Annotated in this window: 109 protein-coding genes and 2 tRNA genes (1 of these 111 running past the window's edge); 41 read left to right on the forward strand and 70 right to left on the reverse strand. The window is 64.2% G+C overall.

The features are described 5' to 3' along the window. On the reverse strand, positions 1 to 2,687 hold a 2,687-nt coding region (locus tag AC1RR3_RS24875), incomplete at its 3' end, for a VCBS domain-containing protein (protein WP_492825730.1). Between the two features lie 617 nt (positions 2,688 to 3,304). Between AC1RR3_RS24875 and AC1RR3_RS24880 the strand changes: the two genes are divergently transcribed. Beyond that, positions 3,305 to 4,036 (forward strand): transglutaminase-like cysteine peptidase, encoded by a 732-nt coding sequence (locus tag AC1RR3_RS24880; RefSeq protein ID WP_492825731.1) that lies wholly within the window; start codon positions 3,305 to 3,307, stop codon positions 4,034 to 4,036. A 188-nt stretch (positions 4,037 to 4,224) separates the two neighbouring features. Next, complete coding sequence (locus AC1RR3_RS24885; protein ID WP_492825732.1) at positions 4,225 to 5,346, forward strand: lysozyme inhibitor LprI family protein; 1,122 nt, start codon at positions 4,225 to 4,227, stop codon at positions 5,344 to 5,346. A 195-nt stretch (positions 5,347 to 5,541) separates the two neighbouring features. On the opposite strand, the gene AC1RR3_RS24890 is transcribed toward AC1RR3_RS24885, so the two are convergent. The 6 genes from AC1RR3_RS24890 to AC1RR3_RS24915 form a co-directional block, all read right to left on the reverse strand. Then, positions 5,542 to 6,741, reverse strand: a complete 1,200-nt coding sequence (locus AC1RR3_RS24890) for an ABC transporter substrate-binding protein (protein ID WP_492825733.1) — start codon at positions 6,739 to 6,741, stop codon at positions 5,542 to 5,544. Between the two features lie 74 nt (positions 6,742 to 6,815). Next, the gene (locus AC1RR3_RS24895) at positions 6,816 to 8,654 is read right to left on the reverse strand and encodes an AMP-dependent synthetase/ligase (protein ID WP_492825734.1); all 1,839 of its coding nucleotides are present in this window, start codon (positions 8,652 to 8,654) and stop codon (positions 6,816 to 6,818) included. Between the two features lie 94 nt (positions 8,655 to 8,748). Then, positions 8,749 to 9,537: an ABC transporter ATP-binding protein gene (locus tag AC1RR3_RS24900; protein ID WP_492825735.1), complete on the reverse strand. Its 789-nt coding sequence runs from the start codon at positions 9,535 to 9,537 to the stop codon at positions 8,749 to 8,751. 4 nt (positions 9,538 to 9,541) lie between these two features. Next, positions 9,542 to 10,300 carry an ABC transporter ATP-binding protein gene (locus AC1RR3_RS24905; protein WP_492825736.1) on the reverse strand — a complete coding sequence of 253 codons (759 nt, stop codon included), beginning with the start codon at positions 10,298 to 10,300 and terminating at the stop codon, positions 9,542 to 9,544. Continuing rightward, complete coding sequence (locus tag AC1RR3_RS24910) at positions 10,297 to 11,448, reverse strand: branched-chain amino acid ABC transporter permease (RefSeq protein ID WP_492825737.1); 1,152 nt, start codon at positions 11,446 to 11,448, stop codon at positions 10,297 to 10,299. The genes AC1RR3_RS24905 and AC1RR3_RS24910 overlap by 4 nt, the downstream gene beginning before the upstream one ends. A 5-nt stretch (positions 11,449 to 11,453) precedes the next feature. Next, positions 11,454 to 12,329 (reverse strand): branched-chain amino acid ABC transporter permease, encoded by an 876-nt coding sequence (locus AC1RR3_RS24915; RefSeq protein WP_492825738.1) that lies wholly within the window; start codon positions 12,327 to 12,329, stop codon positions 11,454 to 11,456. Positions 12,330 to 12,596: 267 nt separating this feature from the next. On the opposite strand from AC1RR3_RS24915, the gene AC1RR3_RS24920 reads away from it, so the two are divergent. The 5 genes from AC1RR3_RS24920 (at position 12,597) to AC1RR3_RS24940 (ending at position 17,538) form a co-directional block, all read left to right on the forward strand. Then, a complete protein-coding gene (locus tag AC1RR3_RS24920; RefSeq protein ID WP_492826051.1) occupies positions 12,597 to 13,346 on the forward strand; it encodes an ABC transporter ATP-binding protein in 750 nt (249 codons plus the stop codon). Then, positions 13,343 to 14,872, forward strand: a complete 1,530-nt coding sequence (locus tag AC1RR3_RS24925) for a permease (RefSeq protein WP_492825739.1) — start codon at positions 13,343 to 13,345, stop codon at positions 14,870 to 14,872. Before AC1RR3_RS24920 ends, AC1RR3_RS24925 begins: the two co-directional genes overlap by 4 nt. Before the next feature lie 92 nt (positions 14,873 to 14,964). Continuing rightward, complete coding sequence (locus tag AC1RR3_RS24930; protein ID WP_492825740.1) at positions 14,965 to 15,780, forward strand: MBL fold metallo-hydrolase; 816 nt, start codon at positions 14,965 to 14,967, stop codon at positions 15,778 to 15,780. A gap of 65 nt (positions 15,781 to 15,845) precedes the next feature. Next, positions 15,846 to 16,367: a hypothetical protein gene (locus AC1RR3_RS24935; RefSeq protein ID WP_492825741.1), complete on the forward strand. Its 522-nt coding sequence runs from the start codon at positions 15,846 to 15,848 to the stop codon at positions 16,365 to 16,367. Positions 16,368 to 16,485: 118 nt separating this feature from the next. Continuing rightward, positions 16,486 to 17,538, forward strand: a complete 1,053-nt coding sequence (locus tag AC1RR3_RS24940; RefSeq protein WP_492825742.1) for an amidohydrolase family protein — start codon at positions 16,486 to 16,488, stop codon at positions 17,536 to 17,538. Between the two features lie 77 nt (positions 17,539 to 17,615). Here AC1RR3_RS24940 and AC1RR3_RS24945 read toward each other — a convergent pair whose 3' ends face one another. Then, the gene (locus AC1RR3_RS24945; protein ID WP_492825743.1) at positions 17,616 to 18,071 is read right to left on the reverse strand and encodes a cupin domain-containing protein; all 456 of its coding nucleotides are present in this window, start codon (positions 18,069 to 18,071) and stop codon (positions 17,616 to 17,618) included. A 239-nt stretch (positions 18,072 to 18,310) separates the two neighbouring features. Between AC1RR3_RS24945 and AC1RR3_RS24950 the strand changes: the two genes are divergently transcribed. Continuing rightward, positions 18,311 to 18,865, forward strand: coding sequence for a hypothetical protein (locus AC1RR3_RS24950; RefSeq protein ID WP_492825744.1), 555 nt, complete (start codon positions 18,311 to 18,313; stop codon positions 18,863 to 18,865). A gap of 138 nt (positions 18,866 to 19,003) precedes the next feature. Here AC1RR3_RS24950 and AC1RR3_RS24955 read toward each other — a convergent pair whose 3' ends face one another. Further along, the gene (locus AC1RR3_RS24955) at positions 19,004 to 20,260 is read right to left on the reverse strand and encodes an aminopeptidase (RefSeq protein WP_492825745.1); all 1,257 of its coding nucleotides are present in this window, start codon (positions 20,258 to 20,260) and stop codon (positions 19,004 to 19,006) included. A gap of 113 nt (positions 20,261 to 20,373) precedes the next feature. Further along, entirely contained in the window at positions 20,374 to 21,735 is a 1,362-nt protein-coding gene (gene pcaB / locus AC1RR3_RS24960) for a 3-carboxy-cis,cis-muconate cycloisomerase (RefSeq protein WP_492825746.1), read from the reverse strand. A 91-nt stretch (positions 21,736 to 21,826) separates the two neighbouring features. On the opposite strand from pcaB, the gene AC1RR3_RS24965 reads away from it, so the two are divergent. Continuing rightward, positions 21,827 to 22,024, forward strand: coding sequence for a hypothetical protein (locus AC1RR3_RS24965; RefSeq protein WP_492825747.1), 198 nt, complete (start codon positions 21,827 to 21,829; stop codon positions 22,022 to 22,024). Positions 22,025 to 22,194: 170 nt separating this feature from the next. After that, positions 22,195 to 22,533 carry a BA14K family protein gene (locus AC1RR3_RS24970; protein WP_492825748.1) on the forward strand — a complete coding sequence of 113 codons (339 nt, stop codon included), beginning with the start codon at positions 22,195 to 22,197 and terminating at the stop codon, positions 22,531 to 22,533. A gap of 71 nt (positions 22,534 to 22,604) precedes the next feature. Here the strand turns inward: AC1RR3_RS24970 and AC1RR3_RS24975 are convergent, their stop codons facing one another. Then, positions 22,605 to 22,868, reverse strand: coding sequence for a hypothetical protein (locus AC1RR3_RS24975; RefSeq protein ID WP_492826066.1), 264 nt, complete (start codon positions 22,866 to 22,868; stop codon positions 22,605 to 22,607). Here AC1RR3_RS24975 and AC1RR3_RS24980 point away from each other — a divergent pair. Beyond that, positions 22,761 to 24,320, forward strand: a complete 1,560-nt coding sequence (locus AC1RR3_RS24980) for a winged helix-turn-helix domain-containing protein (RefSeq protein ID WP_492825749.1) — start codon at positions 22,761 to 22,763, stop codon at positions 24,318 to 24,320. The two genes, AC1RR3_RS24975 and AC1RR3_RS24980, sit on opposite strands and share 108 nt — an antisense overlap. 45 nt (positions 24,321 to 24,365) lie before the next feature. On the opposite strand, the gene AC1RR3_RS24985 is transcribed toward AC1RR3_RS24980, so the two are convergent. Continuing rightward, positions 24,366 to 25,751, reverse strand: a complete 1,386-nt coding sequence (locus AC1RR3_RS24985; RefSeq protein ID WP_492825750.1) for a tetratricopeptide repeat protein — start codon at positions 25,749 to 25,751, stop codon at positions 24,366 to 24,368. Positions 25,752 to 25,845: 94 nt separating this feature from the next. Next, positions 25,846 to 26,610: a tetratricopeptide repeat protein gene (locus AC1RR3_RS24990; protein WP_492825751.1), complete on the reverse strand. Its 765-nt coding sequence runs from the start codon at positions 26,608 to 26,610 to the stop codon at positions 25,846 to 25,848. An 80-nt stretch (positions 26,611 to 26,690) separates the two neighbouring features. On the opposite strand from AC1RR3_RS24990, the gene AC1RR3_RS24995 reads away from it, so the two are divergent. After that, positions 26,691 to 28,268, forward strand: coding sequence for a cation:proton antiporter (locus AC1RR3_RS24995; RefSeq protein ID WP_492825752.1), 1,578 nt, complete (start codon positions 26,691 to 26,693; stop codon positions 28,266 to 28,268). 76 nt (positions 28,269 to 28,344) lie between these two features. After that, a complete protein-coding gene (locus AC1RR3_RS25000) occupies positions 28,345 to 29,115 on the forward strand; it encodes a hypothetical protein (RefSeq protein WP_492825753.1) in 771 nt (256 codons plus the stop codon). A gap of 199 nt (positions 29,116 to 29,314) precedes the next feature. On the opposite strand, the gene AC1RR3_RS25005 is transcribed toward AC1RR3_RS25000, so the two are convergent. The 5 genes from AC1RR3_RS25005 to AC1RR3_RS25025 form a co-directional block, all read right to left on the reverse strand. Continuing rightward, positions 29,315 to 30,121 (reverse strand): SDR family NAD(P)-dependent oxidoreductase, encoded by an 807-nt coding sequence (locus AC1RR3_RS25005; RefSeq protein ID WP_492825754.1) that lies wholly within the window; start codon positions 30,119 to 30,121, stop codon positions 29,315 to 29,317. 93 nt (positions 30,122 to 30,214) lie between these two features. Next, positions 30,215 to 30,592: a DUF1850 domain-containing protein gene (locus AC1RR3_RS25010; RefSeq protein WP_492825755.1), complete on the reverse strand. Its 378-nt coding sequence runs from the start codon at positions 30,590 to 30,592 to the stop codon at positions 30,215 to 30,217. After that, positions 30,589 to 32,697 (reverse strand): TRAP transporter permease, encoded by a 2,109-nt coding sequence (locus AC1RR3_RS25015; RefSeq protein WP_492825756.1) that lies wholly within the window; start codon positions 32,695 to 32,697, stop codon positions 30,589 to 30,591. The genes AC1RR3_RS25010 and AC1RR3_RS25015 overlap by 4 nt, the downstream gene beginning before the upstream one ends. 185 nt (positions 32,698 to 32,882) lie before the next feature. Then, positions 32,883 to 33,830, reverse strand: coding sequence for a TAXI family TRAP transporter solute-binding subunit (locus AC1RR3_RS25020; RefSeq protein WP_492825757.1), 948 nt, complete (start codon positions 33,828 to 33,830; stop codon positions 32,883 to 32,885). 182 nt (positions 33,831 to 34,012) lie between these two features. Then, positions 34,013 to 34,492, reverse strand: coding sequence for a hypothetical protein (locus AC1RR3_RS25025; protein WP_492825758.1), 480 nt, complete (start codon positions 34,490 to 34,492; stop codon positions 34,013 to 34,015). A gap of 194 nt (positions 34,493 to 34,686) precedes the next feature. On the opposite strand from AC1RR3_RS25025, the gene AC1RR3_RS25030 reads away from it, so the two are divergent. After that, positions 34,687 to 34,989 (forward strand): hypothetical protein, encoded by a 303-nt coding sequence (locus tag AC1RR3_RS25030; protein WP_492825759.1) that lies wholly within the window; start codon positions 34,687 to 34,689, stop codon positions 34,987 to 34,989. Between the two features lie 175 nt (positions 34,990 to 35,164). On the opposite strand, the gene AC1RR3_RS25035 is transcribed toward AC1RR3_RS25030, so the two are convergent. Both AC1RR3_RS25035 and AC1RR3_RS25040 read right to left on the reverse strand, forming a co-directional pair. Continuing rightward, positions 35,165 to 36,379, reverse strand: a complete 1,215-nt coding sequence (locus tag AC1RR3_RS25035; RefSeq protein ID WP_492825760.1) for a hypothetical protein — start codon at positions 36,377 to 36,379, stop codon at positions 35,165 to 35,167. A 72-nt stretch (positions 36,380 to 36,451) separates the two neighbouring features. After that, positions 36,452 to 37,081 carry an NUDIX hydrolase gene (locus AC1RR3_RS25040; RefSeq protein ID WP_492826053.1) on the reverse strand — a complete coding sequence of 210 codons (630 nt, stop codon included), beginning with the start codon at positions 37,079 to 37,081 and terminating at the stop codon, positions 36,452 to 36,454. 67 nt (positions 37,082 to 37,148) lie between these two features. On the opposite strand from AC1RR3_RS25040, the gene AC1RR3_RS25045 reads away from it, so the two are divergent. The 7 genes from AC1RR3_RS25045 to AC1RR3_RS25075 all read left to right on the forward strand — a co-directional run bounded on the left by AC1RR3_RS25045 (position 37,149) and on the right by AC1RR3_RS25075 (position 44,836). After that, positions 37,149 to 37,574, forward strand: a complete 426-nt coding sequence (locus AC1RR3_RS25045) for a PaaI family thioesterase (protein WP_492825761.1) — start codon at positions 37,149 to 37,151, stop codon at positions 37,572 to 37,574. Positions 37,575 to 37,774: 200 nt separating this feature from the next. Next, positions 37,775 to 38,785 (forward strand): aldo/keto reductase, encoded by a 1,011-nt coding sequence (locus tag AC1RR3_RS25050; protein ID WP_492825762.1) that lies wholly within the window; start codon positions 37,775 to 37,777, stop codon positions 38,783 to 38,785. Between the two features lie 15 nt (positions 38,786 to 38,800). Next, the gene (locus AC1RR3_RS25055) at positions 38,801 to 40,114 is read left to right on the forward strand and encodes a tetratricopeptide repeat protein (RefSeq protein ID WP_492825763.1); all 1,314 of its coding nucleotides are present in this window, start codon (positions 38,801 to 38,803) and stop codon (positions 40,112 to 40,114) included. A gap of 199 nt (positions 40,115 to 40,313) precedes the next feature. Then, positions 40,314 to 40,892, forward strand: a complete 579-nt coding sequence (locus tag AC1RR3_RS25060) for a hypothetical protein (RefSeq protein ID WP_492825764.1) — start codon at positions 40,314 to 40,316, stop codon at positions 40,890 to 40,892. Positions 40,893 to 41,289: 397 nt separating this feature from the next. Beyond that, positions 41,290 to 43,098, forward strand: coding sequence for a tannase/feruloyl esterase family alpha/beta hydrolase (locus AC1RR3_RS25065; protein ID WP_492825765.1), 1,809 nt, complete (start codon positions 41,290 to 41,292; stop codon positions 43,096 to 43,098). Between the two features lie 100 nt (positions 43,099 to 43,198). Then, a complete protein-coding gene (locus AC1RR3_RS25070; RefSeq protein ID WP_492825766.1) occupies positions 43,199 to 43,804 on the forward strand; it encodes a hypothetical protein in 606 nt (201 codons plus the stop codon). A 132-nt stretch (positions 43,805 to 43,936) separates the two neighbouring features. Then, positions 43,937 to 44,836 (forward strand): LysR family transcriptional regulator, encoded by a 900-nt coding sequence (locus AC1RR3_RS25075; RefSeq protein ID WP_492825767.1) that lies wholly within the window; start codon positions 43,937 to 43,939, stop codon positions 44,834 to 44,836. Between the two features lie 12 nt (positions 44,837 to 44,848). Here AC1RR3_RS25075 and AC1RR3_RS25080 read toward each other — a convergent pair whose 3' ends face one another. Next, on the reverse strand, positions 44,849 to 46,447 hold the full coding sequence (locus AC1RR3_RS25080; protein ID WP_492825768.1) for an oleate hydratase: 1,599 nt from the start codon (positions 46,445 to 46,447) through the stop codon (positions 44,849 to 44,851). A 56-nt stretch (positions 46,448 to 46,503) separates the two neighbouring features. Then, complete coding sequence (locus tag AC1RR3_RS25085; protein WP_492825769.1) at positions 46,504 to 48,330, reverse strand: AMP-dependent synthetase/ligase; 1,827 nt, start codon at positions 48,328 to 48,330, stop codon at positions 46,504 to 46,506. Positions 48,331 to 48,439: 109 nt separating this feature from the next. On the opposite strand from AC1RR3_RS25085, the gene AC1RR3_RS25090 reads away from it, so the two are divergent. The 3 genes from AC1RR3_RS25090 (at position 48,440) to AC1RR3_RS25100 (ending at position 49,948) form a co-directional block, all read left to right on the forward strand. Next, complete coding sequence (locus tag AC1RR3_RS25090) at positions 48,440 to 48,787, forward strand: DUF3088 domain-containing protein (protein ID WP_492825770.1); 348 nt, start codon at positions 48,440 to 48,442, stop codon at positions 48,785 to 48,787. A 108-nt stretch (positions 48,788 to 48,895) separates the two neighbouring features. Beyond that, the gene (locus AC1RR3_RS25095; RefSeq protein WP_492825771.1) at positions 48,896 to 49,465 is read left to right on the forward strand and encodes a cysteine hydrolase family protein; all 570 of its coding nucleotides are present in this window, start codon (positions 48,896 to 48,898) and stop codon (positions 49,463 to 49,465) included. Positions 49,466 to 49,627: 162 nt separating this feature from the next. Next, on the forward strand, positions 49,628 to 49,948 hold the full coding sequence (locus AC1RR3_RS25100; protein WP_492825772.1) for a hypothetical protein: 321 nt from the start codon (positions 49,628 to 49,630) through the stop codon (positions 49,946 to 49,948). A 49-nt stretch (positions 49,949 to 49,997) separates the two neighbouring features. Here the strand turns inward: AC1RR3_RS25100 and AC1RR3_RS25105 are convergent, their stop codons facing one another. The 5 genes from AC1RR3_RS25105 to AC1RR3_RS25125 all read right to left on the reverse strand — a co-directional run bounded on the left by AC1RR3_RS25105 (position 49,998) and on the right by AC1RR3_RS25125 (position 53,716). Further along, positions 49,998 to 51,269: a flavin monoamine oxidase family protein gene (locus AC1RR3_RS25105; RefSeq protein WP_492825773.1), complete on the reverse strand. Its 1,272-nt coding sequence runs from the start codon at positions 51,267 to 51,269 to the stop codon at positions 49,998 to 50,000. Positions 51,270 to 51,278: 9 nt separating this feature from the next. Beyond that, entirely contained in the window at positions 51,279 to 52,004 is a 726-nt protein-coding gene (locus tag AC1RR3_RS25110) for a RibD family protein (protein ID WP_492825774.1), read from the reverse strand. Between the two features lie 19 nt (positions 52,005 to 52,023). Then, complete coding sequence (locus AC1RR3_RS25115) at positions 52,024 to 52,692, reverse strand: FABP family protein (protein WP_492825775.1); 669 nt, start codon at positions 52,690 to 52,692, stop codon at positions 52,024 to 52,026. Between the two features lie 176 nt (positions 52,693 to 52,868). Continuing rightward, positions 52,869 to 53,048: a hypothetical protein gene (locus AC1RR3_RS25120; protein ID WP_492825776.1), complete on the reverse strand. Its 180-nt coding sequence runs from the start codon at positions 53,046 to 53,048 to the stop codon at positions 52,869 to 52,871. A 164-nt stretch (positions 53,049 to 53,212) separates the two neighbouring features. Beyond that, positions 53,213 to 53,716: a hypothetical protein gene (locus AC1RR3_RS25125; protein ID WP_492825777.1), complete on the reverse strand. Its 504-nt coding sequence runs from the start codon at positions 53,714 to 53,716 to the stop codon at positions 53,213 to 53,215. Positions 53,717 to 54,101: 385 nt separating this feature from the next. Here AC1RR3_RS25125 and AC1RR3_RS25130 point away from each other — a divergent pair, with 385 nt between their 5' ends. Beyond that, positions 54,102 to 55,244, forward strand: a complete 1,143-nt coding sequence (locus tag AC1RR3_RS25130) for a helix-turn-helix transcriptional regulator (RefSeq protein ID WP_492825778.1) — start codon at positions 54,102 to 54,104, stop codon at positions 55,242 to 55,244. 31 nt (positions 55,245 to 55,275) lie between these two features. On the opposite strand, the gene AC1RR3_RS25135 is transcribed toward AC1RR3_RS25130, so the two are convergent. Together AC1RR3_RS25135 and AC1RR3_RS25140 are read right to left on the reverse strand one after the other, a co-directional pair. Further along, positions 55,276 to 56,595, reverse strand: coding sequence for an aminotransferase class V-fold PLP-dependent enzyme (locus tag AC1RR3_RS25135; RefSeq protein WP_492825779.1), 1,320 nt, complete (start codon positions 56,593 to 56,595; stop codon positions 55,276 to 55,278). Between the two features lie 166 nt (positions 56,596 to 56,761). Then, positions 56,762 to 57,037 carry a hypothetical protein gene (locus AC1RR3_RS25140; protein WP_492825780.1) on the reverse strand — a complete coding sequence of 92 codons (276 nt, stop codon included), beginning with the start codon at positions 57,035 to 57,037 and terminating at the stop codon, positions 56,762 to 56,764. A 441-nt stretch (positions 57,038 to 57,478) separates the two neighbouring features. Between AC1RR3_RS25140 and AC1RR3_RS25145 the strand changes: the two genes are divergently transcribed. Further along, entirely contained in the window at positions 57,479 to 57,694 is a 216-nt protein-coding gene (locus AC1RR3_RS25145) for a biotin/lipoyl-containing protein (RefSeq protein WP_492825781.1), read from the forward strand. Between the two features lie 20 nt (positions 57,695 to 57,714). Here the strand turns inward: AC1RR3_RS25145 and AC1RR3_RS25150 are convergent, their stop codons facing one another. From AC1RR3_RS25150 to AC1RR3_RS25175, 6 genes are all read right to left on the reverse strand, one after another. Continuing rightward, positions 57,715 to 58,605, reverse strand: coding sequence for a phytanoyl-CoA dioxygenase family protein (locus AC1RR3_RS25150; protein WP_492825782.1), 891 nt, complete (start codon positions 58,603 to 58,605; stop codon positions 57,715 to 57,717). A 50-nt stretch (positions 58,606 to 58,655) separates the two neighbouring features. Beyond that, a complete protein-coding gene (locus tag AC1RR3_RS25155) occupies positions 58,656 to 59,276 on the reverse strand; it encodes an avidin/streptavidin family protein (RefSeq protein WP_492825783.1) in 621 nt (206 codons plus the stop codon). Positions 59,277 to 59,804: 528 nt separating this feature from the next. After that, a complete protein-coding gene (locus tag AC1RR3_RS25160) occupies positions 59,805 to 61,445 on the reverse strand; it encodes a winged helix-turn-helix domain-containing protein (RefSeq protein ID WP_492825784.1) in 1,641 nt (546 codons plus the stop codon). A 285-nt stretch (positions 61,446 to 61,730) separates the two neighbouring features. Then, positions 61,731 to 62,027 carry an enoyl-CoA hydratase/isomerase family protein gene (locus AC1RR3_RS25165; RefSeq protein WP_492825785.1) on the reverse strand — a complete coding sequence of 99 codons (297 nt, stop codon included), beginning with the start codon at positions 62,025 to 62,027 and terminating at the stop codon, positions 61,731 to 61,733. Between the two features lie 673 nt (positions 62,028 to 62,700). Beyond that, a complete protein-coding gene (locus AC1RR3_RS25170) occupies positions 62,701 to 63,372 on the reverse strand; it encodes a hypothetical protein (protein WP_492825786.1) in 672 nt (223 codons plus the stop codon). Positions 63,373 to 63,538: 166 nt separating this feature from the next. Further along, on the reverse strand, positions 63,539 to 64,228 hold the full coding sequence (locus AC1RR3_RS25175; protein ID WP_492825787.1) for a hypothetical protein: 690 nt from the start codon (positions 64,226 to 64,228) through the stop codon (positions 63,539 to 63,541). 562 nt (positions 64,229 to 64,790) lie between these two features. Here AC1RR3_RS25175 and AC1RR3_RS25180 point away from each other — a divergent pair. The 6 genes from AC1RR3_RS25180 to AC1RR3_RS25205 all read left to right on the forward strand — a co-directional run bounded on the left by AC1RR3_RS25180 (position 64,791) and on the right by AC1RR3_RS25205 (position 71,190). Further along, positions 64,791 to 65,501, forward strand: a complete 711-nt coding sequence (locus tag AC1RR3_RS25180) for a helix-turn-helix transcriptional regulator (RefSeq protein WP_492825788.1) — start codon at positions 64,791 to 64,793, stop codon at positions 65,499 to 65,501. 191 nt (positions 65,502 to 65,692) lie between these two features. Continuing rightward, on the forward strand, positions 65,693 to 66,166 hold the full coding sequence (locus AC1RR3_RS25185) for a hypothetical protein (protein ID WP_492825789.1): 474 nt from the start codon (positions 65,693 to 65,695) through the stop codon (positions 66,164 to 66,166). A gap of 214 nt (positions 66,167 to 66,380) precedes the next feature. Beyond that, a complete protein-coding gene (locus tag AC1RR3_RS25190; RefSeq protein WP_492825790.1) occupies positions 66,381 to 67,085 on the forward strand; it encodes an ABC transporter ATP-binding protein in 705 nt (234 codons plus the stop codon). Next, the gene (locus AC1RR3_RS25195; protein WP_492825791.1) at positions 67,082 to 68,278 is read left to right on the forward strand and encodes an ABC transporter permease; all 1,197 of its coding nucleotides are present in this window, start codon (positions 67,082 to 67,084) and stop codon (positions 68,276 to 68,278) included. The genes AC1RR3_RS25190 and AC1RR3_RS25195 overlap by 4 nt, the downstream gene beginning before the upstream one ends. Continuing rightward, on the forward strand, positions 68,279 to 69,814 hold the full coding sequence (locus AC1RR3_RS25200; RefSeq protein WP_492825792.1) for a TolC family protein: 1,536 nt from the start codon (positions 68,279 to 68,281) through the stop codon (positions 69,812 to 69,814). Next, positions 69,790 to 71,190 (forward strand): efflux RND transporter periplasmic adaptor subunit, encoded by a 1,401-nt coding sequence (locus AC1RR3_RS25205; RefSeq protein WP_492825793.1) that lies wholly within the window; start codon positions 69,790 to 69,792, stop codon positions 71,188 to 71,190. Before AC1RR3_RS25200 ends, AC1RR3_RS25205 begins: the two co-directional genes overlap by 25 nt. Before the next feature lie 110 nt (positions 71,191 to 71,300). Here the strand turns inward: AC1RR3_RS25205 and AC1RR3_RS25210 are convergent. The 9 genes from AC1RR3_RS25210 to AC1RR3_RS25250 all read right to left on the reverse strand — a co-directional run bounded on the left by AC1RR3_RS25210 (position 71,301) and on the right by AC1RR3_RS25250 (position 77,376). Next, a tRNA-Phe gene (locus tag AC1RR3_RS25210) sits at positions 71,301 to 71,376 on the reverse strand. 184 nt (positions 71,377 to 71,560) lie between these two features. Further along, positions 71,561 to 71,743, reverse strand: coding sequence for a DNA gyrase inhibitor YacG (gene yacG / locus AC1RR3_RS25215; RefSeq protein WP_492825794.1), 183 nt, complete (start codon positions 71,741 to 71,743; stop codon positions 71,561 to 71,563). A gap of 145 nt (positions 71,744 to 71,888) precedes the next feature. After that, on the reverse strand, positions 71,889 to 72,518 hold the full coding sequence (locus AC1RR3_RS25220; RefSeq protein ID WP_492825795.1) for a Maf-like protein: 630 nt from the start codon (positions 72,516 to 72,518) through the stop codon (positions 71,889 to 71,891). Between the two features lie 284 nt (positions 72,519 to 72,802). Then, on the reverse strand, positions 72,803 to 73,270 hold the full coding sequence (locus AC1RR3_RS25225) for an arsenate-mycothiol transferase ArsC (RefSeq protein WP_492825796.1): 468 nt from the start codon (positions 73,268 to 73,270) through the stop codon (positions 72,803 to 72,805). A 6-nt stretch (positions 73,271 to 73,276) separates the two neighbouring features. Then, positions 73,277 to 73,774: a UPF0262 family protein gene (locus AC1RR3_RS25230; protein WP_008134528.1), complete on the reverse strand. Its 498-nt coding sequence runs from the start codon at positions 73,772 to 73,774 to the stop codon at positions 73,277 to 73,279. Further along, positions 73,771 to 75,066, reverse strand: coding sequence for a histidinol dehydrogenase (gene hisD / locus AC1RR3_RS25235; protein WP_492825797.1), 1,296 nt, complete (start codon positions 75,064 to 75,066; stop codon positions 73,771 to 73,773). The genes AC1RR3_RS25230 and hisD overlap by 4 nt, the downstream gene beginning before the upstream one ends. Positions 75,067 to 75,227: 161 nt before the next feature. After that, positions 75,228 to 75,671 carry a DUF2948 family protein gene (locus AC1RR3_RS25240; RefSeq protein WP_492825798.1) on the reverse strand — a complete coding sequence of 148 codons (444 nt, stop codon included), beginning with the start codon at positions 75,669 to 75,671 and terminating at the stop codon, positions 75,228 to 75,230. Between the two features lie 80 nt (positions 75,672 to 75,751). Then, on the reverse strand, positions 75,752 to 76,411 hold the full coding sequence (locus AC1RR3_RS25245; protein WP_492825799.1) for an NAD-dependent epimerase/dehydratase family protein: 660 nt from the start codon (positions 76,409 to 76,411) through the stop codon (positions 75,752 to 75,754). A 26-nt stretch (positions 76,412 to 76,437) separates the two neighbouring features. Then, entirely contained in the window at positions 76,438 to 77,376 is a 939-nt protein-coding gene (locus tag AC1RR3_RS25250; protein WP_492825800.1) for an SDR family oxidoreductase, read from the reverse strand. 83 nt (positions 77,377 to 77,459) lie between these two features. On the opposite strand from AC1RR3_RS25250, the gene AC1RR3_RS25255 reads away from it, so the two are divergent. Then, on the forward strand, positions 77,460 to 78,101 hold the full coding sequence (locus AC1RR3_RS25255; protein WP_492825801.1) for a TetR/AcrR family transcriptional regulator: 642 nt from the start codon (positions 77,460 to 77,462) through the stop codon (positions 78,099 to 78,101). 42 nt (positions 78,102 to 78,143) lie between these two features. On the opposite strand, the gene AC1RR3_RS25260 is transcribed toward AC1RR3_RS25255, so the two are convergent. The 5 genes from AC1RR3_RS25260 to AC1RR3_RS25280 all read right to left on the reverse strand — a co-directional run bounded on the left by AC1RR3_RS25260 (position 78,144) and on the right by AC1RR3_RS25280 (position 82,460). Continuing rightward, positions 78,144 to 78,968, reverse strand: a complete 825-nt coding sequence (locus AC1RR3_RS25260; RefSeq protein WP_492825802.1) for an alpha/beta fold hydrolase — start codon at positions 78,966 to 78,968, stop codon at positions 78,144 to 78,146. A gap of 114 nt (positions 78,969 to 79,082) precedes the next feature. Continuing rightward, the gene (locus AC1RR3_RS25265; protein ID WP_492825803.1) at positions 79,083 to 79,592 is read right to left on the reverse strand and encodes a hypothetical protein; all 510 of its coding nucleotides are present in this window, start codon (positions 79,590 to 79,592) and stop codon (positions 79,083 to 79,085) included. Positions 79,593 to 79,887: 295 nt separating this feature from the next. Then, on the reverse strand, positions 79,888 to 80,196 hold the full coding sequence (locus tag AC1RR3_RS25270; RefSeq protein WP_492825804.1) for an EthD family reductase: 309 nt from the start codon (positions 80,194 to 80,196) through the stop codon (positions 79,888 to 79,890). A gap of 328 nt (positions 80,197 to 80,524) precedes the next feature. Continuing rightward, a complete protein-coding gene (locus tag AC1RR3_RS25275) occupies positions 80,525 to 82,231 on the reverse strand; it encodes an FAD-dependent oxidoreductase (protein ID WP_492826055.1) in 1,707 nt (568 codons plus the stop codon). A gap of 40 nt (positions 82,232 to 82,271) precedes the next feature. Next, positions 82,272 to 82,460 carry a hypothetical protein gene (locus AC1RR3_RS25280; RefSeq protein ID WP_492825805.1) on the reverse strand — a complete coding sequence of 63 codons (189 nt, stop codon included), beginning with the start codon at positions 82,458 to 82,460 and terminating at the stop codon, positions 82,272 to 82,274. 318 nt (positions 82,461 to 82,778) lie between these two features. On the opposite strand from AC1RR3_RS25280, the gene AC1RR3_RS25285 reads away from it, so the two are divergent. Beyond that, positions 82,779 to 82,853: transfer RNA gene (locus AC1RR3_RS25285), tRNA-Thr, on the forward strand. A 167-nt stretch (positions 82,854 to 83,020) separates the two neighbouring features. Here the strand turns inward: AC1RR3_RS25285 and AC1RR3_RS25290 are convergent. The 5 genes from AC1RR3_RS25290 to AC1RR3_RS25310 all read right to left on the reverse strand — a co-directional run bounded on the left by AC1RR3_RS25290 (position 83,021) and on the right by AC1RR3_RS25310 (position 90,097). Next, positions 83,021 to 83,470 (reverse strand): hypothetical protein, encoded by a 450-nt coding sequence (locus AC1RR3_RS25290; protein ID WP_492825806.1) that lies wholly within the window; start codon positions 83,468 to 83,470, stop codon positions 83,021 to 83,023. Next, complete coding sequence (locus AC1RR3_RS25295) at positions 83,448 to 84,062, reverse strand: hypothetical protein (RefSeq protein WP_492825807.1); 615 nt, start codon at positions 84,060 to 84,062, stop codon at positions 83,448 to 83,450. The genes AC1RR3_RS25290 and AC1RR3_RS25295 overlap by 23 nt, the downstream gene beginning before the upstream one ends. Further along, complete coding sequence (locus AC1RR3_RS25300) at positions 84,059 to 84,787, reverse strand: TIGR04255 family protein (RefSeq protein WP_492825808.1); 729 nt, start codon at positions 84,785 to 84,787, stop codon at positions 84,059 to 84,061. Before AC1RR3_RS25300 ends, AC1RR3_RS25295 begins: the two co-directional genes overlap by 4 nt. Before the next feature lie 1,331 nt (positions 84,788 to 86,118). Further along, positions 86,119 to 86,595 (reverse strand): Crp/Fnr family transcriptional regulator, encoded by a 477-nt coding sequence (locus AC1RR3_RS25305; RefSeq protein WP_492825809.1) that lies wholly within the window; start codon positions 86,593 to 86,595, stop codon positions 86,119 to 86,121. 130 nt (positions 86,596 to 86,725) lie between these two features. Further along, positions 86,726 to 90,097: a CHAT domain-containing tetratricopeptide repeat protein gene (locus tag AC1RR3_RS25310; protein WP_492825810.1), complete on the reverse strand. Its 3,372-nt coding sequence runs from the start codon at positions 90,095 to 90,097 to the stop codon at positions 86,726 to 86,728. A 252-nt stretch (positions 90,098 to 90,349) separates the two neighbouring features. Between AC1RR3_RS25310 and AC1RR3_RS25315 the strand changes: the two genes are divergently transcribed. The 3 genes from AC1RR3_RS25315 to AC1RR3_RS25325 all read left to right on the forward strand — a co-directional run bounded on the left by AC1RR3_RS25315 (position 90,350) and on the right by AC1RR3_RS25325 (position 92,580). Beyond that, a complete protein-coding gene (locus AC1RR3_RS25315; protein ID WP_492825811.1) occupies positions 90,350 to 90,847 on the forward strand; it encodes a peptidase associated/transthyretin-like domain-containing protein in 498 nt (165 codons plus the stop codon). Between the two features lie 11 nt (positions 90,848 to 90,858). After that, positions 90,859 to 91,509: a ferric reductase-like transmembrane domain-containing protein gene (locus AC1RR3_RS25320; protein WP_492825812.1), complete on the forward strand. Its 651-nt coding sequence runs from the start codon at positions 90,859 to 90,861 to the stop codon at positions 91,507 to 91,509. 63 nt (positions 91,510 to 91,572) lie between these two features. Further along, positions 91,573 to 92,580 carry an LLM class flavin-dependent oxidoreductase gene (locus AC1RR3_RS25325; protein WP_492825813.1) on the forward strand — a complete coding sequence of 336 codons (1,008 nt, stop codon included), beginning with the start codon at positions 91,573 to 91,575 and terminating at the stop codon, positions 92,578 to 92,580. Positions 92,581 to 92,691: 111 nt separating this feature from the next. Here AC1RR3_RS25325 and AC1RR3_RS25330 read toward each other — a convergent pair whose 3' ends face one another. Genes AC1RR3_RS25330 through AC1RR3_RS25355 form a run of 6 tightly spaced genes read right to left on the reverse strand, consistent with a single transcriptional unit; the run spans position 92,692 to position 97,300 of the window. Beyond that, on the reverse strand, positions 92,692 to 93,567 hold the full coding sequence (locus tag AC1RR3_RS25330; protein ID WP_492825814.1) for an amidohydrolase family protein: 876 nt from the start codon (positions 93,565 to 93,567) through the stop codon (positions 92,692 to 92,694). 12 nt (positions 93,568 to 93,579) lie between these two features. Then, positions 93,580 to 93,972 carry a RidA family protein gene (locus tag AC1RR3_RS25335; RefSeq protein ID WP_492825815.1) on the reverse strand — a complete coding sequence of 131 codons (393 nt, stop codon included), beginning with the start codon at positions 93,970 to 93,972 and terminating at the stop codon, positions 93,580 to 93,582. Positions 93,973 to 93,997: 25 nt separating this feature from the next. After that, positions 93,998 to 94,801, reverse strand: a complete 804-nt coding sequence (gene hpaH, locus AC1RR3_RS25340) for a 2-oxo-hept-4-ene-1,7-dioate hydratase (protein WP_492825816.1) — start codon at positions 94,799 to 94,801, stop codon at positions 93,998 to 94,000. A 3-nt stretch (positions 94,802 to 94,804) separates the two neighbouring features. Then, entirely contained in the window at positions 94,805 to 95,665 is an 861-nt protein-coding gene (locus AC1RR3_RS25345) for a fumarylacetoacetate hydrolase family protein (RefSeq protein WP_492825817.1), read from the reverse strand. Positions 95,666 to 95,713: 48 nt separating this feature from the next. Beyond that, positions 95,714 to 96,331 carry a flavin reductase family protein gene (locus AC1RR3_RS25350; RefSeq protein WP_492825818.1) on the reverse strand — a complete coding sequence of 206 codons (618 nt, stop codon included), beginning with the start codon at positions 96,329 to 96,331 and terminating at the stop codon, positions 95,714 to 95,716. 3 nt (positions 96,332 to 96,334) lie between these two features. Beyond that, positions 96,335 to 97,300, reverse strand: coding sequence for a Bug family tripartite tricarboxylate transporter substrate binding protein (locus AC1RR3_RS25355; protein ID WP_492825819.1), 966 nt, complete (start codon positions 97,298 to 97,300; stop codon positions 96,335 to 96,337). Between the two features lie 128 nt (positions 97,301 to 97,428). On the opposite strand from AC1RR3_RS25355, the gene AC1RR3_RS25360 reads away from it, so the two are divergent. From AC1RR3_RS25360 to AC1RR3_RS25370, 3 genes are all read left to right on the forward strand, one after another. After that, a complete protein-coding gene (locus AC1RR3_RS25360; RefSeq protein WP_492825820.1) occupies positions 97,429 to 98,229 on the forward strand; it encodes an IclR family transcriptional regulator in 801 nt (266 codons plus the stop codon). Positions 98,230 to 98,485: 256 nt separating this feature from the next. Beyond that, the gene (locus AC1RR3_RS25365; protein WP_492825821.1) at positions 98,486 to 99,781 is read left to right on the forward strand and encodes an O-acetylhomoserine aminocarboxypropyltransferase; all 1,296 of its coding nucleotides are present in this window, start codon (positions 98,486 to 98,488) and stop codon (positions 99,779 to 99,781) included. A gap of 4 nt (positions 99,782 to 99,785) precedes the next feature. After that, entirely contained in the window at positions 99,786 to 100,568 is a 783-nt protein-coding gene (locus AC1RR3_RS25370) for an alpha/beta fold hydrolase (RefSeq protein WP_492825822.1), read from the forward strand. 7 nt (positions 100,569 to 100,575) lie between these two features. Here the strand turns inward: AC1RR3_RS25370 and AC1RR3_RS25375 are convergent, their stop codons facing one another. From AC1RR3_RS25375 to AC1RR3_RS25385, 3 genes are all read right to left on the reverse strand, one after another. Further along, positions 100,576 to 101,529, reverse strand: coding sequence for an aliphatic sulfonate ABC transporter substrate-binding protein (locus AC1RR3_RS25375; RefSeq protein WP_492825823.1), 954 nt, complete (start codon positions 101,527 to 101,529; stop codon positions 100,576 to 100,578). 26 nt (positions 101,530 to 101,555) lie between these two features. After that, positions 101,556 to 101,777: a hypothetical protein gene (locus tag AC1RR3_RS25380; protein ID WP_492825824.1), complete on the reverse strand. Its 222-nt coding sequence runs from the start codon at positions 101,775 to 101,777 to the stop codon at positions 101,556 to 101,558. Positions 101,778 to 102,120: 343 nt separating this feature from the next. Beyond that, positions 102,121 to 103,473: a class I SAM-dependent methyltransferase gene (locus AC1RR3_RS25385; protein ID WP_492825825.1), complete on the reverse strand. Its 1,353-nt coding sequence runs from the start codon at positions 103,471 to 103,473 to the stop codon at positions 102,121 to 102,123. Positions 103,474 to 103,625: 152 nt separating this feature from the next. Between AC1RR3_RS25385 and AC1RR3_RS25390 the strand changes: the two genes are divergently transcribed. Further along, entirely contained in the window at positions 103,626 to 105,428 is a 1,803-nt protein-coding gene (locus tag AC1RR3_RS25390; RefSeq protein ID WP_492825826.1) for a tetratricopeptide repeat protein, read from the forward strand. Here AC1RR3_RS25390 and AC1RR3_RS25395 read toward each other — a convergent pair. The 7 genes in view from AC1RR3_RS25395 to AC1RR3_RS25425 are tightly spaced (at most 25 nt apart) and all read right to left on the reverse strand, a layout consistent with a single transcriptional unit that may run on beyond the window. After that, complete coding sequence (locus tag AC1RR3_RS25395; RefSeq protein ID WP_492825827.1) at positions 105,415 to 106,026, reverse strand: pyridoxamine 5'-phosphate oxidase family protein; 612 nt, start codon at positions 106,024 to 106,026, stop codon at positions 105,415 to 105,417. The two genes, AC1RR3_RS25390 and AC1RR3_RS25395, sit on opposite strands and share 14 nt — an antisense overlap. Before the next feature lie 25 nt (positions 106,027 to 106,051). Beyond that, on the reverse strand, positions 106,052 to 106,648 hold the full coding sequence (gene phnN, locus AC1RR3_RS25400; protein WP_492825828.1) for a phosphonate metabolism protein/1,5-bisphosphokinase (PRPP-forming) PhnN: 597 nt from the start codon (positions 106,646 to 106,648) through the stop codon (positions 106,052 to 106,054). After that, positions 106,645 to 107,802, reverse strand: coding sequence for an alpha-D-ribose 1-methylphosphonate 5-triphosphate diphosphatase (locus AC1RR3_RS25405; RefSeq protein ID WP_492825829.1), 1,158 nt, complete (start codon positions 107,800 to 107,802; stop codon positions 106,645 to 106,647). The genes phnN and AC1RR3_RS25405 overlap by 4 nt, the downstream gene beginning before the upstream one ends. Positions 107,803 to 107,813: 11 nt before the next feature. Then, positions 107,814 to 108,512, reverse strand: a complete 699-nt coding sequence (phnL, locus tag AC1RR3_RS25410) for a phosphonate C-P lyase system protein PhnL (RefSeq protein ID WP_492825830.1) — start codon at positions 108,510 to 108,512, stop codon at positions 107,814 to 107,816. Positions 108,513 to 108,534: 22 nt separating this feature from the next. Continuing rightward, positions 108,535 to 109,332 carry a phosphonate C-P lyase system protein PhnK gene (phnK, locus tag AC1RR3_RS25415; RefSeq protein WP_492825831.1) on the reverse strand — a complete coding sequence of 266 codons (798 nt, stop codon included), beginning with the start codon at positions 109,330 to 109,332 and terminating at the stop codon, positions 108,535 to 108,537. Then, on the reverse strand, positions 109,325 to 110,221 hold the full coding sequence (locus tag AC1RR3_RS25420; protein WP_492825832.1) for an alpha-D-ribose 1-methylphosphonate 5-phosphate C-P-lyase PhnJ: 897 nt from the start codon (positions 110,219 to 110,221) through the stop codon (positions 109,325 to 109,327). The genes phnK and AC1RR3_RS25420 overlap by 8 nt, the downstream gene beginning before the upstream one ends. After that, a protein-coding gene (locus AC1RR3_RS25425) for a carbon-phosphorus lyase complex subunit (RefSeq protein ID WP_492825833.1) crosses the window boundary here: on the reverse strand, positions 110,218 to 111,167 show its 3' portion. Its footprint extends 163 nt past the window's final position; 950 of the gene's 1,113 nt are visible here — the last part of the coding sequence; the start codon falls outside the window, past its right edge — the gene reads right to left on this strand; it ends in the stop codon at positions 110,218 to 110,220. The genes AC1RR3_RS25420 and AC1RR3_RS25425 overlap by 4 nt, the downstream gene beginning before the upstream one ends.

A 111,167-nucleotide genomic window follows, 5' to 3' on the forward strand; every position in this document is an offset into this window, starting at 1 on the left:
ATGGTGAAGGTGCCGATATGCGTGTCGTCGCTGAAGCCCGGCAGATGCGCGGTCGAGGTCGAGGACTTGAACACCGCTGTCGCGGTGTGGGTGTCGATCAGGTCGAGGTCCTGGATCGCCAGCGTGCCGCCGGTGGTCAGCGTCGGCGTGGCCGCATCCTCGGTCACCGTGCCCGCGGCGTCCGCAATACTGCTGGTGATGGTCGGCTTGTCGTTGGTCCCGGTGATGGTGACGGTGACGTCCTGGGTGACCTTCCCGCCATGATGATCATCGACAGTGACGGTGTAGACCTGGGTGATGCTCTGGCCTTCGGCCAGCGACTGCAGCACCGAATTGCCGTCATCGAGCGTGAAACTCCAGCCGGCGGATCCGATCGTGCTGACGCCGGGACTCTCGCTCACCGCCGTCAGCGCGAACGTGCCGATATGCGAAGTGCCATCGGTGAACCCGGGGAGATGCGCGCTCGACGTGGTCGACTTCAGAGCGTAGCTCACGGTGTGAGTGTCCGTGAGGTCGGGATCGTTGAAGGTAATGGTCCCGCCGGTGCTCAGCGTCGCCGATGTATCCTCGATGACCGTGCCGGCCGGGGTCGTCGACGCCTCGACGATGGTCGGCACGTCGTTGGTGCCTTCGACGCTGACGTCGGCTCCGTCGATGGACAGGGTGATCGACGTGGTGACGACGCCGCCATGCCCGTCATCGACCTGGACGACGTAATTGAGGATCAGCTTCTCGCCGTCAGCGAGGAAATCGAAATAATGGTCGATAACGCTGTAGGTCCAGGTGGCCGAACCGTTATTGGCATTTCCCGCGCCCTGCACCACGCTGAGCGGTACCTCGACCGCGGCGATCGCGGCCTTTTGCTCGGGCGTCAGCGTCGCGGTGATATCATTGCCGTCGGCATCGAGATATTTGAACGGCTGGGTGGACGAGAGCGAAGCGCTCACGATCGGCCGGTCGGTCAGGTCGACGTCGGTGAAGGTGACCGTGCCCGTGATGGTGTCGTGGGCCTCGTTGCCGGTGCCGACCTTCTCGATGACGGTCCCGCCCGCCGTCGCGACGGTGGGCTTGTCGTTGGTGCCGGTGATCGTGACGGTGATCGGGATGTAGGTGGATTCAGGATTCACCGCGAAATTGTTGTTGACGCGGATCATGTAGGTCAGCGTCAGCGTTTCGCCGGCCGCGAGGAAGTCGAAGACGTTGTCGGGGATCGTGTAGGTCCAGACCGCCGAGCCGTTGTTGTTGTTGCCACCGTCGGCAACGACCTGGATGTCAATCTGGGTCGCCGCAATGTCCTGCTTCTGCAGATCGGTGAGCGAGCCGGTGACATCCTGCTGGCCGGCGCTCTTGTAGACATAGTTCGGCGCGCCGGCGAGGCTCACGCTCACCGTCGGCCGGTCACCCAGATTCTGGTCGACGAAGGTGATGTGGCCGACGACCTTGTCGGGAGCCGTATCGCCAGTCGTGTCCGCGCGCTCGGTCAGCGAAAACGCCGTCTTCACATTGCCGTTGGCATCGAGGCTGCGCGCATCGGGCGGGCCAGGGATGCGGTTGCTGGTCGACGGATTGTGGCCGGGATCCGACCCCTGCTGAGTGGTGTTGGTGTAGACCACGGTCGCGATGTAGCCGCCCTGGGTCTTGAACATCAGACCGTCGCTGGTCGGCGTGATCGTATCGGTGAAGTTCGTGGTCAGCTTGGTGTTGGTGTTGTTGTCGGTGAACTTCAGCGTGAACACATCCGTGATCAGCTTCTGAATGTCCGGCGACATCAGCGCATTGGAGATCGAGACGTTGCCGCCGCTGATCTGGATCATCTGGCCGGCCTGGTTGACCGTCGCGATCGGCAGCAGCGTGACCTTGTCGAACAGGATGTAGGAACCGGTCGTGCCGTTCGGCTCGACCAGCACCTGGAAGCTCGCCTCCGGCTGCGGATCGCCGCCACCGGCGGGAACGACGAAATGGATCTGGCTCAGCACCGCCGTGCCGCGGATGCCCATGGTGGCGACCGGCGTGTCGATCTTCATGTCGCCGTGCTTGGCGGTCTCGCCGGCGACGAAGGTGATGGTGCCCGCAACCAGGCTGAGCAGGGAGGAGTTGTTCGACCCGTTGGGGTCGTAGACCATCTCGTTCAGCACCATCCGCGCATTGGAGGCCAGGCCGAACACGGTGCCGTCGATGAAGGTGATGCCCAGCGTCGTGTCGGCGCCGGTCGAGACCACGTCGCCCTTCTCGACATTGTCGCCATTGTTCAGGATGACCGAGACGCCGTTGCGGATCGCGGTCGCGCTGCCGGAGAGTTTTGTGACGTGGCCGATGACCTGGGCCGCGGCGATGCCGCCCGCGGCCTGCGCATACTGCACGTGGCCCGTGAGCGCGTTGACAATGTCGCCGGTGAGGTGGGCGCCATCGGGCGAGGCAAGCGCCGCGCGCTTGTCGCCCCTAAAATAATCGTGAACGACGAACTCATGACCGTCGTGGGACAGCACGAGGTCGACACCCGCGCGCTTGAAGTCGCCGTTGAAGATCAGGTTGGGGTCGGGAACTACGAACGCGCCATCAGGCACGTGACCATGCGCCTTTACAGTAAAGGGCTTGGCCGTAAAGGAATCGACATGGCCATCCGCGGGCAAGCGGGAACCCTGGCCGTCCAAGAAGATCGCGGCGTCAAATTTGCCAGCGTAATTCAACCGGGCACCGTAAAAGGGTTAAAATTTAAGTAAGTATCGACCGCTTAAGCTTGCATAGCATTACCAAGTCCTTAGCGAAACCATCTACTGCTTGTGTGATTTCGCGTCACTTGGCCGTGGCGACCCCTGCCGAGCGGTACCATCAAAGAAAATCCAAAGTAACTTTTCGAGTACTCTGAAGTCGAAATCTGCTCACGGGTACGCATTTCCAGTCATCCAAAGTAATCATCCGCCAAAATCCGGCAGCAGATACTTGTGTCATCTTTCCTTCGCAGTGCTCCGCAGCATCCTGCGGCAAATACGGAGTTAAATCTGTGATCCAACTAACAGAACCCGTGAAATAGCGGGTTGTTAGCCATAGGACGCAGAATCGGCACTCGCACAACTTCTGCCTGCAATTGGTTCCATTTCGCGGCAGCCGGCCCCCTCCTAGCCCGCAAATCGTAAAATTTTACGCAATCTGGACAGGCTCGTTTCAGCCTGTTGCCCGGTTTTGGGACCCCTGCCGGGCGCGTTAAGCAGAACAAAACGGCCCACCTCGCACTATCTCCGCGAAAGCAACAAAGCCGGCACGTCGAGGTCGAGGGGGACCTGACGAAGTCGGAAGGGGATGTCAGATGGAAATCGCTGCTCGCTCGCGCGCCTGGCGCGCAATCCTTGTCGTGTGCGGATTGATCCTGCTCGGATCGGCCGCAGAGCTTCGCGCCGGCACATTGCTGTCGCCGGGCGCAGGCCTGCTCGTGCGCAAATCCGCCGAGCCGTTCGGCGTGTTCGCCTTCGCCATCTCGTCCGGCAGCCTCCAGCAGAAATGGTTCGCGCTGAAGCAGAAGCTCGACGACGACATGGTGCAGCTCGCACTGTGCGACGGCGACCGGGATAATTGCGCTTCACCCGCCGCCCTCAAGCTGCTCGCCATCGTCGACCAGGCCCGCAGCCGCGACGGCCGCGCGAAACTGGGCGAGACCAACCGCGCCATCAACCTCGCCGTCCGCGCCGCCGATGACGGCGCAGACGACGTCTGGAGCTCGCCGCTTGCGACCTTCGCGCGCGGCGCCGGCGACTGCGAAGACTATGCCATCGCCAAGCTGGCCGCGCTGCGGCTCGCCGGCCTCGCCACCGAGGACCTCCGCATCGTCGTGGTGCGTGACGTCAGGGCCGGCGAAGAGCACGCGGTTGCCGCGGCAAAGCTCGACGGCCACTGGCTGATGCTCGACAATCGCCGCATGGCGATGGTCGAGGACGACGATGCGCGAACCTACCAGCCGCTGTTCGTGCTCTACCAGTCGGCCGTGATGAAATATGTCGATGAGCCCGTACGGTTCTCGATGGCCACGGCCGAGGCGCATTGATCGTAGTGGTCTCGTAGCCCGGATGGAGCGAAGCGAAATCCGGGGCCGCTATCACTTGTCGCACGAATCCCGGATTGCGCTGCGCTCCATCCGGGCTACGGGTCTCACGTAGACTTCTGACACAAATTCATTCCACCGCGCGATCCGGGACGCTAGCATGGCTGCGGCTATGCTAGGGGGCGACTGGAATGCGGTTCATCGTGCTGACTGTGCTTGCGCTGCTGGCGCTCCCGGCCGCGTCCGCGCAATCCGGCCCATCCGACCGCTCCATCGCCGACAGGCTGCCGCTGTTCGCCAGGAACAACTGCCAGCCAATCCGCGACCCCGGCAATCAATTGTTCTGCGGTGATGCCGAGCTTGCCGCCGCCGCCGAGAAGCTGAGCACCGCGATCGAGGCGCGGCTCGCCCGCCTGCCCGATCGCCTGCCTGGAATCGAGGAGAACGCGATCTGGACCCGTCAGCGCAATCTCGGCTGCGGCATCGTCGGCCAGACCGCGATCCGCACCGACGATTTCGACCGGGTGAAGGCCTGCCTGCTCAAGGTGACCGAGGAGCGCGCCGCGGTGCTGCGTGATCCGGATTTCGACTGTCTTGCGTCCAACACTGCGGCGGGCGCGCTGATCTGCGCGGACCCGTCGCTGGCGCTTGCCGAAACCGAGCTCAACGGCCAGGTGCTCGGCCTGATCGGCAAGCTGGACCCGACCGCGGCCCGCTTTGCCTTCGCCGAATACGGACGATGGACGCGAGAGCGTGATCGCAAATGCAATCTGGTCGGCAAGGAGAACGTGCCGCTTGCCGAGCTCGAATCCGCGGAAGATTGTCTTGCCGACTATCTGAAGCACAAGACGGGCGAGATCGCTGCCGCCAAGGGCGATCCGAAAAAAGTGTTCGGCCGGCAGGTCGCGGCCCGCACCCCCGACACCGACGCGGTCGACTTCTGCGCCGCGCGGATTCACGCCGCCAATTCCTGCGGCAATTTCCTGCGCATCAACCGTGTCTACGCACTCGACAGCCAGGTCACCGACCAGGAGGCGCAGGTCACCGGCGAGATCGAGATGGTCGTGCTGGCGCCCTTCGCCACCTGCAGCAAGGTCGCGTCCGCCTGCACGGGCACCTGCTGGGACCCGAGGACGGGCCGTCCGCAGCCGGCCGCGGCCGGCAACAAGGAGCGATCCGGCGAGGCCTTCAATGTCACGCGCCGCCTGAGGATCCAGCGGACGTTTGCCTTCGTCAAAGCCGCCGACGGCTGGCGCTGCCGCGAGGACGAACTGGCGCCGGTGAATTCGGGGACTGCGGGCGGGGGGTCGTAGGTGTCGCCTGTCGCGCTTTCTTCCTTCTCCCCTTGTGGGAGAAGGTGGCGCGAAGCGCCGGATGAGGGGTCTGCTTCAGCGAATCCAACTGCGAGAGTCTCGCGCGCGGAGAGAACCCCTCACCCGGATCGCTGCTTCGCGGCGATCCACCCTCTCCCACAAGGGGCGAGGGTGCACCGTTCGCGCGGCGAGAGATCAAAACATCAGATTGTCCTTCACCAGGACCCAGCGGCCGCCCTTGACCTGCTGCACCTGGGTGATGGTGTTGGCGAGGTGGTCGGTCTTGGAGAACTTCGTCGCGGGCGAGTTGAAGATGTCGAGGAATTTTTCGCCCGATTCCAGCGAGTCCAGCATCTTCTGTCCGGTGAGGTCCTTGCCCGCCTTCTGCGCATAGAACGCGAAGGTCATCACCGCATTGTAGCCGATGATCGCCTGCGTGTTGGCGTCAGTGTTGAACATCTTCTTGTAGTTGACGAGCCAGTCGTGGACCTTGCCCTTGGCGGTGTCCTCATACGGGATCTCGAAGCCACTGGCCGCATAGAGGCCTTCGACGGCTTCCTTGCCGAGCAGGGGCACCTCCATCACGTTGGTCGGCGTCGCGCCGAGGAAGGTGACGTCCCAGCCGAGCTTCCTGGCCTCGGTCATGGCGCCGATGGGCTCGCGCAGGACCGCGCCGAGCACGACGAGGTCGCAGCCGTCGGACTTCATCTTCGCCACCTGGGCGCTGAAGTCGGAGGCGCCGCGCTTGTAGCTCGTGATCGAAGCCGGCTGCACCTTCATGACAGCCAGCTGCTGGTTGAAGCCGTCGAGCACGTTCTTTCCGTACTCATCGTCCTGGTGCATGATGCAGGGCTTCTGGAAGCTCTTCCACTCCATCATGTATTTCAGCGCGGCGCGCGTGCTCTCGACATAGGGCAGGAGATTGTTGAACTTCAGCCGTTCCTGCGGCTTGGCCGGATCGAACTTGAAGGTGAACTCGGCCGCTGTCAGCGGAAACAGCTGCAGCACGCCGGCGTCGAGCAGGATGTCCTGCGCGGCGAGCACGGTCGGCGAACCCATCGGTCCCACCATCGCGAAGATCTTGTCGCGCTCAATCAATTTCTGCGAGGCCAGCACGGCCTTCTTCGGATCGTAGCCGCTGTCCTCGACGACCAGCCGGATCTTGCGGCCGTTGACGCCGCCGGCGGCGTTGACCTCCTCGACCGCCATCTTCATGCCGTTGGAAACAGGCACGCCCCAGCCCTTGATCGGACCCGACAGATCCTGATGGGTGCCGATCACGATCTCGGTTGCCGAGATGCCTTCATTGGTGACTTTGGTTTGCGCTAGGGCCGGCTGACAGGTGAGCGCCACCGCGCCTACCGCAAAGCCGAACGCTCTCAACGATCTCGACATTGACGTCTCCTCCTTAGGCCCATGTTGTACGAAGGGCGTGGCCATGGCTCCTTCGCTGTTCTCAAAGACGCAGATCACGCTACCGCCCGCGCGCCATACATCGCGTCGATCTCGGCGGCGTAGCGCTTGTTCACGAAGTTACGCTTCAGCTTCATGGTCGGCGTCAGCTCCTCGTCTTCCGGCGTGAGCTGGCGTTCGATCAGGAAGAACCTCTTGATGGTCTCGACGCGGGCGAAGTTGACGTTGACCTGCTCGATCTCGCGCCAGATCAGGTCCTGGATCTCGGTGGCGCGGCACAGGCTCGCATAATTGGTGAAGGGGATGTCGTGGTCCTGGGCGAACTTCTCGACATTCTCCTGGTCGATCATCACGAGGCAGGTGAGATACGGCCGCTTGTCGCCGATCACGACCGCATCCGAGATGTAGGGCGAGAATTTGAGCTGGTTCTCGATCTCGGAGGGCGTGATGTTCTTGCCGCCTGATGTGATGATGATGTCCTTCATGCGGTCGGTGATGCGGACGAAGCCTTCGTTGTCGATGGTGCCGACGTCGCCGGTGCGCAGCCAGCCGCGCGGATCGATCGTTTCCGCGGTCTTCTCCGGCTGGTTCAGATAGCCCATGAACAGGAAGTCGCCCCTGATCAGGATCTCGCCGTCGGGCGACAGCGCGACCTCGCCCCAAGACACGGCGGTGCCGACAGAGCCGAGCTTGATCCGCGTCGCCGGCATCATGGTGGCGACCCCGCAATTCTCGGTCTGGCCGTAGAGCTCGTGCATGTCGATGCCGAGCGCGAGATACCAGCGGATCAGCTCCGGCGCGATCGGCGCCGCGCCGGTGAAGGCGATGCGGCAACGATCGAGCCCGATCATGCGGCGGATGTTGCGGAACGCGAGCCGGTAGGCGATGTGGTTGGCGAGGCGAAGCGACAGCGGCGGCACCTTGCCCTCGATCCGGCACTCGACCATGCGGTAGCCGACCGCGATGGCGCGGCGGTAAACCCACTGCTGGAACGGCGTCGCGTCCTTCAGCGCGATGGTGATGGCGGAATAGAATTTCTCCCAGATCCGCGGCACCGCGAGGAAGATGGTCGGCTGCACCTCCCGCAGATTGTCCGGCACCGTCTCCGGGCTCTCGGCGAAATTCATCACAGAGCCGAGCGCGACCGAGATGTAATAGCCGCCGATCCGCTCTGCGACGTGGCAGAGCGGCAGGAAGATCAGCCGGTCCTCGTCCTCCCGGGCGGGGATGAAGTCGTTGGCATGCCGCATCTGATGCGTGACGCTGCGGTTGGCGTGCATCGCGCCCTTGGGCGGACCGGTGGTGCCGGACGTATAGACAAGAACCGCAAGATCGCCCGCGCTGCGGCTGTCGATCATCTCCTGCCACAGGCCTTCGCGCCCGACCATATGATTGCGCCCGAGCGCGCGAAACGCGTCGAGCGACATCACCATGTCGTCGGAGAAACCGCTGAGGCCTTCCATGTCGAACACGATGATGGTCTGAAGGGACGGGCAGCGGGCCCGGCAGGTGAGGAGCTTGTCGAGCTGCTCCTCGTCCTCGGCGAAAATCACTTTGGTTCTGGAGTCGTTGACGAGATATTCGACCTGGGACGAGGCATCGGTCGGATAGATTCCGGAGGAGACGCCGCCGGCACACAGGATACCCATGTCGGCATGGACCCACTCCGGCACGGCATTGGCGATGATCGAGGCCACGTCGCCGGGCATGAAGCCGATCGCGCGAAGCGCGTAGGCGATCTCCTTCGAAATCTCCAGCCACTCGCGCCAGCTGGTCGGCTGCCAGATGCCGAACTTCTTCTCTCGGATCGCAGGCCTGTCGGCCCGCGTCTCCGCGGCGCGCAAAAAGCTCTTTGCGATCGTATCAGCGACCGTCAGCACCGCCGGTCGGGCCATGCGCGTCTCCTCCTTGTCGCCTTCCCTCCGCTGCCTGCCTTGCCGGCGGTCTATGTTCGCGGACGGGTCAGTTCATCTAACGCCAAGTCTTCCTTCAACGCCAAGTCTTCTTCTTTTTCCAGCGCCGCTCGCCTCGCGCGCCCGCTTCCTTGGCGCCAAGGTAGAATTCCTGGATGTCCTGGGAATGCATCAAGCGGTCGCAGGTGTCGTTCATCACGATCCGGCCGATCTCGAGCACATAGCCGTAATGCGCCGTCTCCAGCGCCACCTTGGCATTCTGCTCGACCAGCAGGATCGACATGCCCTGCTCCTCGTTGACGCGGCGGATGATCGTGAAAATCTCCTTCACCAGCAGCGGCGACAGGCCGAGCGAGGGCTCGTCGAGCAGCAGCAGCGTCGGCCGGTTCATCAGCGCGCGTCCGATCGCGAGCATCTGCTGCTCGCCGCCAGAGAGCTGGCCGGCCGGCTGGTTGATGCGCTCCTTCAGCCGCGGGAAATAGCCGTAGACGCGTTCCAGATCCTCCGCGACGCCGTCGCGATCCCTGCGCGGATAGGCGCCCATCATCAGGTTCTCGCGCACCGAAAGGAACGGAAACACCTCGCGTCCCTCGGGCACATGGCTAAGGCCGAGCCGCACGATCCGGTCGGCCTCCATGCGCTGGATCGACCTGCCCATGAACTCGATCGCGCCCTTCTGCGGATCGAGGATGCCCGAGATCGTCTTCAGCACCGTGGTCTTGCCGGCGCCGTTGGCCCCGAGCAGCGTGACGATGCGGCCGCGCGGCACCTCCAGCGAGATGCCGCGGATCGCCATGATCGGCCCGTAATAGCTCTCGATGTTGGAGAGCTTCAGGATGATATCCGGTGTCACCGCGGCATCCATCGCGTCAGGCTCCCAGATACGCGGCGACGACGTCGGGATGCTGCTGCACCTCCGCCGGCGAGCCCATCGCGAGCACGCGGCCGTAGTTCAGCGCAATGACGCGATCGGAGACGCGATTGACCAGCGACATGTCGTGCTCGACCATCAGCACGGTGACGCCAAGCTCGTTCTTCATGTCGCGGATCCAGAACGACATGTCGTCGGTCTCCTCGACATTGAGCCCGGAGGACGGCTCGTCGAGCAGGATCAGTTTTGGCTCCGAGCAGAGCGCACGCGCCAGCTCGATCACCTTGCGCACGCCGTAGGGCAGGCCCGAGATCAGCTTGTCGCGGTAAGGCTCGAGGTCGAGGAATTCGATGACCTGCTCGACCCGGCGGCGATGCACCTTCTCGTTGGCGCGCACGCTCGGCAGGAACAGCAGCTCCTGCCAGAGCCGGGTGGTCGAATGCCGGTGACGCCCGACCAGCAGGTTCGACAGCACGGTCGCATTCTCGAACAGCTCGATGTTCTGGAAGGTGCGGGCGATGCCGAGCCTCGCGATATCGTAAGGCGGCTGCTCGGTGATGTCCTGGTCCTCGAAGAAGATGCGGCCCGAGGTCGGCCGGTAGATCCGCGAGATCAGGTTGAAGATCGAGCTCTTGCCGGCGCCGTTGGGACCGATGATCGAAAGGATTTCGCCCTTCTCCAGCGCGAAGGACACCGCGTCGACCGCCTTGAGGCCTCCGAAATGCAGCGACAGGTTCTCGGCGCGGAAATAGCTCATCGGTTGCGCTCCGACTTCACGTAGATCTTCTGCCGCTTGAAGGTGGCGCGCTTGTAGAGCGGGAACAGCTGGAAGAAGAGCTTTATCTTCAGCCAGCGGCCGTAGAGCCCGAGCGGCTCGAACAGCACGAACAAGACGATGATGATGCCGTAGATCGCGCCCTTGAGCCCATTCAGCGAGGCGAAGGCCGCGACCTTGGACTGGACGCTTGCCGCAGTTGCCGCTCCCGCCCCGAACGTCGCGGCAATGCCGGCGATGATGCCCGGCATGTCGTCCTTCAAATAGGTCAGGAATGGATCGATCATCACGATGAAGATCGCGCCCAGCACCGCGCCGTGCAGGCTGAAGCTGCCGCCGATCAGGATCACGATGATGAACTCGATCGAGAGCTGCAGCGTGAACATCTCCGGCGAGATGAAGGAGAGTTTATGGGCGAACAGCACGCCGGCAAAACCGGTGATCGCCGCCGAGATCGCAAAGGACTTCACCTTATAGAGCGCGACGTTGACGCCCATGCTGCGCGCCGCCGTCTCGCTGTCGCGGATCGCGACGAAGGCGCGCCCGGTCGGCGAGCGCAAGAGGTTGAGCGTGCCGACGATGGTCAGCACCAGCACCGCAAGGCAGAGGAAATAGAAGGTGGGACTGTCGCGCGGCACCGCAACGCCGAGCAGCGACAGCGTCTTCACCCGCATGCCCTCGTTGCCGTGGGTCACGCTCTCCCAACGCGCCAGGATCTCCTCGACAATCAGGGCGAAGGAGATGGTGGCGATGACGAGGTAGATGCCCTGGAGCCGCAGCGCGGGAAAGCCGACCAACGCGCCGATGCAGCCGGACAGAAGGCCTGCGGCGAGGAAGTAGACCGGGAACGGCACGTTGTACGTCTGCAAATACGCCGCCGTGTAGGCGCCGATCGCGAGGAACGCCGCGTGCCCGAGCGAGGCCTGCCCGGTGAATCCAGTCAGGATCAGCAGCGCCACGCCGACGGTTGCATAGATGCAGACGAAGACGAGCTGGCTCATCAGATAGCTGGAGAGCACGTAGGGCGCGACCAGCAGCAGCGCGAGCAGGATGCCGTAGGAGACGTAATAACCAGAATGCGGGAACAGCTTGATGTCGTCGTCGTAGTCGGTCTTGAACAGGAAGCGCATGATGTTCAGACCTTCTTGCGGACGTGAAGGCCGAACAGGCCTTCGGGCTTCAAGAGCAGCACGGTGAGCAGCACGACGTAGGGCGCGACGTCCTTCCAGCCCTCGGGCAGATAGAATCCGGCCATGCTCTCGATCACGCCGATCAGGACGCCGCCGACCACCGCGCCCGGGATCGAGCCGAAGCCGCCGAGGACGGCGGCCGGAAACGCCTTGAGCCCGAGCACGAGGCCGACATTGGAATGGATGAAGGTGATCGGCGCCAGCAGCACCCCGGCGCAGGTCGCGACCGCCGCGCTGATCGCCCAGACGATCGACACCACGCGCTTGACCGGAATGCCCATGTAATAGGCCGCGAGCATGTTCTCCGAGCTGGCGCGCATCGCGGTGCCGAGCGTGGTCTTGTTGAAGAACAGATAGAGCAGCGTGCACAGGATCATGGTCGCCGCGATCACCGAGAGCTTGTCGTAGGCCAGCACCAGCGAACCGATGCGCAGCACGCCCTGGCTGAACGGCGTCTCGATCTTCAGATCATCGGTCCCCCAGATCATGCCTGCGATCGAGCGCAGGAAGTAGCCGAGCCCGATGGTCGCCATGATGATGGAGAATTGCGGATAGCCGAGGATCGGCCGCACCACCACGCGCTCCGCCAGCATGCCGAACAACGCCATGGCCGCCACCGCACCGGCAAAGCCGATCCAGTAGTTCAGTCCCATCATGCCGATGAAGGTGAAGGCAAAGAAGCCGCCCAGCATCATCAGATCGCCCTGGGCGAAATTGACGACCTCGGTAGCCTTGTAGACGAGCACGAAGCCGAGCGCGATCAGGCCGTAGACGCAGCCGAGCGCAACACCGCTGACCAGCTGCTGAACGAAATCCAGCATCGTCGCGCTTCCTCCCGATGCAACCGGCGGTTCTTCGACCGCCTCGCCGCATCTTGTGTCCAGTCGCTACGCAGTCGTTTCGCTGCGTGAGCTCCTCTTGTCCCGGCACCAATTCAGCCCGAACCGCAAAGCGCTGTCAACAAACGGTGACTTGTAGGGGTGTTTGGTCCAGGGTGGATGCCGGAATTTGCGGCAGCGCGATTCACGGTGCCGAAACATCTTCAGGTCATGGTCGCGGGCGATGCAAAACCGGATGGTGTGGCCGTCATGAAGCCGGACAACTCGGCACTGGAAGTCCGAGGGTTAACGAAGCGTTTTGACCGTTTGGCGGTCGATAGCCTCGATCTCACCATTCACGCCGGCGAATTCTACGCCCTGGTCGGCCCCAACGGCGCCGGCAAGACCACCACTTTGCGCATGGTTGCAGGCCTGCTCCGGCCCGATGCCGGCGCGGTCTCGATCTTCGGCATCGATGCACTCGCAAGCCCGGTCGCCGCCAAGCAGGTGATGGCGTGGGTCTCCGACGAGCCCATGATCTATGACAAGCTCACCCCGCTCGAATATCTCGAATTCGTCGCCGGCCTCTGGGGCATCGCGCCCTCGATCTCGGAACCGGTCGCGCAGGAACTCCTGGCCTCGCTCGGGCTCGAACCGCACCGGCACGAACGCTGCGAGGGCTTTTCCAAGGGCATGCGCCAGAAGGTGGCGCTGGCCGGCGCGCTGGTGCACGATCCCCGCCTCATCATCCTCGACGAACCGCTGACCGGCCTCGACGCCGTCTCCGCACGCCATGTCAAGGGCCTCCTCAGCGAGCGCGTCCAGGCCGGCTGCACCATCATCATGACCACGCATATTCTGGAGGTGGCCGAACGCATGGCCGACCGCATCGGCGTGATCGCCGCCGGCCGCCTGGTCGCCGAGGGCACGCTGACCGAGCTGCGCCAGCAGAACGGCCATGCCGACACCAGCCTGGAAGATCTCTTCATCGCGCTGGTGACGCTGCAGGAAGCCGCATGAGTTCAGCGACCGCGCTGTCCTGGTTTGCGCGCCACGAGCTCCGGCTCGCCTGGCGCGAATGGTTTGCCATGATGACCGGTGGACGGCGCAAGCGGGCGCGCGCCGCCGTGATCGGCCTGCTGTTCTTCGCGGTGCTGCTGCATGTGCCGGCCTGGGCGGTGATCGGCCGCTTCGCCGATCTGCAGCTGCCGCTCGACAAGTCCTCGCTGATCGTGATCTCGGCGACGATCTTTCTGGCCTGGACCTTGATGCTGTCGCAGGCGATCGAATCGGTGACGCGGGTGTTTTACGCCCGCGCCGATCTCGACCTCATCATGTCCTCGCCGGCGCGGCTTGCCAATCTGTTCTCGGTGCGCATCGCCGCGATCGCGCTCACCGTCACGATGATGGCGCTGCTGTTCTCGACGCCCTTCATCGACGTGCTGGTGTTTGGCGGCGGACCGCGCTGGCTTGCGGCGTTCGGCGTCGTCGTCGCCATGGGCCTTTCGGCCGCAGCCATCGCGATTGCCGTCACCATTGTCCTGTTCCGCCTGATCGGGCCGGCACGGACACGCTTCGTCGCTCAGATCCTGGCGGCGATCATTGGCGCCGGCTTCGTGATCGCGCTCCAGGTCGCAGCGATCATGTCCTATGGCACGCTGTCGCGCATCACCATCCTGACATCGGGCACCTTTGCCAAACACGCCCCCGACGTCGACAGCATCTGGTGGTGGCCGGCGCGGGCCGCTCTGGGCGACAGCGAGGCGCTGCTGCTGCTTATGGCGCTCGGGCTCGTGCTGCTCGGAAGCGTCATGGCGATCTTCTCGGGCCGCTTTGCCGACACCGCGATCGACGCCGCCGCTTACGGCAAGTCCGGCAGCAAGCGTGCAAAGGAGCGCCCGTTCCGCGGCGGGTCGCGACAGCAGGCGCTGCGGCGCAAGGAGTTTTCGCTGCTCTGGCGCGATCCCTGGCTGATCTCGCAGACCCTGATGCAGCTGCTCTATCTGGTGCCGCCGGCGCTGCTGCTCTGGCGCAGCTTTGCCGACAGTTCTGCCGCACTGACGCTGATCACGCCCGTCATCGTCATGGCGGCGGGACAGCTCGCCGGCGGGCTCGCCTGGCTGACGATTTCGGGCGAGGACGCGCCCGACCTGGTCGCGACCGCCCCGCTGACACCGTCCAGCGTCATCCGCGCCAAGATCGAGGTGGTGCTGATCGCGATCGCCATGATCTTCTGCCCGCTGGTCGCGGCGCTGGCCTTCGCCTCGCCGTTCCAGGCCGCCGTCAGCGCCGGAGCCGTCATCATCAGCGCGGCCTCCGCCACCGCGATCCAGCTCTGGTTCCGGGTGCAGGCCCGGCGCAGCCAATTCCGCCGCCGCCAGACCTCGTCGCGGCTGGCGACCTTTGCCGAGGCCTTCTCCTCGATCGGCTGGGCCGCCAGCGCCGCGCTGCTGCTGGCCCTTCCCATCGCCGGCCTCGTCAGCGGACTGATCACCGCCGGCCTCGTTGCCATCACCTGGAAGTTCAGCCCAAAGCGAGAGCAATAGGTGCGACACTGACGCGCTGTTGATCGCCGGCTGTTGGCCTCGCGCTGCATTGCACGCTAGACTTTCCCCCGGGCGTCATTGGGGACGGTTTCATGTGGCGAATAGTTTCGGCGGCTCTGGCGCTGTTCGGCGCTTTCTTCTCACCTGCCCTCGCCCAGCAACCGCCACAACGCAGCGAATGCCTGGCGATGGCCAACGCCGCGCCCCGCGCAATGCCGGTCGCGTTCCGGCAGGCAGCAGCGGCCGCCGAGGTCGAGATCACCTATGCCGGCCACTCCACCTATTTCATCGATACGCCCGGCGGCCTGCGCATCGCCACCGACTATAGCGGCGCCTACCAGGTCGGGCGACTGCCCGATGTCGCCACCATGAACCGGGCCCACAGCACGCACTACTCTCTCTATCCGGACAAGCGCATTCCCCACGTGCTGCATGGCTGGAGCGACGACGGCAAGCCGGCAATCGTTTCGGAGCGGATCGGCGACACCTTCATTCGCAACGTCACGACCGACATCCGCCGCTATTTCGGCGATGATTCCGGCACCAACATGATCCCCGACGGCAACTCGATCTTCATTTTCGAGGTCGCCGGCCTCTGCATCGGCCATCTCGGCCACCTCCACCATAAGCTCGACGAGAGCCATTTCGCCCAGATCGGGCGGCTCGATATCGTCATGGTGCCGATCGACGGCACCTACACCATGTCGCTCGACGGCGTCTCGGAGATCACCAAGCGGCTGCGCGCCTCCGTAGTACTGCCGATGCACCGCTTCGCCACGCCGCTCGAAGAATTCATGCACCTCATCGGTCAGCAGTTCGAGATCGACCGGCGCAGCGAGCGTTCGTTCCGGATGTCACGGGATGCGCTGCCGACAAAGCCGACGGTGATCATCCTGGACGGCGTCTGACGCGCAATTTTCTCCAAGCCGGCTGTGGCCCGTTGATGCTGATCTCCCCGCAACAGGAGATCGACATGACAGATTTTGCACGATTGTTGCACGCGGACGGACCGAACCCGGAGCACGCCGCAGCGCTCCAGCTTTATGGCCGCTTCGTCGGTGATTGGGATGCCGGGATCACCGCCCACGGTCCTGGAGGGACGAAACACACCGCACCCGGCGAGATCCATTTCAGCTGGGTGCTGGAAGGCCGCGCCGTCCAGGACGTCTGGATCATTCCCCGCCCCGCGGGCTCTCAGGCCTTTCCGATCGCCGGTAATTGGTACGGCACGACGCTCCGGGTTTACGACCCCACGATGTCCGCTTGGCGGATTTCCTGGTTCGATCCCGGCCGCAGCGTGTTCCGCCAGCAGATCGGCCGTCCGCGCGGCGATGACATCGTGCAGGAAGGCACGACCGAGTCGGGCGAGCTAACGCGCTGGAGTTTTACGGAGATGACCGACGACGCCTTCCACTGGCTCGGCGAGGTCAAGCCGGCTACGGCGCCGGATTGGCGGCTGGTGGTCGACGTGAGGGCGAGGCGACGAAAGGGCTGACGATGCCCGATGTGCTCGCGGTGATGAGCGCGGTTGCGCTGCGCGCGGTGCTGCGTGCATGGATTGGGTGTTAGGCTCCCGCCACAAACAATAAGAGACATAGAGGGAGCGAACGCCGATGGCTGCAAGCGGTCTGCCCGCCAACACGAGCGGGCTATTCGTCGAGCCGCGCGAGGACTGGCTCGCGTTGCATCAGGAGGAGATCATCGATCCGGCCCGGCCGATCGTCGATCCCCATCATCATCTCTGGAATCGCGGCCATCGCTATCTGATCGAGGAGATGGCTGATGACATCGCCTCCGGCCACAACATCATCGCTACGGTTTATGTCGACTGCCGCTCGATGTATCGCGCGCATGGGCCTGAGGCATTCCGGCCCGTCGGCGAGGTCGAATTCGCCAATGGCGTCGCGGCGATGAGCGCCAGCGGTGCTTACGGCACGGCCGCGATTTGCGCCGGCATCGTCAGCCATGTGAACCTGTTGCTGGGCGATGCCGCAAAGCCGGTACTGGAAGCCGAGATCGCCGCCGGCAACGGCCGCTTCCGCGGCATCCGGCATTCCTCAGCCTGGGACCAGGACCCCGTCGTCGCCGGCATGTACGCGAACCGGCCGAAGGGACTTTTGCAGGACCCGACCTTCCGCAAGGGCTTTGCCTGCCTTGCGCCCTTGAACCTCAGCTTCGATGCCTGGCTGTTTCACCCACAGATCGGCGAGCTGACCGAGCTGGCGCGCGCCTTTCCCGACACCAGGATCGTGCTCGACCATTGCGGTGGCCCGGCCGGCGTCGGCCGGTTCGCCGGACGGCGCGAAGAGGTGTTTCCGCAATGGCGTGCCTCGATCCGGGAGATCGCGAAGTGCGAGAACGTCGTGGTGAAGCTCGGCGGCCTCGCGATGTGCCTGCTCGGCTACGACTTCCATCTGCGCGAGAGGCCGCCCTCATCCGAGGAGCTTGCCGCGGCGTGGCGGCCCTATGTCGAGACCTGCATCGAGGCGTTCGGGCCAAAGCGCGCGATGTTCGAGAGTAATTTCCCGCCGGACAAGGGCCAGTGCAGCTACCAGGTGATCTTCAACGCCTTCAAGCGCATCGCGGCGCCCTTGAGCGAGGCCGAGAAGACGGCGCTGTTCTCGCAGACCGCGACCGATGTCTACCGGCTCGAATTGCCGTCATGACGAGAAGAGGGGCCGGGATGTTGGTCCCGACCCCTCTTCTGCCGTGGCCGCTGGGAAGCGTTCGTGAAACTTTATGGCTAGCCGGCCCCCATCAGCGAGGCGGGACGGCGCTCGCCGGCAGAGACGAACATCCGCTTCAGCTTGTTGACGACGCGGATCAGGAAACCGATCATGACCGGATTGGTCTTGCGGCAGAAGGCGATCTTCTTGACGTAGCCCTCGACATGCCATTTGGCATGCGCGCCGTCGCGGAAGAAGATGACGTCGCCGGGGCCGTAGCGCTTCGGCGGCATGCCGTCGCTTTCAAGCACGATCGATCCTTCCATGATCATGATCGTCTCGTCGATATCGTAATACCAGTTGAAGCGCCCTTCGGTGCAGTGCCAGATGATGGTCGATGCGGTGCCGTCGGAGCTGGTGGACAGGATATGCGAGCGCGAGACCGGGTTGCCTTCGATGATCCAGGCCGGCTCGATCGGCCGCAGCTCGAGATCCACATTGCAACTACCGATTTCAATCAATGCGCGCGACATCTGCTTCCCCAGGGGATATAATATGGTTGGCCGGGTCTTGGCCCGGATTGTTTCGAAACATGTTGGGAACGCTAGTAGCCGGTTTTTAATTCTTTCTTACGCAGGCCCTGACAATCAGCCGCAAGTTGCAGATGCGAAGCGGTTAACGTCACGATTTCCCTGCGAATTCGCGCACATGAACCCATCTTTTCCGGGGTGCGACAAAATGCGCGAAAGCGACCCTAGAAGGAGCCACGCCGATGCCCCTCACCCCAGAGGTCCTGACAGCCAAGGGCGAGGTCGTCGCCTGGTTCGGCTGCTTCGACATCTCCTTCGCGCCGGACGAGGAGCTTTGGTTCACCATCGACGGCATCGAAAGCCCGCGGCAGGTCGGCGGCGACGGCTCCGGCGGTGCCTTCATACTGCTGCCGTCGCAGGCTGTGCTCTACGTCTCATCGGAGGGCCGGGCAGGCATTATCGCGGCGAGCTTCGAGGCATTCATCCAGCTCGTCGTCACCCGCCCCTACTGGCTGGGCATCCTCAAATTCTCCGCCGGGGGCGACCTCCAGGAGATGCGACGCGCTGCGGATGCGCTGGAGGCGACACTCGACGACGAGCACGAGGTCAACGAGGCCCGCGAGAAAATCCGCGGGCACCTCGAACTGCCCGAGCCACATGATCCGGTCGCTACGCTCTACGAGGCAGTGGCTGCGTCCGACGCCATCGTGCGAGCCACCGACGGCAGCCCGTTCACGACACTGTTCAACCGCTTCAACATCGACAGCAACCCGATGCTGCGCAACGCGGCGGCGTAGGCACAGGGCCTAATGGTTCAAGACGCGCCGCAAGCGGCGCTCCTCACCATGAGGGCCTGGGATGTTGCAACGAAGCAAGACTTCATCCTGAGAAGCCCGCCGACGGCGGGCGTCTCGAAGGATGGACCGCAAGATGTGCTACTTCGCCCACTCGCCCTTGCGGAACACCGGCACCTTGCTGCCGTCGGCGAGAATGCCGTCGATGTCGGTCTCGGCCGAGCCGATCATCCAGTCGATATGGATCAGGCTCTGGTTGCCGCCCTGCGCCGCGATTTGCTGCGGCGTGAGCTGGGCGCCGTTGACGAAGCATTTCGAATAACACTGGCCGAGCGCGATGTGCGAGGCCGCATTCTCGTCGAACAGCGTGTTGTAGAACAACAGTCCGCTCTGCGAGATTGGCGAGGAATGCGGCACCAGCGCCACTTCGCCAAGACGCCGCGCGCCCTCGTCGGTGTCGAGCACCTTGTTCAGCACCTCCGCGCCGCGCGAGGCTTTTGCGTCGACGATCCTGCCGTCCTCGAAGCGCACGGCGATGTTGTCGATCAGCGTGCCCTGGTAGGACAGCGGCTTCGAGCTCACGACATGACCGTAGACGCGGCGGCAATGCGGCGTGGTGAACACTTCCTCGGTCGGGATATTGGCGTTGCAGCTGATGCCGTTCTTGGACAGCGAGGCACCGCCCTCCCATTCATGGCCGTCAGCAAGCCCGATGGTGAGGTCGGTCCCCGGTCCCGAATACTGGAGCGCTCGGAAACGCTGGCCGTTGAGCCAGTTGGTGCGCTCGCGCAGCACCGCATTGTGGCTTGCCCAATTGGCCGGCGCGTCCTCGCGATCGACGCGGGACGCCGCGAAGATCGCGTCGGCGAGCTTGCCGATCGCAGCCTCTTCCGGATCGTTGGGAAACACCAGCTTGGCCCAGGCCGCGCTCGGATAGGCGATGATGTTCCAGTTGGTGTCGAAATTGACGATCTTTTCCAACGCCGGCTGATAGGCAATGGAATTGGCCTTGCTGGCGCGCGCGACCTTGGAAGCATCTTCACCCGACAACAGCATGGGATTGTCGCCGACAATCGCGAGCCGCGCGGTGTTGTCCGAGAAGGCTTTGGCCATGCCCTCGTAGAGCCAGTTGGCGGCGCGATCAAAGCTGTTGTCGTGGCCGTGGCGATAGCGCGCCAGCGTCATCTCTTCGTCGGACAGGATCGGCGTCACGATGCCGGCGCCGGCTTTGTAAGCGTGCACGGCGATCCGCCGCACCAGCGGCAGCGCAATCGCCGGCGCGGTCAAGAGCAGATCCTGTCCCGGCCGCAGGCCCAGGCCCACCTTCACCGCCACCTCGGCCAGCCGGTCGAGTTTCACGGGATCGATGGGAGTGGCGGTGATGCGTTGATCGGTCATGCCGGGTCCTCTGCCGAAAGTCTCATGTTCAATCTAAGTCTAGCATCGCCAGACACAAGTATGCGAGCGTCTTGGGGACTGTGAAAGATACGGGGTTTCACGCATCTTGGTTTTCAACGCGTTGCCGATTTGAGCACCCGGTCGACCATGGCGGGAGCAAGGCCGAGGTAATTTTTCGGTGAGGTGAGCGCATCGATCGTGGCCCGGTCGATCCGGGTCGAGACGCGGGAGTCGGACGAGAGCGCATCTGCCAGCGTCAGACCTCTCTCATTGGCGAGCCGGCAGGCATCATAGACCACGTCATGCGCCTCCTGCCGCCCGATCTGCGGCGCCAGCCCCATCATGACCGCTTCGGCCACGATCAGGCCACGACTAATGGCGAGATTGTCGTTCATCTTTGTTTCGTCCACGATGAGACCGGCGAGCGCAAACTTGGCCTGGTGCAGCGCGCCGGCGGTCAGCACGAAGCTTTCGGGGATCGCCATCCATTCGGCGTGCCAGGGACCGGTGGCGCGCTCGAAATCCTGCACCATCGCATCGAGCATCAGGCCGGCGTGCTGCCGCACCGCCTTGGACGCCGCGAGCATCAGTTCCGAGGAGATCGGGTTGCGCTTCTGCGGCATGGTCGAGGAGGCGCCGCGGCCCTTGACGAAGGGCTCGTAGACCTCGGCGAACTCGGTCGAGGCCATGATCATGATGTCGAGCGCGATCTTGCCGAGCGAGCCGGTGACCAGCGCGAGGAAGTTCACCGCTTCAGCGAAGCCGTCACGCGCCACGTGCCAGGTCGAGGCGGGAACGCCGAGCTTCAACTCGGCGCAGAGCGCCTCCTGCACCTCGAAGCCCTTGTCGCCGAGCGAGGCCAGCGTGCCGGCGGCGCCGGCGAACTGGCCGACCAGCACCCGCGGCTTCAATTGCGCCAGGCGCTCGGCGTGGCGGTCGAACATCGCCAGCCAGATCGCGGTCTTGTAGCCGAAGGTGACTGGCAGTGCCTGCTGCAGATGGGTGCGGCCCGCCATTGGCGTGTCGCGGTGACGCCTGGAGAGGTCAGCGAGAATCTTTCGCAGCTCGGCGATGTCGCGCTCGATGAACTCGAAGCCGGCGCGCAATTGCAGCACCACGGCGGTGTCCATGATGTCCTGCGTGGTCGCGCCCCAATGCACGTAGCGCCCGGCGTCGCCGCATTGCTTCACCATCTGATGCACCAGGGGAAGGATCGGATAGCCGACGATGTCGGTCTCCTGCCGGAGCAGATCGAAGTCGAGCGCGGCGACGTCGGTCCGGGCCGCGATCTCGACGGCGGCCTCCCGCGGGATCACGCCGCATGTCGCCTCCGCCTTCGCGAGCGCCACCTCGACCTCGGCATAGCGACCGACCAGCGCGACGTCGGAAAACACCTCGCGCATCTCAGGCGTTCCAAACGCATCGCGGAACAGCATGGAGTCGAGCACGGTGGTCGAGGCGTGAAAAGCGGGCATGGGCGTTTCTTCGTGGCTGTTGTTTGTGCGGGGCTAGCTTACGCAGGTCGCAGTGTTCGGCAATGGACATTCACAGTTCGTCACATATTCGATGTCGCGCGATGGCTTCGCCACCGCGCTGCCGGACTTCAGCCCCGTCATCCTGAGGTGCGAGGCGCACGATGCGAAGCAGCGTGCGCAGAGCCTCGAAGGATGCTCGGCCGCGATGCAGCCGGGCCGTCCATCCTTCGAGGCCTCCGCTGCGCTCCGGCACCTCAGGATGACGGAGATCATTCGCAGCTCGCAATGACGGCTGCACGTATTACCCTCCTGTCCAAACTTTAATTCAGCGCACTTCTCCAATTGCACTATCACTTGTCTGCGGCGCGGGAGCCGCCGCATGACGAGGAGACCACAATGCTGAAATCGTTTCACTTCGTTGCTGGAGCTTGTCTGCTTGCGGGACTGTCGGCAGCGTCAATGACCGATGTGTCGGCCGCACCGATCGGTCAGCCACTGGCGATGACGCAATCTGCACCGAGCCAGATCGAACAGGTGCGTTGGTACGGGCGTCGCGGCTGGGGCGGAGCTCCCTTCATCGGCGGGCTCGCAGCCGGCGCGTTGATCGGCGGCGCGATCGCTGCGCCCTATTATTATGGCTCGCCCTATTATTACGGACCGGGCTACCCGCCGCCGCCCGTCGCCTATGGACCGCCGCCGGAGGGCGACGTGCAGTACTGCATGCAGCGTTACAAGTCTTACAACCCGAACACCGGCATGTATCTCGGCAACGACGGCCGGCGCCATCCCTGCCCCTAGCACTTCCGCCCTTGTTTCAATCGCGGGCCAGATCATCCCGCCCGCGACAATCTGACCGAAACGGCCACATTCTAATTCAGGTTGTATTCCCCTACGAAAACAGCATGGCTGCCATCCCGCGATTGCGGTGAACCGGCTCGACCGCTCAGCGGACTTACAGACTTCGAGTCGAAATCCATTTTGATTTCTTCATTGCCTGATGTCGCCGTGAGGTCTGAGTTCTCGACGTGCAGTTTCTGTTCCGGGATCATCTTCTCGACACCGACCGGCGCGAGCTGAGCCGCGAGCAGGTTCCCATTTCCGTGGAACCTCAGGTTTTCGACCTGGTCGTCCACCTCATGGAAAACCGCGACCGGGTGGTCAGCAAGGACGAGCTGATCGACAAAATCTGGCACGGGCGCAGCGTCTCCGAATCCACCCTGACCAGCCGGATCAACGCGGCGCGCAAGGCGATCGGCGACAATGGCGCGAGCCAGGCGCTGATCCGCACCATCGCGCGCAAGGGATTTCGCTTCGTCGGCGACGTCAAGACCAAGCTCGCCGCGATCGCGCCGGAACCGGGCCGCGGGACACAAGCGCCGCAGACGACGCTCGCGCTGCCCGACAGGCCCGCGATCGCCGTGCTGCCCTTCACCAACATGAGCGGCGACCGCGAGCAGGACTATTTCTCCGACGGCATCAGCGAGGACATCATCACCGCGCTGTCGAAGCTGCGCTGGTTCTTCGTCGTCGCGCGCAACTCCTCCTTCGTCTACAAGGGTCGCGCCGTACACATCCACGAGGTCGCGCGCGAGCTCGGCGTGCGCTACGTGGTCGAGGGCAGCGTGCGGCGGAGTGGCGAGCGCGTGCGTATCTCGGCGCAGCTCAACGACGTCTCGACCGGCAGCCATCTCTGGGCCGAGCGCTACGACCGCGAGCTTGCCGATATCTTCGCCGTCCAGGACGATATCACCGAGGCGATCGTCGCCGCGGTCGAGCCGCAACTCTATGCCGCCGAGAGTTTTCGCGCCCAGCAGAAGCCGCCGGGCAGTCTTGACGCCTGGGATCTGGTGATGCGCGCATTATCGCATTACTGGCGCATCACCCGCGAGGACAATGCCGTCGCGCAAGCCCTGCTCGAGAAGGCCGTCGCGATCGATCCCGCTTACGGCAAGGCGCTGGGCCTGTTCGCGACCAGCCATATCTTCGGCGCGCATATGGGCTGGGCCGACATGGCCGCAACCGTGCCGGTCGCCGAACGCGCGGCGCTGGCGGCGGTGGAGGCCGATCGCGAGGACGCCTGGGCCCATCACGGCCTCGCCTATAGCTATTTGTTCCGCCGTCGCTTCGACGACGCGCTGGCGGAGTTCGAGCTGGCCTTGAGGCTCAATCCGAATTTTGCGATGGCGCACGCCTTCTATGGTGTGACGCTGTGCTACGCCGGGAGATGGCAGGACGGCGATGCCGCGGCGCGCCGAGCGCTACGCCTGAGCCCGCGCGATCCGCTCGCGGCGATCTATTGCGGCGTTGCCGCCTATGCACAGTTCATCGGCGGCAACTATGAGGCTTCGATCCAGATGGCGCGGGAATCGATGCGGCAGCGTGCCGATTTCGTCGGCGCCCATCGCGTGCTGACTGCCGCCGCGGGCATGCTGGGCGATGCTCAGCTCGCGGCGTCCGCGCTACAAGGCCTGCACCGCACCCAGCCCGGCCTCTCGCTCGCCTGGCTCACCCGCGAGCTGCCGATGCTGCGGGCCGAGGATCGCGAGCACTATCTCGAGGGGTTCCGGCGCGCCGGGATGAGGTGACGAACGTCTCCCTCGTCCCTGCTTGCGGGGAGAGGCGAGGAGCGACTAACCCTCCACCGCATTCAGGCGCTGCAACCGCTCCTGCATCACCTTCCTCAGATCATAGCCGGGCCGGCCGAAACTCGCGTTGCGCGTCGTGAGGAAATCCCGCTGGGTCTTGCGCAGGTCACCGGCCGAACGCTTGCTTGCGGATTTCAGCACGCGCTCGTAAGTCTCGGCGATCTGGCGGTCGAGCACGCCGAGTTGCGGATCGGCGCAGATCACTTTCTCGACCTCGCGCTTGGCCGTGGCGCAGTCGAACGAGGGGCCGTTGCCGGAATTGGCCGCGAGCGGACGGCGCGGCTCATCGCCGAATTTCGCGATCTCCGCAATCATGGCGCGACGGCCGGCGGCCGCGTTGTCGTTGCCGGGATCGAGCTTCAGCGCGGTCTCGTAATCGGCCAGCGCCTTCCTGCGCTCGCCCATCTTCTTGTAGAGCACGGCGCGGTTGTTGTAGGTCTGCGCGAAATTCGGATCGAGCTTCAGCGCGGCCTCGTAGTCGCTCAGCGCCGCGCCGAGCTCGCCCTTGAGCTGGTAGGAATCGCCGCGGTTGGTGAAGAAGTTCGGCTTCGGCGCCAGTCTCAGGGCCTGGTCGTAATCGGCAACTGCCTCGTCGTATTTGCCCATCGCCGCCAGCGACAGGCCGCGATTGTCGTAATATTCGGCGACCTTCGGATCGAGCCTGATCGCTTCGCCGTCATCGGCGACGGACTTGTCGAGCTGGCCGAGCTTCTTGTAGGCCGCGCCGCGATTGGTGTAGCTGCGCGGCCGGTTCGGATCGAGCCGCAGTGCCTCGCTGAGATCGCGGATCGCCTTCTCGTTGTCGCCGCCGAGATAATAGGTCACGCCGCGGTCGGACCAGGCCTGCGCGTCATCCGGCTTCAGCTTGATGGCCTGGTCGTAATCGGCCAGCGCGCGGTCGAGCCGGCGCTGGGTGGTGTAGACCACGCCGCGCAGCTCGTAGGCCTCCGCATCCTGTGGATCGAGCTCGATCGCCTTGCTGAGATCGGCCGCCGCACGGCTGAGATCACCGCCGGCCTCGCGCAGCAGGTCGCCGCGCAGGCGCCAGGCTTTGGCATTCTTGCCGTCGAGCGCGATGGCGCGGTCGATGTCGCGCAGCGCCTGCATGAGACCGCCCGAGGTCCGCGCATTGGCGTCGGCCCGCACCAGCAGTGCGGCCGCGCGATCCGACGTTGAATTCGAGGTCTGATCGATGATGGCACTGCATGCCGTGATCAGCTCCGCAGGAGCGGTCTTGCTGCCCATCGCGCAATCGGCGCCGGCCGAAGCCGGGGCAGCGAGGACCAGGCTCATGGCGGCGCCAAGCAGAACGGCGCGCAGCGGGAGTTTGGCAAACGGGAACATTTGCGCGGAAGAACGCGTGCCGCACATCAGGAAGGCTCCGTGACATCAGGTTTTCACCATTGTCGCGGCGGGGAAGGGATGGGTTCAAATCGGCCCCGTCGTCAAGGCGCGTCGAAAGCCCTCAATACCCGTCCACCCCGTTGATCCGCTGCAAGCGTTCCTGCATCGCCTTCTTCAGGTCATAGCCCGGTCGGCCGTAGCCGGCATTGCGGCGGGCGATGAACTCGTCCTGCTCGCGCTGGAGATTCCTGGCCTCCGCAGGATTGCGCGCCTCGTGGATCGCGCGCGCATTCGATCCAAAAATCTCGCGATCGAGATCGGCGAGCTCGCGGTTGGCGCAGATCGCCTTCTCGACCGCACGCGCCGCACGGGCACAATTGAAGCTGGGCTTGCCGGCGACCGCCATCTGCGCACCGATCCGTTCGAGCTCACGCGCCATCGCCTTGTGATTGGCCTTGGCCTTCTCGTGGTTCGGATCGATCTTCAGTGCCGCGCCGAAATCCTGCACCGCCTTCGGCTTGTCGCCCTTCTTCAGCCAGAGCTCGCCCCGCGCATTGAAAACATCCGCCAGCGTGGGATCGAGCATCAGGGCGCGATTGTCGTCGGCGATCGCGCGGTCGACCTGGTCATGCCGAGCATAGAGCGCGCCGCGCGCGACCAGCGCCTTGACCAGATCCCCCTTTGCCGCCTTCTCATTGTCGATCACGGCCGCGCAGGCGGAATTGGCCTTGTCCATGTCGTCGGCCGCGCTCGCCGCGAGGCACGGAGCGATATCGACCTGGGTGACGACCGCTGGCTCGCCGCCGGTCGCGGCACGAGCCGTGCCAAGCGAAAGCGCCGAGAGCGCCACGGCGCCTGACAATTGAATGAGTTTCTGAAAACGCATGCTTGTTGCAGTCGGAAAGTCTTCTTCAGGCTTGCCTTGGGGCCACACTATCCAGCATACGGCCGGATTGGTGCTAGCTTGTGGCACGGTTCAAATCGGTTTCGGGGACTATCGTGTCGACATTCGAATGGATCATCGCGCTGCTGCTCGGCGCCGTTGCCTTATCGGCGCTGGCGCGGCGGATCAAGGTCCCCTACCCGACCTTTCTCGCCATTGGCGGCGCGCTGATCGCTTTCGTGCCGTCGAGCCCGACCTGGGCGCTGGAGCCGGACCTGGCATTGGCGCTTTTTGTCGCACCGGTCCTGCTCGATGCCGCTTTCGACACCTCGCTGCGGGATCTGCGCAACAATTGGGTTCCAGTCTCGACCCTGGTGGTCGCCGCGGTCGGCCTGACCACGGTGGGCGTCGCCTATGTCGCGCACCGGCTGATGCCCGACATGCCCTGGGCCGCCGCGGTTGCGCTCGGCGCCATCGTCGCACCGCCGGATGCCGCGGCCGCGGTTGCGATCCTGAGCCAGGTCAAGCTGCCCCACCGCATGGTGAAGGTGCTGGAGGGCGAGAGCCTGCTCAACGACGCGACCTCGCTGCTGATCTATCGCATCGCCGTCGGCGCGGTCGCCACCCAGCATCTGAGCTGGAGCCAGGTCGCGCCAACCATGGCGCTCGCGCTGGTCGGCAGCGTCGTCGCCGGTCTTGTCGCAGCCCGCCTCATCCCGCCCATCATGGAACGCGTGACCGAAGCACCGAGCGCGATCATCGTTCAGTTCGCCACCACCTTCATGATCTGGATCGCCGCCGAGCATCTCGGCCTGTCCGGCATCCTCACCATCGTGATCTACGCCATCGCCATCGCGCGCACCGCACCGGCGCGCATGCCGGCGCGGTTGCGGGTACCGTCCTATGCGGTCTGGGAGACGATGGTGTTCGTGCTCAACGTGCTCGCCTTCATGCTGATCGGCATGCAGATGCGGCCGATCTGGACGCGGCTCGACGCCGAGGTGCGCTGGGAGTATTGCGTGGCTGCCGGCTGGATCCTGCTCACGGTGGTCCTGGTGCGGCTGTTGTGGATCACATTCTATCGGACCACGCTACGGGTGCTGATCGCGCACGGGATCTATCATCCGATGGATCCGAAGCAGGTCGCCTCGCCGAAGGGCGGCCTCATCATCTCCTGGTGCGGCATGCGCGGCCTCGTCACACTCGCCACCGCCTTTGCGCTGCCCGAGAACTTTCCCTATCGCGACTTCATCGTCTTCATCGCCTTTGCGGTGGTGCTGGGATCGCTGGTGATCCAGGGCCTGACGCTGCGGCCGCTGATCCTCGCCTTCGACCTCAAGGACGACGATCCCGTCGGCGTCGAGGTCGCGCGCGCACGCGCGGTGGCCTATCGCGCCGCGCTCGATGCGATCGAGGACGATCCGTCGGAGGAAGCGGAAATCCTGCGGCTGGAATATCGCGCCATCCTGATGCAGGCCGACGACGATCCACATGGCGGCATTACCAATGGCGAATTGCCCGCCGATCCGCTGCGCCGCCGCGCGATCGAAGCCGCGCGCAAATCCATCTTCAACCTCCGCGCCACCGAGGTGATCGGCGACGACGCGTTTCACAGGATCGAGGAAGAGCTCGATCGCGCAGAATTGAGCGCGGGGGGATGACGCTTTCTTACCTCACCCCGCTTGCGGGGAGAGGGAGAACAATGAACCAAACGCCGTCTTCCCAGACTCACTCCAGATGACAACCCTGATCGACGACCGTCGTGTACGCGCGCGTGATGCGTCGCCTGCACGATATTTTTATCTCCACATGGCGCTGGCCTGCGCGGCCACCGCGTTTCTCGGCTTTGCACCGACCTATTTCGTACCGCTCGCCCACGGTGCGTTCTCCGCGAGCCCGGTGATCCATTTTCACGGACTCTTGTTCTTCACCTGGTCTCTCTATTTCGTGATCCAGACCTGGCTCGCGGCCTCGGGCCGCGTGGTCAACCATCGCGCGCTCGGCATCGTCGGCGTCTCGCTCGCGACCGCGATGACGATCTTCGGCTTTCTCGCCTCGGTTCATGTGATGCAGCACTCAGCCGCGCTCGGACAGAAGGACGCCGGCATCGCCTTCTCGATCGTGCCGATGAGTGGCATCGCGTTCTTTGCGGTGGTGTTCGTGCTCGCCATCATGAACACGCGAAGGCCCGAAATTCACAAGCGCCTGATGCTGCTCGCCGCCGTGTCTATCCTCGACGCCGCAATCGCGCGCTGGTTCCTGACTTTCCTCGCACCTCCGGGACCGCCCGGCCCGCCGCCGGTGCCGGTAACGATCGCGCCAGCGGTGGTGGCCTCGCTGCTGCTCGTGGTCGCCATGGTCCGCGACTGGCGCACCGAGGGCCGCGTGCATCCGGTCTACATCATCGGCACGCTCGCGTTGCTGGCGGTGAAGGTGCTGAACTGGCCGATCAGCGAAACGGCAGCGTGGCACGCGTTTGCCGGCGGGATTCTGGCGCTGGCGCAGTAGGTGCCACAGCCTCCGTCGTCGTCCCGGACAAGCGAACGAAGTGAGCGCCGATCCGGAACCCATAGCCACAGGCCAACGTGGTTAGGAAGATTCGGAGTTACGGGTTAGCAAAACAACTTCTCCCTGTGGTGATGGGTCCCGGATCTGCGCGCGCTTTGGGCGCGCTTGTCCGGGACGACGGCGGTGTGTGAGGGGGCGACTACGCCCCCGCCTTGCACGTGATCCCGCCGTCCACCACGAGCTCGATCCCCGTGACATATTTCGACTCGTCCGACGCCAGGAACAGCGCGGCACTGGCGACATCCCACGCCTCGCCCATGTGGCCCATCGGCACCTGCGCGTCGCGGGCGCGCCACATCGCCTCGACATCGCCCTTGGCGTAGCTGTTGGCGAGCCCAGCGGAATGCTCCACCATCGGCGTTTTCATCAAACCGGGCAGGATCGCGTTCACCCGCACATGATGTCGCGCGAACTCGATCGCGGTGGTGCGGGTCATTTGGTTCATCGCCGCCTTCGAGGTGCCGTAGGTGACGTAGGAAATGCCCATGTGGCGGATCGAGGCGATCGAGGAGATGTTGATGATCGAGCCGCCGCCCTGCTTCACCATCACGGGAATGACGTGCTTCATGGCGAAATAGGCGCTCTTGAGGTTGACGCTGAAGACGCGGTCCCAGCTTTCCTCGGTCACCTCGACCACGCTGCCCATCTCGGCGATGCCGACATTGTTGTCGAGCACGTCGATGCGGCCATAGGCCTTCAGACACGCCGCCACCATCGCCTCGACCTCGGCGGGACGCGAGACGTCGGCGGTGAATGCGGTCGCCTTGCCGCCTTCGCCGTTGATGATCTTCGCGGTCTCCTCGGCGGCGGCGCCGTTGCGATCGACGCAAAACACCTGCGCGCCCTCGCGCGCAAAAGTGACCGCGGTGGCCTTGCCGTTGCCCCAGCCCGGTCCGATCGAGCCAGCCCCCACCACCATCGCAACCTTGCCCTTGAGCCGATCCATCCCGTTTCTCCCGTGTTGTTGTTCTTGTAGCCCGGATGGAGCGAAGCGTAATCCAGGGCTGCGGTTCCCGGATTGCGCTTCGCTCCATCCGGGCTACGGACCGTCGCAAACTCTCATCGTGGTGACGTTAGCACCGATCGGATGCCCGACAATCTCGGACAGAGTGCGGCACGCGCCATCATGACATAGCCGCCATTCGCCGGCCTCTCCTGAATTGCCGAGCACGACCTCCCGCATCGGCGCACGCTGCGGCTGCCACTGAAACCAGCCGTCGACGAGCCGCGCCTCGGGCGGCGGCTCCATGCCGGGGCCGGTGCCCTTCACCCGAGCCTGCACCAGTTCGAGGCCGGCTGGCGTGACGCGCCAGTCTTCCTGCCAGTCGACCTTCGCGATCGAATGCGTCCACACCAGCGTGAAGGCGGACAGCGCGAGCGCCTTCACGCCTGACGCTGTTGCGAAGCAGAGGCTCACACCGCCTCGACCGTTGCCGGCGGGCGCTGCCGCCACTGCCACAGCACCAGCGCTGCCGAGAGCACGAAGCCCGCGGTGTCGCTGAACGGGAAGTCGCCGAGCAGGCAGAACGCAGCACCGAGCGCGACCAGGCGTTCGATCAGCGTCAGCCGCGTGAACAGGAAGCCGATCGCGACCATGCCGAACAGCGCGATTGCCACCAGCGCCTTGAAGGTCGCGAGCGCCACCGCGCCGTAGAAGCCCAGCTTTGCCGCCATGGGATCGCCGCCTTGCAGCATCAAGGCCGGCGAATAGACGAAGATGAAGGGGATGACGTAGCCCGCCAGTGCGATGCGCATCGCCTCCCAGCCGATCTTGTCCGGATTCTCCTTCGCGATCGGCGCTGCGGCAAGGGCTGCGAGCGCGACCGGCGGTGAGAGGTCGGCCATGATGCCGTAATAGAATGCGAACATGTGGCTCGCGATCAGGGGCACGCCGAGCTTGGCGAGCGCGGGTGCTGCGAGCGCGGCGGTGATGATGTAGGTCGGGATGGTCGGAATGCCGGTGCCGAGCAGGATCGAGAGCAGCATGGTCATGATCAGCGCCAGGAACAGGCTCTTCTCGCCGAGCCCGATCACCCAGCCGCCGAAAATGGTGCCGACGCCGGTCTGCGACATCATGCCGATGATGACGCCAACGATGGCGCAGGCCATGCCCACCGTGATTGCGGACTTCGCGCTCTCGGCCAAGGCATTGCGGCATTCGCGCAAGGCCGCGAACCCGCCGCGGATGAAAGCGGTGATCACGATCAAGCCGACCACGACGCTCGCGACCGGCACGATCTGAAGACCGTCACGCGACAGCGCGGCAACGACGAGCGCCAGCCCGATCCAGAAGATATAGCGGATCACCATCGAGGATGCGCCGGCCGTTATGGCGGTGCCGAGGATCAGGCCCACCGTCAGCGCGAGGCCCATGCTGCCGGCATAGAGCGGCGTAAAGCCTTCGAACAGCATGTAGACGAGGGCTGCGAGTGGCAGCACGAGATACCAGCGCGTCACCAGCGCCTTCCAGGCGCTCGGGATCTCCGAGCGCTTCATGCCGACGAGGCCGTGCTTGCCGGCTTCCAGATGCACCATCCAGAACGCGGAGGCGAAATAGAGGATGGCAGGAATCGCGGCGGCCTTGACGATCTCCGAGTACTGAACGCCGAGTGTCTCCGCCATGATGAAGGCGACCGCACCCATCACCGGCGGCATGATCTGTCCGCCCATCGAGGCCGTGGCCTCGACGCCGGCCGCAAAGGCGCGGCGATAGCCGAACCTGATCATCAAGGGAATGGTGAACTGGCCGACGGTGACGACATTGGCGACACCGGAGCCCGAGATCGTGCCCATCATGCCCGAAGCAAACACCGCGACCTTGGCAGGTCCGCCGCGGGTGCGGCCGAACAGGCCGAGTGAGACGTCGGTGAACAGCTGGATCATGCCGGCGCGTTCCAGGAACGAGCCGAACAGGATGAACAGGAAGATGTAGGTCGCCGAGACGTAGATCGGCACGCCGTAGAAACCTTCAGTACCGAACGACAGGTGCGTGATGATCTGGTCGAAATCATAACCGCGATGGTTGAGCGGCGACGGCAGATATTGGCCGAAGAACCAGTAGAGCAGGCAGGCGCCGCACATCAGCGGCAACGCCGCGCCCATCAGCCGCCGCGTGCCCTCGAAGATCAGCACCGCGAGCAGCGTGCCGACGGCAAGGTCGAGGCGCGTCGGATCGCCGTCGCGCGCGATCAGATCGGCGTAGAAGATCCACTGATAGAGCCCGCAGAAGAAACCGGCGGCGCCGATCACCCAGCCGACCGCGCGGCCGACATCGCTTCTGGCGGTGAAATTGGCGATCAGGCCGAAGGTGAGGAGAACGAGGAAGCCGACATGGACGCCGCGCACCACCTGGCTCGGCAGATAGTTGAAGGCGGCGACATAGAGCTGGAAGGTCGCAAACGCGATGCCGATCCAGTAGGCGAGCGTGCCCCACCAGCCCGGACCAAAGCCTTCGGGAAACCCGTGCTCGAAATTGTCGAATTCGACCTTGATGGGCTCTGCGGAGCCCTCTGCCTGCAACATCGATATGTCCCCAACCGTCCAGCGCTTATAGCATTCGCGCGGCGTCTCCAGACCGTCATGCCCGGGCTTGTCCCGGGCATCCACGAACTTTCTCGCCTGGCCTCAGAACGTGGATAGCCGGGACATCTGCGCGAAGACGCGCTTCGCGCTTTTGCCCGGCCATGACGCCCCATATCCGGATCTGATTACTTGATCAGCCCCTTTTCCTTGTAATAGCGGATCGCGCCGGGGTGCAGCGGAACCGGGCTGCCGGTGGCGGCGGTCTCGAGCTTGATCTCCTTGCCGGCCGCGTGCGCATTCTGCAATTCCGGCAGCGACTCGTAGACCAGCTTGGTCATCTGGTAGGCGAGATCGTCCGACACCGCCGAGCTGGTCACGAGATAGTTGACCACGGCTGCGGTCGGAACGTCCTTGTCCTGGCCGGTATAGGTGTTGGCCGGAATGGTCGCCGAGATGAAGGGCGGGCCGATCTTGTCGACGGTCTCCTTCGGCACCGACACCACCGTGATCGGGCTCGAGGTCGAGAGATCCTTGAGTGACGCCACGCCGAGGCCGGCCGATTGCAGCGTCGCACCCAGCTGGCGGTTCTTCATGAGGTCGACGGACTCGGCGAACGGCAGGTACTCCACCTTGCCGAGGTCCTTGTAGCTCATGCCGGCGGCACTGAGGATCGCGCGGGAATTCAGCTCGGTGCCTGATTTCGGCGCACCGACTGACAGGCTCTTGCCCTTGAGGTCCGCCAGCGTCTTGATGCCGCTCTCGGCCGTCGCGACGATCTGGATGTAGTTCGGATAGATCGCGCCGATGGTCCTGAGCTTGTCGAGCTTGGTCTTGAAGCCGGCTTCCTCGTCGCCATCCCAGGCGGCTTTGAGCGAGTCGCCGAGTGTGAACGCCAGTTCGCCGCGGCCCTGCTGGAGCAGGATCAGATTCTCGACCGACGCCTTGGTGGCCTGCACCTGCGTCTTCACGTTCGGAATCTTGTCGCCGTAGATCTTTCCGATCGCGACCCCGAGCGGATAGTAGACGCCGGAGGTGCCGCCGGTCAGCACGTTGATGAAGGATTGCGCATGCGCGCAAGGTGCCGACGCCGCCAGAGCAAGAGCTGTGGCCACGCCGAAGATCGTCCGTTTCATGGTTGTTTTACTCCCCAAACCGGCGGCGAAATTGGCCGGATGAGGGGAGCAGGTCAACCCATCCGAAAGACACAACAGGACTGCGGTAAACGGCCGATCCGGCTCGACTTTTGGGAACCGGGCGGGTGCGGCGAGGTGGCGCAGTCAGGGTCTGGCGCGCGCCTCGCCGTCGCTGGCAAGCCCTACTGGAACGTCATGTCCAGGCACTTGGAGATGTCGGAGCCGAGGCCGGAGGAGACGATGATGCAGCCGCGCACCTTCTGCGCGGTGACGTCGGCAGCCCAGATCGAGTAGCCGCCGGGGCCGAAGAACGAGTTGGTGTTCGGCGGCTCGGTCTCGGTGGCGTCGAAGTCGTAATGACCGTCGGCCTCGAAGATGCGCGGCTTCTTGGTGCAGCCGCCGTCGGTCTGGACGTTGATGACTTCCTTGTTGTCGCTGGTCAGCGCCAGCGAGACCTGGCAGCGGAAATATTCCGAGGTCCGGGTGTTGAACAGATAGGTGTAGGACTTGCAGGTCGCGGTTTTCAGCTTGCCCGGGGCAAGGCCGCGGCTGCACGAAATCCGCTGGTTGTGGCTGAGCTGGTAATCATCCGCCCGGGCAGCCGGCGCCAGCGCCGTGAGCAGCAGCGCGGCAGCCGAGCAGGCTTTAATGACATGGTTCATTCGAATCATCCCCACCAATATTTTTGTCGAATTGCGTTCTAGACGGAAAGCGGAACATAGTCGCGAGGGGCCGAAGGGAAAATCACAAACTGCTGGGCAAGACGTGATGCGCTGCGGCGTTTTGCGAATTGACCCGGAAATGCCGTTCGTGATTTGTTCAAGCAGGGTGCCCCAACGACGGGGAGGATTGGATTATGGCATTTTCAACGAAGACATTTGTGATTCTGGCCGCGCTCGGGGCATTCGCAGCACCCGCTTTGGCGCAAACCGAGGCGACCCCCTGGGAGCTCAAGCCGGACATGGGCTATGCCTACGACAAGGACGGCAAGACCTTTTCCTACAAGATGGGCACCAGCAATGCCGGCGAGCTGCTGAAGGGCGCCAAGAAGGTGCCGAAGGGCACGCTGTTCTTCGTCGGCCACAACGGCCAGCTTTACATGCGCAGCGGGCCGTATCTGGAAGGCGACGGCAAGTTCAAGTTCGGGCCGGAGCGGTAGAAGCGGCGAAGCTGGAGGGCACAGCGCTGCAACATTCTCGGTGTCATCACCCGCGAAAGCGGGTGATCCAGTATTCCAGGGGCTCTCGTGATTGAATCGAGGGGCCGCGGCGTACTGGATGCCCCGGACTAGCCGGGGCACGACAGCGGAAGATGTGGCAGGGCGAGCGCCTAACCTAAAACGCCCCCGCCAACTCCCTTGCGCCGGCGTTGTTGCTGTTGCTGTCCATCCGCGTATCCGTCACCGCGAGCAGCTTCGCCACCGTGTTGTGGCGGATCGCGACCGGGTTGCGCTCGTAGCCGCCGCGCTGGAAGAAGTTCGAGGTCGGCACCTGCTCGCGCATCGCCTGCGGCATCGTCACCATGTCGAGCCCGGTGCCGTCGCCGGTGAGGTTCATCATCTCGAGCTCGGCGGCGCTGAGCGGGCGGTTGTAGCCCTTGGTGCGCGCGAACAGCACCGAGGTCAGGAGCTTGTGGGTCTGCAGCATCGGGCCGATGTCGATGTCGAGCACCATCGCATGCATGGCCCAGCCCTGCGCGGTGTTGCCGATCTTCTCGTGCTCCGACCAGGTGTCCGGCACCGCCTTCGCCTGCGCCACCATTTTCTTCAGGACAGTGAGCTTGTGCTCGAGCGACTGGCGCGCCGGGCCGGAGGTCCGCGCCACCTTGTCGGAAAGCGCGCGAATGAATTCATGGCCCTGCTCGGCCAATAGCTCGACGCTGTTGGTGGTCAAGAGCTGGTTGTAGCCCATCGCGGTCGAGATCGCGCGCTTGCCGCCATGCTCGATGCCGGCCTGCACGTCGTAACTGCCGGTGCCGCCGGTCTCGAACGAATAGACCCGCACCGCCTGCTCGCGCGTCAGCCCGGAGGCGAGCGCATAGCGCGCATAGGCGCGCTTGAACTCGACCTCGCTGGACGGGCGCTGCGGCGTGAACTGATAGAGCTCCTGCGCCGCGCGCAGCAAATCGGCGACCACGGGTATCGGCTTTTTGGTCGGGCGATCCGGCGTTTCCTCCGGCTCCGGATTCACCGGCCGCTTCGGCCCGTTATACAGCGGCGGATGCTCCAGCACGTAATCGTCGAGTGTGATCTGCTGCCCGCTGCGCCGCTTCGCGTTGCGGCCTTTCCTCTTCTCGGAGATCTGGCTCCAATAGGCGCCGGCCTCCTCGTCGAAGGCGGCGCGCGCCGCCTGATATTCCGCAAGCTTGCGGCGATATTCGAGCACGGCAGGCGAGGCCCCGCCTTGCGCAAAGAACTGCGACAGCAGCTGGGCGTTGGCGTTGCGGACGGCCGGCGGCAGCGCATCGGACTCGCCGCCTTGCGCGGCGGGCGCGAGCAGGACGAGCGCGAGTGGAACCAGCCTCACGGCATTTCGAATCGAATGATGCATGCTGCCCTCTTAGCAGGCATCCGGTAACCGTCACGTTAACGTGCCGTTTACCTCTTTTTTTAAGCTCTTGCGTCACTTCCAGGCGAACACGGGCTGTTCCAGCTCGGTCACGCGGGTGTCCCGCCCCGCCAGCACCTCGCGGAACTGGTAGATCAGGGCCGCGGTCGGTGCATGAATCAGGCTCATCTGATGATGGAAGCGGATCACGCGGCGGCTGCTTTCGGGGATGTCTGTGAAATCGAAGGCGTCGTCGCGCTCGATCGTGGCAAGCGCGATGCGGTGAACGGACGCGACCTCGTCCGGGTTCGGCCTGATCGCGGCACTGTCGGCCGCCCACACCACGACCGGCGTGATCAGATAGCCGGAGCGCGTCGGATAATCATCGAGCAAGCCGAGCACCGCGTCGGCCGAAAGCTTGAGCGCAAGCTCCTCGTCGAGCTCGCGTAGCGCCGCCTCCACCGGCGTCTCGCCGGCATCGCAGCGTCCGCCCGGCAGGGCCCATTGGCCGCGATGGGAGCGCAAGCTCGATGCACGCTTGGTGAGCAGGAAGGCGGTGTCGTCGCCGTCATTGGATTCGGTCAGCGCCAGCACCACCGCGGCGCGTTTCAGCGCCGACGGCTCGGCCTCGTCAGGCAGCCGCGCGAAGGACGCGCAGGCCTCTGCGATATTCCGTCTGGTGGCATCGTCGAAAGCTCTCATGATGCTTGACTACACCAGGACTGCATCTGATGAAACGAGGAGAGATGCGCCAGCAAGGATGGACGGAGAGATGACCAACAAGGCCGCCGCAAGGCTCAAATCGGAGGGCTGGACCATCCTCGAGACCACGGGCTTCATGCACCTGATCGGCCCCTTGTGGGAGCGCAAGGTCGACGGCCAATGCGAATTCGCACTCGCCACCGAAGACAAGCACCACAACCGCCGCGGCATGATCCAGGGCGGCGTGATGATGACCTTCGCCGACCGCACCTGCGGCATGACCGCCCGCTATACCTCCGGCAAGGAATTCATGGCGACGGTGCAGCTCGACACTCATTTCGTCGAGGCCGGCCAGATCGGCGACATCCTGATCTCCCGCCCGCGCGTGGTGCGCTCGACCCGCAGCCTCATCTTCATGAGCACCGAGGTGACGGTGGATGATCGCTGCATCGTGATGGCAAACGGCGTGTTCAAGATCTTGAAGGGGCCGGCGTAGGCTCTGCACCCACCACCGTCATTCCCCGCGAAGCGATGACACCGAGTGTGGGGCATGAGTGTGCTCCAACCTCGTCATTGCGAGCGCAGCGAAACAATCCAGACTCTTTCCTCGGATGCATCACTGGATTGCTTCGCTGCGCTCGCAATGACGGAACTGGGCGGCTATGCTGAAGCCTCCGCTAAAGTGAGGATACGCCCATGCAGTACCGCCAGCTCGGCCGCACCGGCCTGAAGGTTTCGCCGATTTGCCTCGGCACCATGATGTTCGGCGGGCCGACCGATGAAGCCGCATCGAAGCGGATCGTCGACAAGGCGCACGGGGCCGGCATCAATTTCATCGACACGGCGGACGCCTACTCGAAGGGCGCATCCGAGGAAGTCGTCGGCCGCGCCATCGGCAACAACCGTCACGCCTGGGTGCTGGCCACCAAGCTTGCCAATCCCATGGGGGATGACCCCAACCGTGTCGGCCTGTCGCGGCGCTGGGTGTTGCAAGCGGCCGACGAAAGCCTCAAGCGGCTCGGCACCGACCACATCGACATCTACTATCTGCACAAGGAAGACCATGCGACGCCGCTGGAAGAGACCGTGCGCGCGATGGGCGACCTGATCCGCGCCGGCAAGGTGCGCTATTTCGGCGTCTCCAACTACCGCGCCTGGCGCGTCGCCGAGATCTGCAACATCTGCGACCGGCTCGGCATCGACCGCCCCGCGGTGAGCCAGCCCTATTACAACGCGATGAACCGCATGCCTGAGGTCGAGCACTTTCCGGCCTGCGCCTATTACGGCCTCGGCATCGTGCCCTACAGCCCGCTGGCGCGCGGCGTTCTCACCGGCAAGTACAAGCCCGACGCCGTCCCTGACAAGGAGACGCGCGCAGGCCGCAACGACACCCGCATGATGCAGACGGAGTGGCGGCCGGAATCGCTCCAGCTTGCGCAGGAGATCAAAGCCCATGCCGAGAAGAAGGGCATCACCGCCGGCCAGTTCGCGGTCGGCTGGGTGCTGAACTCCGCTTTCGTCTCCTCGATCGTCGCCGGCCCGCGCACCGAGGAACAGTGGGACGGCTACATCAGCGCGCTCGACTATCGCTTCACGGCGGAGGACGAGGCGCTGATCGACCGGCTGGTCGTACCGGGCCATCCTTCGACGCCGGGCTACAATGACCCGGCCTATCCGATCGAGGGCCGCCGCGCCCGGACGGCGTAAGGGCGGGAGGCGACGATGGCGCACGAAGACCGCTACGGCCTGCCGCTCTCCACCTCTTCGGACGAAGCGGCCAGCGCCTATCGCGAAGGCGTCGACCTTCTGCTGGCGGGTTGGACCGGCACGGCGGAGATGCTGGAGCGCGCGATTGCAGCCGATCCCGACTTTGCGCTTCCCCACATCGCCCGCGCCCGCGTCCACGCCTTCTATCAGCAGGGCGATCTCGCCCGGCAGAAGGCAGCGGGCGCACGCGAGCTCGTTGCCAAGCGCGGCACCGAGCGTGAGCGCTCGCATGTCGAGACGCTAGCGCTGGCGATCGAGGGGCGACTGCCCGAGGCGATCGTATCGATGGGCAAGCACATCGACGCATGGCCGCGCGATGCCGTGGTGCTGTCGCTGCCGCTCGGCGCGTTCGGCCTGTTCGCCTTCTCCGGCATGGCCGATCACGACCGCGCGCGGCATGAGCTGTGCGAGCGCGTCGCGCAGCACTATGGCGAGGACTGGTGGTTCCTCACCATGTCCGGCTGGGCGATGACCGAGAATGGCGACGTCGCGCGCGGCCGCGGCATCACCGAGCGCGGCTTCAATCTACGCCGTGCCAATGCCCACGCGGCGCACGCGGTGCTGCATGCGATGTTCGAGGACGGCTCGATTGACGAAGCCGACCGTCTCGTCGACGAATGGATCCCCTCCTACGGCCGCGCCGGAATTTTGCACGGCCACATCCTCTGGCACCAGGCGCTCGGCGCGCTCGAGCACGGCAATGCGGACCGCGCGCTTGCGATCTATGCCGACGTGCTTCAGCCCTCCGCCACGCAGGCACCGCCGCTCAACGTCGTCACCGACGGCGCCTCGCTGCTCTGGCGTCTGTCGGCTTACGGCCACGCCGTGCCGGAGACGCTGTGGCTCGAGGCCGACGCCGCCGCGCAAAAGCTGTTTCCAAAATCAAGCCTGCCCTTCGCCGACGTTCACATGGCGCTGTTCGCCGCCGCAACGCAAAACCGCGAGGCGCTCGCCGCGCGCCTTGCCGTGATCGAGCAGCGGCTTGCCGACGGCAAGCTGCCGGCCGGCCCCGTGGTGCCTGCGATCTGCCGCGCGCTCGCGGCCTTTGCCGATGAGGACCATGCAGCGTGTGTGCAAACGCTGGCGCCCGTTCTCACCGAAGTCGTGCGCATCGGCGGCAGCCACGCCCAGCGCGAGTTGATCGAGGACACCTTTATCGTCGCCCTCATGCGCAGCGGCGAGTTGCCGCGAGCCCGCGCGCTGCTCGATGCCCGCCTGCACCGCCGTCCGTCCCTGCGCGATACACGCTGGCAGGCGGCGATGGGCTAGCTCTGCCACGAAAAAAACACCGGCCTGACGGCAAGTGCCTGCCGGGACGGTGGGGCGATTTTGGCGAATCGCCAAGGGGTGGCGCTGTGGTATTCCAGACGGACTTGGCAACACAAACCGGATCGCAACCAATTTGCGGTTCGATGGTTGTTGGACGGAACTTTTCCGCCACCGTGGTCTCTGGCATATGAGCCTGACGATGCGCCTCCGCCGCCCGCTGCTGGCCGCAACCCTCATTGCTCTCGCAAGCCCTTGTTTTGCCGAGTCTTCCGCGCCCATTCCCGTCAACAATCCGCGGGCGCTGCAGAATTCTTTCATCGACCTGCTGGCGCTGATGTCCGGCCACTGCAAGACGCTGAAGGTCGCCGGGCGCACCTTCGCCTGCAAGACGGTGGCCTACGCCCATGGCGACAAGGGCCGGGTCAATTTCGCGGTCGCCGTCGACGATCCCAGCGATGTGAACCACGTCGTCTCGTTCTCCGGCGAGAACGGCAAGCGCGCCGACGACAATTCCTACGAGCTGCCGATCGACCGCATGCTGCTCAACTCCAAGGACCGGCCCAAGGTCGACGGCCTCCCGGTGCCGGCGGAGCAGACCTCGACCGGAATCTGTCGCCAGACCGGCAATTTCGCCGCCAGGAAGGTCAACGACGTCACCTGCTCGGCGACCGACACCGACGGTCGCACCTACGAACTGCTGTTCATCTCCGACGGTACGCCAGTGAGCGTGCGCCGCATCAGGCAGTCGGCGCCGTCGATCCAGGATCCTTTCAAGTAGGCGATCGACGGCGGCGTGATGATTCACGCGGCCCACAAAATTTTCCCAACATCCTCCGTCGTCGTCCGCGCGAAAGCCAGGACCCATGTCGCGTGATCTATTTTTCGCCAGCGACAGCTCCGCCGCGCAAGATGCAAGCCGCTCATATATCCTGCCAAACAATTCATTTGCTTTGTCGGCCGCCAAATCCGACTTTCGTCTGAAATAACACGACACAACTCTGGGGGGATGCTGCGCCCGACTCTCCCGCGCACCATTTCATCGACCTCGCTCTCCGATCAAACGTCTGACGCTGACAATCCGGCAACGCGGTTGCTGGATTGCAGGATCGACGCGTCATGACCGGATGCGATGCCATCTGCTGTCCGAAGTAGCTAGCCAAGAGAGGGGACCGCCCATGACAGACAAGCGTGCCAGTGTTCAATCGACATCCATCAGAAACATCGCGCTCGCCTTCGCGACTTCGGCGATGATGCTCGCACCCCACACGGACGCCAGCGCCGCAGGTCTCAAGGACCTGCCGTCGATCGCCCCCGTGATGACGTGCAGCTCGCTCACGAGCCTCGATCTCGGCGAGATCAGCAAGAAGGTCGGCGGCACCATCACCATCTCGTCGGCCGCGGTCGTGCCGGCATCGGCGACCAACCCGGCCGATTACTGTGCCGTGCGCGGCGTCATCGGGCCCGGCGCCAATTCCATCGTGATGCGGCTGCCAACCAATGCCTGGACGCAGCGCTATCTCCAGACCGGCTGCGGCGGCGAGTGCGGCAACGACAACATCGGCTATACGCAATCGACCGGCTGCGTGCCGATCACCAACGGCACGATCGCGAGCGCCACCACCAATATGGGCCACACCGGCGCGCAAGGCGCCACCTGGTCGGTCGACAATCCGCAGGCGCAGATCGACTTCGCCTATCGTGGCGTGCACGTCGCCTCGGAGGTCGCCAAGGCGATCATCGCAAAATTCTACGGCAAGAAGCCGGCCTATTCCTATTTCAGCGGCTGCTCGGACGGCGGCCGCGAGGCGCTGATGGCGGCGCAGCGCTATCCCCACGACTTCGACGGCATCGCGGCCGGCGCGCCGGCAAGCGACATGGACGTGCAAAACACCTATCACCATGGCTGGCGCGTTCTCACCAACCAGACCACGCCCGGCACGATCCCGATTCCGTCCAGGGACACCTATGTGCTGCTGTCCGACAAGCTCGCTTATGTCCACGCCAAGGTGGTGGCCGCCTGTGACGCGATCGATGGCCTCACCGACGGCGTCATCGACGATCCCAGGGCCTGCAATTTCGACACCAAGACGCTGGTCTGCAGCAACAACGGTAACGAAACCGGCTGCCTGACGCAGGCCCAGGCCGACGTCGTCCGCCGCATCCATGACGGTGCAGTCACAGCCGACGGCCAGCGACTCGAGCCGCTCGCCAATTCGGAATGGGGCTCCGAGCTCGACTGGACGCTGTTCGTGCCATCGGCCCAGGGCAAGTCGGTCGGAAGCGAGAACTTCGTCAACTCGTGGGCGGCCTACAAGACCTTCTTCAACACCTACAGCGCCAGCTGGACGCTGAACGACCTCAAGCTCACCGTATCCGGATTCAACAACACCGTGGCGACCTCGACCGTCTATGCCGCGAACAATCCGGACCTCGGGCCGTTCGCCCATCACGGCGGCAAGCTGCTGCTGTGGCACGGCTGGTCCGACCAGCACATCCCGCCCCGCGGCACCATCAAATACTGGCATGCCGTCAACGATTTGCTGGGCGACCAGCAGGTCGATCGGTTCGCCAGGTTCTACCTGTTTCCCGGCATGGCGCATTGCGGCGGCGGGCTCGGGCCGAACACGTTCGACATCGTCACGCCGTTGATGTCCTGGGTCGAGACCAACACCGCCCCCAACGCGATCGTCGCCGCCAACACGTCGACCGCAACCTCGCGTCCGGTCTATCCGTACCCGGCCGTGGCGCGGCTCAAGGCGCCCGGGCTCAATCCGACGGTGGCGGCCAACTTCGTCGCCTACACGCCGAGGAAGGAGCCGCCGGTCAGCGATTTCGTCGGGAATTATCTGTTCTCGCCCGACTATCCGCAGGCCAGGTGCCACGCCGAGGGGACCAGGCTCGTCTGCTCGAACGACCGCCGGCACGATGACGGGCGGCACGACGGGCATGATGGCGACGAGCGCCACGACGAAGCCCAGAGGTGATGCGACCCTGCTGCGCGCCACGCTCCAATGAGGTGCTGGCGCGCAGCGTCTCTCCCGGCGCTGCATGGCATGGCAAGTGACGATGCGATTCCCGGTAGTCATGCTGACGGTCCTTCTCGTCATCGGCCAGGCGGCAGCGGTGGCCGCGATGCCGGGCACCGAGACGGACCAGAATCAGGTGCAGACGCGGCGAAGCGGCAATCCCCTGTGGGCCGTCCCGCTCGCTGAATTGAGCGCAACCGGCGAACGTCCGATCTTCACGGCCACGCGTCGCCCGCCACCATTGCCGCTGGCGACGGAGACTCCGGCAACATCCCCGCCTCAACCGGCGCAGGCACAGCCAGACCGACCCGCTTTGTCCCTGCTCGGAACGGTGACGGAAGCGGACGGCGTCCGGGGGATCGGCATCTTCATCGACGATCTCGCCAAGCGCGCGCTGCGTCTCAAGGTCGGCGAGCAGCACAAAGGATGGGCCATCAGGCAGGTGCAGCGGGGCCTTGCGGTGCTCGAAAAGGACGGCGCGCGCGTCGTGCTGACGCTGGCCTCGCCGGACACCACGCCTGCCGCCGTGCCTGTGCTGCCCGCCTCTGCGCCTCAACCTGCCGCAGAGCCGGCCGCGCCGCGGCCGAAGCCGCTCGCCCCCACTCCCGTCGCCGCCTTCGACTGGATGTCGATTTTGCGGCAAGGCGAGGCCGGATCGCTATAGTTGCGGCGTAACGTCTCCTCGCGTCGTCTCCAGCATCCCACGCGAGTTGAATGTTCAGCTCGGCGCGTGCAGTGTGGCTGGCACAAACGCCGGCAGCGTAAAGTCCGGCGACGAAAAGTGCCGGGGATGGGAATGCGGATCGATTTTCTGGGCCTGCAGGCCTTTGTCAGCGTGGCCGAGCGCGGCAGCTTCCTGCGCGCCGCTGCTCATCTCAATTTGTCGCAGACGGCGCTCAGCCACCGGATGAAGAAATTCGAGGAGGACCTCGGCGTTGCGCTGTTTGTGCGCACGACGCGGCAGGTCTCGCTCACAGCGGCCGGCCTCGAGCTGCTACCGAGGGCCTGCGCGCTGCTCGACGAATTGTCCGACACGCTCGAAGGCGTGCGGAGCCAGGGCGCCAAGAAAGTCGAACGCGTCACCATCGGATGCCTGCCGACGATCGCGGCCTATCAGCTGCCCCGCGTGCTGCGCGAGTTCAGCGCCGCCTACCCGAACGTGTCGGTGAAGATCTACGACAATTCGGCGCGCGAGATCGCGCAGCTGGTGCAATCAGGCACGGCCGAGTTCGGCCTCACCATCGTGTCGCCGAACGTCGCCGACGTCGAGGTCAAGGTTTTGGCCAAGGAACCCTTCGTGCTGCTGTGCGCCAAGGACGACCCGTTGGCGAAGCGGCGCTTCGTCAACTGGTCGCAGCTCGGCAGCGCGCCGCTGATCCGTATCAGCCCGCAGGCCGGCAACCGCGTGCTGATCGACGACGCACTCGGCCATCGCCGCGAAAAGCTGAACTGGCGCTACGAGGTGCAGCATCTCCAGACCGCGGTCGGGATGGTGCTGTCGCATGTCGGCATCGCCATCGTGCCCAAGATCGCCGGCAGCCTGCCGGGCGTGACGGGCCTCGCGGCCGTGCCGCTGCGCAACCCCAGCGTTCACCGCAGCCTCGGCGTCATCACAAGGCGCGACAAGCCGCTGTCACGCTTCGCCCAGGCCCTGCTCCACATGGTGCGTCAGCATTTTGTCACGATGTTGCGTTGAGAGACCGCCGTCTCACGCGAACGCCTTCTCCAGCGTCGCGAAGATCACCGCGAGCGATTTGTCGTGGCGGGTCACCGGCGGCACCGGGCGATCGATCTTCATGAGCTGATAGACCGCCATCTGCGCCGCGCGCACCGAATACTCGACGGTGAAGACGACGTCGTCGGGGATTTCGACGAACTGGCTGACGAAGGCGAGGTTGACCGAATTTTTGGGCACCGGCAGCGGCCGGTCGGTCAGGTTGCGCGGCATGAACATGCTGGTGATGTAGGGCATGCGGCAGGGAATGCAGGTCGCGGTCTCCAACACATCGCGATCGAAATTCAGATGCCCGCACAGCTCGTTCAGGATCTCCGCACCACCGCACTCGGACATCGGCTTGGCGACGAAATTGCCAACGCGGTCCGGATGCAGCGCATAGCCCCAGAACACCTGCACGTCCTTCGGCTGGCCGACAAAATGCGGCTGGTGGTACAGCACCACCGACATCAACCAGTTGGAATCCCTGAACGTGACGAGGCCGCCGGTGCCGGCCCTGTTGCCGGAGAACGCTTCCATCTTGTCGAAAAAGCGCGGGTCGCGGCAGGTGGCGGTGAAGGACAGCCAGTAGGACTCGGGAATCGAGCTGTTGAACGCGGACGGATTGCCGAATTCGGGACGCTCCTTGGCGATACTCTCCCACAGCGCCCAGCCCTGGCTGTCGGCCTTGGTCAGGTGCGGCGGCGGCTCGGTCATGGAGCCCAGGCTCGTGGCATCGGTCATCGAACCGTTCTGGAAGAACACGAGGTCGCCATCCTCGAGACGGACATTGGCCGTGCGGCCGTCGCGGTCGAGCACGAGCTGGCGCACGCGCACGCGGCCGCCCTCATCTTCGAGCATCATGTCGGTGACACGTGTGCCGCGCACGAACTGCACGCCTTGCCGCTTCAGCCAGTCGGCGAGCGGCCGCACAATCGCGTCATACTGATTGTAGACGGTGCGCTTGACGCCGGCGAGGGTCTCGATGCGCGAGAACTCGTTCATGAAGCGGTGCAGATAGCGCTTCAGCTCGACCGCGCTGTGCCATGGCTGGAAGGCGAAGGTGGTCTGCCACATGAACCAGAAGTTTGATTCGAAGAATTTCGGCGACAGCCAGTCGGTGATGCGGCTGTTGCCGAGCGTCTCTTCCGAGGCCTCGGTGAGCCGCAGCAGTTCCAGCCGGTCGCGCGCGGAGAAGCCCATATGCGAGACGTCGATCTTGAAGCGGTTGCGATCGACCAGCCGCGCCTGGGAATGCGCCGGATTCTCCTCGTTGAACGCGACAGTTTCATCGCGCACGCTCAGTCCGGGACGTTCGAGCGAGGGAATCCCCGACAGCAGGTCCCAGGTGCATTCATAGTGGTCGGTGGTCAGCATGCGCCCGCCGCGCAGTGAATAGGCACCGTTCGCGAGCAGCGCACCGTCGAGGCTGCCGCCGAGCAGCGGCTGCGCCTCGTAGATCACGATGTCGCGACCCGGCAGTTGCGCGTCGCGAACCAGGAACGCCGCGCCCGCGAGCGATCCGATGCCGCCTCCGATGAAATACGCCTTCATGACTTGCCTCGATTGCAATTCGAATTCTTGCGGCGACATTGCATGGCGAGGCGCAGCCGAAGTTGCGCTGGATCAAGCGCGGCAACTGCCGGAAATCACGTCGACGTTATTGCCATAGGCTTCCTCGCATAGATCTGCTCGATCTCGGCGGCGAAGCGATGTTCGAGCGCGGGGCGCTTGTTCTTCAGGGTCGGCGTGAGCAGGCCGGCGGCAATGGTCCAGGGGTCCAGCGTCCACCACACCGCGCGCGGGGTCGCATAGGACGGATAGGCCTTCACCGCCGCCGCGATCCGCGCGAGCAGCGCGGCCCGTTCCGCTGCGCCGCCCTGCTTGCCGCTGGCGGCTAACCTTTCCTTCTCCTGCACCCAGGCCTTGGCGTTGAGCACGACCAGCGCGGTGAGGAAGGGCCGCTGCTCGCCGACCACCAGCGCCTGCTCGAACAGGGGATCGGCGAGGATCGCGGTCTCCAGATCGACCGGCGCGATCTTCTCGCCGGTGGACGTCACCAGGATATCCTTGATGCGGCCGGTGATCGTGATGCGGCCGTTCTCGATCCGGGCCTGGTCGCCGGTGTGCAGCCAGCCGTCGGCCTCCTTCACGCGGCGCGTTTCTTCGGGTTTGTGCCAATAACCGAGCATCACGCTGGGACCACGCACCAGCAGCTCATCGTTCTCACCCAGCCTGACCTCGACGCCGTCGAGCACGTGGCCGACCGAATGCGGATCGTTGTCCTCGGGGGTGTTGACCGAGACCACCGGCGAGGTCTCGGTCATGCCGTAGCCCTGCAGGATGTCGAGCCCGAGCGCGAGGAACAGGCGGATGACGGGCTCGGCGATCGGTGCGCCGCCGGAGACCGCGACGCGCAACCGGCCGCCGAGCTGCGCCAGCACCTTGTCGGCGACGAGCCGCTTCAGCAGCGGCCAGGCCAGCCGATCGACCACCGACGATCTGTCGCGGCCCTGCCGCGCATCGAAACGCCGGCCGCCGACGGCAATCGTGAGGTCGAGCAGCGCCCGCTCGATGCTTCCAGCCGCCGCCCGATGCTGGATGATCAGTGCATGGATGCGCTCATAGATCCGCGGCACCGAGATCAGCACCGTCGGCCGCACATGCTTGAGATCCTCGGCGAGCAGCGGCACCGAGCGCGCATAGGCAACGCAGGCCCCGGCGGCGATCGGATAGTAATAGCCGCCGGTGCGCTCAAAGGTGTGCGAGAGCGGCAGGAAGGACAGGAAAACATCGTCGGGCGCGGCCGCAATACGATGTGCGATCGCCTTCACATTGGCGACGACGTTGTCATGCGACAGCATCACGCCCTTCGGCCGTCCCGTCGTGCCCGAGGTGTAGACGATGGCAGCGAGATCGTTCGGCTCAACTGCCACGTCGGGGAGCGGCGCAATTGCGCCCGGTGCTTGTGCGAGCCAGTGGTCGAGCCCGACGATGCGCGCATCAGGCGTGATGAGCCCGCTCGCATCCGCGCAGACGACGCGCTTGAGATGATCGAGCGGCTGGCCGGTGGCCACGATCGCCTGCCAGCGCTCCAGACTGTCCACGAACAGCAGCAGCGCGCCGGAATCGCCGAGGATGTAGGCAATACTGTCGGGGTTGTCGACCGCATGCATCGGCACCGGCACGAGACCACGCGACAGCGCCGCCTGGTCCATCGCGATATGCGCAATGCCGTTCGGCATCAGGATGGCGACGCGCTCGCCGGGCAGAAGCTCCTCCGCGGCCAGCGCCCGCCGCCACAGCTCGAACTCTGCGTCGATCTCGCGCCAGGACTGGCTGATCCAGCGCCCCGCACCCGCGTCGAAATGGCGATAAGCTTCCGCCGCCGGCGTCGCCTTGACGCGCCAGCGCAACAGCTCCGGCAGTGTTGTCACCTCAGCGAGCGTCTGCGGTTGACTGATCGGCCCCGGCATGGCGTCCTTTCCTGACCGTCGATTCCCGTGAATCTGGGTGCTCGACACTAGGCTGGCCAGTCCTCGCCGCCTTGATCCTCAGCAAGGCGGCCATGCTATGGAGCGACCCATGACGCGCGACCTGCTGTTTCTGCTGCGCCCCGGCTTCGAGGACCCGGCCTATCCGGGCCGGCGCTTCTATTGCTGGCATTGCGCGCTGATCGAAGGCCTGCTCGTCTCGTTTCCACAGCATGCCGAAAAGCTCGACGTCGAGCGCATCGCCTGGCCACGGCCGCGGCATGCCGTGATCGAATTGGTCGGGGAGGAGAACCAGTGGCTACCGCTGCTGGTGCTCGCCGATGGCGCGACCTCGCCGCACCAGACCGGCAGCTACCGGGGCCGTGCCTTCATCGCCGACAAGGACGCGATCCTCGCCGCGCTCTCCGAACGCCACGGCTTTCCCGGTCCGCATCCGTAGCAAAAGGTCCATAGCCGCAATGACGTCGCGAAACGAGGGAAGATTGGCATTGTGCATTGCCGATCGCCTCGCATATTCGACTCAACACGCCGTCCGAAAGGTCCGATCATGCCAAGCCCCCTCCCCGCCCTCATCCTCGTCGACGTCCAGCGCGCGTTCGACGAATGGGAGGCGGCGGGCAAGCGGCGCAACAATCCGGATGCGGTGGCGCGCATCGTCGATCTGCTCACCGCGTTCAGGGCGAATCGCGCGCCAATCTTCCACATCCGCCACGAGGGCACCAAGCCGAACTCGACCTTTCTGCCATCACGCTCCGGCTACGCCGTCAAGGACGAGGCGCGCGAAGCACCAGGCGAGCCTGTTATCGTCAAGTGCGTCAACAGCGCCTTCATCGGCACCGACCTCGAGCAGCGCCTGCGCGACGCCGGCATCACCACGCTCGTCATCTGCGGTGCCACCACCAATCATTGCGTCGAGACGACGACACGGATGGCCGGCAATCTCGGCTTCGACGCGCGCCTGGTGCGTGATGCGACCTGGACATTCGACCGGGTCGGGCCCGACGGCGACGTGCATTCCGCCGAAGAGATCCATGTGATGACGCTATCGAATCTCAATGGCGAATTCGCACGCATCGTCACCGCGAATGACGTGATTGCATCATTCGCGGCGAAGTGATGGCAGCGATGCGATCAACGCGATGATGCGACAATAAATCCCACGACGCCTCGTCATTTTCGAAAGTTCGACATCGCGCGCTGCGTCGTTTCGACGCCTGCACTGGCCGGAACGCAGCCAGCGCCCATCTGTTGTCACACGACATTCAACTGGAGTGATGACATGAAATATCTCTTTGTCGCGATGGCCATCGGTGCTGCGGCGCTGGCCGGCGGATCGGCGGCGAACGCGGCCAACAGCACCAGCGCGAAGCAGAACGCGCGAGCGGGCCAATCGACCGACATCAGCGCACAGCACAGGCACCATCATCATGGCTACCGCCATCATCACTGGCGCCATCACGGCCACGGCTACTATCGTCCGCACCACCGCAGCTACGGCTATTACCCGCGGCACCACGGCTATTACGGCGGTGGACCGTACGGCTATTACGGCGGCGGCGGTCCGGCCGTGACTTTCGGCTTCGGCGGCAATCGCTGGTAAACCGGCGCGTACGGATGAACGAGGGGCCCGCGCATGCGCGGGCCTTTTTTCATCCGCGCAAGATCATCCCCGCCGTCGCCAGCGCGCTCGCCAGCGCCGCCTCGACCGTGCCCATGTCGCGGCCGCGATAGAGCGCTTCGCCGGAGAACAGCACGGGGCCGTCGGCGCGCGCCAGGATCATCTGCGCTTCGCGCGTGCGCGGCGTCGCCCAGGAATAGGCGCCGCGGGCGAAGGGATCGTGCACCCAGTTCGTCGCCGCCGCCGCGACGAGGTCGCGCGCGATGTCCTGGCGCGGCAGGCCGAAGATGACGGCGAGCGAAGCGAGCCCGGCGTCGATCAGTCCTTGCGGGTCGAGACCTTGCAGCTCCGCCGTCCGCGGGCCGCCGAACCAGCCGGTGAGCACGGGATACTGCTCCGGATAGCGCGTCCACCACACCGGGATGGTCTGGTCCGACAGCAGGAAGGTCATATCCGCGAGATCCGGCTTTCGTTCGCGCCACCATGGTCGCGCGAAGCGGAGCAGGATTTTTATCACGCTGCCGAAACCGATGTCGTCGGCGGCAGCGGCCTTCGCGCGCGCGGCCGCGGGCAGCGCGATATCCCGCAGCAACGGCAGCGGAACGGTGACGATCACGCGATCGCAGTCGTGCACATCGCCATTGGTGCAGCGGACGACGACTGCGTTGCCCTCTTCCGCGATCGCCGACACCACGCAGCCAAGGCGGATTGCGGCGCCATGCCCGCGGCACTCGGCCGCCAGAAAATCGATCAGCGCGCCATAACCGCCAACGATGCGCGCCTGGGTATGGTGCCCGCCATCCATCCATTCCTCGCGCAGCGCCAGAATGGAGGCGCGCTCGGGATCGGCCGCATCGTAGCCCTCGACCATCCGCTCGATCGAATAGCGCAGCCGATCATATTCGGGTCCGGCAAAATGACGGCGCAGGAAATCGGCGACGGTGAGGTCGTCCTTCAAATCGCGGAGCACGGCATGCAGCTCCGGCTCGCGCGGATCGTGCCGGTCCTCGCGCGAGAATCCTGCGCCGTCAAAGCTCCATTGCGTGCCTTCGATCTCCTGAAGCGACAGCCCCGCCTCGCGCAGCAGGGCGCGCGTGACCGGCGCCTCGCCATGGACGAATTCGGCGCCGCCATCGGCGGGATAGCCGAACTCCGGCTCCGGCAGCGGATGGATGCGCCCGCCGCAGCGCTCGCGGGCTTCCAGGATCGTCACCCTCTTGCCGGCGCGCGCGAGCTCACGCGCCGCCATCAGGCCGGCGGCGCCGGCGCCGACGACAATGATGTGCTCAGACATGTCCGACATGCCGGCGCGTCACCTGGCCAAGGCTTGCGAAGCCACGGCTTCCGCATCGTTCTTGATCAGATAGCGCAGCAGCAGGACGCCGCCGCCGAGCTCCCGCGTGCTCTCCAGCGTCATCGCGGCGAGAGGCGCACGCTTGTCGCTGTCCGCCTCCGTCGAGTCGAACACGAAGGGCGCGCCCTTAGCGCCATCGATCGCGGGGCTGAGGATCAGATTGAATTCATCGATGAGACCGGCGCGCAGGAACGCGCCATTGGCGACACCGCCGCCCTCCACCAGCAGCCGCTTCACCTTGAGTTCGCGGCTGAGGATGTCCAGCGCCAGCGCGAGGTCGATCTCGGACTTGCCCGCGAAGATGTAGGACACGCCTTCGCCGCGGAGCCCTGCGAGATGCGAATCCGGCACGCTCTCGGTCAGCACGACGACGATCGGATCGCCGCCGATGTCGGAGCGGCCCCAGCCGATCTTGCCCTGCGCGTCGAGCACGACGCCATAGGTCTTTGCATCGCGCCGCGCGAACCACGGCTCTCGCGGAAACGTCTCGGCCGTTCCGGCGGCATAAGGCTTGCCCCTGGCGAACTCCGAGCCGGTGACGCGGCCGATCACCCAGGCATCGCCGCCGAGCTCGTCGTGGATCTTCTCGAACCAGTCCGCGCCAGCGCCCTTCGGACGCCAGCGGCTGGGGTGGGTGCGGCCGTCCAGGCTGGAGTGCATCAGACAGATGACGTAGGGCTTCATACCAATCTCCGGATGATGCTCAAGCTGCCGTTCCGCTGCCGCCGCTCTTGGCGCGATCGTTCACGATCACCGCGAGCGGATTGAGCTTCGGTGGCGCGACCAGCTTGAGCGTGTTGGTGTCGTGATGATTGAACGGCGCGCCACGGACGAACAACTCGGTCTGGATCAGATAGGTCCAGCTTCCGTCGTCATTGAAGGTGATGTCGCAGCGGTAGGCATCGGTGCGGAACGCCTGTTCCAGGAAGTCGGTCGAGCAGATCCCGTAGGCGGTGTCGCCGCGCTTCGCCGTCACGGAGATCCTTCTGTCATCCGGCCCGGCCTTGCCAGAGGCGAGCAGCACCTGCCCGCGTGGAATCGCCAGCGTCTGCATGATCAGCCCGGTCGCGGGCTCCCACAGCCAGTAGCCGACCTGGTCGTGGAAGGTGATGTCTTCCTCCGGCGTGTTGATGTGGATGTGGTAACGCAGCCCGTAGAGGAGCTGCGGGCCGTTGGCCTGCGGATCGATCGGGTCCATGCGGATATGCTCGATGAAGGTCCGCCGCTCCGGCCCCTCCGCCTTCGGATTGACGTCGATGCCCTTGTCTGCCTGCCAGCTGCCGGCAAGACGGCGCAGCGGGCCGAGATTGGCAAGGCCGTCGGGCGAAACGTCCTCGGGCTCGGTGAAGATGTCGGCGGGAATGGGGAGCATGGCTGGCCTCGCGTCGTTGCGGGAGCAGCAATAGCATGGAGACGGGAACCTTGGCTCGCGCTCAAGCCTCACAATCGCGAATGGACATCCGCGCCACGCGCAGACGATGGTCGGGCTTCAAGGGGAGTTAGCGAAGCGGAGCCGAACCTGCCAGTTCGGCTCCGTCGCCAGGACGATTAGTGGCGATGGTCGCGGACCTCGGGCTGAGTGCGGTGGTCCCGAACGATGGTCTGATTGCGATGGTCGCGCACAATGGGCGGGTCGCGATGGTCACGGACGATGGTCGTCGCGTTCGAGGGGGTCGCCACGCTCGCCAACGTGATCGCTGCGAGAGCCACAAGGATGGTATTGCGCATCAGACTTTCCTTTGCTTGGTGGATCACTGCGAGCCACCTGACAACAGGCTAGATCGACCGGCTGGAATGATATGTGTCGCCAATCACGCGGTGATCATCGATGCGCTGGCGACCGTGCCTCGTCCAATCGGGGGAGAGGACAGGCTACGGCCGCCGAAGCTGATTCAACGCCAGCCCGCCGCGAGTGCCACGCTGCTGCAGTACGCCGAGGTCTCACCGGAGCGCCAGCCGGTGACGCGTCCGGCCTCCTTGCACTCGTCGTAGCTCTTGTAGTTGCCGACGTTTCGGCACGTGGGTGAATACACGCCGCCCGAGGCGTTGCAGCCGACCCAGGGCTTGTCAGCCGTCTTGAAGCTCGATTGGCAACCGCCGGCGCAGCTGCCGGTTTCGCGTTCGAGCTTGGCGAGCTTCGCGGTGTCCGACATCGGCCCGACCGCTGCCGTCGAAATGGCCGGCGACGTGCGAGAATTGGTGCTGCGGACCGCCACATGATGCACCGGCCGGTGCGGCCTTGTCATTTGCTTCGGCGCGTCGACCGTAATGCCCGGAAGCTGGTCGGCAGGGGTCGGTTGAGACATTGCCGGACCGCTCAGGCACAGCAGCAATGCAAGCGATGGGAGAGCAACAGCGGGACGCGCAACGAAGCGTGACGACAACGTCATGACCATGTCCTTCCAATGCGGGGAGACAGTCAATTCCATCTCCGTAAGATCAAGACTATCATCCGCCGCTGGAAGTCGCATCTGGCAAATTGTGCAACCTGATATGCCCTGCATACGCGCGGCGCTGCCTGCCACAGTTTTAGTCAGATGACGCACAGTCAACGCGCTGGGCTCGCGGCAGCACGGGCGCGAGCCCACCATCGGCGAAATCATCGCCCAAGGAGCGCCCCAAAGGACAGCTTAAGTGCTTGTGTTCAGTGTTCCCGTTTGCGCCTGGGAATCACGGTGATAAGACCATTGGCTCAGGATTGTGAAATTCGCCATAGGTGATGAAGCCACTCCTCAAATAGCTTCCAGGTGACGTCCGTGATTTTGAAGTGAGTGGTTTGGGATGCAGCAGGCTTCGGTCGAGAAATTCTCGGACCTCATCGGCGAAATCTATGATTGTGTGATCGCACCTGAACGCTGGACCGGAGTCCTGGACGGGATTTGCACCGAGTTCGGCTTTGCCACCGGCGCGCTCTCGGTCGCCAGCCTCACCAACATGAAGGCCGTCGTCAATGCGGTCTCCGGGAGCGACCTGACCCAGATGTCTCGGAACGCAATCGGATATGGCGCTGACATCATCGAGCTCTGGGGTGGCGCCGAGCGCATTGCGCAATACCCGCTCGGAGAGCCGATCGTTCAATCCCAGGCCGTGCGGCAGGACATCATCGCCGGCAATCGCTATTATCGCGAATGGGCGCTGCCCAAGGGCCTGTTCGACGCCGTTGCTGTCGGCCTCGTTCGCGACAGGGCGATGATTGGAAATGCGATCTTCAGCCAGCATGAATCGGCCGGCCCCATCGACGATGCGCAGGTTGGCGGATTGCGCCTGCTCGCGCCCCACATCCGCCGCGCCGTGACGATCAGCAATCTGTTCGACATGAAGGCGGTGGAAGCTGCGACATTCGCCGCCACAGTGGAGGCCCTGACGGTCGGCGTCGTGCTGGCGGACGAGGATTCGAACATCGTTCACGCCAACGCCGCCGCCACCGCCATGCTCGCAGCCGAAGATCCCATTGTGGTTCGGCATGGCAGGGTCGCCGTTCAATCCGCGGCGACCACCGGCACGTTGCAATCAGCCGTCGCGCAGGCGGCGAAGGACGAAGCAACGCTCGGCCAGAAAGGCATCGGCATCCCGATCCCCCGCCCGAGCGGTGACCCCTTTGTCATCCACGTTCTGCCGCTGCGGCGCAGCCACATGCGATCCGGCTTGATCCAGCGCGCCGCCGCCGCTCTGTTCGTGGCGTCAGCCTCCGGACCGCCGCGAATGCCGCACGATGCGCTCAACCAGCTCTACGACCTGACGCCGGCCGAGATCCGCATCTTCGAGCTCATCTGCGAGGGACAGACGCGGAGCGCGATCTCGGAGTTGCTCGGCGTCTCGCTGAGCACCGTCAAGAGCCACCTCATTCATGTCTTCGAAAAGACCGGCTGCCGGCGCCAGGTCGACCTGGTCCGGCTGGCGAAGTCGCTGACGTTCCCGGTGTGAGCGAGACCCTCTCACACCGCCGCGCGCGGGTTCAGCCCGCCTTCGTCCCCGTGATGGCGGCGAGCGCCTCGACCAGCCGATCGAGATCGGCCTCATCGGTGTAGAGCGCCGGCGTTACGCGGATGCATTGACCCTTGGCGACGCCGGCCCGGCGAACCGTCAGGACCTTGTAGCTGTCCCTGAGCTTCGCCACGGTGGCGTCGTTGTCGGCCTTGCTGGTCTTGCCGGCGAGGCGGAAGGACGTGATCGCGCCGTACGAACCGGCTTCATCCGGCGTCAGGATCTCGAGATCCCTGAAGCCCCTGCTGCGACTGACCCAGTAGTCGCGCAAATAACGCAGGCGGGCCTGTTTCGCCGCAGCACCGATCTGCTGATGCAGTTCGACCGCCGCGGGCACCGTCAGCACCGTCGCGAAATTGACCGTGCCGGTGTGAACCCGCGAGCGGATGTCGGTCTCTGCAAAATCCTCGTCGCCCAAATCGCGATCGATGTCGGCGAGGCGGTCCTTCCTGATGTAGAGGAAGCCCACGCCGACCGGCGCGCCGATCCATTTGTGCAAATTGAAGCCGATGAAATCGACCTCGAGCTCACCCAGCCCGAAGTCGATCTGCCCCCAGGAATGAGCAGCGTCGAGGATGACATCGATGCCCTTGGCCTTGGCCATGCGGGCGATCTCGGTAACAGGCATGACGAGGCCGGTGCGATGGCTGACATGGGTAAGGAGAAGAAGCCTGGTCTTCGGATTCGCCTCGAAGGCGCGGGCATAGGCATCGAGCACGGCCTGGCGGGTGGCCGGCTCCGGCACATCGAACTTGACCACGTCGACGCCGCGGCGCGCCTTGAGGGCGTTCATCGCATACTGCATCGAATCGTAGTCGAGGTCGGCGTAGAGCACGCTGTCGCCGGGCTTCAGCCTGTTGTAGCCGCTGATGAGCAGCTGCAGCGCTTCGGTCGCGCCGCGGGTGAGCGCGATTTCCTGCGGCGCAGCTCCGACCGCCTCCGCCACCTTGGTCCGCACGGAATCGAAATCCGCACCCGCGCGCTGCCGCGCGTAGTAGGTGTTCTGATAGTTGACCATGTCCGACAGGCGGATGAACTCGCGCCTGACAGGCTCGGCCATGATGCCCCAAAAACCGTTCTCCAGATTGGCGACATCAGGTGTCACGGCATAGAGCCCCTTCACGGCCGTCCAATAGGCCTTGTCGGTGGCGATGGCCGCTGCCGATCCGGCCAGCTGCGCCGGCAAGCCCTCGGCCGCCAAAGCCGGCGCCGCCAGCGGCGCAACGGCGGCGGCCGCGAGGCCCTTCAGAATCGACCGGCGGTCGGAAGAAATCGTCTTGATCAGATGCATGTCCACCCTCTGCGATGCGCGGCGAAAGGAGCAGCGATTAATGGAGCACCAATGACGGGGCGATGACAGTGTGATGATGCCTGGCGTTGTCCGGGGAGGGAATGCGATCTGGTGCTCGTCGGGGGCTACGCGAAGAGTGCATTCAACGCAGTGATATGCCCGCCATCTACGGCCAGATGATCGGCATGAACTTCAGTTCTCTTTGGACCAGCTCCGCCTGCAATCGCTGCGCCCGCTCCTTGGCTGCGTTGCCGACCAGCCGATATCGGCTGCCCATCGCTCGATCGGCTTCGACCTGGTGGCGAATACCTTCATACAGCCGGAGCACGCTCTGATCGCTCAGGTGCTCAAAGCTCTTGCCGGGGGGAAGCAGAGCGGAATGAGACGCATTGCTCGCTCGGATATCCGAAAGTGGCCCGCCGATCGATTTCTTCTGGTCCATGACACCTTGGTGGGTTGCGCAAGGCAACACGGGCCTCCGCCCCGAGTTCCTGGCGACAGCGCCAGCGTGCCACTGGCCCATGGGTCTCGTCCGTACAGTATTGACCACACCTGCCCTGAGGCGCGCGGCAGGGAGGAACAGCCATCCAGCTGAGCGATTGGGATAGTGGTCTGTGGCGCGATACGCGTTTCGCGGCATCCACCCGGAACGGCCCATCGTCGAACGCGCGTTCGGCGGTGGGTCGGTTTTCGCGTTCAGGACCAGGAGCTGCGGATAGCTGGCCGCTCACGTTCCGACGCCATTTATGCAGTGGACGGAATTCCGGCATTGTGCTACTTTAAATAGAAGAATAGAACGGCACTCGTTTCCAAAAGATCGCGGGCGAGAGCATCTGCTGCCGCGGGAGGGAAGCGCTCGACAACTCGTCCAAAGGAGATGGCGATGCCAACGATTATTCAGGTCCCGACCGGCGGAATTGTCGTCGAGGTCTATGTCAAGCAGGGCGACAATGTGACTCCTCAGCAGCATCTCTTCGCAGTGGAATTCGGCAAGACACTCCTGATCCAGCGCGCGACGGTGGCGGGCACCGTCACCGACGTGGCGGTGAAGCCGGGAGATCCCGCCGTCCCGGATACGCCGGCCATCACAATCGCCTGAAGGGCGATGAGATCAGGATGTCATCGCGCTCTGGTCGCGCCGTCCGCTTGCGCGCCGCTGCCGCGTGGCACGGCGATCCGATTGATCGGCGTCGGCTCTGCCGTGCCGTGGTAACGGGCCTGCCGGACGCAGACGAGGTCGTAGTGCTGGGCAGGCCACGACCGTTCGACTTTCGGTCGCTTGATCTCAACGGTGGCCTGCACCGCCTCGGACAACCAGGTCATGTCGGGAATGACCGACAGAAAGATCATTGGACGCCAGTCCGGCAACGCGTTGGGATGCGTGGCGTGCAATAGCCGCGCATCCTGCACCACCAGGTCTCCGGCTCGGACCGGCACATCGACTGCATCGGGAGGCGCGGCGAGCAGAGGATGTGCTTGACGCTCTCCATCTTCGCCCAGCAATTCCGCGGTTCGGCTCATCGCCGCATGAAGCTCATGCCGCCTGCGATGCGTTCCGCGCAGCACGCGCAGGCATCCGTTCTCCGCACCGACGTCGCGTAGATAAAAGGCGAGCACGAGAAGTGGCGGTCGATCGCCGAAGCTCACCTCGTCCGACCACCCCCACCAATCCTGGTGCCAGTACAGGCCGGGGCTGTGCGGCGGCTTCTGGATGACGAAGCCCATGAACCATTTCGGATCCGGAAATCCCAGCGCGCGCAGCAGCAGATAATGCTGCTCGAGCCCGACGAACCAGCCGAGCTCCGGAAGCGCGCTGATGTCGGTGACATGGCCCAAAAATCGATCGCCGGGAAATTTGCGCTCCTCGTCCGTCGTCTGGGCGTCGCAGATCGCCCGCAGCCGGATCAAGTCTTCCTGACCGAGGACATCGTCGATGACGCAATATCCGTCGACGAAGAGCTCATCCGCTTGGCGGCGGAGATCCCGTGTCCCGTTCAGGGCGCCGGTCAATTTCTCAATGCCAGCGCATGGCACGCACCGGGGCCATGGCAGAATCCCCGCTAGCGCGTCCGGCGAAAGACATCATTGCCCCTGGCGATCTTGATCCGCCCGGTCGCGGAATCGACATAGGCCAGCTCCCACTGCGTGTTCATGACGTTGCCAGCCAGCGTGCCAGTCCAGGCCGCAACGGAATTGCAGCTCTTGAAGCTGTTCTTCCAGGTCACCACGAAGCGCACATTGCCCGCGCCTGACCTGCCGCTCGCGTCGAACGGCATGTTCTGGCAATCGAAGCCTGATGCCTGATTGACGTATTGGCCCACAAAGCCACCGTTCGCGCCGGGCGCAAAGACGGTCAGCTCGGAGCCACTTTGATTCTGCCAGGACGACGGGATCGGGAGTTGTTGCGCAGAGGCGCATACGGTCGAAACGCCCATGAGGATCAACAGCAGCGCAATGACGCGAACCATGGCCACCTCCCGGAGAGAATGACGAACCATAGCTAGAAGAATGCATCGACGCAACTTAAAGTTAGCCAGACCTTCAAGCGAGAGAGCTGGAGGCATCGTTCCAATGACGCGCACGCCAGCCATGTTCATGGGCGAGGCCCATGCCAAATCGACCGCACAGCCCGAAGGCTTCAATTTCGTTTCGGGAGGAATGGTGCCCGGGGAGGGAATCATACGCAACCACCGCACGAGGAACCACTGTTTGTTCTCAGTATGGTGGCGTGAGCGCTTGGCACGATGGCGGAGATTACAAACCCACAATCGCGGGAGTCCTGCTTTGTTATTGGCTGGCAGCCTGGCTCGCTGGGAAGCATCGCTTACGGCCAGCCGGAACCCGCCGCTGGTTCGCCCCCTGGCGAGGTTCAGATCCCGGAGGTGCAACCACCGATACCAACATTCGCTTCAGATCGCGATCTAACCGTTGCGGGGGATGCGCAACAAACGCCACCGCAGACCGCTCCGCGCGTGATTTCGTACTGAACGGCTTGCCTAAAGTGTTTTCGAGCGAAGTGGATACCGGTTCGCGTGAAGAAAACGCGTCAAAACAAGAATCTAGAGCTTCGGTTCTGATTCAATCAGAACCGATAATGCTCTAGTGTCGCGAATTCGAAGCTCGCATCATTTGCCGCGCATTCGGGACGTACTTCGAGCTCGATAAAGACACCAGCTAAACTGTTGAAGCTAAAGCAACCAATTGTTTGCTCAATATTTGAGGCGTGCGCCGATGCCCGCTTCGAGCGCCGTTTGTCCGTGAGTGTGTTCACCCGGAGAGACCTTGCCGATGCTCCGGAGAATGAAGGCCGGGACCACCCGCTCGCCATGGAATCTTGTCACATGCGCGATCAGGTTATGCATGAGGTTGGCGCGCGCCTGCTCCGAAACGAGATGACGCGCCGACGTGAAATAGAGATATTCGACCGCGCCGATCGCGCCCTCGGGGCCGATCGCGGCAAGCGCATCCGCCGACGCCTGCGGCAATTCCTGATCGGCCGGCGCGAACGTCCAGGCAATCATCCATGCGATTTCAGGGGGGCAAGGGATGTCCGGATCGATCGTGGGGACGGCGCCTTCAAGCGCCGCGTGGTTGCCGGCAGCAAGGAGGGCGAGGCATTTCAGGACCCGGATATGTATGTGGTACAGAGGGTTCAGTTCGACCATCGCGATGCCGCGGTCGAAGTATTGGACAGCTTCGTCGAATTGGCCGCGCGCATAGCGCAATTGTCCCATGACCGGCAAGGCCCCGGCAAAGTCCGTTGTCTGGGCGAAGGCGCGTTCGAGGATATCCTCCGCCAGTTCGAGATGACCTCGATTGATGAAGTACAGCAGCTTGGCGGCTGCCAGCATCAGCAGCGGGTTCGCCTCGATGGCTGGCAGGCAGTCCAGCACCGTGGCGTCGATCTCGCTTTCCATGCGGTAGCGTTCTTCAAGGCTCATCTCGCCGAACGGATTGGTCGTCGTGAGGCGCGTGAACAGATGCAGGCACCATTGCAGGGCGATATCCGCATTGTCAGGATCCTGCTTGCGATCCCTCCCCAGTTGCTCGCCACCTTCCACCCACCTCGGATTTGTCGACAGCAACACGCTCGAAGCCTTTTGAAGCCGCGTTTCAGCTGGCTCATCGGCGCGTATACCGAGCCCTGTCGAGGCGTGGCCGAGCGCCTTGCGCAGCACCTCGATGACGCCATTCGAAACCCGGCTGGCCTCGCTTGTGAACGCTGCGGCGTCCGCCATGTCGAGATCGAGCCGAAATGCTTTTGCGATCCGCCTCGACGGCATTTCCCGCAAGGTGGCCGCGCCATCAAGGTGCCCGTTGCCGGCATAAAAGCTCACTTGCAGGAAATAACGCAGCCTGTCCGTGGCGGTGGAGTTCCAGTCCTCGGCAACGGTGACCTTGTGGCTATCGCCAACACCCGCGGCGATCATCTCGCGTAGCTGATCGACCAGGGAAGACGCCTGCCGACTGAAGGGACGTCCCTGCGGCCCGAAAGCCGGCGCGATAACCAGGAGCGCATCAATTGGCACTACGGGAGACGGAACCGCGATCCAGACGTAACCCTCGCCGTATTGTGTGGCGATAAAATTTGGCGATTTGGCGCTATCGCCGAGCTTGGTCCGCAACCTATTGACCAGAAAATCGATGTTGCGGTCGGAGACGTCGGATTCCGACGCGATCTCGTCGAGCAGCCGGTCGCGGCGCATCAGACGACGTGGGTTCTGCGTCAGAGCGAGCAGCAGCGCGCGCTCGTTTCTGGTGAATTGAATCTTCCGTCCGTTACGGTGCGCGAAGAGGCATGTTTCATCAAGGACCATGTCCCCGAAACGAAGCCCCTGTGCCTTCTCCACTTCCCAACCCCAAAAAAGCAATCAACCAGATGTCGACCGACTAGTATTCTCGTCAGTGGCTCTGTCGCAAGCACAAACAAGCAAGCCATGAGCGGGTGACTACCACCACGGTTTCCAACCGCCTCTATTATCTCGGAATGGTCCGACAGAGCAGAGATATTGCCCAGGTTGATGATAGAGATTCGCTGTATTTTCCTCGGGAGCAACTTGACGGTGCAATTGCGCAAGCCGAAGGCTGCTGCCCGCTACCAATAGCGACGCCATTCCGAATTTTTCTTAATAATATTAGATATTTAGGCTAATTTTGGTAGCGAGGTCGCTCGCGATCAGCGGCACGAAGCCGCCACCGAAACAATAGCCATTCACCATGGTGATGATCGGTTTCGGTGAGCGGGTGATGCCGCGCGCGCCGGCGGAGAAATTCGCGAGTTCAGCCGGCTTGTCCGCGAGCTGACCAAGGAAGTTCAGGTCCATCCCGGCACAGAAGCTTTGTCCTGCGCCGGTCAACACAACCACTCTCAAGCGAATATCACACCCAGCGCCGCGGCGCTCCTCGCGAGAATGTGGAGGAAGTCCCAGCACTTTCGTTCCAGTTCGGGTAGTCGCTCGCCATCCACAACGGAAGCTGGCGGGCGCGAATTGGGCTTATTCGGCACCCGAATGATGCAACGGGTTGTCTGAGCTGGTCCGGCAAATCTGAACGGCGCGATGTGGCTACGAGACTTGACGAAACATCCGGCATCGTTGACAGCGGGGACTAAGGGCTCGTCCTCATCATTGATGGGCTGCGGCGAGAGCGCACTTGGTTCAAGCTGATTCTTCCGCCTACGATAGCGGTCGCGATCGTACAAAGTCGCGGTCTAGCGTAGAAATGGTGCGCCATTCAGAACAAAATTGCGAACTCGTATACTATTGAAATTATGATATGAATTATGGGGAATAAGGGGTGATCGCTGGTGGGACGGACAGGCTGCTTCCCCCGCGCTGGCGATGCCAATGCGGACGGCCGCATCGCCCCCAACTTCTTGAGATATTGGGCCTGATACGCTGGAAGCTCGGAGAGCTTCATCGTGCGCGATGAGGTATAACCCCGGGGGAAGGCCGCCCTCTCTCGCGTTGCCGGAGAGCACCGGCGGTCACCGCCGATGCGTCGCTATCTCCGTAGCTGATCGGCATGTCCGACGACCTGCCGATCTGCTTCAGCGCTGCCCCCGCTCCTTCCGGTACGGGCCGACGCCGCGGGGCTGATCAGTTTTTACGAAGGTTTCGCCAGGCTCGCGTCCGGCCAGGTTACGTAATAATCTTGCCCATTGATCGACCCGGTCGCCTGACGAATGCCTTGCGCCTGGATCTCGAGGTAGAGCTTCTTGTTGAAGGTACTGCTACCGAAGCTTACGCTGCCTAGGAGGTTTCCGCCGCTATAGAGATCGTACAGATTCGACTTGTAGCCGAGTTCGGGCACGTCGCTTGCCCGCTGTATCTTCAACGTTCCGTTGGCAAGCGCCTCGTTGAAGCCCGGCTCATCGGTCCAGGCCTCCGTACCGTACTGGAGAACCATTTGCTTGAAGTCCGCATCGCTCACCGCGACGGCATCGATGCGCACGGCCGCATCCGCTCCGAACCCCTTCAGATCTTGGGCCTGATCCGCGGGAAGCTCGGAGAGCTTCATCATGGGAGATTCGACATAGCCTTCGCGAGCGATAACCCCGCCAGCAGAGCCCGCTCCATTCGCCGCAGCTATCTTTCCGTTGACGAGCGCGTTGATCTTCAGCAGCGCGTCAGCTACGCCCGGCGCCAAGCGCGAGGACAGAGCGTTGACATGCGGGACGACGCTGACGGGACTTGTTTCAGGCTCGGTCGCCGTCTGAGCGCCGGCGGCTTTCAGGATGGTGAGCGCTGTCGCGCCGACGGAATTGATGGCAACCATTTAGGCCTCCTGGTCTGTGTTACCTGGACGTCCGCCAATCATTGCCGGGTCACAAGCAGGGGGCTGGCTTCATGCCAGTCGTCACGATAGCAGCCGCGCGTTCATCAGTTCCGACGAGGTCGGAACGGATGAACCGACAGGGCGCGATGATGTTGGTCCGGGGCCCTTACGAAGGTTTCGCCAAGCTCGCGTCCGGCCAGGTCACGTAGAACTCCTGCCCCCGGATCGACCCGAAGGCCTGTCGAATGCCTTGCGCCTGGATCTCGAAGTAGAGCTTCTTGTTGTTGATGCCGCTCCAGCCTACGCCGCCGAAATAGTTTCCGCCGCTATAGAGATCGTACTGAAACGACTCGTAGCCGATTTCGGGCACGTCGCTTGCCCGCTGGATCTTCAACGTTCCGTTGGCAAGCGCGTCGTTGAAGCCCGGCAGATCCTTCCAGCTCTCCATGCCGAACTGGAGGACCGTTCGCTCAAAATCTGCATCGCTCAATTCGACGCCCTCAATGCGCACCGCTGCATCCGCGCCGAACCTCTTCAGATACTGGGCCTGATCCGCGGGAAGCTCGGAGAGCTTCATCATGGGCGAAGCGACAAAACCTTCGCGAGAGATAACCCCGCCAGCAGACTTCCCTGCATTCGCCGCGGCCGTCTTTGCATTGACGAGCACGTCCTTTCCGTTGATGAGCGCGTCGATCTTCAGCAGCGCGTCAGACACGCCCGGCGCCAGGCGAGACGACAGAGCGTTGACATGAGGGACGACGCTGACGGGACTTGCTTCGGGCGCGGCAGCCGTCTGAGCGTTGGCGGCTTTCAGGATGGTGAGCGCTGTCGCGCCGACGGAATTGATGGCAACCATTTAGGCCTCCTGGTCTGTGTTACCTGGACGTCCGCCAATCATTGCCGGGTCACAAGCAGGGGGCTGGCCTCATGCCAGTCGTCACGATAGCCGTCGCACCCCAGTCAGTTTCGACCGACCGAAGCGGACGCATCGACAAGGATGCCATGTCGCCATAGACGGGGCTCCCGGTCGCGTTCATCGCACTCACGGCTGATCAACCTCAAGGCGCGAAGTCGAATCAGTGCTCGCAGGCTAACGGTTCCGGTCAAGCCCGCGCAATCTGCGAAATTGCAACTCAGCCCCCAATGGTGAATTGACTGTTAAATGGCGGGGCTGAGCTCCGGGGTCGACCTGTTCATGCGTCCAAATGACGCGCCGCGAAGATCCCGCACGCGACGAACCATCGCGCAGCGAACACGCGTGACATGGATCGATCGGATTTCGCGCTCACGAGACAGCGATCAAAACGATGCGACGCCATACCAACGGCTTCGCACCAGCTCCCGCCACTACCACAACCCAACCGGGAATACTCAACGCCCCGGCGAACTCACGACTGGAATAAGACTGGGGAACGCAAATGTTTCCGCCGATCGAAGAAACTCTCGCAAGCATCACGGGCGCGACGACTCTCGATGAACTGAAACGCGCGCTGGCGCGGATTTCGAAAGACTATGGCCTCACGCTTGTAGCCTACCAGGCTGCGCACCGCCCCGAGATCAGTCCGCTCACCCCTCTCATGCTGCTCTCATCCGACGATGATCTGGCGAGGCAATACCTCGAGCACGGTGGCCTTCAAATGGGCTCCGTCTTTCAAAGCGGCCGAAGCGCCTTCCTGCCATACGACTGGGACCAGGCCGCGCCGGAGGCGCAGGATGCGCGCGCAATCTTTCACGAAGCGGGTGTTCGCGGCATTACTATTCCGATCCGAGGACCGGGCGGCGAGCATGCACGCCTGTCGATCGCCTCGAACGTCACCACCGACACCTGGGCCAGCCGGCGGATGACCTATATGCGGGATTTTCTGGTCATCGCCCATTTCATTCACGATCAGGCCGTGCGGCTCGCAGGCTTGCGACCACAGGAGCTCGGACGATCGCTCTCGGCACGCGAGCGCGAGACACTTCAGCTCGCCGCGCGCGGCTTCAGCCCGAAGCAGATCGCCGCCGACCTGCATCTGTCGCCGACGGCCGTCCGCCTCTATCTGCAGGGCGCACGCACAAAGCTGGAATGCGCGACTCTTATGCAGTCGATCGCCAGGGCCGTCAGCCTCGACATCATCGAGGCCTGACGCGCGACGCACGCTCGCTCTCTCTTCGAGAGCCACGCGTGCCCGCGCGCGACATAGAAATTGTCGAAATGTCCAAGGCGAGTGTGTCAAGTTTTATTATCTCAGATTGCGATACACCCGCATGATCCTTTTAGCTCTCCGCCGGATGCTGCGGCTCGCGGCTTTCCAGTTCTGTCAGCGGAGAAGACACTGTGAAAAATATCCTGCGCTCCATCCTACCCGCTCTTGTTGCCGTCGCGACCTTCGCGACGACGGTTCATGCCAATGACACCATCACCGTCAACTGGACCAACAGCACCGGCTTCAGCATGGGGCGTGACTTTACAGCGGCATACAACGCCTGTAACGGCGGCACTTGCACTATCCCGCATGACATCAACAGCGGCACGACCGGAGTGCTCACGCACACGGCCGCGAGCACCCAGTACATTCGCACCATGAGCACGCGGTTCTACTATATGGACGGTCTCACGAGAAAGTCGTGCCAGCTCGTGGTTAGCGCCTACGGACCGAACAGCACATTTCCGGGACCAGGATGTGAGGGCAAGAGCATCTCCTTTTCTAAGGGTAACGGGACTGGCACTAGTCCAAGCTGCCAATGGGCCCTTGTCAGTGAAAACCCTGCGACGTGCACCTACGTCTTTAACGTCACCACTATGAACTAGAGATGCTGCCCCTGTGGGTGTCTCGTAGGCACGAGACACCCATGCCGGACAATCCCGACAAACTAGCAATGTTGCAGCGGCGCGGCTCACCCGTGGTGCTGCAGCATCGCGATCATTTGACTGGCCTGCTCAATCGTTCGGACGATCGAAAGCGTTCATTGGTCCTAGGCCTTCACCGCGGTTCGCAGCCCTATCGTCACCGAGGTCGCGCGGAATGCTGAGCATTGCCCGCGCCAGCAAGAGTTACGCCGGAGTTGCGGGCGGCGCGCCCGTGCTGAGGAACGTCACGCTATTGATCAACGCCGGAGACATGTGCGCGCTGACAGGCGCGTCGGGCTCGGGCAAGACGACGTTGATGAACCTGATGGGGCTGCTCGACCGGCCCGACAGCGGCGAGATTCATCTGAACGGAATATCCGTCGCAAGCCTGCGCGAGGACGACGCGGCCCGACTGCGCAACCAGCACATCGGCTTTGTCTTCCAGTCGTTCCATCTGCTGCCGCGCCTGTCCGCACTCGACAATGTGGCGTTGCCGCTGCTGTATCGCGGCGTCGCGGGCGCGCGGCGCCGGCAGGCTGCCGCCACCGCTCTCGATCGTGTCGGCCTTGCGGATCGTCTGGCGTACCGCCCCGATGAACTCTCCGGAGGGCAGCGTCAGCGGGTGGCCATAGCCCGGGCCCTCGTCGGCGAGCCTGCGTTGCTCCTCGCCGACGAGCCCACCGGCAACCTCGACAGCCAATCCGCCGACGACATCCTCGGCCTGTTCCTGTCCCTGAACCGCGAGTCCGGGGTCACCATGGTGATCGTAACTCATGATTCCTCGCTCGCGGCGCGTTGCCCGCGGCGCGTCATCATGCGCGACGGCGGCGTCGTCGACGACAACAGAGGCGAGCTCCGCTGCGTCGGAGCGACGGCATGAGCGGCGATCGCATGGTTCTGCGCGAACTCGCTTTCGATGCCGCTTCGAACTTGCAGGCCCTCAGGGGGCGCACCGTCCTTGCGCTGGTCGGCATCGCGATCGGGACAGCCGCCGTGATCGCGATGCTTCACATCGGCTACAATGCCCGCAAGGAGACGATGCAGCAATTCGACGTGCTCGGCATCGACCTCGTGAACGTCACCCCGAGATCGGACGGAATGAAAAATGCCGTGATCCCCCTCGACGCCGCTCGTGATGTCGCCGCGGTCGGGGTCGGCGTCATCGCCGCGGCTCCCTTCATCCTCACGGGCACGTCCGTCAGGATCGGCCGCTCCTCGCTTCAGGCCAACCTCGTCGCCGCGACGGACGGTATCTATTCGCTCGCCAAGGCCGAGATCGCGACTGGACGACGGACGTCCGATCTCGACGGGTTTGCGCCGTTCGCAGTGCTCGGGGCCGTTCTCACCAAAGACATCGCGGCGAGCACCGGCAGGCCCGTCAGGATCGGCGACCAGATTTCACTCGACGGCCAGGTCATGACCGTCATCGGCATCCTCGCCAGCGTCTACTCCAATATGGTCCTCGGCCTCGATCTCGACCGATCCGTCGTCATTCCCTATGCGGCCGCACGCCGCCTGATCCCGTCCCCTCAAATCACCAATGTCGCGGCACGGATCGACATCGCGAACGATGATACGATCGTCTCGGAGAATATCTCCGAATATTTCGGCGCGCGCATGCGCGGCGGCGGCGTGAGCGTGCAGACCGCGCGACAGCTGATCGCGACCCTCGATCAGCAGATGCGCATCTACGGCCTCCTGCTGCTGGCGATCGGGACGGTCTCGCTGGTGGTGGGCGGCGTCGGCGTGATGAACGTGATGCTGATGAGCGTCATGGAGCGGCGGCGGGAGATCGGCATCAGGCTGGCGATCGGTGCACGTCGCCACGATATCCGCGTGATGTTCCTGATCGAAGCCCTGCTGCTCTCGGCGGCCGGCTCGGCGATCGGCACGGTGCTGGGGACGCTGACCGGCTGGCTCTTCGCCCGATCATCCGGCTGGACCTTCGCTATGGCACCTGTCGCATTGCCGCTGGGGGCCGGCATGGCGCTCGTCGTCGGCCTGTTCTTCGGAAGCTATCCCGCGGCGCGCGCCGCCCGGCTCGATCCGATTGTCGCCTTGAGGTCGGACTAGATGGGCGCGCGGCGGAAGCACCGGCTTGGAATTGCGTTCGCGCTGCTGATCGGAGCCGCCGTCCCGCTTGTCGGCGCAGCGGCGCAGGAGCCAGGCTCAAAACCCGCCGTCAAAGCGAAGCGCGCGGCACGTCCATCGGCAGCCCTGGCGCAGCCGGCCGCCACAGCCGACACGGAGGTAGCCAGGCCAGCCGGCATTTCACTCACCGTTGCCGATGCGATCGCGATTGCGCTGCGCGACAACAGGACGATCCGCAGCGCCTATGTCGACAGGATCGCGCAGAAGTTCGATCTGAGGGTGGTCGAGGACCGCTTCACGCCGCATTTCTCGATCAGCGGAGGCGCGACCCGTCAGCAGGTTGCCGGCATCAACACGACGAGTGCCGAGATCACGCCGGCCGCCATTGCCCTGCTGCCGACGGGAGCAACGTTCGGCCTGGCCTGGGCGAACCACATGACCGATACAGCCGGCATCGTCACACGCAGCTCCACGGCGGAGCTGACATTGTCGCAGCCTCTGCTGCGCGGAGGCGGCGTCGACGTCAACATGGCGCCGGTGCGGGCCGCCCGCCTGACGGAGAAGATCAACCGACTGCGGCTGAAGGCGACGGTCTCAGAGAGCGTCGGCCAGGTCATCTTCGCCTATCGTGCACTTCTGCAGGCCCAGGAGGAGCTGAAGCTGGCGCAGGCATCGGTCGGGCGCGCGCAGGAGCTCCTCGACATCAACCGCACCCTCATCACCGCCGGACGCATGGCCGAAGTTGATATCGTGCAGACCGAGGCCGACCTCGAGAACCAACGCATTCGCGTGCTCGAGGCGACGAAGACGCTGGATTCGGCGCGTCTGCAGTTGCTGAACCTTCTGTCCATCGACCTCGGTGCCGCGATCGTGGCCAGGGAGAGCACCGATCCGGCGCGGATCGCGACGAACCTGTCGCGGCTGATGCAGATCGCGCTGGCCCAGCGCCCGGATTATCTCGGGCAGGTTCTCGTCGTCGAGCAAAACAAGTTGGGCATTGTCGTCGCCCAGAATGAACGGTTGTGGGACCTGTCGGTCTTCGCAAGCGGCCGGTTCGGGCGCGTGACGACCACAGGCGGCGGCGCTTTCGTTTCCGAACGGATCTCCGACGTGACGGTCGGCGCGGCGTTCAGCGTTCCGCTCAACGATCTGCGCCGCGAGCAACCTTTCGTGCAGGCGACCTCGACATTGCAGACATCGGAGTTGCAGCTTGCCAGCATCCGCCAGGGCGTGGAGCTCCAGGTGCGCGGTTCGTTTACGGATGTGGACATCCGCTGGCGGCAGCTCGAAGTGGCACGTCGCGCCGGCCATCTGGCTGCCCGAGCCGTGGAGATCGAGAAGGAGAAATTGAAGGCCGGCCGCTCGGCCAATTTCCAGGTGCGTGGGCTGGAGAACGATTTGAGGTCGGCGGAGAGCCAGCAGCTCGGCGCCATGATCGGCTATCTCAACGCGCTCACGCTTCTGGATATCCAATTGGGGACGACGCTAGAGACATGGCGCATCGCGTTGAAAGACTGACTGTGAACGCCGAGACGCCGGACGCCGCGGAGACGAAGCGCCCGGTGCGCGCATGCATGACCGGATTTGTCCCACGACAAATCAAACGCGTGACGATCGCGGCCGCTCTGCTTGCCGTTGTCGCGTTGAGCTTGACGACCTGGTTTTGGCAGAACGGCGTCTCGCCGCCACAGACTCCAGCCGGACTGACGACCGCCCGTACGTTCACGGTTGCACCGAGCGCCGTCGTTTCACGCCTGACCCTGACCGGTACCTTGAGATCCGGAAAGACGGTCCCGATTGTGGCGCCGTTCGACGGCCCCATACTCGAGCGCAAGGTGCAGCTGGGCGATCGTGTCGCTGCGGGTGACACGGTTCTCATCATGGACCCCGGGGAAGTGCAAAGCCGTTTTCGCGACGCTCAAGGATCCCTGCTCAAGGCCAGCATGGGGCTTGACGTCCTGGTCCATTGGGACACCAGCCCGGATGTCACGCGTGCCAAGCGCGCGATCGAGGCTGCAGACGCCACGCTTGCAGTCCTCGAACGCCAGGTGACCGAGACCAAGGCCCTGTTCGATCGCGGGATCGTCTCGCGCAACGAATTCGATGGGCTGATGCAACAGCGGGATGCACAACGGGTTGCAGCCGCCAGCAGCCGCCTGGACCTGCAAACCACGCTCGCACGTGGCAACGCCGAATACCGCCAGCTGGCGGATCTGGAAATGAAGAACGCACAGGCCAGACTGGCGGACCTGAAACAGCAACTCGATGGCAGCACAGTGTTCGCCCCCTCGTCAGGCATCCTGGTCCGCCCGCCGGCGACAGCACCCAGCACTCAGGGGTCTCTCTCGACCGAGCCCGGAAGCCGGGTCAGCCGCGGGCAGGCCTTGTTTTCCGTTGCCGATCTTTCGACCTTGATCGTGGTCGGCAGGATCGACGAGGTCGATGTAAATCGCGTGCACGTCGGCCAGGCTGCGATGATCACCAGCGACGCTTTCGCCGGCGAGATCGCAGGGCACATCGTGGGTGTGAGCGCCGAAGCGAATGCCAATCAGGGTGGAAATCCGGCTCCCTCGTTCGAAGTCCGCGCGGCCATATCGGTCGAAGCGGCGCGGCGCGATATGGTGCGGCTGGGCATGTCGGCCCGGATGACGATCGAGCTGATGGCGAATGCAAAGGCGCTGGTCGTTCCCATCGAAGCCGTAGGCGGTACCCGCGTGAAGCCAATGGTCAGAATCCGTGAGCCAGGATCGGGCCGAGAGTTCGACCGGCCCGTCGTCTTAGGAGCAACCACCGAAACTGGCGTCGAGGTGCTGGGCGGTCTGGAGACGGGAGAGGTTGTCGTTCTGACCTCTTCCGATATCGGACGTGTCTCCGAGCCGGATCCTCCGCGGTGAACTGCGCACAGGCACGTGCTTGTCGATCTCGCGCGTCACCGGCTCGAACGACGATAGCAGGGCCACGCTTGGCCGGGCGAGAACCCCGGTTCGCAAATTTGCTGAGGGAATGGTGCCCAGGGGCGGAATCGAACCACCGACACTGCGATTTTCAGTCGCATGCTCTACCAACTGAGCTACCTGGGCGTGCTCCAAGAGAGGCCAAAGCCCATCGAGCGGGCGGTTTATAGTGGGCTGAGAGCGGCCTGTCCACCCGGCTTCGCCAAGAGGTTTCGCCGGGCGCGGCCCGGCTGTGCACAAGGTGGGGCGGGCTTGCCGCGGCGAGCGCGCGGTCGATCGGGTACCTCAGCAAATTATTGATATTATTTAGCTATTCTTCCCCATCCGCTTCGTCATCGCGGCCGGGGATGACGTAGGAGCCTTTCAGCCAGCGGTTCAGATCGACGTCGCGGCAGCGCGACGAGCAGAACGGACGGGTGGCCTGCGACTGCGGCTTGCCGCAGATCGAGCAGCTTTTGACGGGGTCGGCGGGCGTTTTGACTTGGTTGTCCATGATGGCGGCAGCTTACACGAGGTGAGGGAGTTCAAGAGCCTGTCGGCAAAGCGGTTCTTGCGGCGCCGGCGCATGCGGCTCCGCCGGGGTCCGGAGGGCCCATTCTACTGTGCATGGGGTTGTTTTCGAGATTTTTGTCGGCGCGCTAGATGGCCGTGGCGTTGAGCCAGCCGAAGCGGATCGGAAAGCCCTCGCCGCCGAGCAGCGTGGTGGTCTCGTAGAGCGGCAGGCCGACCACGTTGGTGTAGGACCCCACCATCTTCACCACGAAGGAGCCGGCGATGCCCTGCACGGCGTAGCCGCCGGCCTTGCCGCGCCATTCGCCGGAGCCGATATAGGCCTGGATGTCGTCCTCGGAGAGGCGCTTGAAGCGGACGCGGGTCTCGACCAGGCGCTGGCGGAAGGCCTCGCGCGGCGTGACCAGGCAGATCGCGGTGTAGACGCGGTGGTTGCGGCCCGACAGCAGCCGCAGGCACTGCGCCGCCTCGTCGACCAGATTGGCCTTGGGCAGGATGCGACGGCCCACCGCCACAACCGTGTCGGCGGAGAGGATGAAGGCGCCGCGCAGCTCGTCGTCGAGTTGCACCGACTTGAGCGCCGCATCGGCCTTGGCCCGCGCGAGACGGTTGGCGCAGGCGCGCGGCAGCTCGCCCCGCTTCGGCGTCTCGTCGACGTCGGCCGGCCGGAGCGCGTCCGGCTCGATGCCGGCCTGGTTGAGCAGCGACAGGCGCCGCGGCGAACCGGAGGCAAGTACGAATTTGGGGCGGCCAAGCATCAGGTGATTTGGGGGATGAGGCAGGGGTGAATTGCGCGCGGAACCTATCGGAAGGGGGCCGATTTCACAACCCGGGAACCCGAGGTTTGGTGATTCGAGGTTTCCGACATGCCTGTGCCCTCAGTCTGTGACGCTGGTGTTACGGGAGGTCTCGTGTCCCGGACGCGGCGCGGCATGAAATGCTACGACGCTGAGCCGGGACCCAGGAGCTTGCGCTTGCGATGAGATGGGCCCCGGCTCTGCAGCGCACCGTTGCACGCTGCGCTGCGTCCGGGGCACGAGAGTTAGCCAGAGGCCGCGCCCACTTTCGCAAACCGCCTGCGGATGCGCATCAAGAGCTGGTCGCAGACGTCGCGGTAGGCGGCGAGCTTCTGGTCGCGGCTGCCTTCGATGGTGGTGGGATCCTGCGTCGGCCAGTATTCGACGTCGGCGGCGAGCGTGCGGGTCAGCTCCAGCGCCTTGTGGTGCGCCTCGGGCGAGAGCGTGATGATGAGGTCGAAATTCAGCCCCTCCCAGTCCTCCAGCTCCTCGAAGGTCTGCGGCTTGTGGGTGGAGATGTCCTGCCCCAGTTCGTCCATCACGGCGACCGCGAACGGATCGAGCTCGCCCTTCCTCGCACCGGCCGACTTCACGTAGAGGCCTTGCGGAAACATGTGCCGCAGCAGGCTCTCGGCCATCGGCGAGCGCACGCTGTTCATGGCGCAGGCGAACAGCACCGATTGTGGATCGCGTGCGCGTGGGGGCGCAGCCATCCGCGTTTAACCTTTCCAGTGCAGAACAGTAATGAGCGTGAACAGGCGCCGCGAGGTCTCGAAGTCGACCCTGACCTTGCCCTTCAGCCGCTCCTGCAGCGTGCGCGAACCCTCGTCATGGATGCCGCGGCGGCCCATGTCGATGGCCTCGATCTTGTCCGGGGTCGCGGTGCGGATCGCCTGATAGTAGCTGTCGCAGATCATGAAATAGTCCTTCACGATCCCCCGGAACGGCCCCAGCGACAACAGATGCACGACCACGGGCGTGCCGTCCTCCTGGCGGATGTCGAACATCAGGCGATTGCCGGTGATACCGATATGCAGCGTGAACGGGCCCTTCCCGTCCGCCCCCTCCGGCGCGAACAGATTCTGCTCGATCAGATCGTAGATCGCGATCGCGCGCTCGTGCTCGATGTCGGGCCCGGAACGGCCGATCGACTCCTCGTCGAGCGTGACGCCGACGATGCGGTTCTGCGAGTCGTCCTGTTCGGGCGGCTTTGTCATGACAGATTGAGGCGCAATCCAATCGAGCGCGAATGGGCATCCAGCCCCTCCGCTTTGCCAAGCGTCATCGCGGCCGGCCCCAGCGCACGCAGCTGGTCCGGGCCGCATTTCAGGATCGAGGTGCGCTTGATGAAGTCGGCGACCCCGAGGCCCGAGGAGAATCGCGCCGAGCGCGCGGTCGGCAGCACGTGGTTGGAGCCGCCGACGTAATCACCGATCGCTTCGGGCGTATGGGGCCCAAGGAACACCGCACCGGCGTTGCGGATCCTTGCGGCCAGCGCATCCGGATCATCAGTCATGATCTCGAGATGCTCAGCGGCGATGGCATCCGCGAGCGGGATCGCGTCGTTGAGATTCTTCACCATGATGATGGCGCCGAAATCGGCCCAGGACGCACTCGCAATCGCAGTGCGCGGCAGCGTCTTCAGCTGCGCCTCGACGGCCTTCTCGACATCGGCGGCAAGGCGCGCCGAGTCGGTGATCAGGATCGACTGCGCGCTGGCATCGTGCTCGGCCTGCGCGAGGAGATCGGCGGCAATCCAGTCGGCATTGCCGGTGTCGTCGGCAATCACGAGCACCTCGGAGGGGCCGGCGATCATGTCGATGCCGACCTTGCCGAACACCAGCCGCTTCGCGGCGGCGACATAGGCATTGCCGGGGCCGACGATTTTTGCGACCGGCGCGATGGTCGCGGTGCCGTGCGCGAGCGCGGCGACAGCCTGCGCGCCGCCGACGCGGTAGATTTCGGTGACGCCGCCGAGATGTGCAGCAGCCAATACCAGCGGATTGAGCTTGCCGTCGGGCGAGGGCACCACCATGACGAGGCGCGAGACGCCGGCGACCTTGGCGGGTACTGCATTCATCAGCACCGAGGACGGATAGGCCGCGGTGCCACCGGGAACGTAGAGACCCGCGGATTCGATCGCGGTGTAGCGCCAGCCGAGCTCAACGCCAAGCGGATCGGTGAAGCGCTCGTCCTTCGGCAATTGGCGGCGATGATAAGTCTCGATACGGTCGCGCGCGAGCTTCAGCGCATCCAGAGTCTCGGCATCGCAGGCCTTCACCGCGGTCTCGATCTCGGCCGCGGTGATGCGCAGGCCGGATGCATCCAGCTTCAGCCGGTCGAACTTTGCCGTGGCCTCGAGCAGCGCGGCATCGCCCCGCCTGGCCACGTCGTCGACGATGGCGCGCGCGGCGGCCTCGACGTCGGCCGATGCCTCGCGCTTGGCGGCGAGGAAGGCCGCGAATCGCTGGTCAAAATCGGCGCTGCTGCGGTCGAGACGGACGGGCATCTTTGGCTTGGCTTCTGCTGGTTTTGGAGGCGCGGCTTGGCTCACCGGGCCCCCTGCTCAATGGCGCGGCGGGGAAGCTGCGTCAACCCTTGGCAGTCACCCCCTTGGGAGACGCCGGTCCAGCGGAGGCCCGAGCTGGTTTCGCTGGTATACCGGCCACCTCACCCCTCCCCCTCGATCCCCGTCCCCAGCTCGTCCGCCCCGAGATCGGTCAGCTCGCATTCCAGGCATTCGACGTCGAGGCGGATGGCGCCGCCTTGGGCGAACAAAAGCAGGGCGCTGCCGCCCGGCTCGTCTTCGCGGCCGTCCTGGGGGTGAAACTCGACGCCGACGAGGTCCCAAACCTTGTCCAGCGCGGTCAGATCGATGTTGCGCGATTTGCAGGCGAGCACGCGGTCGAAACGCAGTGCTGCGACCAGCCGGCGCGGCTCGGCGTCACCATCCAGCGTCTGCTCCCAGTCCAGCCGGCTCATGCCGACCACCAGACGCTTCTCGCCCTGCCGCCAGATGATGTCCGAAGCCTGCACCCGGGCGTCCTGCACATGGGTCGAGATGACGGCGAGATCGTCGGCGTCGAGCGCGATCATTTTGAGCTGGGGAGACATCACCAACACTTCTCCTCGGGGGCAAATAGCCTCAACGCGCGCGGACGCCGAAATTTCCTTACAACTAACGGGCTTGTGGACTAGAGGCTATTGATATCCTCCATTTCCAGCACCTTCTTCGGATAGCCGGCCCGGGCGACATGGATCATGGCGCGGCCCATCTGCTCGGTCGAGGTGACGAGCCGCGGCGAGATCCGGCGCAGCACCGACCAGAGCGGCCAGGTTGCGGTGTAGACCGCCTGCACCCAGGCCGTCTTGGAACGGATGCCGTGCAGCGGCTGGATCGCGCCGGGACGGAACAAGTAGGCGCCCCTGAACGGCAGCTTGAGCAGATCGTTCTCGGTCTTGCCCTTGACCCGCGCCCACATCCGCGCGCCCTGCTCGGTGGAATCGGTGCCGGCGCCGGTGACATAGGTGAATGTCATCTGCGGATTGAGCCGCGCCAGCGTCGTCGCGGCAGCGAGCGTGAGGTCATAGGTGAGATGGCGGTAGCGCTCTTCGCTCATGCCGATCGAGGAGACGCCAAGGCAGAAAAAGCCGGCATCGAAGCCCGTCAACTGGGACTCGATTGCCGAATAGTTCGTGAAGTCGTCGTGGATGATCTCGGTGAGCTTGGGGTTGCGCACGCCGGTCGGGCTGCGGCCGACCACAACCACGCGATCGACGCCGGGATCGATCAGGCATTCGCGCAAAACACCCTGCCCGACCATACCGGTCGCGCCGAAGATGATGACTCGCATCGGAGCGTCCCCAACGATGTCGCGGCTCATGCGGCGACCGCGATCTCGTCGAAGGATACACCGGTAAGCGTTGCCGAGACATCCCACAGCATGGCTGACGCCGCAAAATCCTTTGCCTGCGGCATGATCCTCGCCGCCCTGGGCAGCCCCTTCAATTCATAGAACCAGTTGGGACCGTAATAGCCGCCGGGCTCCGCAGCCGGCGAGGTCGCAGCGAATAAGGTCGGCAGCGCGCCTTCGGCTGCGGACTGGCTGATCAAGGGCTGGAGCCAGCGGCTCACACGCCACTGCAAGGTGTTGGCGCCCGGACCGTTCGGAATGAGATCGGTCCGCGCATAGCCCGGGTGGGCGGCGAGGCTCGTCAGGCCCCAGCCGGCGGCGAGGCTGCGGCGCTGCAACTCGAGCGCAAACATCAGCATGGCCAGCTTGGACTGGCAGTAGGCCCGCCACGGACGATAGGATTTCTTGCCCTGGAGGTCGTCGAAATTGATCGCGCCGGAGCGGTGCGCAAGGCTGGAGAGATTGACCACACGAGGCGCCTTCGCCCGGCGAAGCTGCGGCAGCAGGCGCGCCGTCAACGCGTAATGGCCGAGATAATTGGTGCCGAGCTGCATCTCGAAACCATCCTCGGTCTGCTGCCGTTTCGGCAGCGCCATCACGCCGGCATTGTTGACCAGCAGGTCGAGCTGTTCGTTGCTGGCGGCAAAGCGCCTGGCGAAATCGGCGACGGAGGCAAGGCTGGCGAGGTCGAGCTGCTCGTATGCGATCAGCGCATTGGGAAACCGTTCGCAAATGCGCTCGATCGCGCGCAGGCCCTTTGCCTCGTTGCGTCCGGTGAGTATGACAATGGCACCGGCGCCCGCCAGCGCCATCGCCGTCTCGTAGCCGAGGCCGCCCGTGGCCCCGGTGACGACAGCGGTCTTGCCGCTGAGAGAGGGTATGTCTGCCGTGCTCCAGTCGGTCATGCCATATCTCCGTTCGGGGCTGGAAAAGGCCCGCGACCGGTCTAAATGTGCACTGAGTGCAAATTTGCAAGAGGTGAAATAATTTGAAGGTTTCGAAGTCCGCCAGGAAAAGCGCCAAGCCCTTGTCGCCGGAAGGAAAATCGCCGGCGGCACCGGGGCTGCGCGCGCGCAAGCAGCAGCAGACCCGCGAGCGGCTGAAGCGGGCGGCGATGGCGCTGTTCCTGGAACGCGGCTTCGAGGCCACGACCATCGACGACATCGCGGCGAAAGCGGACATGTCGCGCCGCAGCTTCTTCCATTATTTCGCGTCCAAGGAGGACGTGGTCGCCGCCTGGCAGGAGGATGCCGCGGCCGCGCTTGTCGCCGAGATCCTCGCAAGGCCAGCGGACGAATCCATGCTGACGGCGGCGGAGAATGCGATCGCGGCGGCGGTCAAGCGGATCGATCCGGCTGAAGCGGCAGCGATGTCGCGGCTCAAGCGCGACAATCCCGCCCTCCACGCGCGCGACCAGCTCAAATACGAAAAGCTCGAGCGAACATTGGCCGACGGACTCGCACAACGCTCCGGACGCAAGTCGGACCGGATGAAGGCGCGGCTCGTCGCGATGATCGCCACCGGCGCAATGCGTATCGGCGGCGAAAGCTGGCTCTCCGAAGGCGCGCGCGAGAAGCCGGAGACTTTCGTGAAGCGCACCTTCGATGCGATCCGGGCGATATTGAAGTGACTGCTTACCCTCCCCTGGAGGAGGGTAAGCAGCGACACACCCTTACTCCTTGAAGAACGCCAGCAGGTCGGCGTTGATGGTCTCGGCGTGCGTGGTCGGCATGCCGTGCGGAAAACCCTTGTAGGTCTTCAGAATGCCCTTCTTGAGCAGCTTGGCCGAGAGCGGGGCGGAATCGGCGTAAGGCACGATCTGGTCGTCGTCGCCGTGCATCACCAGAACCGGCACGCTGATCTTCTTCAGATCCTCGGTGAAATCGGTCTGCGAGAACGCGACGATGCCGTCGTAATGCGCCTTGGCGCCGCCCATCATGCCCTGGCGCCACCAGTTCTGGATCACGGCTTCAGACGGTTTTGCGCCGGGACGGTTGTAGCCGTAGAACGGACCTGCGGCGATGTCGCGGTAAAACGCCGAACGGCCGGCGGCAAGCTGGACCTGGAAGTCGTCGAACACGCTCTTCGGCAGGCCGCCGGGATTGGCCGCGGTCTGCACCATCAGCGGCGGCACCGCCGAGAGGATCGCAGCCTTCGCCACCCGGCTCTCGCCGTGACGCGCGATGTAGTGCACGACCTCGCCGCCGCCGGTGGAATGGCCGACATGGATGGCGTTCTTGAGATCGAGATGCGCGGTGACCGCGGCAAGATCGTCGGCATAATGATCCATGTCGTGACCGTCGGCGACCTGCGCCGAGCGGCCGTGGCCGCGGCGGTCATGGGCGACGACGCGGTAGCCACGCGTGACGAAGTACATCATCTGCGCGTCCCAATCGTCGGACGACAGCGGCCAGCCATGGCTGAACACGATCGGCTGGCCCGCGCCCCAATCCTTGAAAAAGATCTCGACGCCGTCCTTGGTGGTGATGGTGGGCATGAATGGCTCCTTCAGTGAGAATCAATCCGGGGCCCGCAACACGCGAGCCGGCGACACGGAGATGGTTGTGCGATAGCGCAAGGTCGATGCCGCGCACCGACCGCGAACGTGCGATCAAGCAAACGTCATCGGCTTGTAGCGGCGCCAGGCGCCGACGGTCAGCACCACGAAAAACACCAGCACGATGCCCTGCACCACGGCGAACACGGGACCTCCCGGTGGATTCGGCGGCACGGCAGGCGCGAGCGCGGCGAGCGCCGGCACTTTCAGGAACGACTGGATCACCAGCACGAAGACGTTAAAATAGAGCGAGATCATCGCGGTCACGATGTAGACCGGACGCCAGACGCCCGCGAGCTTAAAGCCGTACAGCGCGATGCAGGCGATCGCGAGCAGCACCAGCGAGATGATGCCGATGATGTGCGACGGGAGCAGCTCCTTGAACGGAAACAGGAAGCCGGTGGCGCTGGTGAGAATCGTGAACAGCAGGAAGATCGCGGTGAGGCCCGGCATCGGCTTCGAGCCGAGCAGGCCGAACATCACGACGAGGCCGGCGACGATTCCAATCAGGCTGATGACGACATGGACCAACGTGAAGGCGGGCAGGCTCAACCCAAGGACCATGACATCTCTCCTACTCTCTGCATTGAGGTCGAGAGATTGATATTACGGTCCTCATCAGATTGCCACATGCGCTGGCGTCACACTTACGCGCGTAGCCATGCGTCGTCGTGCGAATCGACAAACGCATGGCTTATTTTTTTGCAACGCTGTCACAAACGACAGCAGTTTGTTGTTGGTAGCCCGGATGGAGCGAAGCGAAATCCGGGGGTCTCGCGTGTGGAGGTGCTGTCCCGGATTACGCTTCGCTCCATCCGGGCTACGAGCTCTCAGGTTTCGACGAAAGTCGAATCGCGTCTCATACTTCCTTGGTGTCGAAGATCAGCAGATCGGCGCCGCCACTGGCGAATTTCGGGACGTCGCCTCCCGCGGCCTTGCCTGCTTCGCTGGCGAAGGCCGACTGGATGGCGGCGACGTTGTCGAAGGTGAGAATCGCGACGAGATGGATTCCGGACGGTCCGGCGGGGGAGCCGACCGTCCCCGTGCTGACGGCGTATTTCTTCAGGCCGGGCAATTTCTTGGCGAGCGGAATGTGGGTCTCGGCATAATACTTATCGAAGGCGGCAGCGTCCTTGGGCGTCTTGTAGAGCACGACGAGTTCGGCCATTTAGTCCTCCCGTTAAGCGTTTTGTTTGTAGATCTTAGACCCTCATGGTGAGGAGCGTGCGAAGCACGCGCCTCGAACCATCGAGGCCCGGGTCGTCGTTCCGGGCCTTCATCCTTCGAGACGCGCGTTCCGCGTTCCTCAGGATGAGGGGATAGTCTGTATCATGTGGCAAAATGGCAAGTCACATTCGCCTTGCCATCTTCTTGTCTTGTCTTGTCCTTGACTAGAGCCATTTCCGTTCCGATGGGATCAGAACGGAAATGGCTCTAGATTCTTGCTTGACGCGTTTTCTTCACGCGAACCGGTATCCACTTCGCTCGAAAACGCTCTAAAGCGCGGGTTTTGCGGCGTCGCCGAGATAGCCGTGCAGGGAGGCCACGACCTGCGCGCCTTCGCCGATGGCGCCGCCGACGCGCTTGACCGAGCCGGAGCGGACGTCGCCGACGGCGTAGACGCCGGGCACGGAGGTTTCCAGCGGCGCCACCAGCTTGCCCTGGTTCAGCTCGGACTGCGCGCCCGTGACGACGAAGCCGCCGCGATCGAGCGTGACGCCGCAGCCGTCGAGCCAGTTGGTGGCGGGATCGGCGCCGACGAACAAAAAGAGATTCTTGATGTCGGCCGAATCCTCGTCCGCCGACAGCCGGCTCTTCCAGCGGATGCGCCGCAGCAGCGAGGCCTCGTCGCCCTCGAGCGCGGTGATCTCGGTGTTGAACATCAATTCGATGTTCGGCGTCGCTTCGATGCGCTCGATGAGATAGCGCGACATGCTGGCACCCAGGCCGCCGCCGCGGATGATCATCAGCACGCGTTTCGCATGGCCCGACAGGAACACGGCCGCCTGCCCCGCCGAATTACCGGCGCCGACAAGAGCGACCTCTTCACCTGCGCACAGCTTCGCCTCGACCGGAGACGCCCAGTACCAGACACCGCGGCCCTCGAACTTGTCGAGGTTCTCGATCTCCGGGCGGCGATAGCGCGCGCCGCTGGCGACCACCACCGCGCGCGACCGCAAGGGATCGCTGCCGTCGAGCGCGACCGCAAAGGCGCCGTCCTTGCGCGTGCAGTCGAGCGACTTCACCGTCACCGGGATCATGATCTCGGCGCCGAATTTCTGCGCCTGGTTGAACGCCCGCGCCGTCAGCGCCTGGCCGGAAATGCCGGTCGGAAAGCCCAGATAGTTCTCGATGCGCGCGCTGGCGCCGGCCTGTCCGCCGAAGGCGCGGGTGTCGAGCACGGCGACCGATAACCCTTCGGAGGCCGCATACACCGCGGTCGCAAGCCCCGCCGGTCCGCAGCCGACGATCGCGACGTCGTAGATGCGGTTGTCGCTGGGGCCGCCGATCATGCCGATCGCGCGCGCGACCTCGGTTTCGCTGGGGTTGCGCAGCACCTCGCCGCTCGCCGCGACCACCAGCGGCCAGTCTTCCGGCTTGGGCGAATAGCGCGCGATCAATTCGGCGGCATCGCGGTCGCGTTCGGGATCGAGCAGATGGTGCGGCTGGCCGTTGCGGGTGAGAAACCCCTGCAGGCGCACCACGCCGGCCGAATGCGACGGACCGATCAGCACCACACCGCCGACACCGCCCTGAAGCAGATTGACCCGGCGCAGGATCAGCGCGCGCATGATGCGCTCGCCGAGCTCGGCCTCGGCGACCAGCAGCGCGCGCAGGCGCGGCGGCGGCAACAGCAGCGTCTCGACCTCGCCTTCCGCGCGGCCGTCGACCAGCGCCGGCCGTCCCGAGAGCTGGCTGAGCTCCGCCAGGAATTGCCCCGGACCCTGGTCGATCAGCGGGGTCACATGGCCGAGTCCGTCGCGCTGGGTGATGGCGACGTGCCCCTTCAGCACGACGAACATGCCCGGCCCGGGCTTGCCGGTCTCGAACAGGAACTCGCCATCGGCGTAGTTGCGGACCTCGCCAAAATTCCTGAGACGCTCGATCTCGGCCGATGTCAGCGTCGGAAAGGTCTGTTCAGGGCGCGTGAACCGCGCCATCTGCGGATCGCCATCGGTTCGCTGCTGCTCGTCCTGCCCCATTGCCACGTCCATGCACTCCAAAAATTCCAATCGCCGGTCTTCAATCGCCGGTCTTGCCGGCGGTCCCCTCATCTAGGGAACCATCGTCATTCTGCGAGGGGTCGGTGATTGCGGCGCGTTCGCGCGCCTGCAGCTTCCGCCGCTTCAGGTTTTCGCGCAGCGCCGATTTCAGCCGGTCGTCCCGCGCCCCCTTCGCCTGTCTCGTGCTCTTGTCGGTCTCGTCAGCCATCAGCGGTCCATACCAGCGATCCGCGATAACATGCCCGGAGAATGCGGCAGCTCAAGAGGCCAGCGCGATCCGATCGTGCGAAAGTCCAAAATGGGCCGAATCCAATACCGCGGCCAACTGGCCAGTTGGCCGGGGATATCGCAGCCAAAATCGGCGGAAAGTCGGTGCTTTCACGTGAAAACGGGCATTTTGGCCCCGATATCGGCCCGATTTTCTCATTTTCACGGAGTTAGCAAGCTTGCACAGGAGGGGGGCTTGTGGCAGATATCGGCGCGCTTGGTAGGCCCTTGTGGTGGCCGATTCTAGATCCCAGCACATGCTGCCGTAGCTCAGTGGTAGAGCACTCCATTGGTAATGGAGAGGTCGACAGTTCAATCCTGTCTGGCAGCACCATTCCCCTGATGCAATCACACATGAAGCGGCGTTCTCGCGGCTTGAAACGCCCGAGTTTTGCTTTCCTCTTTCGCCCTCTGTTGTGAAGAGGGCGCAGCACCGCCGATCCAGCGCCAAAAGACATTAAGGAGCTACGGATTAATCCGGTAAGCACGACGCGCAGGCCGCTAGGGAACATTTGCATTCAAGACAGCGTCGCACCAAACCTCCTCGGCGATCAGATTGAGGAGATCGTCATTGTCCTTCGGCCAGCCTCGCAAAGCCGCGTGTGCCGGATTGTCAGGCTCAGCCTCGTGGATGAAACGAATCCTGTGTCGCTTCGGATCGTTGAGGCAAGCCTGCCTTATCTGCGACACACAGCCTACCGCGAATCCGCTTTTTGGTCGGACATCGATATTGCTTAAGCGGATGGCCTGGACAGTTGCAACGACACGATCCTGATGCGTCGCGCCAGGAAAAAACTCGGCCCATGTCGCCGACAGATAGTCTTCGTCATCCCTCAAGCGGAACGCTGCGCCGAGAATTCCAATGACATTGTCGTCTTCATCCTTGCGCAGCCGCGCCCAAGGAACATAGCGAACGCAATGATCCGGCTCAGGTAGGTACGTGATTGGCATCGACGAACCAGCGATCGGGGCCATAAGGCGCCAGAACCGCCGGCAGCCGAGAAACAGGCGTGATTCCAGCCGCTCGCTCGCGGTCATCATTGATGGTCACAGAAATAGTCCATCTAACGAGATCTTGAGGCAGGCACTCGATCGTCAATCGATCTCCACCATTGGTCCAGGTTGCGATCAGCTCACCTTTGGCTGTCGCGCCCAAACCAGGCCGCCGTTGCGGCTTCAGAAAAATCAGCAGACGCAGAAATGTCGCAAAAGAATCTACAGTCGGCGGCCGATCTAGCGGCTCCCAATCTTCCACGCTCAACAAACTATCGAGCTGGCCGAACAACCTTGAGCGCCAGTCGCGATTCAAATGCATCGCCACCTGCGACGTCCGAATTTTGAACTGCGCGAGGATGTCAAACAGCTGGGATTCCAATGCCTGCGCCACGGGTGGCGTTTGCTTCTGACCAGAGAACGTCGGCGAGGGCTGGCGTAGACTCTCGACCTGCCCCGCGATCAGCTTGGAGACAGCTCCAATCGCCGTCGACGGCACGTAAGGAGCAACAGATGGGCGCCGACCTATGGCGGGTTGTAAAGTGGTCATCTGAAAAGCTCTCTGGCTCGCTCGGTAATACAGGCCTCAAAGATAAAATTCTTGTGGTCGCGCATCCGACCGATCAACGCCCAAAATTCTTCCTCCCGCTTAGGAATATTGATTTGACGATACACGTCAAGGTCGAGCGAGAAGGAAGTCATATTTATCAGAGGGGACGGGACCGTACTGGAAATAATGTTGAAGAATAGGTCGTCGGTGCCGACCGGACGCTGCGCCTGAACAAGGTATTCCAACATGGGCATCCCAAACTGCTGCGGCGACCGCGGCAGGAAGTTCAGATAATCCTCAACATTGAGAACGGCCCCCTCCCGAACAGGAATGTCGATCCTGTTGACATACCTCAAACCCACACGTGCCACGTCCACGGGTCCGATATGGTGCCTTCTCAAAGCCGCCCAAGCTTTAGCGATCGAGGCTTGAAAGCCTTCCCACCCTAAGTAGGGAGCGAGCCGGCTACAAACAAACGCAGAACGGCGGAAAATGGTCACATCAGCCCTGTCGAGAGAACTGAGTTTCCGTCCTTCCCATTCCGTCGTCACCGTCGGTGGCTTGCCAACGATCTCCATCGAGATCTTAACCGACTGCTCCTCCTCGTTGTAGAAATACTCCTTTTCAATCAAAGATATCGCCCGATCGATCACCTCCCGGGCAATCGGATGAGCGAACCTGACTTCCAGAACCGCTTCGGTAATCGGTGCTCGGGGATAGTTCATGACGGGACAACAGCAGGAAATTGCCAGCTGTTCCATAGCCCAAAATGGTTAACAGACCGCAGATTTGTCATATAGCAGCCGCTGCTTGTCCGGTGCTTGGCCATTGGCGGCACAGCGATCCCAACCCGCAGCCTGTGGTGACGGCGGGTCACCAACTTACGGTAGATCTGCGCCGTACGTAGCACGGCCAGCGATGGCCACGGCCTTAGGCACCACCCTCGGCGTCGGAGTCTCGCCGAGATCCTGAAACTGGAACATATGCCGTGCATTGGCTTAAATTACCTCGCCTTCGAAAGGATCATCCGCGTTGAGAAGGTCGACAGTTCAATTCTATCTGGCGGCACCATATTCTCGCTTCAATGACGCACAGATTGGCATGCTCGCGGCTTGAAACGCCCGAGTTTTGCTTTCCTCTTTCGCCCTCTTCCGTGAAGAGGGCGCAGGGAAGGCCGGGTGCCGGCTGGCACCCATGATCCGCTGCGCGAAGAATTTGCACACGCAAATGCGCTAGCGGACAACAGGTGGGCCGGAAAACACCCGGCCTTCCCTGCGCGATGGGTTGACGGCTTATGCGCGCTCTCCCCGGAGCCGAGTTCCTTCTGGCCTCCGTCACCTCGCGAATTGGCGATGCCTCGCGGCCCGGTCGAGCCCCGATCCATCTCCGCAAGGCTTGACCGTAGCAACGACGGTCAGGACCACGCGCTTTCGCCGTACGCAACTCGCCCTGCTTGGCCCCGAAGGACTCACAGGACGTTGGCGCCGTCCGTTCCGCACGCAGCCAAGGACCTCACGAGGTTCATCTCGCCCTGGTCCCGCATCGCGTGCCCGGCACTGCCGCGTCCACCGCACCCCGGCCCACGTTCGCTGCGACGTACGATCGCCCCTCTCCCTGGGCCGGGATGACGAGATAGTGCCGCAAATCCGAATTTCGGTAAAGTGGAATATTTTTGTGGAAAGGGGTTGACGGATTTTTGCGAGAGGCAAGTGTTTTGCCCGACGGGTCAGGATCGGACCACATAGGTAAGGTTAATTCTTCCTTTCGATTGTCGGTAGAATTTTATCTATTATCGTCCGTGCCGTGGATGACGAACCAGAGGCTCCGATAGTGTTTGCGTGTTGCCTGATCGTGACCGGGATTGCATTGCTTCTCTCCGGCATCGTTGCCTTTGGCTTTCATAGAAACTCGCTGCACTCGATGGCGTTGCTGTAACGATACCAACGAACCAGCTTGAAGCTTGTAGGATGGGTAGAGCGCAGCGAAACCCATCGACGCTCAGCGATGTGACGAAGCATGATGGGTTTCGCAAGTGCTCTACCCATCCTACGGACCGTCACTTGTCATCCTCCACCTGATGTCCAGCAAACCGATCATCAGCCCGGCGTAGCCGCCGGCAGAGCTCGCGGTTGATGTTCTGCAGGACGATCACATAGGCGTGGATATCGGCCTTGTAGCAGGCATAGAGTTTCTGGGCGGTCAGCTCGTACAGCACCGTCGGGCTCTCCGCGGCCACCGTGGCGGAGCGGTTTTGCATTTCGATCAGCGTCATCTCGCCGAAGAAGTCGCCGGGCTCCAGGACGGAAATCGGGATCACGCTTCCCGCATTCGCCCGCTTGCTCACCGCCAGCCGGCCGGATTTGACGATGAACATCGAGCGTCCCTGATCGCCTTCCGCGACGACGGTCGCGCCGGCCTCGAAGCGGCATTCGACCAGCATCGACATCAGGAGATCGAGACCCGGGTCCGGCAGACCGCCGAAGAACGGCGTCGCGAGCAGGAACGATTTCAAATCGGGGGCACTGGCAACCATCGCGCGAGGATAAGCCTCGTCGCCATCTGCGGCAAGCCGAGCACACGCCGGCACCGGCGACGCCCAATGTGCTTGAACAAATGAGCACGATCTTCCCGGAAAGCCGCCTCGCACCTTAGCGGATCGCGCCCTAGTTTCGCTCACCTTCGCCGACGACGACGAAGGGTCCCCAAAGGGCGGGATAGGCGTTCAGCTGATCGGACGCGTCGTCCATGTAGGACAGCATCGCCTGCCGCAAGGCCTCGGAACGTCCGATGTTCGGATTGGCCTTCATCACCTCGAAGGTCGACGTGGCAAGCTTGGTCGCCGCATCGGATGCGACCGCCCAGTGCGAGACCAAGAGCGCCCGCGCCCCGGCGTAGAAGAAAGCGCGCGCCAGGCCCGACAGAGCTTCGGCGCCCGGCTTGCCGCCAGCCGCCGTGTTGCAGGCGGACAGCACGACCCAATCCGCGTTCAGCTTGAGCTGCGCGATTTCGCTGGCGGTCAGCAGTCCGTCGTCCTGATCGGTCGGCTGTTTGGGAAGCGAGAGCGCCAGCGACGGCTCGCCCAGTCCCTGCACGTCGCCGGCGACGAGGCCATGGGTCGCGAAATAGACGACGCGGTAGTCGGCGAGCGAGGCGGTCTTGACCGTCGTCTCGCTGGCATCGGCCCGCAGATGCAGATCGCCGCTCGGAACGCCCATCCGTCTTGCGATTCCAAAGAGCTCGTCGGAGGTGTCTTCAAGGCGCGGCAGCGCCCGGCTGAGCAACGAACGATCGACCGAAGCTCCATGCCAGTAATCCGAGTAAGCCCCCACGGCATCGAGCGACCTGGCCTTGCCGTTCTTTTTTCTCGGCGGCGGCTGCACGGGTTTTGCGTCGTCAGCCCGCTTCGCGGCCGCCGGCGGCGGCACCGGTTCAGGCGCCGGAGCAGGCGGTTCGGGGCCGAAAATCGGATCACCAAAGCCGATCAGCTGTTTGGAGCTGGTGCTCTGATGCGCGAAGCTGCGCAGCACCCGAATGCTCGAGACCGATGGCTGCACCGAGATGCTGTAGCTGCGTAGCAGCCACGCGGCCTTGCGATACGCCGCGGCGTCGTTGAGGCCCGTCGGCCGCTCGGCCGGCTTCTGCGTCACCAGCAGGTGGAACGGCATCGCGGTCAGATTCCCGGTCGGCACCAGGATGAGTTTCTTCTTGCCTTTGATGATATCGGCGACCGGGCCAAACAGCGTCGTGTACAGCGCGTAAGCTCCGTCGAGATCGAACAGCTCGGGCTTGTCGCCAGCCGGGATCGTATCCAGCTTGCTCAAGTCCAGCCCGGTCCGAAAGGCCGCGACCCTCTGCGTCAGCGAATCCTTGCCGACGGCAATTCTGGACCAGCTGAACTGCGAAGGCCCGACGGCAAAGACGTAGGTATTGTCCTTCTCGACCAGCCAGAAAACCATCGCCTCGTCCGGCCCGAGCAATTTTTGTGTTTCCTCCAGCGTCGTCGGCCGCGGTCGCGACAGCGCCGAATATTCCGGATATTGCGCATCGAGCTTGCCGCGGACCTCGGCGAGCTTGCGCTCGATATCGCTGATTTGCTTGCGCAGCTTGTCGCTGGTGTCAGGCCCGGAATCGTCCTGCACGCCGGTCGATACGCTGAGCGCCTTGTTCTTGTCGCTCCAGGCGTGCAGGAGGTCCTGGTCCTGCCGGACGAGATCGGCGATGGCACCGTTGCCCGAGGCAAAGCGGTTGCCCATTCGCTGGATCGCGGCGGCCGCGGAAGACTGCGAGCTCCACTGCGCGGAACGAAAGGCCTCGCCTCCGAGCGTGGCCGCGGACTTCGGGTCCTTGTCGGCAACGGCCGACAGGTTCGCGACATTCAACTGGAAGACACCCGCCTGCATGTCCGCCTGCAGCTTATTGTCCTCGGTCGCCTGCGCGACGGTCTCTTCCTGCTGCGCGAGATAGCTGGACATGATCGCGACCGCCCGCCGCGAATACGCGGTTGCCTTGTCAAAATCGCCGAGCAACACCTCGAGATCCGAAGCATCCCTGAGATCTGAAGCTACCGCGGCACTGGTTGGACCCAGCATCTTTTCGTGGATGGCCAACCTGCGGTCCGCCAGCGCCAGCGCCGCGGCGTAGTCCTTCTGGCGCATCGTCACTTGCATCAATCGATTGAGCGGCCAGACGACCGACAGCGGATTGCTGCTTTTGGCGTCATAGATGGCGATCGCGCGATTCAGTGGGGGACCCGCCAGATCATATTTTTGTTCAAAGAGATAGAGGTTTCCGATATTCGAAAGCACGTTTGCCGCGGCGATACTGTCGTTGCCGAAGGCGCTTTCGTTGATGGCCAAAGCCCGCTCCAGGGGCTCGTGCGCCTGACTGGAGCGACCCGTCATTGAATAAATCATTCCAATTTGCGAGAGCGCGTTCGCGACTGCGGGAGAATTCGGGCCGGACGCTTGCTGACGGATAGCGAGGACGCGTTCTGCGACCGCGCCTCCCTCTCGCCAACGTTGCGTACTGGTATAAATCGCTGCAAGCCCCGACAGGATATCGGCAACTTTCGGACTGTCCGGCCCGACGGATCTTTCGGCGATCGACAGGGCTTGCTGGTAGAACGATTCGGCCTGGGCGCTCCTGCCTTGATTGCGATAGGTCCCGGCCAGTCGGAACAGCCCGTCGGACAACTCGAGGCCATCGGCGCCGCCCATCTCCCGATCGGCCGCGATGGCCTTGAGATAGAGCTTCTCGGCAGCGGCATATTTGCCCTGATCGGTGTAGAGCCCGGCAAAGCGCATCGACGTTCGCGCGACATTGCGCGGATCGGACGCTTTCTCGTAGATCGCCAGCGTCTGCTGGTAGAGGTCCTCCGCCTCCTGGTATCTCTTCTGGGCCTGATACAGCGACGCCAGATTGCCGGCCGAATTCGCAACCGCAACGTCGTCGGGCCCGAGCGACTGCATGCGGATGGACAACGCTTTCTGAAAGCTGTCCTCGGCCAGCTCGAATTTCTTCTGATTGCGATAGACCACGCCGAGATTGTTCAGATTGAGCGCGACCATGGCGTCCTCTGGTCCGAGCGCCTTTTCGTTGATGGCAAGCGCGCGCTGCAGGTAGCTTTCCGCCTTGGCAAGGTCGCCGTTGGTCCGCTGTGCATTCCCGGCATTGTTGAGCGACTTCGCGAACTCGACGGGCTCGCGATCGGGATCCTTTTCCTGGATCGCGACCGCGCGCATCAGCAGGTCGAGCGCGTCCGGCAGCTTCCCTTGCGCCGTATAGACGTTGGCGATCTTGACCAGAGCCACACCGTAATAAAAGTCGTCGACGCCGTATCTCTGCTTGATCGCAGCCTCGTATTTCCAGGCTTCGGCCAGCGCTTCATCATATTTTCGCTCGAGGCGCAGCTTGTCGGTGTTGGCGCGCATCGCGTTGAGGTCGTCCTGCTGCGCGAATGCCGGAGCAGCCGTGAGGCCGAGGATGACCGCGAGCAGGGCAAGCACGTAACGGTGGTTTTGCGAATATCCTCGCATTGCAGCTTCCCTCGTGCGCCCGGGGCAAAGACAGCCCGCATTCATCGCTCCAGGCGACGCGCAAGGCCGGTGGTTAATAGACATCCGGAACGGCCTTCAGGTTCAATTCGACCTCCCCGCGCCCTGGCGGCCAGCACATCCGTTCACAACACTGTTATTGCGACCTGTCGCGCGCCTTGCCGCCACTGGGCGGCTCGCGCTCGTTGTTGTACCTTCAGGCGTGCAATCGCACGGTCGTCAGGAGGAATTGACATGACCACGGTCGTATTCAACCGCCGCACCCTCCTCGCCGGCTCCGTCTTCGCAACCGGGGTTTTGGCAGCCGGCGCTTCCGGGCTGCTGTTGCCCGCACGCGCGGAAGGCCTCGCACCGACCGATTCGATGTCGGGCGGGGCGAACAACTACCGCAAGGGCGCGCCGATCGTGGACCGGATCGGCAAGGGCGGCTTCTGGATGAGCGGCACCGTGCGCCGCGCCGGCGACGGGGCTCCGCTGGCCGGCCAGCGCATCCAGATCTGGGCGCACACCGTCGAAGGGCAGGAGCACGAGCCGCAGAGCCATGGCGCCACGCTCACCGACAAGGACGGCGCGTTCCGGCTCGAGATGCCGCAGATCATTCCCATCTTCGGCCAGCCGCATGGCCACCTCGCCTATGACAGCGGTGAGTTCAAAACCGTCTTTCTGCGGCCGGTGATGCGGAGCGCCAAGGAAACCAGCCTGGAGGCGCACTTCGTTCTGCAATCGGCCTGACCGCGTTGCAAATGCAGGGGTGGAGACTGGTTCGGGTGGTCCTGATCTGGGTCGCCCTTGCTTTGGCCATTGGTGTGCCGATCGCCGCCGCAGCCACGAGCGAGCTGCTCGCATGGCGCGGTCCGGTCTACATCCTGGCCGGATTCGCAGGGATGATTGCCCTGGGTCTCGTGCTGGTCCAGCCTCTGCTGATCGGCGGATATCTGGCCCCGCTGTCGGCCTATCGGGGACGCCGCGCGCATCACTGGATCGGAGGCACGCTGGCGGTGGCCGTGGTGATCCATGTCGTCGGCCTCTGGATTACCAGTCCGCCCGACATGATCGACGCCCTGCTGTTCTCATCGCCGACGCCGTTCTCCCCCTTTGGCGTGATCGCGATGTGGGCCATCTTCACTGTCGCGCTTCTGGCCGCGCTGCGCCGGCGATTGGGACTGCGACTGCGGACGTGGCGCCTTGTGCATATCCCCCTCGCGATCGTCATCGTCGTCGGCAGCGTGGTCCATTGCCTGCTGATCGAGGGAACCATGGAGACGATCTCGAAGGCTGCGCTTTGCGTGCTGATCCTGGCTGCGGCCGCAAAAGTCATGGCTGACCTGTGGCTGCGGCGAAAGCGCGGGACGTTGCGCGGAGAGAGCATTGCGCGACAGTCATCAGCTCGCTGACATTTCGAGGGCCGCTCCCTATATGTGAGGCCCTGCGCACCGCGCTTCATCCGGACCCGCCACATGATCCCCTTCTCCGTGCTCGACCTTGCTCCCATCCGCCAGGGCAGCAATGCATCGCAGGCGTTCCGCAATTCGCTCGATCTCGCCCAGCATGCCGAGGCGTGGGGCTACAAGCGGTTCTGGCTGGCCGAGCATCACAACATGACGGGGATTGCGAGCGCGGCGACATCCGTGGTGATCGGGCATGTCGCCGGCGGGACCAAGACGATCCGCGTTGGTTCCGGCGGGGTCATGCTGCCGAACCATTCGCCGCTGGTCATCGCCGAACAGTTCGGCACGCTGGAGTCGCTCTATCCCGGGCGGATCGATCTCGGGCTCGGCCGCGCGCCGGGCACCGACCAGTTCACCGCGCGGGCGCTGCGGCGCGACCTCGCCACCAGCTCCGAGAATTTTCCGCAGGACGTGCTGGAATTGCAGGCGCTGCTCGGCGACGTGCAACCAAACCAGGCGATTCGCGCCGTGCCCGGCATGGGCACGAAGGTGCCGCTGTGGATCCTCGGATCCAGCACCTTTGGCGCACAGCTCGCAGGCATGCTCGGCCTGCCGTTCGCGTTCGCCTCGCATTTCGCGCCGCAGATGATGATGCCGGCGCTGCGCGAGTATCGCGCGCGCTTCGCGCCGTCGGCGCAGCTCGACAAGCCCCATGCGATGGTCGGCGTCAACGTGTTCGCCGCGAACAGCGACGCGGAAGCGCAGCGGATGTTCTCCTCGCTGCAGCAGCAGTTCATCAATCTGCGCCGCGGCACGCCCGGCCCGCTGCCGCCGCCGGTCGACGACATGGACGCGCTGTGGTCGCCGGCCGAGAAGGCCATGGTCGCCCAGTCGCTGTCATGCTCCGCGGTCGGATCGCCTGAAGTGGTGGAACAGAAGCTGAAGGCGCTGATCGCCGAGACCGGCGCGGACGAGCTGATGACGACGGGCCAGATCTACGACCACGCAGCCCGGCTGCGCTCATTCGAGATCGCGGCCGGGGTGCGGGATCGGCTGGCAAAACAGCCGGTGGTGTGAGCGCGAAGACCACGCCCGTCATTGCGAGCGCAGCGAAGCAATCCAGGGTGCCTCTGCGGAAACAAGTCTGGATTGCTTCGTCGCTTCGCTCCTCGCAATGACCGGGTGGCGCTAGTCCGGAAACCCGAACAGCTTTGCCGGATTGTGCACCAGGATCTTCTCCAGCTCGGCCTGGTCAGGGGCGTAGCGGTACATCAGCTCGAGCAGATCGGCATCGTTCGGCGGCTGCCTGACCGAGACCGGATGCGGCCAGTCGCTGGCCCAGACGCAGCGGTCGAGGGCGGCCTCGATATAGGTGCGCGCGATCGGGATCACGTCGTCATAGGGCGGGCCGGCCTTCGAGGTCTTCTCGCCAAGCGACAGCATCACCCAGAAATTGCCCTTCTTGAGCAGCTCCAGCATCTTGCGCAAATTCGGATCGGTCTTGCCGGCTTCCGGATCGGGGCGCGCCATGTGGTCGATCAGCACGGGCACATCGAGATTTTCGTACTTGGCAACGCTGGAGACGATGCCATCCTTCTCCGGCTGGATTTTCACGTACCAGCCGAGCTCGCGAATGCGGGCGATGGCGCGGGCGAAATCGGCGTCCGACAGCACGGCGCCGAGCTCCTGACGGAAGCTGAAGCGGGCGCCACGCACGCCGGCGTCATGAAGCTTGGCAAGGTAGGAATCGCTCGCCTCCGCGAACACCAGCGCATTGGCGCAGCCGCGGTAGTTCGGGCCCATCGCGGCGAGACCGTCGAGCACGACGGAATGGTCAGCGCCATAAGTCGTGGTCTGTACGATGATGCCGCGCTCGATGCCGAGCGTCTTGTGGACGCGCAGCGCCGCTTCCCAGGTCGCGGTCGGCATCCGGTAGGCCGCACCGGGACGCTCCGGATATTTGTCGATGGGACCGAGCACGTGAAACTGGCTGTCGACCGTCTTCGGCGGCGGTGCCTTGACCGGGCGGCGCGGATTGGGGTCGAACGGCAGATAGGTCGGCATGCAGATGCTCCCTTAGTCGATCACGGCGGTGAAGTCGCACTGCACCAGCGCGCCGCCGTCCATGTTGTCCATCGGCAGCGCGTGACGCGCCGGGCGTGAATGCTCGTCCGGAAACATCTTGAGCCACTCGACATTGACGGGCCCGCGCTGCGTGCGGTCCTTCAGCCACACCGTCATCTTGATGATGTCGTCCGTGGTGCCGCCGGCAGCCTCGACCGTCGCCTTCATATGCGCGAACATGTTGGCGCATTGGGCGTCGAGGCTCTCGGGCATCACGCCGGCCCCATCGCGGCCGAGGATGACGCCCGACATCACGAGATTGCCGATGCGGCAGGCGTTCGGAATCGGGTTGGCGTGCTTGAAGCCGCCGATATGGATGCTCTTGCGCCGCTTCTGACCATTCATAGTGCGCTCCCTCTCTTTTATTGGTTCAGACGAACTGGCACGACACCGAGCCGAACGGACCATAGTCGGCATGGAACGTGTCGCCGCGGCGGATGTCGACCGGACGCGTGAACGACCCCGCCAGCACGACCTCACCGGCGGCGAGATGCTCGTCATGCGGCGCGAGGCGGTTGGCGAGCCAGGCGATGCCGTTGGCGGGATGGTTGAGCACGCCGGCGGCAAGCCCGGTCTCCTCGACCTCGCCGTTGCGGAACAGCAGCGCGCCGATCCAGCGGAGGTCCGCATCCAGGGGACGGAACGGCCGGCCGCCGAGCACCAGCGCGGCGTTCGCCGCATTGTCCGAGATCGTGTCCCTGACCTTTCGGGTCTTGCCGGTCTCCGGATCGACGCGGTGCATGCGCGTCTCCAGAATTTCCAGCGCGGGCGTGACATAGTCGGTGGCGTTGAGCACGTCGAAGATGGTGCAATCGGGCCCGCGCAGCGGCGCCTTCAGCACGAAGGCAAGCTCGACCTCGATCCGCGGCGCGTGGAAGCGGTCGAACGGGATCGGCGTCGCGTCGGCATAGAACATGTCGGCGAACAGCACGCCGTAATCGGGCTCGTTGATGCCGACCGCGTTCTGCATCGCCTTCGAGGTCAGGCCGATCTTGTGGCCCTTGATGACGCGGCCGCGGCCGAGCTGGAGTTTCGTCCAGGCGCGCTGGATCGCATAGGCATCCTCGATCGAGAAATCGGGATATTCCTTGGTGAACATCGGGATCAGCGCCTTGGTGCGCTCGGCTTCATCCAGGCGCGCGGCAAGGCGTTCGATCGTCGCGGTATCGAGCATGACTTACTGCTCCGCCGCTACCGTGTTGCGCAGCACGCCGATGCGCGCCGACTCGACCTCGACGACATCGCCCACCTTCAGCCAGCGCGGCGGATCGAAGCGAACGCCCGCCCCCGTCGGAGTCCCCGTCACGATCATGTCGCCGGGCTTCAGCGTCGCGAAGGTGGAGAGATAGGAGATCAGATAATCGAACGGGAACATCAGCCGCTCGGTCGTGTCCTGCTGCCGCACCTCGCCGTTCACGCGCGTGGTGATGTCATGAGGCCCGCGCGGATCGAGCTCGTCCGCGGTGACGATCCACGGACCGATGCTGCCGGAGCGATCAAAATTCTTGCCCTGCGTGACGTTGAACTTGCCGTGGCGCAGCCAGTCGCGGATCGTGCCTTCATTGCACAGCGTCATGCCGAAGATGTGGGACCACGCCTTCTCGCGCGGGATGTGGCGGCCGCCCTGGCCGATCACGATCACGATCTCGCCTTCGTAGTCGAGCTGCTCGGAGACCTTGGGCTTCTCCAGCGTCTGGCCGGAGCCTGTCATCGAGGACATGCTGCGCACGAACAGGCTGGGATATTTGGGCAGGTCCGAATTGTCCTTATATTCGGCGTTGCGCTCGGCGTAGTTGACGCCGATGCACCAGAGCTTTTCCGGCGCCAGCACCGGCGGCAGCAGGACGAGCTTATCCAGCGCGTAGTCGGGCTTTTGCCCGGCGACGGCTTCCTGCGCATCGGCAAGTGCGTTGGCCGCGATCAGCGCCTTCACGTCGGAAAAGTCGCGGCCGATCCGCCTGGTCAGATCGACCACGCCGCCTGCGACGGCCGCGCCGTAGCGCGCCTCGCCGTCCAGGAGATAGCTGAGGAGTCGCATTGTCGTTCTCCAATGGTCTTGAGGCGACGCGCCTGATGCGCCGCGCGCTCAGTCTTTCGATTTTGGCGTCTGGAACACGGTGTTCAGCGTCACGATCTCGCCGAGGCTGGCGTAGCGCGGCCCGCCGATGCGCGCGATCGGATCGAGCGCCTTGGTCTCGACCTTGCCGTCATTCACGAGGCCGTCGCGCAGGTGGAACATCACGACCTCGCCGACGATCAGCCGGCTCTTGGCATCGCCGAATTCGAGGCACTGGCGGAAGCGGCATTCCATCGCGACCGGCGCAACGCTAAGCCGCGGTACCTTGATGCGTTCGCAGGGCAGCGTCTCCAACCCGAGATGCTCGACCTCGCTGATCTCAGGCGGATGCTCGACGGAGCTGTCGTGCACCGCTGACATCAGCGGGGTATCGGCGATGTGGATGACATACTCCTCGGTATCGAGGATGTTGTGCGCGGTGTCCTTGTAGTTTGCACCCTTGCGGCCGACGCTGATGGCGAGCATCGGCGGCTTCTGCGAGACGAAGGTGAAGGCGCTGAACGGCGCGAGGTTGAGCACGCCGGTGCGCGACAGGCTGGTTACCCACGCGATCGGACGCGGCACCACGATGCCGGTCATCAGGCGATAGATACGCTCCGCGCCAAGCTCGGTGGGATCGATCCGCATCGCTCAGTCCGCCTTGATGTTGGCCTTGCGCACGACCGGAATCCACTTGGCGTCCTCGCGCTCGAGATAGGCCTTGAACTCGTCCGGCGTCATCGGTGTGGATTCGCCGCCGAGCTTCTCGAACTTGTCGATAACGGCGGGATCTTTCAGGATCGCAACCAACGTCTCGTGCAGCTTGTCGATGACAGGCGCCGGCGTACCGGCCGGCGCGAACAGGCCGGTAAAAGTCTGGCCGTCGAAATCCTTGTAGCCGAGCTCGGCGAAGGTCGGGACGTCAGGCAGCGACTTCAGGCGATGCGGGCTGGTGACGGCGAGCGCGCGGAACAGTCCGGCCTTGATGTGCTGGAGGCTGACCGTGAGCTGGTCGAATGCGAACTGCACCTGGCCTCCGAGCAGATCGTTGATGGCAGGCGCATTGCCGCGGTAATGCGCGGTGACCCATTGCAGATCGAGGCTGGACTGCATCAGCTCACTGAGCAGATGGTTGGTGGTGCCGGGGCCGGGCGAGGCCATGGTCAGCTTGCCGGGCTCGCGCTTGGCGAGGTCGACGAATTCCTTGAACGTGTTGGCCTGCACCGACGGATGCACCTCGAGCACCAGCGGCGTCATCGAGATTGTCGAGATCGGCAGGAAATCCTTCTTCCAGTTATAGGCGTCACGCTTGTTGATCTCGGTCGCGAACAGCACCGGGCCGTTGGCGCCGACGAACAGCGTGTAGCCGTCGGGCGCCGATTTCGCGAAGGCTTCGCCCGCGATCATGCCGCCGGCGCCGGCCTTGTTCTCGATGATGAAGGGCTGGCCGAGCTTTTCCTGGAGCTTGTCGGCGACGATGCGCGCCGCGCTGTCGACGTTGCCGCCGGCCGGATAGGGCACGATCAGCTTGACGCTGCGCGCCGGCCATTGCTGGGCCGATGCTGGCCCTGCCAGGATCGCTGTGACAGCAGCTATGGCAATCGCGATTAATCTCATGTTAACCTCCCGGCGGCGCTTCCAATTCACTTCGAACGCCTTGACGTTGCGCACGGCGCTCGATCGCCGCGCAATCTCCAGATGTGCGCTTTACCTGTCGAGTGAATTGTGGCGTTCTTGTCCATAATATGGACAAGGCCGATTCCTCAAGATCCGCGCGCGGTGCGCTGGAACCGCGACAAGGTGCGCAGGCAATCCGGCGCGCGCTTGCGGTGCTGCGCATTCTTGCCGCAGGCCGCGAGGACGGTGTGCCATTGGCCGAGGTCGTGCGGGCGACCGGCCTCACACGCCCGACCGTGCATCGCATCGTCCACGTGCTGATCGAGGAAGGCATTGTCGAACGGCACGGCAGGAGCGGCCGCTACGCGATCGGCAACCAGGTGCCGGAGCTGGCGCTCGCGCGCCCGCGGCCGTCGCGGCTGCTGGTCGTCGCTAATCCGTCGCTGCAGCGGGCGTCCACCGCGATCGGCGACACGCTGTTCCTGACGGTGCGGACCGGCCACGACACGCTGTGCGTCGATCGCAGGATCGGCATCTATCCGATCCAGGTGCTGTCGATCGAGGTCGGCGCGCGCCGGCCGCTCGGCGTCTCTAGCGCAGGCGTCGCCATTCTCGCCGCGATGCCGGCACCGGACGCGCGAAAAATCGTCGCGGCCAACGAGAAGCGGTTCGAGACCTACCAAACCGACGCCGCGGCGGTGATGAGCCAGGTCACCGCTGCGCGGAAGCGGGGATATAATATGAGGGAGATCGGCCTGGTGCAGGGCACGAAATCGATCTCCACCTGGATCAAGACGCCGGACGGACAGCCGGCCGCGGCCATCACCGTCTCCGCCGTTCGGACGAGGCTCGGACCAAGGCGGGAGCAGGACGTCGCAGAGATTCTGCTGCGGGAGGCGCGGATCATCGAACAGGCCATTCGCGGCTAGCTTCGGACGACGCTCCATCGCCTCTCCCCGCGTGCGGGGAGAGGCCGGATTGCATCGTTAGATCCAATCCGGGTGAGGGGGAGTCTCCGCAAACCCAACTGTCACCGTCACGGCGGAGAGTCCCCCTCACCCCAACCCTCTCCCCGCAAGCGGGGCGAGGGAGCGCACCGACGATGCGGCGCTGTCAATGGGCTGACGTGGCCCTCCATTTTGTGGCACAAGGGCCGCCATCGCCGACCGATCAACGAGGCCAAGCATGCCCGCGCCGAAACCGCCTGCCTTCGAGACCCTGAGCCTGCATGCGGGCCAGCATCCGGATCCCGCGACCGGGGCCCGCGCGGTGCCGATCTACCAGACCACGTCCTACGTGTTCCAGGATTCCGATCACGCTGCCGCGCTGTTCAACCTGGAGCGCGCCGGCCACATCTATACGCGCATCTCCAACCCCACCACCGGCGTGCTGGAAGAGCGGCTCGCGGCGCTGGAAGGCGGCGTCGGCGCGATCTGCACCGCGAGCGGCATGGCCGCGCTGCATCTGGCCATCGCGACGCTACTCAATGCCGGCGACCATATCGTGGCGTCGAGCTCGCTCTATGGCGGCACCATCAATCTGCTGGCGCACACGCTGCCGCGCTTCGGCATCACCACGACGTTTGTGAAGCCGCGCGATCTCGACGCGTTCCGCGCGGCGATCAAGCCGAACACGAAACTGGTGATCGGCGAGACCATCGGCAATCCCGGGCTCGAGGTGCTGGATATTCCGAAGGTCGCGGCGATCGCACATGAGGCAAAGATTCCGCTGCTGATCGACAATACTTTTGCCACGCCCTATCTCAGCCGCCCGATCGAGCTGGGCGCCGACATCGTCATGCATTCGGCAACCAAATGGATCGGCGGCCATGGCATCGCGATCGGCGGCGCCATCATCGATGGCGGCCGCTTCGACTGGCGCGCCTCGGGCAAGTTCGGCGTGCTGACCGAACCCTATGGCGGCTATCACGGCATCGTCTTCGACGAGCAGTTCGGCACCGCCGCCTTCATCATGCGCGCGCGGACCGAAGGCCTGCGCGACTTCGGCGCCTGCCTGTCGCCGACCAACGCGTTCCAGCTGCTCCAGGGCGTGGAGACGCTCGGCGTGCGCATGGACCGACACATCCACAACACGCATCTGGTGCTGGAGGCGCTGAAGGCCAACAAGGCCGTCGACTGGGTGCTGCATCCCTCGCTGGAAGACCACCCCGACTATCAGCTGGCAAAGACGCTGCTGCCGCGGGGCGCCGGCTCGATCGTGTCCTTCGGCATCAAGGGCGGACGGCCTGCCGGGCGCAAGTTCATCGAATCGCTACGCATGATCAGCCATCTCGCCAATGTCGGCGACGCCAAGACGCTGGTGATCCACCCCGCCTCGACCACGCACCAGCAGATGGACGCCGAGCAGCTCAAGGCCGCTGGCATCGGCGAGGAGCTGGTGCGGCTGTCGGTCGGCATCGAGACGGCAAGCGACATCATCGACGATCTCGCGCAGGCGCTGCGCATCTCCCAGAAGGTTTGACACGATGAAGCTCTCCGTCAACGGCGCCGAGATATTTGCCGCAAACGGTGGCCGCGAGTTCGACAACTCCCTGCCCGCAGTCGTCTTCATTCATGGCGCCGGCTTCGATCATTCGACCTGGGCGCTGCATACGCGCTGGTTCGCCCATCATGGCTTTGGCGTGCTGGCGCCCGACCTGCCCGGCCACGGCCGCTCTCCCGGGCCTTCGCTGTCAACCATCGCGGAGATGGCGGACTGGACGGCGGCATTGCTCGCTGCGGCCGGCGTGGCAAAAGCGCATCTGATCGGCCACTCCATGGGATCGCTGATCTCGCTGGAGACCGCGGCACGGCACCCTGAGAAAGTATCTGCGTTGAGCCTGATCGGCACCGCCGCGACCATGACGGTGGGCCCCGATCTCCTGAAGGCGGCCGAAGCCAACTCGCAAGACGCGAACGACATGGTGTCGATCTGGGGCCTCGGCTTCAACGCCGAGCTCGGCGGCAGCCTCGCGCCGGGACTGTGGATGCATGGTGGCGCCCAGGCGGTGCTGAAATCCTGCGAGCCGGGCGTGCTCTTCAAGGATCTGTCGGCCTGCAATTCCTACGCGAATGCGCTGACTGCTGCTGCGAGCGTAAAGGTGCCGGCGACCCTCATCCTCGGCGAACGCGACATGATGACACCGGCGAAGGCGGGCAAGGCGCTGGCGGCAGCGATCCCGCATGCGAGGACCGTCGTGGTGCCGGGCGCCGGCCACATGATCATGGCCGAGCGCCCGGACGAGTTGCTGGCGGCGCTGAAGGGCTGAGCTTCGCTCAGGAGCCCGGCGTCCACTTCCAGACGATGTCGGAGACGTTCACCGGCTTCGGAATCAGGCCGACCCTGGAAAAGCGGTCGGCGACCGCCTGCTGGCTCTTGATCACGTCCGCGTCCACCGGCACGGTACGGTAGTTGGAGCGATCGACGAAGCGGCGGATCGCTTCGATATCGACGCCGGTCGCCTCGGCCTGCGCTCTGGCGACCTCCTCGTGATGCGAGTCGGCCCATACGCCTTCGGATGCGAAGGTCGTGTTGAGCTTCGCGACGAGTGACGGATACTTTTCCACGAAGTCGGCACCGGCGATGTAGAACGCGTTCGGCTGATGGACGTCCTTGTCGAAGGCGATGACGCGCGCGTTCTCCTTCAATTCGGCCAGCGCAAAATAGGGATCCCAGATCGACCAGGCGTCGACCGAGCCCTTGACGAAGGCTGCCGTGGCATCGGCCGGCGCGAGCGGCGCCGGCGTGATGTCGGTCCAGGCAAGGCCGGCCTTCTCCAACGCCGCGACCAGCAGGTTATGGGCGCTCGATCCCTTGCCGAACGCAACGCGCTTGCCTTTGAGATCGGCGAGCGTCTTGATCGGGGAGTCCTTGGGCACGATGATGGCCTGGCTGGTGCCGTCCGACTTCACCGCCGCAACATAGCGGATCCTGGCGCCGCCGGCCTGCGCGAAGATCGGCGGGGCATCGCCGACATAGCCGAAATCGACACTGCCGACATTGATGGCCTCCAGCAGCGGCGGGCCGAACTGGAAGTCGATCCACTTGATCTCGATGCCGAGTGGCTTGAAGGCGTTTTCGAGCGTCTGGCGCTGCCGCACCGCCGGAAAGAAGCCGCCTTTCTGCGTGCCGATGCGGATTTCGGTGGGCTTGTCCTCGGCGCGCGCGGGCGCGGCAAGGGCGGTTGCAAGGAGAAGCGTCGTTGCGATGATATATCGTCGCGTAATCATGGTTGGTCCTCTCGGTTGCTTCGGGGTCAGATGGCAAAGAATGGGGAATTCGCGCGCCCGCTCCGTTCCGACAACACCGCGCGCGCGGCGCGCTCGGCCTCGCGGGCGGAGCGGAACTGGCGACCTTCGAGGCTGTCGAACAAGCGCTCGGAGGAGAAGAAACGGAAGCCGCGCGCATCGCGCGTGACGATGCCCGCGGCGCGGTCGTGGATTTCGATAATGTAGGCGTTCGATTGGGCTTGAGACATGACTGCTCGTTCGCCGGGATTTCGGCGCTCCTGTCCAGGATGTGCGATGTGTGGCGTTGCTAGCGACTGATCAGCAACAACAACAGGCGCCGGAGGCCGCCGAGAAACAGCGCTGCGTCATGCACGCATGCATGTCGTCAAGGTTACGCTGGTGATGGGTTCCCATGTCGCGGCATCAAGCTCGATGAGCAGTTTCGATGCTTCGAATATCGAGCGATTGGCGCGTTCGGTCAATGAAATGGCAATCCATATTTGGGACCGGCGCGCCGGAGTGCTTCTCCCGCCGCAAGCGCGGACAGACGAATTCATCTCGCGCTGCGCGGCGGGATGGCGTTCAACTGAATCAGGTTGCCGTCGCGACGTTGCGCAACATGCCCTGGAGCCGCGATCCGACCCTGGCAACGTTGTCATGAACGCGCAGCTTGTAGCGGCTGACGGCATCGCGATCGACCGCGAAGAACTCCTTCTCCGGATAGGTGCGGCCAAAGATGTCGATCAGCATGCTGCGGAACTTGCCGGACACGATCGCGGTGTCGCCGGCGCCCTGTTCGGTATAGGCAACGGCCTCGGCCGACGTCAGCGCGCAGAGCAGCGGATGCAGCCGGGTCGAGAACACCTTCTTGTGGCGCTGGATGTCCTGGATGACGCGATCGAGCGGAAGGTTCTTCAATATCTCGTCGCCGATGTTGAGCTGCTCGTCGACGACAGGCGTCGCCATCGGAAACTGGTCGATCAGCCAGTCGCCGAGATGCTCAACATTGGAGCGGCCTCGGCCGTACATCAGGACGTCGTCCTCGTAGCGCGCGAACCAGGTGTCGAGCCGGTCGATGAGCCGGTCAAGCGCTGCGCGCGGGATGAGATCGCGATACTGCGTTCCGAAGATTCCCACCTTCGCCTTGCCGCGCGCCAGCACCTTCATGAGATCGTCGGTGAGCAGCGGCTCGTAGATGCTGTTGCCGATGCCGAGCACGATCAGATCATAGGACGCGCGGGCACGGTCCAGCGTGCGGAAGGTCAAATGATCGACCACGGCGTCGCCCGGCAGGAGCGAGTTGATCATGTGATAGCCGAGCCGGTCGCCGAAATTGCCGACATCATTGTAGGAGATGACGGCGACATTGCTCGCCTTGACCGCCGGCACGCGATCCATCGGCGTCAGGCGCATCAGGATCTGGAGTTGGTCGACCGGCATCGTCGCGGTGATCTGGAAGCCATGGCGGTCGAACAGCTTGGCCAATCCCAGGAAGCTGAAATGGGTCAGCCAGCCCAGCGCCAGCCGGTCCACCGAGCCCGTCAGATCGGTCGCGCAATAGCTCAGCACCACGTCCCGCTTCGCCGACCGCAGATGCGCGAAGAACGCGTCAGAGTCGGGAATGTATTCGAGGACGCCGAGCAGCGTGATGACGTCAGCATCGGTCGCGGCCTCGGCCGGGAATTCCCCGGCATTGAAGTCGCAGACGATCGTATCGGCCTCGCGCGCGACCAGGTCGCAGCCTCGATAATTGGCGCCGAGCGGCAGGAACTTGCGCAACGACATCTTGCCACAGCCGAGGTCGAGGACGCGCGCACCGGCTGGGATGAATTGTGCGGCGAGCTCGGCCCGGGCGTCCCAGGCGGCTTCCAGCGACGCCGGATCCGACCAGCGTGCCATGTCCGTCTTCCGCACCTGCGCTTGCGCGCGGTCTTTGCGAACCATCGCCGGCTCCATGTTTGATGAAGGCTGTACCGGCCTACGGCGACGAATCGCCGGCTGCGATGTAACCATTCGGCCGAATCAGGGTCAATCACGGCCGATAACGGTGGCGGATCGCTGGCCAGATTCCCCGACCTGACCTAGATTCCCGCACGATGATTCCTGGCAAACACCGACCCGGCAGCCCGCTGGCACAGCAGCAGATCGCGGATCTGCTCGGCCGCGGCATCGCACTGCATCAGGCCGGCCAACTGCCCCAGGCGCGCGAGACCTATCGCATCGCGCTGGCGGTCGATCCACGGCACCCCGATACGCTGCACCTGCTGGGCGTCAGCTTCCTGGCCGAGCACCCCGGCGAGGCGGAACAACTGATCCGGCAGGCGATCGCGGCGAGCCCGCGCAACCCGCTCTATCTCGCCAATCTGGGCGTAGCGCTCCGCAACCAGCGCAAATTCGACGACGCGCTGGCCATGTTCGACAAGGCGTTGCGCCGCAAGTCCGACTATTGGGAGGCGCATTTCCAACGCGCCCTGACCCTGCTGGCGATGGAGCGGCCGGAGGACGCGCTGACATGGCTCGGCCGCGCCATCGCGCACAATCCCGACTATGTCAGCGCCCTGAAGTACCGGGCCGATATTCTCTCGGATCTTAATCGCTTCGAAGCTGCGCTGGCCGGCTATGACCGCCTGCTCAAGATCGTGCCCGGCCATGCAGCCGCGTTGAACAATCGCGGTATCGTGCTGCTCCGGCTGATGCGGCCCGAGGCGGCGCTTGCCGACTTCGACGCGGCGATCGCGCTCCAGCCGGATTCGCCCGAGATAGCGAACAGCCGCGGCTCGGCGCTGCGCGCGGTGGGACGGCTCGACGACGCCCTGGCGTCGTTTGATCGCGCGGCAGCGCTGAAGCCGGACTTCGTCGACGCCATCGTCAATCGCGGCAGCGTGCTGCAGGACCTTGCGTGCTACGACGAAGCGCTGGCCAGCTATGCGCAGGCCCAGCAGATGGATCCCGGCCACGCCGCAGCCCACTGGAACGATGCGACGCTGCGCCTCCTGACCGGCGATCTCGCCCGGGGTTTCGTCGAGGCGCAATGGCAGTCGAAGGTCGCTGCACTCGGCCTTACCACGGCCCAGTTCAGTCAGCCGCTATGGCTCGGCGAGAGCCCGATCGAAGGCAAGACCATCCTGGTGCATGCCGATCTCGGCTTCGGCGACACCATTCACTTCGCCCGCTACATTCCCATGCTGGCCGCGCGCGGCGCACGCGTGATCGCAAGGGTGCAGGCCGCGCTACGAAAGCTGATCGGCACGGTGGATGGGGTGACCCTGTGCATCGACAAGAACGCTCCGCTGCCCGACTTCGATCTGCACTGTCCGCTGTCCAGCCTGCCGCTGGCGTTCGGCACCACGCTGGAGAGTATTCCTGCGGCCATTCCCTACCTGGCCGCATCAGGCACGCCGGACGTGTGGCGCGAGCGCTTCGGCACGGACGCGCGGCCGAAGATCGGCCTCGTCTGGTCGGGAAATGCGACGCACGCCAACGACCGGAACCGCTCGATACAAGCCGAGCTGCTCGCGCCTCTGCTTGCGCGCAAGGCCGTGTTCGTCAATTTGCAGACTGAGCTGCGTCAGAGCGACAAGACGGCGCTGGGCGAGCGCGACAATCTCGTCATGGCCGGTCAGTTCTTTGCCGATTTCACCGACACGGCCGCGGCGATGGCGGCGCTCGACCTCGTCATCACCGTGGATACCAGCGCGGCTCACCTCGCCGGCGCACTCGGGCGTCCGGTCTGGCTGCTGCTTCCTCACGTCCCGGACTGGCGCTGGCTGCTCGATCGCGAGGACAGCCCGTGGTATCCGACCGCGCGCCTATTCCGTCAGGACGCCGCACGCGACTGGAGCGCGGTGATCGCGCGCGTCAATCGCGCCCTCGTGGAGGAATTCCCTACCACATCGTAGCGGCCGCGCGCTCCGGCCAGATGCGATCATATTCGTCGCCGCCGACCGTGTTCTGGCTCATCTCGGCGAGGATCTGGCCGGGCGTCGGCAGTGTCTTCAGATCGATGCGCTTGTCGGGATTCCAGAGGTCGGAGCGGACGATGGCGCGGGCGCACTGGAAGTAGATCTCGTCCACCTTCATCACCATCACGCTGCGCGGCGCCTTGCCCTCGACCTTGAACGAGGCCAGCAGCTCCGGATCGACCGAGAGATGGGCGCGGCCGTTGGCCCGGACCGCATTGCCGGAGCCGGGGATCAGGAACATCAGCGACACCCTGGGATCGCGCACGATGTTGCGCAGGGAATCGACCCGGTTGTTGCCGCGGCGGTCCGGCAGCATCAGCGTTTTGGGGTCGTGAATGCGGACGAAGCCGGGGAGATCGCCGCGCGGCGAGCAGTCGATGCCCTCGGGGCCGATGGTGGCGAGCGCGGCGAAGGGCGCCTTCTCGATGAAGATGCGGTAGAGCGGGGTGACATGGTCGGCGACTTTCACGGTCGAGGCATCACCGACGGCACCGTAGATGGCCTCAAGCTGTTCGACCGTATTGATCACCGTCATTCCACTCTCCTGGTTGCGCCGGCCGCTACTCGTGCCAGCATTCGTTCCTGATGATGCGCACGAGCTGGCGGCTGTGATACTCCGCGCTGCCGGCGTTGACGATGGTGACATCGGCATTGGCCGATGCATCGCTGACACTGCGCGCGAGGCGATCGGCGATGTTGCCGTCGCTGTGCCGCGCCCGCGCGGCAAGCCGCTGCGCCAGCACGTCCGGCGGCGCGGTTATTGCGACCACCACAACGTGTGCATAGGCCTGGCGCAGCGCGCCAATCACGGTGCGCGAGACATTGGCGACGACCGCGCGCCCGGCGCGGATGTCGTCGTTGATGTCGAGCGGCAGGGCGTAGGAATGCCCGTGCGCCTCCCAATGTACGGCGAAATCGCCGTGCTCTTGAGAGCGGCGAAACTCGTCCTGGCTCACCGCGATGTTGTCCTCGTCGGCGGAGGATGCGCGTGTCACGACCCGGCGCGGGAAAACGACGTTGCGATCATCAACGCAGGCCGCCTGCGCCAGCCGCAGCAAGGTGTCCTTGCCCGCGCCGCTCGGGCCGACCACAAGCACCAGCCGGCCGGGACCGATCGCACCCGCCTCGCCCTCGGTCATGGTCGCGGTCTCGCTCATGCCACGCGGTGTCCTTCGCGCCAGACGCTGCGGACCACGGGAACGTGGCCTGCGACATGGACGCGAATCAGGTCGGCGCGCTTGCCGGTCGCGACCTCGCCGCGGTCGGTGAGACCAACCGCCTCGGCAGGCGCCTTGGTCACGGTGCGAACCGCCGCCGGAAGGCCGATCGCAGGCACATGCTCGGGCAATTGCAGCGCGGCCATCAGGAGGCTGGAGGGAATGTAGTCCGATGACAGGATGTCAAGCAGGCCTTCGCGGGCGAGATCGACCGCGGCGATATTGCCGGAATGCGAGCCGCCACGCACGACGTTGGGCGCGCCCATCAGGATGTCGATGCCGGCCTGGTGCAGGCCGCGCGCGGCCTCCAGCGTGGTCGGGAATTCCGCCACCGAAACGCCATCGCGCACGGCGTCCACGACGTTCTCCTCGGTGGTGTCGTCATGGCTCGCAAGCGGAATCCTGTACTGATGCGCCAACGCCACGATCTGGCGCATATTGGTCGCGGCATAGGCCTTCTGATATTCGAAGCGTTTTGCGAACAATTCGTCGAGCTCGGCGTCGGTCTTGCCGCCGTTCTTGCCGCGATAATAATCGCGCAGCTTCCCCTCATCGCGGAACTGGCGCTGGCCGGGCGTGTGATCCATCAGCGACATCAGCTTCACGTCGGGACGGTCGATCAGCTCCTTGGCCTCCTCGACCACGCTCGGCATCGGGATTTCGCAGCGCAGATGCAGGAAGTGATCGGCGCGCAGCAGATTGGCGTCGCGTGCGGTCGTGATCGCGGCGGCGAGCACGCCGGCGCGGCCGTCGACTTCCTCGGCGCCATCCTCGCGCCAGACCCGGAGCGAGTCGAACACGGTGGTGATGCCCGACGTCGCAAGCTGGCCGTCATAGGAGATGACGGCTGCGACCGGATTCCAGAACACTTTTGGGCGCGGCACGTAATGCGCTTCGAGGTGGTCGGTGTGGAGCTCGATCAGGCCGGGCATGATCAAATCACCGCCGGCATCCTCGGCGCCCGCGGGCGCCCTGCCCTCGCCGATCTCGGCGATGCGCTCATCGGCAAGAGCGAGCCAGCCCTGCTCGATCACCCGGTCAGCCAGCACGATCCTGGCGTTGGCGATCACAGTATCCTTCGGCTTGGCGTTCATTTCCATTTCCTTCAGGCCGCGGCGGCAAAGCTTGTCACATCAACGATACGATCGGCAATCAGATGACGGATTTCGTCGTCATGGACAATGGCAACCATGGCGACGCCCTGGCGTTTCTTCTCGGCGATCAGCTCGACCACGACAGCGCGGTTGGCGGCATCGAGCGAGGCGGTCGGCTCGTCCAGCAGCAGGATCGGCAGATCCGAGATGAAGCCGCGCGCGATATTGACGCGCTGCTGCTCGCCGCCGGAGAAGGTCGCGGGCGGAAGCTGCCAGAGCCGCTCGGGGATGTTGAGACGATGCAGCAACCCGCCGGCGCGGGCCTGCGCATCGGCACGGGCCATGCCGTTCACGATCAGCGGTTCGGCGACGACGTCGATGGTCGCAACCCGCGGCACCGCGCGCAGGAATTGGCTGACATAGCCGATCGTGGAGCGGCGGATATTGAGGACTTGCCGCGGCTCGGCGGTGGCGAGGTCGACCACCGCGCCGCGGTGGCGGATACCAATGCGCCCGGAGTCGCAACGGTAATTGCCGAAAATCATCTTCAGGATCGACGATTTGCCGGCGCCTGATGGACCCGACAGCACGACGCATTCGCCGGGGCTGACATGGAAGGTCACGCCGCTGACGACAGGCAATTCGATGCCGCCCTGCAGGTGCATCGTAAAAGTCTTCTTGGCGTCGGCAATTTCGATCATGGCGGTCATCGGAAAACTCATCCTGGAAGGCTTATGGCGGCAAAATCGAGGAAACGAGGAGTTGCGTATAGGGCTCGCGCGGATCGTCGAGCACCTGGTCGGTGAGACCGGTCTCGATGACGCGACCGCCCTTCATCACCATCACGCGATGCGACAGAAGCCGCGCGACCGCGAGATCGTGGGTGACGATGATGACGGCGAGATTCAGCTCGGCCACGAGGCTGCGCAGCAGGTCGAGCAGGCGCGCCTGCACGGACACGTCGAGACCGCCGGTCGGCTCGTCCATGAACACCAGCCGGGGCTCGGTGACGAGGTTGCGCGCGATCTGGAGGCGCTGGCGCATACCGCCGGAATAGGTGCGCGGCGCGTCGTCGATGCGCGCTGTGTCGATCTCGACGCGCGTGAGCCAGTCCGAGGCGGTGTCGCGGATACGGCCATAGTGATTCCAGCCCACCGCCATCAGCCGCTCGCCGACATTGGCGCCGGCCGAGACCGCCATGCGCAGGCCCTGCGCGGGGTCCTGGTGCACAAAGCCCCAATCGGTGCGAAACAAAAAGCGCCGCTCGGCCTCGCCGAGCGTGGCGAGATCGCGGGTAACGCCGTCGCGCATCCGATAGGAGACGTGGCCGGCGCTGGCCGCGAGCTGGCCCGACAGGAGCTGGAGCAGCGTCGACTTGCCCGAGCCGGATTCGCCGACGATCGCCAGCACCTCGCCGGGATAGAGCGAGAACGACACGTCCCGGCACGCGGCGATGCGGCCGTAGGACTTGCTGAGGGATTCTGCGACCAGCAAAGGCTCGTCGTTCTCGAGCGCGTTCTGATCAACCATGATCTCTCTCCTGCGCCTTCTCCTTGTAGGGGGCGGCGCTCAGGCTGCCGTGATGGCCGGCGGCCTGACGGCCCTCGCAATAGTCGGTGTCGGAGCAGACGAACATGCGCCCGCCCTTGTCGTCGGTGACGATCTCGTCGAGGTAGGAATTCTCGGCCGCGCACAGCGCACAGGGCGCGTTGAAGCGATAGGGCTCGAACGGGTGATCCTCGAAATCGAGTGACACGACCTGCGTGTAGGGCGGGATCGCGTAGATGCGCTTCTCGCGGCCGGCGCCGAACAGCTGCAGCGCCGGGCAATTGTCCATCTTGGGATTGTCGAATTTCGGCGTCGGCGACGGGTCCATCACATAGCGTGCGTTCACCTTCACCGGATAGGCGTAGGCGGTGGCGATGTGACCAAAGCGGGCGATGTCCTCGTAGAGCTTGACGTGCATCAGGCCGTATTCAGCGAGCGCATGCATGCGCCGCGTCTCGGTCTCGCGCGGCTCGAGGAAACGCAATGGCTCCGGGATCGGCACCTGATAGACCAGCACCTGGTTCGCGTGCAGCGCCGTCTCCGGGATGCGGTGACGGGTCTGGATCACCGTTGCATCTTCCGTCGCAGTGGTCGTGGCAACGCCGGCAGTCTTGGCGAAGAACTTCCGGATCGAGATCGCGTTGGTGGTGTCGTCAGACCCCTGGTCGATCACCTTGAGCACGTCCTGCGGACCAAGAATCGCGGCCGTCACCTGCACGCCGCCGGTGCCCCAGCCATAGGGCATCGGCATTTCACGGCTGGCGAACGGCACCTGATAGCCGGGGATCGCGATCGCCTTGAGGATCGCGCGGCGGATCATCCGCTTGGTCTGCTCGTCGAGATAGGCGAAATTGTAGGCGGGCGCGTTCATTCCGCGGCCTCCTTCATGGCATCGGGCGTATTGGCCTCGGCAAATTCCTTGCGCAGCTTGCGCAGCTTGCGCAGCAGGCCGAGCTCGGACTGGAAGTCGACATAATGCGGCAGCTTCAGATGCTCGACGAAGCCGGTCGCCTGGACGTTGTCCGAATGTGACATGACGAATTCTTCATCTTGCGCCGGGGCGAGTGCTTCCTCGCCGAGCTCGCGGGCACGCAGCGCGCGATCGACCAGCGCCATCGACATGGTCTTGCGCTCGCTCTGGCCGAAGGCGAGGCCGTAGCCGCGGGTGAAACACGGCGCTTCCGTCGCCGAGCCCTTGAACTGGTTGACCATCTGGCACTCGGTCAGCTCGATCGAGCCGAGCGGCACGGCGAAGCCGACGTCTTCGGCAAACAGCTCGACCTCGACCTCGCCGAAGCGGATCTCGCCGACAAAGGGATGGTTGCGGCCATAGCCGCGCTGGGTGGAATAGCCCATCGCCAGCAGAAATCCTTCGTCACCGCGCGCGAGGTTTTGCAGGCGCAGGTCGCGGTCGGCCGGAAAATTCAGCGGCTCGCGGGTGAGATCGCCGACGCTGGCGCCGTCTTCGGCTTGCGGCGAGGATTCGATCAGCCCGTCGCGGCCCAGAATGTCAGTCACGCGCGGCGTGGGCGCGGTCGATGCTTCAGACGCTGCCGGTGACTCCGGCACAAACCCTTCCGCGAGTGAGGGATCGAGCAGGCGATGCGTGTAATCGAAGGTCGGCCCGAGGATCTGGCCGCCCGGAATGTCCTTGAACGTCGCCGACACCCGCCGCTGCACCCGCATCGCGCCGGTGTCGACCGGCTCGCTGGCGCCGAAGCGCGGCAAGGTGGCGCGGAAGGCGCGAACCAGGAAGATCGCCTCGATCAAATCGCCCCGCGCCTGCTTGATCGCGAGCGCCGCGAGCTCGCGGTCGT

It is taken from the genome of Bradyrhizobium sp. GW821-FHT13H05, assembly GCF_058804065.1.

Bases quoted from the DNA above. Each gene is read 5' to 3' on its own strand.
- AC1RR3_RS24880 (WP_492825731.1), top strand. From the start codon at position 3,305: ATGGAAATCGCTGCTCGCTCGCGCGCCTGGCGCGCAATCCTTGTCGTG.
- AC1RR3_RS24885 (WP_492825732.1), top strand. From the start codon at position 4,225: ATGCGGTTCATCGTGCTGACTGTGCTTGCGCTGCTGGCGCTCCCGGCC.
- AC1RR3_RS24890 (WP_492825733.1), bottom strand. From the start codon at position 6,741: ATGTCGAGATCGTTGAGAGCGTTCGGCTTTGCGGTAGGCGCGGTGGCG.
- AC1RR3_RS24895 (WP_492825734.1), bottom strand. From the start codon at position 8,654: ATGGCCCGACCGGCGGTGCTGACGGTCGCTGATACGATCGCAAAGAGC.
- AC1RR3_RS24900 (WP_492825735.1), bottom strand. From the start codon at position 9,537: ATGGATGCCGCGGTGACACCGGATATCATCCTGAAGCTCTCCAACATC.
- AC1RR3_RS24905 (WP_492825736.1), bottom strand. From the start codon at position 10,300: ATGAGCTATTTCCGCGCCGAGAACCTGTCGCTGCATTTCGGAGGCCTC.
- AC1RR3_RS24910 (WP_492825737.1), bottom strand. From the start codon at position 11,448: ATGCGCTTCCTGTTCAAGACCGACTACGACGACGACATCAAGCTGTTC.
- AC1RR3_RS24915 (WP_492825738.1), bottom strand. From the start codon at position 12,329: ATGCTGGATTTCGTTCAGCAGCTGGTCAGCGGTGTTGCGCTCGGCTGC.
- AC1RR3_RS24920 (WP_492826051.1), top strand. From the start codon at position 12,597: ATGAAGCCGGACAACTCGGCACTGGAAGTCCGAGGGTTAACGAAGCGT.
- AC1RR3_RS24925 (WP_492825739.1), top strand. From the start codon at position 13,343: ATGAGTTCAGCGACCGCGCTGTCCTGGTTTGCGCGCCACGAGCTCCGG.
- AC1RR3_RS24930 (WP_492825740.1), top strand. From the start codon at position 14,965: ATGTGGCGAATAGTTTCGGCGGCTCTGGCGCTGTTCGGCGCTTTCTTC.
- AC1RR3_RS24935 (WP_492825741.1), top strand. From the start codon at position 15,846: ATGACAGATTTTGCACGATTGTTGCACGCGGACGGACCGAACCCGGAG.
- AC1RR3_RS24940 (WP_492825742.1), top strand. From the start codon at position 16,486: ATGGCTGCAAGCGGTCTGCCCGCCAACACGAGCGGGCTATTCGTCGAG.
- AC1RR3_RS24945 (WP_492825743.1), bottom strand. From the start codon at position 18,071: ATGTCGCGCGCATTGATTGAAATCGGTAGTTGCAATGTGGATCTCGAG.
- AC1RR3_RS24950 (WP_492825744.1), top strand. From the start codon at position 18,311: ATGCCCCTCACCCCAGAGGTCCTGACAGCCAAGGGCGAGGTCGTCGCC.
- AC1RR3_RS24955 (WP_492825745.1), bottom strand. From the start codon at position 20,260: ATGACCGATCAACGCATCACCGCCACTCCCATCGATCCCGTGAAACTC.
- pcaB (WP_492825746.1), bottom strand. From the start codon at position 21,735: ATGCCCGCTTTTCACGCCTCGACCACCGTGCTCGACTCCATGCTGTTC.
- AC1RR3_RS24965 (WP_492825747.1), top strand. From the start codon at position 21,827: ATGTCGCGCGATGGCTTCGCCACCGCGCTGCCGGACTTCAGCCCCGTC.
- AC1RR3_RS24970 (WP_492825748.1), top strand. From the start codon at position 22,195: ATGACCGATGTGTCGGCCGCACCGATCGGTCAGCCACTGGCGATGACG.
- AC1RR3_RS24985 (WP_492825750.1), bottom strand. From the start codon at position 25,751: ATGTGCGGCACGCGTTCTTCCGCGCAAATGTTCCCGTTTGCCAAACTC.
- AC1RR3_RS24990 (WP_492825751.1), bottom strand. From the start codon at position 26,610: ATGCGTTTTCAGAAACTCATTCAATTGTCAGGCGCCGTGGCGCTCTCG.
- AC1RR3_RS25000 (WP_492825753.1), top strand. From the start codon at position 28,345: ATGACAACCCTGATCGACGACCGTCGTGTACGCGCGCGTGATGCGTCG.
- AC1RR3_RS25005 (WP_492825754.1), bottom strand. From the start codon at position 30,121: ATGGATCGGCTCAAGGGCAAGGTTGCGATGGTGGTGGGGGCTGGCTCG.
- AC1RR3_RS25015 (WP_492825756.1), bottom strand. From the start codon at position 32,697: ATGTTGCAGGCAGAGGGCTCCGCAGAGCCCATCAAGGTCGAATTCGAC.
- AC1RR3_RS25020 (WP_492825757.1), bottom strand. From the start codon at position 33,830: ATGAAACGGACGATCTTCGGCGTGGCCACAGCTCTTGCTCTGGCGGCG.
- AC1RR3_RS25025 (WP_492825758.1), bottom strand. From the start codon at position 34,492: ATGAACCATGTCATTAAAGCCTGCTCGGCTGCCGCGCTGCTGCTCACG.
- AC1RR3_RS25030 (WP_492825759.1), top strand. From the start codon at position 34,687: ATGGCATTTTCAACGAAGACATTTGTGATTCTGGCCGCGCTCGGGGCA.
- AC1RR3_RS25035 (WP_492825760.1), bottom strand. From the start codon at position 36,379: ATGCATCATTCGATTCGAAATGCCGTGAGGCTGGTTCCACTCGCGCTC.
- AC1RR3_RS25045 (WP_492825761.1), top strand. From the start codon at position 37,149: ATGACCAACAAGGCCGCCGCAAGGCTCAAATCGGAGGGCTGGACCATC.
- AC1RR3_RS25050 (WP_492825762.1), top strand. From the start codon at position 37,775: ATGCAGTACCGCCAGCTCGGCCGCACCGGCCTGAAGGTTTCGCCGATT.
- AC1RR3_RS25055 (WP_492825763.1), top strand. From the start codon at position 38,801: ATGGCGCACGAAGACCGCTACGGCCTGCCGCTCTCCACCTCTTCGGAC.
- AC1RR3_RS25060 (WP_492825764.1), top strand. From the start codon at position 40,314: ATGCGCCTCCGCCGCCCGCTGCTGGCCGCAACCCTCATTGCTCTCGCA.
- AC1RR3_RS25065 (WP_492825765.1), top strand. From the start codon at position 41,290: ATGACAGACAAGCGTGCCAGTGTTCAATCGACATCCATCAGAAACATC.
- AC1RR3_RS25070 (WP_492825766.1), top strand. From the start codon at position 43,199: ATGCTGACGGTCCTTCTCGTCATCGGCCAGGCGGCAGCGGTGGCCGCG.
- AC1RR3_RS25075 (WP_492825767.1), top strand. From the start codon at position 43,937: ATGCGGATCGATTTTCTGGGCCTGCAGGCCTTTGTCAGCGTGGCCGAG.
- AC1RR3_RS25080 (WP_492825768.1), bottom strand. From the start codon at position 46,447: ATGTCGCCGCAAGAATTCGAATTGCAATCGAGGCAAGTCATGAAGGCG.
- AC1RR3_RS25085 (WP_492825769.1), bottom strand. From the start codon at position 48,330: ATGCCGGGGCCGATCAGTCAACCGCAGACGCTCGCTGAGGTGACAACA.
- AC1RR3_RS25090 (WP_492825770.1), top strand. From the start codon at position 48,440: ATGACGCGCGACCTGCTGTTTCTGCTGCGCCCCGGCTTCGAGGACCCG.
- AC1RR3_RS25095 (WP_492825771.1), top strand. From the start codon at position 48,896: ATGCCAAGCCCCCTCCCCGCCCTCATCCTCGTCGACGTCCAGCGCGCG.
- AC1RR3_RS25100 (WP_492825772.1), top strand. From the start codon at position 49,628: ATGAAATATCTCTTTGTCGCGATGGCCATCGGTGCTGCGGCGCTGGCC.
- AC1RR3_RS25105 (WP_492825773.1), bottom strand. From the start codon at position 51,269: ATGTCGGACATGTCTGAGCACATCATTGTCGTCGGCGCCGGCGCCGCC.
- AC1RR3_RS25110 (WP_492825774.1), bottom strand. From the start codon at position 52,004: ATGAAGCCCTACGTCATCTGTCTGATGCACTCCAGCCTGGACGGCCGC.
- AC1RR3_RS25115 (WP_492825775.1), bottom strand. From the start codon at position 52,692: ATGCTCCCCATTCCCGCCGACATCTTCACCGAGCCCGAGGACGTTTCG.
- AC1RR3_RS25120 (WP_492825776.1), bottom strand. From the start codon at position 53,048: ATGCGCAATACCATCCTTGTGGCTCTCGCAGCGATCACGTTGGCGAGC.
- AC1RR3_RS25125 (WP_492825777.1), bottom strand. From the start codon at position 53,716: ATGGTCATGACGTTGTCGTCACGCTTCGTTGCGCGTCCCGCTGTTGCT.
- AC1RR3_RS25130 (WP_492825778.1), top strand. From the start codon at position 54,102: ATGCAGCAGGCTTCGGTCGAGAAATTCTCGGACCTCATCGGCGAAATC.
- AC1RR3_RS25135 (WP_492825779.1), bottom strand. From the start codon at position 56,595: ATGCATCTGATCAAGACGATTTCTTCCGACCGCCGGTCGATTCTGAAG.
- AC1RR3_RS25140 (WP_492825780.1), bottom strand. From the start codon at position 57,037: ATGGACCAGAAGAAATCGATCGGCGGGCCACTTTCGGATATCCGAGCG.
- AC1RR3_RS25145 (WP_492825781.1), top strand. From the start codon at position 57,479: ATGCCAACGATTATTCAGGTCCCGACCGGCGGAATTGTCGTCGAGGTC.
- AC1RR3_RS25155 (WP_492825783.1), bottom strand. From the start codon at position 59,276: ATGATTCCCTCCCCGGGCACCATTCCTCCCGAAACGAAATTGAAGCCT.
- AC1RR3_RS25170 (WP_492825786.1), bottom strand. From the start codon at position 63,372: ATGGTTGCCATCAATTCCGTCGGCGCGACAGCGCTCACCATCCTGAAA.
- AC1RR3_RS25175 (WP_492825787.1), bottom strand. From the start codon at position 64,228: ATGGTTGCCATCAATTCCGTCGGCGCGACAGCGCTCACCATCCTGAAA.
- AC1RR3_RS25180 (WP_492825788.1), top strand. From the start codon at position 64,791: ATGTTTCCGCCGATCGAAGAAACTCTCGCAAGCATCACGGGCGCGACG.
- AC1RR3_RS25190 (WP_492825790.1), top strand. From the start codon at position 66,381: ATGCTGAGCATTGCCCGCGCCAGCAAGAGTTACGCCGGAGTTGCGGGC.
- AC1RR3_RS25195 (WP_492825791.1), top strand. From the start codon at position 67,082: ATGAGCGGCGATCGCATGGTTCTGCGCGAACTCGCTTTCGATGCCGCT.
- AC1RR3_RS25200 (WP_492825792.1), top strand. From the start codon at position 68,279: ATGGGCGCGCGGCGGAAGCACCGGCTTGGAATTGCGTTCGCGCTGCTG.
- AC1RR3_RS25205 (WP_492825793.1), top strand. From the start codon at position 69,790: ATGGCGCATCGCGTTGAAAGACTGACTGTGAACGCCGAGACGCCGGAC.
- yacG (WP_492825794.1), bottom strand. From the start codon at position 71,743: ATGGACAACCAAGTCAAAACGCCCGCCGACCCCGTCAAAAGCTGCTCG.
- AC1RR3_RS25220 (WP_492825795.1), bottom strand. From the start codon at position 72,518: ATGCTTGGCCGCCCCAAATTCGTACTTGCCTCCGGTTCGCCGCGGCGC.
- AC1RR3_RS25225 (WP_492825796.1), bottom strand. From the start codon at position 73,270: ATGGCTGCGCCCCCACGCGCACGCGATCCACAATCGGTGCTGTTCGCC.
- AC1RR3_RS25230 (WP_008134528.1), bottom strand. From the start codon at position 73,774: ATGACAAAGCCGCCCGAACAGGACGACTCGCAGAACCGCATCGTCGGC.
- hisD (WP_492825797.1), bottom strand. From the start codon at position 75,066: ATGCCCGTCCGTCTCGACCGCAGCAGCGCCGATTTTGACCAGCGATTC.
- AC1RR3_RS25240 (WP_492825798.1), bottom strand. From the start codon at position 75,671: ATGTCTCCCCAGCTCAAAATGATCGCGCTCGACGCCGACGATCTCGCC.
- AC1RR3_RS25245 (WP_492825799.1), bottom strand. From the start codon at position 76,411: ATGCGAGTCATCATCTTCGGCGCGACCGGTATGGTCGGGCAGGGTGTT.
- AC1RR3_RS25250 (WP_492825800.1), bottom strand. From the start codon at position 77,376: ATGACCGACTGGAGCACGGCAGACATACCCTCTCTCAGCGGCAAGACC.
- AC1RR3_RS25260 (WP_492825802.1), bottom strand. From the start codon at position 78,968: ATGCCCACCATCACCACCAAGGACGGCGTCGAGATCTTTTTCAAGGAT.
- AC1RR3_RS25265 (WP_492825803.1), bottom strand. From the start codon at position 79,592: ATGGTCCTTGGGTTGAGCCTGCCCGCCTTCACGTTGGTCCATGTCGTC.
- AC1RR3_RS25270 (WP_492825804.1), bottom strand. From the start codon at position 80,196: ATGGCCGAACTCGTCGTGCTCTACAAGACGCCCAAGGACGCTGCCGCC.
- AC1RR3_RS25275 (WP_492826055.1), bottom strand. From the start codon at position 82,231: ATGGGGCAGGACGAGCAGCAGCGAACCGATGGCGATCCGCAGATGGCG.
- AC1RR3_RS25280 (WP_492825805.1), bottom strand. From the start codon at position 82,460: ATGGCTGACGAGACCGACAAGAGCACGAGACAGGCGAAGGGGGCGCGG.
- AC1RR3_RS25290 (WP_492825806.1), bottom strand. From the start codon at position 83,470: ATGCCAATCACGTACCTACCTGAGCCGGATCATTGCGTTCGCTATGTT.
- AC1RR3_RS25295 (WP_492825807.1), bottom strand. From the start codon at position 84,062: ATGACCACTTTACAACCCGCCATAGGTCGGCGCCCATCTGTTGCTCCT.
- AC1RR3_RS25300 (WP_492825808.1), bottom strand. From the start codon at position 84,787: ATGAACTATCCCCGAGCACCGATTACCGAAGCGGTTCTGGAAGTCAGG.
- AC1RR3_RS25305 (WP_492825809.1), bottom strand. From the start codon at position 86,595: ATGGTTGCCAGTGCCCCCGATTTGAAATCGTTCCTGCTCGCGACGCCG.
- AC1RR3_RS25310 (WP_492825810.1), bottom strand. From the start codon at position 90,097: ATGCGAGGATATTCGCAAAACCACCGTTACGTGCTTGCCCTGCTCGCG.
- AC1RR3_RS25315 (WP_492825811.1), top strand. From the start codon at position 90,350: ATGACCACGGTCGTATTCAACCGCCGCACCCTCCTCGCCGGCTCCGTC.
- AC1RR3_RS25320 (WP_492825812.1), top strand. From the start codon at position 90,859: ATGCAGGGGTGGAGACTGGTTCGGGTGGTCCTGATCTGGGTCGCCCTT.
- AC1RR3_RS25325 (WP_492825813.1), top strand. From the start codon at position 91,573: ATGATCCCCTTCTCCGTGCTCGACCTTGCTCCCATCCGCCAGGGCAGC.
- AC1RR3_RS25330 (WP_492825814.1), bottom strand. From the start codon at position 93,567: ATGCCGACCTATCTGCCGTTCGACCCCAATCCGCGCCGCCCGGTCAAG.
- AC1RR3_RS25335 (WP_492825815.1), bottom strand. From the start codon at position 93,972: ATGAATGGTCAGAAGCGGCGCAAGAGCATCCATATCGGCGGCTTCAAG.
- hpaH (WP_492825816.1), bottom strand. From the start codon at position 94,801: ATGCTCGATACCGCGACGATCGAACGCCTTGCCGCGCGCCTGGATGAA.
- AC1RR3_RS25345 (WP_492825817.1), bottom strand. From the start codon at position 95,665: ATGCGACTCCTCAGCTATCTCCTGGACGGCGAGGCGCGCTACGGCGCG.
- AC1RR3_RS25350 (WP_492825818.1), bottom strand. From the start codon at position 96,331: ATGCGGATCGATCCCACCGAGCTTGGCGCGGAGCGTATCTATCGCCTG.
- AC1RR3_RS25355 (WP_492825819.1), bottom strand. From the start codon at position 97,300: ATGAGATTAATCGCGATTGCCATAGCTGCTGTCACAGCGATCCTGGCA.
- AC1RR3_RS25360 (WP_492825820.1), top strand. From the start codon at position 97,429: ATGGACAAGGCCGATTCCTCAAGATCCGCGCGCGGTGCGCTGGAACCG.
- AC1RR3_RS25365 (WP_492825821.1), top strand. From the start codon at position 98,486: ATGCCCGCGCCGAAACCGCCTGCCTTCGAGACCCTGAGCCTGCATGCG.
- AC1RR3_RS25370 (WP_492825822.1), top strand. From the start codon at position 99,786: ATGAAGCTCTCCGTCAACGGCGCCGAGATATTTGCCGCAAACGGTGGC.
- AC1RR3_RS25375 (WP_492825823.1), bottom strand. From the start codon at position 101,529: ATGATTACGCGACGATATATCATCGCAACGACGCTTCTCCTTGCAACC.
- AC1RR3_RS25380 (WP_492825824.1), bottom strand. From the start codon at position 101,777: ATGTCTCAAGCCCAATCGAACGCCTACATTATCGAAATCCACGACCGC.
- AC1RR3_RS25385 (WP_492825825.1), bottom strand. From the start codon at position 103,473: ATGGTTCGCAAAGACCGCGCGCAAGCGCAGGTGCGGAAGACGGACATG.
- AC1RR3_RS25390 (WP_492825826.1), top strand. From the start codon at position 103,626: ATGATTCCTGGCAAACACCGACCCGGCAGCCCGCTGGCACAGCAGCAG.
- AC1RR3_RS25395 (WP_492825827.1), bottom strand. From the start codon at position 106,026: ATGACGGTGATCAATACGGTCGAACAGCTTGAGGCCATCTACGGTGCC.
- phnN (WP_492825828.1), bottom strand. From the start codon at position 106,648: ATGAGCGAGACCGCGACCATGACCGAGGGCGAGGCGGGTGCGATCGGT.
- AC1RR3_RS25405 (WP_492825829.1), bottom strand. From the start codon at position 107,802: ATGAACGCCAAGCCGAAGGATACTGTGATCGCCAACGCCAGGATCGTG.
- phnL (WP_492825830.1), bottom strand. From the start codon at position 108,512: ATGACCGCCATGATCGAAATTGCCGACGCCAAGAAGACTTTTACGATG.
- phnK (WP_492825831.1), bottom strand. From the start codon at position 109,332: ATGGTTGATCAGAACGCGCTCGAGAACGACGAGCCTTTGCTGGTCGCA.
- AC1RR3_RS25420 (WP_492825832.1), bottom strand. From the start codon at position 110,221: ATGAACGCGCCCGCCTACAATTTCGCCTATCTCGACGAGCAGACCAAG.